The sequence below is a fragment of the Pedobacter sp. GW460-11-11-14-TSB4 genome, from assembly GCF_059423705.1.
Map to the genome: position 1 here is coordinate 1 of NZ_JBWKYI010000016.1, position 115,343 is coordinate 115,343.

At 39.6% G+C, this 115,343-nt stretch carries 79 protein-coding genes and 1 riboswitch (1 of these 80 running past the window's edge); of the genes, 24 read left to right on the forward strand and 55 right to left on the reverse strand.

Going from position 1 to position 115,343, the window contains the following annotated elements; all coding sequences use genetic code 11:
* Positions 1-73: 73 nt before the first annotated feature.
* From AC07YT_RS15800 to AC07YT_RS15820, 5 genes are all read right to left on the reverse strand, one after another.
* Positions 74-1,372: a PepSY-associated TM helix domain-containing protein gene (locus AC07YT_RS15800; RefSeq protein ID WP_086546545.1), complete on the reverse strand. Its 1,299-nt coding sequence runs from the start codon at positions 1,370-1,372 to the stop codon at positions 74-76.
* Positions 1,373-1,413: 41 nt separating this feature from the next.
* A complete protein-coding gene (locus AC07YT_RS15805; protein WP_086546546.1) occupies positions 1,414-2,661 on the reverse strand; it encodes a DUF4374 domain-containing protein in 1,248 nt (415 codons plus the stop codon).
* A 17-nt stretch (positions 2,662-2,678) separates the two neighbouring features.
* On the reverse strand, positions 2,679-5,054 hold the full coding sequence (locus AC07YT_RS15810; RefSeq protein ID WP_086546547.1) for a TonB-dependent receptor: 2,376 nt from the start codon (positions 5,052-5,054) through the stop codon (positions 2,679-2,681).
* Positions 5,055-5,376: 322 nt separating this feature from the next.
* Positions 5,377-5,763, reverse strand: coding sequence for a LytR/AlgR family response regulator transcription factor (locus AC07YT_RS15815; RefSeq protein ID WP_494945400.1), 387 nt, complete (start codon positions 5,761-5,763; stop codon positions 5,377-5,379).
* 200 nt (positions 5,764-5,963) lie between these two features.
* Positions 5,964-6,641: a competence protein CoiA family protein gene (locus tag AC07YT_RS15820; protein ID WP_494945401.1), complete on the reverse strand. Its 678-nt coding sequence runs from the start codon at positions 6,639-6,641 to the stop codon at positions 5,964-5,966.
* Between the two features lie 188 nt (positions 6,642-6,829).
* On the opposite strand from AC07YT_RS15820, the gene AC07YT_RS15825 reads away from it, so the two are divergent.
* The 5 genes from AC07YT_RS15825 to AC07YT_RS15845 all read left to right on the forward strand — a co-directional run bounded on the left by AC07YT_RS15825 (position 6,830) and on the right by AC07YT_RS15845 (position 11,957).
* Positions 6,830-7,048, forward strand: coding sequence for a DUF6965 family protein (locus AC07YT_RS15825; protein WP_086546549.1), 219 nt, complete (start codon positions 6,830-6,832; stop codon positions 7,046-7,048).
* 236 nt (positions 7,049-7,284) lie between these two features.
* Positions 7,285-9,372 carry a phosphate acetyltransferase gene (gene pta, locus AC07YT_RS15830; RefSeq protein WP_086546550.1) on the forward strand — a complete coding sequence of 696 codons (2,088 nt, stop codon included), beginning with the start codon at positions 7,285-7,287 and terminating at the stop codon, positions 9,370-9,372.
* A 1-nt stretch (position 9,373) separates the two neighbouring features.
* Positions 9,374-10,570, forward strand: a complete 1,197-nt coding sequence (locus tag AC07YT_RS15835) for an acetate/propionate family kinase (RefSeq protein ID WP_086546551.1) — start codon at positions 9,374-9,376, stop codon at positions 10,568-10,570.
* Between the two features lie 44 nt (positions 10,571-10,614).
* A complete protein-coding gene (locus AC07YT_RS15840; protein ID WP_086546552.1) occupies positions 10,615-11,688 on the forward strand; it encodes an aminotransferase class V-fold PLP-dependent enzyme in 1,074 nt (357 codons plus the stop codon).
* 134 nt (positions 11,689-11,822) lie between these two features.
* A complete protein-coding gene (locus AC07YT_RS15845) occupies positions 11,823-11,957 on the forward strand; it encodes a hypothetical protein (RefSeq protein ID WP_478356723.1) in 135 nt (44 codons plus the stop codon).
* Between the two features lie 342 nt (positions 11,958-12,299).
* Here AC07YT_RS15845 and AC07YT_RS15850 read toward each other — a convergent pair whose 3' ends face one another.
* The 9 genes from AC07YT_RS15850 to AC07YT_RS15890 form a co-directional block, all read right to left on the reverse strand.
* Positions 12,300-14,861: a M1 family aminopeptidase gene (locus AC07YT_RS15850; RefSeq protein ID WP_086546553.1), complete on the reverse strand. Its 2,562-nt coding sequence runs from the start codon at positions 14,859-14,861 to the stop codon at positions 12,300-12,302.
* 11 nt (positions 14,862-14,872) lie between these two features.
* Positions 14,873-16,057, reverse strand: coding sequence for an NRAMP family divalent metal transporter (locus AC07YT_RS15855; protein ID WP_086546554.1), 1,185 nt, complete (start codon positions 16,055-16,057; stop codon positions 14,873-14,875).
* Positions 16,054-16,815: a 5-oxoprolinase subunit PxpA gene (locus AC07YT_RS15860; protein WP_086546555.1), complete on the reverse strand. Its 762-nt coding sequence runs from the start codon at positions 16,813-16,815 to the stop codon at positions 16,054-16,056. Before AC07YT_RS15860 ends, AC07YT_RS15855 begins: the two co-directional genes overlap by 4 nt.
* Complete coding sequence (locus AC07YT_RS15865; RefSeq protein ID WP_494945402.1) at positions 16,812-17,816, reverse strand: 5-oxoprolinase subunit C family protein; 1,005 nt, start codon at positions 17,814-17,816, stop codon at positions 16,812-16,814. The genes AC07YT_RS15860 and AC07YT_RS15865 overlap by 4 nt, the downstream gene beginning before the upstream one ends.
* Positions 17,813-18,553 carry a 5-oxoprolinase subunit PxpB gene (gene pxpB, locus AC07YT_RS15870; RefSeq protein WP_494945403.1) on the reverse strand — a complete coding sequence of 247 codons (741 nt, stop codon included), beginning with the start codon at positions 18,551-18,553 and terminating at the stop codon, positions 17,813-17,815. The genes AC07YT_RS15865 and pxpB overlap by 4 nt, the downstream gene beginning before the upstream one ends.
* Positions 18,554-18,687: 134 nt before the next feature.
* Positions 18,688-19,461, reverse strand: a complete 774-nt coding sequence (locus tag AC07YT_RS15875) for a GDSL-type esterase/lipase family protein (protein WP_086546557.1) — start codon at positions 19,459-19,461, stop codon at positions 18,688-18,690.
* Positions 19,462-19,512: 51 nt separating this feature from the next.
* On the reverse strand, positions 19,513-20,796 hold the full coding sequence (locus tag AC07YT_RS15880) for an ATP-binding protein (RefSeq protein WP_494945404.1): 1,284 nt from the start codon (positions 20,794-20,796) through the stop codon (positions 19,513-19,515).
* A 93-nt stretch (positions 20,797-20,889) separates the two neighbouring features.
* Positions 20,890-21,783, reverse strand: coding sequence for a FimB/Mfa2 family fimbrial subunit (locus AC07YT_RS15885; protein WP_086546559.1), 894 nt, complete (start codon positions 21,781-21,783; stop codon positions 20,890-20,892).
* A gap of 155 nt (positions 21,784-21,938) precedes the next feature.
* Positions 21,939-23,555 (reverse strand): Na+/H+ antiporter, encoded by a 1,617-nt coding sequence (locus AC07YT_RS15890; RefSeq protein WP_086549338.1) that lies wholly within the window; start codon positions 23,553-23,555, stop codon positions 21,939-21,941.
* Between the two features lie 155 nt (positions 23,556-23,710).
* Between AC07YT_RS15890 and AC07YT_RS15895 the strand changes: the two genes are divergently transcribed.
* The 3 genes from AC07YT_RS15895 (at position 23,711) to AC07YT_RS15905 (ending at position 26,571) form a co-directional block, all read left to right on the forward strand.
* Entirely contained in the window at positions 23,711-25,297 is a 1,587-nt protein-coding gene (locus AC07YT_RS15895) for a 7TM-DISM domain-containing protein (protein ID WP_086546560.1), read from the forward strand.
* 551 nt (positions 25,298-25,848) lie between these two features.
* Positions 25,849-26,166, forward strand: coding sequence for a hypothetical protein (locus AC07YT_RS15900; protein WP_086546561.1), 318 nt, complete (start codon positions 25,849-25,851; stop codon positions 26,164-26,166).
* A 15-nt stretch (positions 26,167-26,181) separates the two neighbouring features.
* On the forward strand, positions 26,182-26,571 hold the full coding sequence (locus AC07YT_RS15905) for a response regulator transcription factor (RefSeq protein WP_086546562.1): 390 nt from the start codon (positions 26,182-26,184) through the stop codon (positions 26,569-26,571).
* 10 nt (positions 26,572-26,581) lie between these two features.
* Here AC07YT_RS15905 and cysM read toward each other — a convergent pair whose 3' ends face one another.
* The 4 genes from cysM to AC07YT_RS15925 form a co-directional block, all read right to left on the reverse strand.
* Positions 26,582-27,454: a cysteine synthase CysM gene (gene cysM, locus AC07YT_RS15910; protein WP_086546563.1), complete on the reverse strand. Its 873-nt coding sequence runs from the start codon at positions 27,452-27,454 to the stop codon at positions 26,582-26,584.
* Positions 27,455-27,466: 12 nt separating this feature from the next.
* Complete coding sequence (gene epsC / locus AC07YT_RS15915) at positions 27,467-28,279, reverse strand: serine O-acetyltransferase EpsC (RefSeq protein WP_086546564.1); 813 nt, start codon at positions 28,277-28,279, stop codon at positions 27,467-27,469.
* Between the two features lie 194 nt (positions 28,280-28,473).
* Positions 28,474-30,369 (reverse strand): heparinase II/III domain-containing protein, encoded by a 1,896-nt coding sequence (locus tag AC07YT_RS15920; protein ID WP_086546565.1) that lies wholly within the window; start codon positions 30,367-30,369, stop codon positions 28,474-28,476.
* Between the two features lie 39 nt (positions 30,370-30,408).
* Positions 30,409-33,015 carry a DUF7133 domain-containing protein gene (locus tag AC07YT_RS15925; RefSeq protein ID WP_086546566.1) on the reverse strand — a complete coding sequence of 869 codons (2,607 nt, stop codon included), beginning with the start codon at positions 33,013-33,015 and terminating at the stop codon, positions 30,409-30,411.
* Positions 33,016-33,372: 357 nt separating this feature from the next.
* Here AC07YT_RS15925 and AC07YT_RS15930 point away from each other — a divergent pair, with 357 nt between their 5' ends.
* The 5 genes from AC07YT_RS15930 to AC07YT_RS15950 all read left to right on the forward strand — a co-directional run bounded on the left by AC07YT_RS15930 (position 33,373) and on the right by AC07YT_RS15950 (position 37,757).
* Positions 33,373-33,543, forward strand: a complete 171-nt coding sequence (locus tag AC07YT_RS15930) for a hypothetical protein (RefSeq protein ID WP_478356738.1) — start codon at positions 33,373-33,375, stop codon at positions 33,541-33,543.
* Between the two features lie 416 nt (positions 33,544-33,959).
* Positions 33,960-34,511 carry a hypothetical protein gene (locus AC07YT_RS15935; protein WP_086546568.1) on the forward strand — a complete coding sequence of 184 codons (552 nt, stop codon included), beginning with the start codon at positions 33,960-33,962 and terminating at the stop codon, positions 34,509-34,511.
* Positions 34,512-34,679: 168 nt separating this feature from the next.
* Complete coding sequence (locus tag AC07YT_RS15940) at positions 34,680-35,765, forward strand: fatty acid desaturase family protein (protein ID WP_086546569.1); 1,086 nt, start codon at positions 34,680-34,682, stop codon at positions 35,763-35,765.
* Positions 35,766-36,374: 609 nt separating this feature from the next.
* Positions 36,375-36,962, forward strand: coding sequence for a GDSL-type esterase/lipase family protein (locus AC07YT_RS15945; RefSeq protein WP_086546570.1), 588 nt, complete (start codon positions 36,375-36,377; stop codon positions 36,960-36,962).
* Between the two features lie 114 nt (positions 36,963-37,076).
* Positions 37,077-37,757 (forward strand): esterase family protein, encoded by a 681-nt coding sequence (locus tag AC07YT_RS15950; RefSeq protein ID WP_086549339.1) that lies wholly within the window; start codon positions 37,077-37,079, stop codon positions 37,755-37,757.
* A 21-nt stretch (positions 37,758-37,778) separates the two neighbouring features.
* Here the strand turns inward: AC07YT_RS15950 and AC07YT_RS15955 are convergent, their stop codons facing one another.
* Positions 37,779-38,306, reverse strand: coding sequence for a hypothetical protein (locus AC07YT_RS15955; protein ID WP_145954246.1), 528 nt, complete (start codon positions 38,304-38,306; stop codon positions 37,779-37,781).
* A gap of 207 nt (positions 38,307-38,513) precedes the next feature.
* On the opposite strand from AC07YT_RS15955, the gene AC07YT_RS15960 reads away from it, so the two are divergent.
* Positions 38,514-39,296: an HAD-IIA family hydrolase gene (locus AC07YT_RS15960; protein WP_086546572.1), complete on the forward strand. Its 783-nt coding sequence runs from the start codon at positions 38,514-38,516 to the stop codon at positions 39,294-39,296.
* Between the two features lie 106 nt (positions 39,297-39,402).
* Here AC07YT_RS15960 and AC07YT_RS15965 read toward each other — a convergent pair whose 3' ends face one another.
* The 11 genes from AC07YT_RS15965 to AC07YT_RS16015 form a co-directional block, all read right to left on the reverse strand.
* Positions 39,403-39,678, reverse strand: a complete 276-nt coding sequence (locus AC07YT_RS15965) for a hypothetical protein (RefSeq protein ID WP_145954247.1) — start codon at positions 39,676-39,678, stop codon at positions 39,403-39,405.
* A 447-nt stretch (positions 39,679-40,125) separates the two neighbouring features.
* Positions 40,126-41,628 (reverse strand): alpha-L-fucosidase, encoded by a 1,503-nt coding sequence (locus AC07YT_RS15970; RefSeq protein WP_086546574.1) that lies wholly within the window; start codon positions 41,626-41,628, stop codon positions 40,126-40,128.
* A 109-nt stretch (positions 41,629-41,737) separates the two neighbouring features.
* Positions 41,738-43,327: a beta-N-acetylhexosaminidase gene (locus tag AC07YT_RS15975; RefSeq protein ID WP_086546575.1), complete on the reverse strand. Its 1,590-nt coding sequence runs from the start codon at positions 43,325-43,327 to the stop codon at positions 41,738-41,740.
* Entirely contained in the window at positions 43,327-44,715 is a 1,389-nt protein-coding gene (locus tag AC07YT_RS15980; protein WP_086546576.1) for an alpha-L-fucosidase, read from the reverse strand. The genes AC07YT_RS15975 and AC07YT_RS15980 overlap by 1 nt, the downstream gene beginning before the upstream one ends.
* A gap of 53 nt (positions 44,716-44,768) precedes the next feature.
* The gene (locus tag AC07YT_RS15985) at positions 44,769-46,139 is read right to left on the reverse strand and encodes a M60 family metallopeptidase (protein WP_086546577.1); all 1,371 of its coding nucleotides are present in this window, start codon (positions 46,137-46,139) and stop codon (positions 44,769-44,771) included.
* A gap of 6 nt (positions 46,140-46,145) precedes the next feature.
* Positions 46,146-47,579, reverse strand: coding sequence for a beta/gamma crystallin family protein (locus tag AC07YT_RS15990; RefSeq protein WP_086546578.1), 1,434 nt, complete (start codon positions 47,577-47,579; stop codon positions 46,146-46,148).
* Positions 47,580-47,637: 58 nt separating this feature from the next.
* Positions 47,638-47,940, reverse strand: a complete 303-nt coding sequence (locus tag AC07YT_RS15995; RefSeq protein ID WP_086546579.1) for an alpha-L-fucosidase C-terminal domain-containing protein — start codon at positions 47,938-47,940, stop codon at positions 47,638-47,640.
* Between the two features lie 208 nt (positions 47,941-48,148).
* A complete protein-coding gene (locus AC07YT_RS16000) occupies positions 48,149-49,894 on the reverse strand; it encodes a RagB/SusD family nutrient uptake outer membrane protein (protein WP_086546580.1) in 1,746 nt (581 codons plus the stop codon).
* Positions 49,895-49,905: 11 nt separating this feature from the next.
* Positions 49,906-52,995: a SusC/RagA family TonB-linked outer membrane protein gene (locus AC07YT_RS16005; RefSeq protein ID WP_086546581.1), complete on the reverse strand. Its 3,090-nt coding sequence runs from the start codon at positions 52,993-52,995 to the stop codon at positions 49,906-49,908.
* A gap of 105 nt (positions 52,996-53,100) precedes the next feature.
* Complete coding sequence (locus tag AC07YT_RS16010; RefSeq protein WP_086546582.1) at positions 53,101-54,729, reverse strand: RagB/SusD family nutrient uptake outer membrane protein; 1,629 nt, start codon at positions 54,727-54,729, stop codon at positions 53,101-53,103.
* A 9-nt stretch (positions 54,730-54,738) separates the two neighbouring features.
* The gene (locus tag AC07YT_RS16015; RefSeq protein WP_086546583.1) at positions 54,739-57,639 is read right to left on the reverse strand and encodes a SusC/RagA family TonB-linked outer membrane protein; all 2,901 of its coding nucleotides are present in this window, start codon (positions 57,637-57,639) and stop codon (positions 54,739-54,741) included.
* 621 nt (positions 57,640-58,260) lie between these two features.
* Between AC07YT_RS16015 and AC07YT_RS16020 the strand changes: the two genes are divergently transcribed.
* Complete coding sequence (locus AC07YT_RS16020) at positions 58,261-62,358, forward strand: hybrid sensor histidine kinase/response regulator transcription factor (RefSeq protein ID WP_086546585.1); 4,098 nt, start codon at positions 58,261-58,263, stop codon at positions 62,356-62,358.
* Positions 62,359-62,722: 364 nt separating this feature from the next.
* Here the strand turns inward: AC07YT_RS16020 and AC07YT_RS16025 are convergent, their stop codons facing one another.
* From AC07YT_RS16025 to AC07YT_RS16060, 8 genes are all read right to left on the reverse strand, one after another.
* Positions 62,723-64,933 (reverse strand): alpha-galactosidase, encoded by a 2,211-nt coding sequence (locus AC07YT_RS16025; protein WP_494945405.1) that lies wholly within the window; start codon positions 64,931-64,933, stop codon positions 62,723-62,725.
* Positions 64,934-64,986: 53 nt separating this feature from the next.
* Complete coding sequence (locus AC07YT_RS16030) at positions 64,987-66,966, reverse strand: alpha-galactosidase (RefSeq protein ID WP_494945406.1); 1,980 nt, start codon at positions 66,964-66,966, stop codon at positions 64,987-64,989.
* Positions 66,967-67,033: 67 nt separating this feature from the next.
* Positions 67,034-69,370, reverse strand: a complete 2,337-nt coding sequence (locus AC07YT_RS16035) for a glycoside hydrolase family 95 protein (protein ID WP_086546587.1) — start codon at positions 69,368-69,370, stop codon at positions 67,034-67,036.
* Positions 69,371-69,542: 172 nt separating this feature from the next.
* Entirely contained in the window at positions 69,543-70,763 is a 1,221-nt protein-coding gene (locus AC07YT_RS16040) for a DUF4998 domain-containing protein (RefSeq protein WP_086546588.1), read from the reverse strand.
* 27 nt (positions 70,764-70,790) lie between these two features.
* Entirely contained in the window at positions 70,791-72,029 is a 1,239-nt protein-coding gene (locus AC07YT_RS16045; protein WP_478356760.1) for a DUF5000 domain-containing lipoprotein, read from the reverse strand.
* Positions 72,030-72,129: 100 nt separating this feature from the next.
* Entirely contained in the window at positions 72,130-74,061 is a 1,932-nt protein-coding gene (locus AC07YT_RS16050; RefSeq protein WP_494945407.1) for a RagB/SusD family nutrient uptake outer membrane protein, read from the reverse strand.
* Positions 74,061-77,312 (reverse strand): SusC/RagA family TonB-linked outer membrane protein, encoded by a 3,252-nt coding sequence (locus AC07YT_RS16055; RefSeq protein WP_494945408.1) that lies wholly within the window; start codon positions 77,310-77,312, stop codon positions 74,061-74,063. Before AC07YT_RS16055 ends, AC07YT_RS16050 begins: the two co-directional genes overlap by 1 nt.
* Before the next feature lie 1,260 nt (positions 77,313-78,572).
* Positions 78,573-79,595, reverse strand: coding sequence for a winged helix-turn-helix domain-containing protein (locus AC07YT_RS16060; protein WP_086546590.1), 1,023 nt, complete (start codon positions 79,593-79,595; stop codon positions 78,573-78,575).
* A gap of 341 nt (positions 79,596-79,936) precedes the next feature.
* On the opposite strand from AC07YT_RS16060, the gene AC07YT_RS16065 reads away from it, so the two are divergent.
* Positions 79,937-80,137, forward strand: a complete 201-nt coding sequence (locus AC07YT_RS16065; protein WP_086546591.1) for a hypothetical protein — start codon at positions 79,937-79,939, stop codon at positions 80,135-80,137.
* 116 nt (positions 80,138-80,253) lie between these two features.
* Here AC07YT_RS16065 and AC07YT_RS16070 read toward each other — a convergent pair whose 3' ends face one another.
* Together AC07YT_RS16070 and AC07YT_RS16075 are read right to left on the reverse strand one after the other, a co-directional pair.
* Complete coding sequence (locus AC07YT_RS16070; RefSeq protein WP_086546592.1) at positions 80,254-81,690, reverse strand: SusD/RagB family nutrient-binding outer membrane lipoprotein; 1,437 nt, start codon at positions 81,688-81,690, stop codon at positions 80,254-80,256.
* Between the two features lie 11 nt (positions 81,691-81,701).
* Complete coding sequence (locus AC07YT_RS16075) at positions 81,702-84,869, reverse strand: SusC/RagA family TonB-linked outer membrane protein (protein WP_086546593.1); 3,168 nt, start codon at positions 84,867-84,869, stop codon at positions 81,702-81,704.
* 325 nt (positions 84,870-85,194) lie between these two features.
* Positions 85,195-85,301, reverse strand: a riboswitch (SAM riboswitch).
* A 136-nt stretch (positions 85,302-85,437) separates the two neighbouring features.
* On the opposite strand from AC07YT_RS16075, the gene AC07YT_RS16080 reads away from it, so the two are divergent.
* Positions 85,438-86,709 carry a peroxiredoxin family protein gene (locus tag AC07YT_RS16080; protein ID WP_086546594.1) on the forward strand — a complete coding sequence of 424 codons (1,272 nt, stop codon included), beginning with the start codon at positions 85,438-85,440 and terminating at the stop codon, positions 86,707-86,709.
* Between the two features lie 551 nt (positions 86,710-87,260).
* Here the strand turns inward: AC07YT_RS16080 and AC07YT_RS16085 are convergent.
* The 12 genes from AC07YT_RS16085 to AC07YT_RS16140 all read right to left on the reverse strand — a co-directional run bounded on the left by AC07YT_RS16085 (position 87,261) and on the right by AC07YT_RS16140 (position 104,448).
* Positions 87,261-88,937, reverse strand: coding sequence for a trypsin-like peptidase domain-containing protein (locus AC07YT_RS16085; RefSeq protein WP_086546595.1), 1,677 nt, complete (start codon positions 88,935-88,937; stop codon positions 87,261-87,263).
* Positions 88,934-89,524, reverse strand: coding sequence for a TlpA family protein disulfide reductase (locus tag AC07YT_RS16090; RefSeq protein WP_086546596.1), 591 nt, complete (start codon positions 89,522-89,524; stop codon positions 88,934-88,936). The genes AC07YT_RS16085 and AC07YT_RS16090 overlap by 4 nt, the downstream gene beginning before the upstream one ends.
* Before the next feature lie 67 nt (positions 89,525-89,591).
* Complete coding sequence (locus tag AC07YT_RS16095; protein ID WP_086546597.1) at positions 89,592-91,460, reverse strand: protein-disulfide reductase DsbD domain-containing protein; 1,869 nt, start codon at positions 91,458-91,460, stop codon at positions 89,592-89,594.
* A 20-nt stretch (positions 91,461-91,480) separates the two neighbouring features.
* The gene (locus AC07YT_RS16100) at positions 91,481-92,614 is read right to left on the reverse strand and encodes a TlpA disulfide reductase family protein (protein ID WP_086546598.1); all 1,134 of its coding nucleotides are present in this window, start codon (positions 92,612-92,614) and stop codon (positions 91,481-91,483) included.
* A gap of 70 nt (positions 92,615-92,684) precedes the next feature.
* Positions 92,685-94,106 (reverse strand): PKD-like family lipoprotein, encoded by a 1,422-nt coding sequence (locus AC07YT_RS16105; protein WP_494945409.1) that lies wholly within the window; start codon positions 94,104-94,106, stop codon positions 92,685-92,687.
* Positions 94,107-94,116: 10 nt separating this feature from the next.
* Entirely contained in the window at positions 94,117-94,926 is an 810-nt protein-coding gene (locus AC07YT_RS16110) for a DUF4843 domain-containing protein (protein WP_086546600.1), read from the reverse strand.
* 30 nt (positions 94,927-94,956) lie between these two features.
* A complete protein-coding gene (locus AC07YT_RS16115) occupies positions 94,957-96,447 on the reverse strand; it encodes a RagB/SusD family nutrient uptake outer membrane protein (RefSeq protein ID WP_086546601.1) in 1,491 nt (496 codons plus the stop codon).
* Between the two features lie 33 nt (positions 96,448-96,480).
* Positions 96,481-99,813: a SusC/RagA family TonB-linked outer membrane protein gene (locus tag AC07YT_RS16120; RefSeq protein ID WP_086549344.1), complete on the reverse strand. Its 3,333-nt coding sequence runs from the start codon at positions 99,811-99,813 to the stop codon at positions 96,481-96,483.
* Positions 99,814-100,088: 275 nt separating this feature from the next.
* Positions 100,089-101,210 (reverse strand): FecR family protein, encoded by a 1,122-nt coding sequence (locus AC07YT_RS16125; protein WP_086546602.1) that lies wholly within the window; start codon positions 101,208-101,210, stop codon positions 100,089-100,091.
* A gap of 146 nt (positions 101,211-101,356) precedes the next feature.
* Positions 101,357-101,941 carry an RNA polymerase sigma factor gene (locus AC07YT_RS16130; protein ID WP_086546603.1) on the reverse strand — a complete coding sequence of 195 codons (585 nt, stop codon included), beginning with the start codon at positions 101,939-101,941 and terminating at the stop codon, positions 101,357-101,359.
* Between the two features lie 1,488 nt (positions 101,942-103,429).
* On the reverse strand, positions 103,430-103,921 hold the full coding sequence (locus AC07YT_RS16135; protein ID WP_086546604.1) for an anthrone oxygenase family protein: 492 nt from the start codon (positions 103,919-103,921) through the stop codon (positions 103,430-103,432).
* Between the two features lie 305 nt (positions 103,922-104,226).
* A complete protein-coding gene (locus AC07YT_RS16140; protein ID WP_478356778.1) occupies positions 104,227-104,448 on the reverse strand; it encodes a cold-shock protein in 222 nt (73 codons plus the stop codon).
* Positions 104,449-104,569: 121 nt separating this feature from the next.
* Here AC07YT_RS16140 and AC07YT_RS16145 point away from each other — a divergent pair, with 121 nt between their 5' ends.
* The gene (locus AC07YT_RS16145; protein ID WP_086546606.1) at positions 104,570-105,295 is read left to right on the forward strand and encodes a LytR/AlgR family response regulator transcription factor; all 726 of its coding nucleotides are present in this window, start codon (positions 104,570-104,572) and stop codon (positions 105,293-105,295) included.
* A 97-nt stretch (positions 105,296-105,392) separates the two neighbouring features.
* Here AC07YT_RS16145 and AC07YT_RS16150 read toward each other — a convergent pair whose 3' ends face one another.
* Entirely contained in the window at positions 105,393-105,572 is a 180-nt protein-coding gene (locus tag AC07YT_RS16150) for a BF3379 family histone-like protein (protein ID WP_057933955.1), read from the reverse strand.
* Between the two features lie 342 nt (positions 105,573-105,914).
* Here AC07YT_RS16150 and AC07YT_RS16155 point away from each other — a divergent pair, with 342 nt between their 5' ends.
* The 3 genes from AC07YT_RS16155 to map all read left to right on the forward strand — a co-directional run bounded on the left by AC07YT_RS16155 (position 105,915) and on the right by map (position 108,773).
* Positions 105,915-107,069: a helix-turn-helix domain-containing protein gene (locus AC07YT_RS16155; protein WP_494945410.1), complete on the forward strand. Its 1,155-nt coding sequence runs from the start codon at positions 105,915-105,917 to the stop codon at positions 107,067-107,069.
* 174 nt (positions 107,070-107,243) lie between these two features.
* On the forward strand, positions 107,244-107,855 hold the full coding sequence (locus AC07YT_RS16160; protein WP_086546608.1) for a Crp/Fnr family transcriptional regulator: 612 nt from the start codon (positions 107,244-107,246) through the stop codon (positions 107,853-107,855).
* Between the two features lie 117 nt (positions 107,856-107,972).
* Positions 107,973-108,773 (forward strand): type I methionyl aminopeptidase, encoded by an 801-nt coding sequence (map, locus tag AC07YT_RS16165; protein ID WP_086546609.1) that lies wholly within the window; start codon positions 107,973-107,975, stop codon positions 108,771-108,773.
* A gap of 95 nt (positions 108,774-108,868) precedes the next feature.
* Here map and AC07YT_RS16170 read toward each other — a convergent pair whose 3' ends face one another.
* Both AC07YT_RS16170 and AC07YT_RS16175 read right to left on the reverse strand, forming a co-directional pair.
* Complete coding sequence (locus AC07YT_RS16170) at positions 108,869-109,873, reverse strand: 2-hydroxyacid dehydrogenase (protein ID WP_086546610.1); 1,005 nt, start codon at positions 109,871-109,873, stop codon at positions 108,869-108,871.
* Positions 109,874-109,929: 56 nt separating this feature from the next.
* A complete protein-coding gene (locus AC07YT_RS16175) occupies positions 109,930-112,689 on the reverse strand; it encodes a glycoside hydrolase family 2 protein (RefSeq protein WP_086546611.1) in 2,760 nt (919 codons plus the stop codon).
* Positions 112,690-112,894: 205 nt separating this feature from the next.
* On the opposite strand from AC07YT_RS16175, the gene AC07YT_RS16180 reads away from it, so the two are divergent.
* From AC07YT_RS16180 to AC07YT_RS16190, 3 genes are all read left to right on the forward strand, one after another.
* The gene (locus AC07YT_RS16180; protein ID WP_086546612.1) at positions 112,895-113,149 is read left to right on the forward strand and encodes a hypothetical protein; all 255 of its coding nucleotides are present in this window, start codon (positions 112,895-112,897) and stop codon (positions 113,147-113,149) included.
* A gap of 17 nt (positions 113,150-113,166) precedes the next feature.
* Positions 113,167-113,358 (forward strand): KOW motif-containing protein, encoded by a 192-nt coding sequence (locus AC07YT_RS16185; protein WP_086546613.1) that lies wholly within the window; start codon positions 113,167-113,169, stop codon positions 113,356-113,358.
* A gap of 114 nt (positions 113,359-113,472) precedes the next feature.
* On the forward strand, positions 113,473-115,343 hold the 5' portion of the coding sequence (locus tag AC07YT_RS16190) for a TonB-dependent receptor (protein WP_086546614.1). It continues 898 nt past the right edge of the window; the window shows 1,871 of its 2,769 coding nt (coding positions 1-1,871); it begins with the start codon at positions 113,473-113,475; the stop codon falls past the right edge of the window.

A 115,343-nucleotide genomic window follows, 5' to 3' on the forward strand; every position in this document is an offset into this window, starting at 1 on the left:
AACCCGGACAAATGTCCGGGTTTTCTTTTTTAACAAATCGTCGTCATCCCGACTTTGCTCGAAATGACGAACCTTAGAAAACTTCTTCTACCTTTTTAACCGGAATTTTAGCCCTCGGCTTAAAACCTTCTGAATTATTTCCGGCTCCTGTTAAAACGGGTTCTTTTTTAGCTGGTTTTTTCTTGAATTTCCGTCCATACCAGATTAGAAAACCGGTTATTGGCAAACTTGCGCCAATTAACGAGGCTAAAAAAGCCAATACTTTACCCGGAAAGCCCAAAATACTTCCTACGTGAATGTCGTAATTCATTTTTCTGAGTTTACCGCCAAAACCAGCTTCTTCATATGCAATAGAATAAACACCTTCGCGCTTAAATTCTTTTAAAGTATGCTGATCGAAAGTATAACCCTGATTATTATAAAACTGCCCCGTATTCGGATAAACCGTAATATTGATCGTGGCTTTGGCTTTTGAAGTATCGGGAAAATTATAATAAAAACCTTCGGATTTTGGGTGACGGCGAATTACTTTCTCCCAGGCCAGATCCATTGCTTTCTGTGGGGTATAAAACTTACCAAGGGCTAAGGAATCTGATTCCAACCGTTGAAAATCGCCTAATTTATCACCACCAGAGGTTACCCAATATAAACCTTCACTGTACCACTTAATGCCGTAAACCATTCCGGTTAAGGCGATAAAAAGCAAAAAGATTAAAGAATAAAAGCCAAGCACATTATGCAGATCGAGGTTTACCCTTTTAAATGAGGCGCCCCACTTAATTTTGAAACTCTTATCGCGGGTAGATTTGTTCCATTTTTTAGGATACCACCAGATTAGCCCCGTGATTAACAACACCACAAATATCATGGTTCCGTAGTTAACGATAGGTCTTCCGATGGCATAAGGCAGCCACAAAAAACGGTGACCGTTGAGGATAAACCTAAAAAAATCTACCTCTCCTTTTTTATGAACTACGGTACTAATCACTTCACCGGTGTAGGGATTAATTTTCAAGATCGTTCCTCCTCCCCGTCTGCCTTCATCCTTTTTCCCCTTTAAGTTTAAACTAATTGCTCTTCCCTGCTGGTACTGGGCGTAAGCGGGTACTTTTGCAGGATAAAGTTTAAAAGCAATGGCGCTCAGCTGTGAGGGGCTAATTACCGGTTTATCTTGCTTTTCAATTTTGGTTTCAGGCTCCAATAAGCCTGTAATTTCTTCATTAAAAACCCAGATACAGCCTGTTATACAAACAATAAGAACAATGACGCCCGATATTAGGCCAAGCCAGAGATGAAGCCATTTGTTGATCCTCGTAAATAGTGAATCTTTATTTTTTTTCTTTGCCGGAATAGTTTTGTTTACCGTTGCCATTGTTCTGTTCGTTTAGTTTTTAGGGATGATTGGTATGAAGATTATTTTAAGTACTGAACGGCAGTAATCAATCCGCCTTCTACTTTTAAGCCTCTTGTAGCAGTTAGTGTAGCAGCATCTATTTTATATACATAGCTGGTACCGTCTTTTAAGTTAAAACCTACATAGGCCACCTTTCCATCTTTTGGTGTATAATTGTTGGTGGTGATGCTCGATATCGCACTTTCTGCAGGCAATCCGCTTACTTTTTTAAATGTTTTATCTACGACATTTAATACACCGATTGTTTTGCCCACTACATAAGCACCTTTTTCGGCTTTAAGTGATGCATTTACAATAAAATTATTATTCCCAATGTAAAGCCAGTTGGTAATGACATAACCTCCAGAAGCTGCTTCAAAATCAAGGAAATAAGTTAAATCGAATTCAGTTGTACCCGCTTTAATTTTGGTAATGGCTGAGGGTTTGGTAGAAGTAATTTTAGAATCTGTAAGTATATCGGTGGTTTCGGTATTGTCATCAACAGCCACTGAAGTAGAAAAAGCATAAACATCACCGTTTTCGACCAAACCTAGCCCATCTGTAAAATACCGGCCAATAAAACTTGTTCTGTCATCTTTAATTACCTTCTCTAACTTCATTTCGGGATAAGAATAAACAGCTATCCAGGCGGTGTTAGGGTATTTAGTCCAGAATCTGCTACCGTTGATACAAAAAAACGGTGCATAAACTTTATTTCCAACCTGTTTAATCCAGCTAAAATGTGCTATTTCCCCATTATTGGCAGGAGCTGTTGCATCGATGGTTCCTTCTCCGGCAATTAAAAGACTGTTTGTATTTACCCGATAAAAGTTTGCCAACGGAGTCGTTAAATTTCTCGGAATCTTTAACAATAGTAAATCATCGTTGACCGGCGCAAATGCCTGAACGGTTTCCGTTTGAAAATTTGAAAGTTTGTTTAATTTACCTGATAATATGTTATAAGTGGTTACTGCACCTGGGTTTCCCTGGCCGTAAAGCAAACTAAAGAATTTGTTGTTATGGGTAACATAATAGCGATAAGTTCCATCCTGCTCGATCCCATTACCGGCAGTAGAAATACTACCTTTTTCCAAATCACTGGCGGTAAGTAAATAATCTGCAACGCCAGTTGAAGCCACCGGCGTTACGGTAAGGATAAAATTACCAGGGTTATTAGGTATGCTTTCTCCTTCTTCTTTTTTTGAACAAGAACTAAGTACAGCTGCGAAAGCTAAAGCGATAAACGCTTTGGTAAAATTTGTTTTCATATTCTTTTTTTAATGGATTAATTATGGATTGTATTGATAAAATATCTGAGGTTCAGGTAGAATGCCCTGCCTGGCTTTTGTAAGCTGAAATTGTCGTATAAGGCAGCGTTGGTTAAATTTTTGGCCTCTAAACCAATGTTGTAACGTCCTTTTTTCAAACTGTAAACCAGATTTAAATCGTGATTAAACTGCTGGGCAATTTCCATTTTCGCTGCATCTTCGCCTCTGCCCCCACGGCTTGGCCAGTACAACCAGAAAGCATGTACGTACAATAAGTTATATCCAATGGTTAAATTATTGCCTTTGCCAACGTTCTTTAGTGAAACAGAGATATCTCCATTGCCATACAAATAAGGAATATTCGGCATCTGGTCGAGATAAACAGGACTTATGGTTGGAAGTAATTCTCCTGTATTCAGGTCTCGCTCGTATTTCTGCAGGTTTTTTAAATTTTGGTAGGTTAAAGTTGTACCCACACTTAACCAGTTTTTATAGGAATAACGGATTTCTGCATCCCCGCCTATAGTCCTAACTCCATCTCTATTATCTGCTACCAGTTTGGCCTGGTTCTGATTTAACCGGTTGTAAATAAAATTAGTTGCATTTCTATAGATGGCATTTGCGGAAATAGAGAAGTTATGATCTTTATTGATAACGAAACCGTAGCTGGTACCCAGATTGAAATTATCGCTTTGTTCAGGTTTCAGATTAGGATTAGCATCCTGATTTTCAACATCACCGAATATTTCCTGCGCTTCCGGCATCCGGTTCGTAAGCTCGTAAGAAGCCTTTAACTGCAGGTTTCGATTAACAAAGTAGCTTAGTGCAGATCCATAACCCATTTTACCTGAATTATTTGTGCCTCTGTTATTGCCGGTTCCGTTTACATTGTTTTGATTGATGTACTTACCAAAAACTGTTGCACTCCACCTATCCTTTACATCGAAATTGTAACCTAAGCCTAAAACATTTTTATTGGTTTTCTTTGGCCTTTCATATTCTGCATTTGTTGGGTTTAATTCATCACTACCCTTTCTGTTGAACGTACTAAATACATTACTTAGCGCTACTGATTGATGATCGTCTATTTTATAGTTTAACATGGTTGTTGCCAAACCATTGTTATTTTTGTATTTATATAAACTTCTGGCACGTTCGCCATTTGAGCCATTTGGTTTTGATGTTCCGTACCAATCGTACCTAACATTTAAAGTGTCTATATTCTGCTCATTACCTAAATTATAGTTGGCGTTAATGGTTACATCTAAACCTTTAATCAGGTTTTCCTTTTTATATTTTAGGGTAGGCATTAAGATATTACCTCTTCTATGCCAACCCCCAAAAACAGAAACCATTCTGGCACCGGTTTGTATTTCTTTATAATTCTGACCAACCGTAACACCCAATAAGAGTTTATCTGCATAACTTTTGCCCACCACACCTACATTGGCAATTAATGTTTCGTTATGATAGGTATCATGAAACCTTTTGAGCAAGGCATTTGGCGCATATGCCCCGGTCCAGATATCTGATGCTTCTACATTTACCTTATAATCATTATCCGAATAATTCTGGAAAGCATTTAATTGAACGGTTAGTCCGTTTTTTGAAGTAACGGCAGCATTAATGACGCTTCTGTGTGTGTTAAATGAACCAAAAGAGTAAGAAGCATCTATATAATTGCGGTAACGATCGCCCGTTACAATGTTAATGGCACCACCTAAAGCATCTGATCCGAGCCACATTGGTACCACGCCTTTGTACACCTCAATCCTATCTGCTACGTTAATCGGAATGTTGTTGATCTGGAAGGACGAACCAAAATTATCCATCGGAATACCATCGATAAAATACCGCACGTGGTTGCCAGAAAAACCATTTAGCGAAAGGTTAAAGTTTGAACCCACCCCTCCCGATTCTCTTACGCGTATACCCGCTACCCGATCTAAAGCACCAGAAATATCGAGTGTCGTATTGTAAAGTTTTTTGGCATCAACAGACGTTACGTTAAAGGCCTGCCTGTTTACTTCCTGATTTGCTGTTCTGCCGATTACGTTAACCGTCTCCATTTGCTCTGACGATTCGGATAAGCTAAAACTTAAAGTGCTTATCTCCCCATCAGTTACCTTAATTTCCTTTTTCTGCGTTTTAAAACCAATTGCAGTTACCTGTACGGTATAATTACCCACCGGAATATTAGAGAGTTTAAAATTCCCATTTGGACCAGTTAATGTAACGTAATTGGTTTTGTGGATTTTAACGGTAACGCCAGGAAGCGGATTTCCGTCGTTGGTTTTGATTTGCCCTGATATGCTCGATAGTCGATTTTGGGCTGAAGTAAAAATTACACAGGCACATAGTATGCCCAATAGCAAAATTTTCTTAATTTGCATGGCTTTTAATGGAGATTAAAGGTGAGCCGGATTTCCGGTTTAGCCACACGGGTCCGAACCGTGTGGCATTTTTATTTTCGGCAAATATAGCCTCTATTTAGATCAAGTCCAAATAAGAATTAGTAATTATTATGTTTTGTTAACCGCCTTTTTTGAAGATATCGGCTTACTTAGCTGAGCAACTGAGCATTACCAACCGTTTTTAATTGCTCAAAAAGCCCAGTTTATCTAGCGTAAACCCGGTATTGTAATAACCGTATCAGCCCCCAGGTTTCAAATTAGCAGCAGAGCTATAGATGAATTGGATTTAATGCTTTTTTAATTATCGCGGTGCTTCTTTTCTGAGAATGTCTTTAATCGCCGACTCTATTTTATGGTAAGTTATGGGTTTAACGATGAACTTATCACAATAAACGTTAAATGCATCAAGTGCATATTTTTCGTACGAAGTGACGAAAATGAGGTATCGAACATGATCGCGGAGCACTTTAGCCACATCTATTCCTGATACTTCCATCCCAATATCCAGGAATAAAAAATCTATTTCCCCTATCGCCCTAACGGCCAGAATAGCTTCGATCGGATCAGTATATGTTGCCACAACCGTTAGTGCTCCGGTTCGGGCGATAAAATTGCTTAAAATATCAATACTAAGCTGATCATCGTCGATAATGATACATTTTTGTTGAGGAGCGTTAAATTGTTGCATTATTAATATTTTTGAAAAAATAACCCAAAAAACATGCCCATTATTATTTAAATGATTCTCGTTTAGCCATATCATACAATTATTTTCAACCTGAGCAGTTTTAGCAGAAAATAAATAGTTCACCTCGCAAACCTGCATCCTGTAATTAATCACTTACGTGGTTGTATGGCAATTTCTGATAAATGCTAACTGATTTTAATTTAAATCTCTGGCGGGGTATGCCAATCGATAAAGGTTTTTCTACTCAACATTTTTAGATATGGGTAATTGCCATTTAACTGCTGACGTTGTTTTAGCTCATACAAAAAATGTCCACCTAAGTCTACAATAATTTTTGCAGTAGCCAGATACCACACACTATGGGGTTGTTTCCAGCAAAAAGAATATAGGTTTGAGGTGAGTTTAATTCCCTGAAGTTCGGGATGGTAAAAATTAAGTATTTTGGGGTTAGGCAGCCCCTGTATAATTTCTGCTTTTCTAACCATCGAAAGGTGATCGGAATGGCAGAACTCATAATCCTTCAGTTTCGGATCATCCACATCAGGCAAATGTTTCAATATTTTAAAGCCTTTAAATTTTTTACCGTTTAATACCCATATCAAATTTGGATAAAATGCCTCTCTGCTGTGCAGTTCGGCAGCTGTTATTGGAGAGTTTTGAAACTCAATGGTATAACCTGATGGGGTAAATATGTCTGCCCGGTGGATATCGGTATTGGCCGCATCGTAAAAGGCAACTTCCCTAAACGACGGTGGGAAGGCCAGCTTCCAATCGCGGTGCCATGCCGTTTCTTTACGGTAATATTCTTTTTTGAGTGCTGAAACATCCGGGATTATTTCAACACGATGAATATCTTTTCTTATTTCACTATTATCCATGCGCTTGCCACACCATTAAAAACAATTATTAGGGAAGCACAAATTTAAACTAAAATTCTTAGTACAGAAACAACCCAGGGCTATAACCTAACCATATTTTAAAATCATTATGATTGAGCATTAGGCAGATACCAGCTATCAAATAAATTTAATTCCGTCTGCTCAAAATAGAATGATAACTTTGCATTATGACCATCCAAGAAGTACAGCAGCTAGAAGAGTTTTTTACCCAGGCAGGAAAACAACAGGTGCCTATTTACCTCAACCAGGCTAATGTGATTACCGATTACGAGCACTTTTTGGAAAGTCATTTCATGCCCTTAAAACTCAATCCCGATGCAAAAGTGAATCTTCCGCTTATCCATCGTTTAAAGATGTTAAAACTCTTGATTGAATCAAACGCATAACGCCGCTATCCTAAAATCATATCCTATTGGCAACTAAAAGACCATTTAAGTCAGGCCAATTTTAGATCTTAATGATCACATCCGTAATTGACGATTCGCCTATAGATGGTATTTAAAGTGTAGAATAAGTAATTATTTTATGCCGTCTTTAAAACTTAACCTGCTTTAGTTTTTAAAATAAATATTTCCAACTATATTGGGCATAATTGGTTATTACTATACATTGATCCTTATTTATGACAAAAAATATATTCATTGCTTCAGCCGAACCCTATACCGGAAAATCAGTAATTGCATTCGGGATGATCAATATGTTATTGGCCAAAACGCAAAAAGTAGGCTATTTTAAACCGATTATTGCACAAGACGATCCCAATAAAAAGGATGAACATGTGGAGGCCATGCTGGATTATTTTTCGCTCCCTGTTAAATATGAAGATGCCTTTGCCTTTACCCGGCAAGAAATGTTGCATCAATCTGAAGATAGCGGTACCATTATCAATACCATTATCAGTAAATATAAAAAATTAGAAGACAACTATGATTTCACGGTAATTGAAGGAAGCGATTTCTTAGGCGAAGGCATGGCATTTGAGTTCGAATCGAACGCCTTAATGGCCAAAAACCTGGGTGCTCCCGTTTTAATTGTCGTATCCGGGAAAAATAAAACCGCCAGTCAGCTTTTTAAATCTGCCATCAACATTTACCGAAACTTCCTGTTGCGCGATGTACAGGTATTAGGCGTAGTGGCCAATATGGTCAATCCTGAAGAAGCAGATCGTATTAAACAGGCCTTAAGTAATCAATTACCCGCAGAACTGCTGATTGCCGTTATTCCAACTGAAACTGGTCTGCAAAGTCCAACGATGAAGGAAATTACACTGGCTTTAGGTGGCGAAGTGCTTTTTGGATCTGAACTATTGGATAACCAGGTCGACAATTTTGTAACCGGCGCCATGATGTTGCCTAATTTTTTAAGGCACATTAAAGATAACTTGCTTATTGTTACGCCTGGCGATCGTGGCGATATCATTATTGGTGCGCTTCAGGCCAATTTATCGGCCAATTATCCAAAAATTGCGGGTATTGTTTTAACTGCTGGCAGTTTACCCGATGAGCCGATTATTAAATTGATTGAAGGTTTACAGACCATTATCCCCATAATAGCGGTACAAAAAGGCACTTTCGAAACCACTACTACGATTGGCGGTATTCACTCGAATATCACCATCGAAAACAAGAAAAAAATCGCAGTGGCGATAGAGCTTTTCGAAAAATATGTCGACATTAAAGCACTTGATGATAAAATCATCACTTTTAGCTATCAGGGCATTACGCCGCATATGTTTCAATATCAATTGGTTAAATGGGCCAAACGCGATAAAAAACACATCGTTTTACCGGAAGGAAATGACGAACGCATTTTAAAAGCCGTGGAGAAACTCATTACCCAGGATATTGTAGACATTACGCTTTTAGGCGATCCAACCGAAATTACCAATACCATTAAAAGGCTTGGATTAAATCTGGATACCAATACGATAAAAATACATAACCCGGGACAATCGGCTCATTACAATGATTATGTAAATACCTTACATGAATTGCGAAAAGCCAAGAATGTAAACCTCGAAATGGCCAGAGATATGATGACCGATGTTTCTTATTTCGGCACAATGATGGTTTATAAAGGTGATGCCGATGGCATGGTTTCGGGTGCCGTTCATACTACCCAACACACCATCCGGCCTGCTTTACAGTTTGTTAAAACAAAACCAGGTGTATCGGTAGTTTCATCCATTTTCTTTATGTGCCTGCCCGAACGGGTGGCCATATTTGGCGATTGTGCGGTAAACCCCAATCCTACTGCTCAGCAGCTGGCAGAAATCGCAATTTCTTCAGCCGAAAGCAGCGCAAAATTTGGCATTGAGCCACGCATTGCCATGTTATCTTATTCTTCCGGCACATCAGGCGAAGGTGAAGATGTAGAACGCGTAAGAGAAGCTACGGCCATCGTAAAAGCAAGGCATCCGGAATTAAAAATTGAAGGTCCGATACAATATGATGCTGCTGTAGATCCATTAGTGGGTAGACAAAAATTACCAGGTTCTGAGGTTGCAGGCAGGGCGAGTGTATTGATCTTCCCCGATCTAAATACAGGTAACAACACCTATAAAGCGGTACAGCGTGAAACCGGCGCATTAGCCATTGGTCCAATGCTGCAAGGCCTAAATAAACCAATAAACGATTTGAGCCGTGGCTGTACGGTAGATGATATTTTTAATACCGTTGTAATTACAGCAATTCAATGTCAGGATATTTAATATGAACATTTTAGTAATCAATTCGGGAAGTAGCTCTTTAAAGTACCAGCTTTTTAACATGCCTGAAAAAGCGCCGCTTTGCAGCGGCCTGGTAGAGCGTATTGGCATTGAAGGCTCCTTTATTAAACATAGCGTTTATCGCAATAACGAAAAGTATAACATTGAACAGTCTGGTTTTATTGCTAACCACGGTGAAGGTTTAAAACAGGTGTTAGCTTTACTCACTGAAGGGGAATATGCAGTAATAGCCAGTCCTGATGATATTGCGGCTGTTGGCCATCGTGTAGTGCATGGAGGCGAACATTTTACAGGTGCAACCCTTATTACAGACGAGGTAAAACATCAGATCAAAAAACTGTTTTCACTTGCTCCGCTGCATAATCCGGTTAATTATAAATGTATTGAAGTAGCCGAGCAAACTTTTGTAAATGCTAAACAAATTGCAGTATTCGATACGGCATTTCACCAAACCATACCGGAACAGGCTTATCGTTATGCGATTCCGGAATGGTATTACAAAGAACATGGCATCAGGGTATATGGATTTCATGGCACCAGCCATAAATATGTAAGCGAACAAGCCATTAAATGGTTAAATAAGGCTGAAAGTAAAATCATCAGCATACACCTAGGTAACGGCTGCAGCATCACAGCCATTAAAAATGGTAAATCGATAGATACCAGTATGGGATTTGGCCCGCTAAGCGGATTAATGATGGGCACACGCTCTGGAGATATCGATCCGTCGGTTATTTTTCATTTAATGGAACATTCAGGATATACTTTAGAGCAGTTAAGTACCCTGGTTAACAAACAATCAGGACTTTTAGGTGTAGGTGGCTCAAGTGACATGCGCGATATCAGAAAAATGGTCAGCGAAGGAAATGCAGCTGCAATTTTAGCATTAAAACTGTATGCTTACAGGATCAAAAAATTTATTGGCGCTTATGCGGCTATTTTAAATGGTATAGACGCCATTGTATTTACAGCAGGTGTGGGTGAAAACGACAGCAATATGCGTGAGGCCGTTTGTTCAGCACTCGATTATCTGGGTATTGAATTAGATCCAAATCAAAATGCAGCCTACCATGGAGCGTTGAAAGAAATTAATAAAACAGGCGCTAAAGTAAAAATCCTGGTTATTCCAACCAACGAAGAATATGAAATTGCCCATCAATGTTTTGAGCGGCTAACTTGACGCCTGAATTATTTTTTTAATACAGAATTCTTTTAAATTTGAGCATGAACCTATTTTTCCCGATCCTCAAAGAATATACTTACCTAAACACCGCCAATTCGGGCATTTTATCGACCAATCTGGCAGCATGGAGAACTCAACATGACGAAGCATTTATTGCTGGCGGAAGCATTTTCAGAATGGAAAATCTGCCGGTTATTACCGACCTCAGAAATAATATAGCGAAGCTTTTTGGCTCAAAACCAGACAATACTTATCTCGTTCAAAATTTTTCAGTCGGTTTCAATATCTTATTGAGCGGATTGGATAAAAGTCATCGTTTTTTACTTTTAGAAGAGGAATATCCATCGGTAAGTTATCCGGTAATCAGCATGGGTTTCGATTATCATAGTATAACCATCGATGAAAAGCTTGAAGAAAACATCATTAACGCCATTGAGAAGTTCAAACCTACTATACTGGCGTTTAGCATGGTACAATACATTAGTGGACTTAGGATGGATGATGATTTTATCCGGAAACTAAAAAACACTTATCCTGATCTTTTATTGGTTGGCGATGGCACGCAGTTTTTGGGTACTACTGCTTATGATTTTGAAAAAACGGGTTTAGACGCGTTGATTGGCAGCGGATACAAATGGCTTTTAGCAGGCTATGGTAATGGCTACGCATTTCTTTCTGATCAGATGAAAGATGCGGTCTTCACCAAAAACAAATTGGCCCAACTGCCAACAGCACCATTTTTAAAAGGAAAAGATCATTTATCGATGTGTTTCGAACCTGGCCATTTAGATACCCTAAACTTCGGCACCTTAAACGAAAGTTTAAATTATCTTAGTTCATTTGGCTTTGATTGGATTGAAAAAACCACGCAAACGCTTTGTAATCGGGCCAGGCTGGAATTAAATTCCAGAGGATTAATCCCTGACTGGACGCTTGACAGGAAGTATCAATCGACCATTATGAGTATGCCTTTAGATCAAAAAACAGTGGATAAACTTGCTGCTGCCAAAATACTTTGTTCGCCAAGAGGAGCCGGTACAAGGATTTCTTTCCATTATTACAATACAGAAGAAGACTTAAATCATTTACTACAGGTCCTGGATGACCAGAGTTAAGTTATTTTCGGAGTGATTTTTCCAATCGTAGGTGTAAACGCTGCTACTCAATTAAAAAAGTTACAAACTATATTCTAAAATCGACGTTAGATAATGGTAGACATTTAATTGACAAACATTAACCGCAGCCTTATATGCAAACTCAAACAACAGAAAATACGAACCTTACCGTTTTGATCCAGGATGATGCTTCAATTGAAGATAAAAGAGACATTTTATTAAACAGTTTATTAGACGACCTAAATAGTCAAACAGAATCTTTCAATTAGTGCCACAACCCATTATTATTTGGTAGAGAAGGTTAACGTTTCTAAGCACGATTCCAAAAACTCAGATGATCTCAGGTGGCTTAGGTGGTAAAATACACTGCCTCATTTAAAAGTATCCTAAACATTAAGAAGTGAAGAACATTAGCGAGCTCACCGCAGGTAATTCATTTCAGGATTTATTTTGCAGGAAAGATGCTGAAATAAATTCAGCATGACGATTACTCGTAAAAGAAAAGGGCAAACAAATTCATGTTTACCCCTTTCAATCTAAATTAACGCTCTCGCGACAAAAGTATAAATTCTTCTTAAACCTGTATGTAACAAATTTATTTACATTGGCGCTTAATGTAGAATGACCTGTGCCCGGCGAAGATTATCTGTTGTCTGCAAAATTTTATCCCTTAATTTTGAGTTGTAAGCAGGATGTGATTTTAAGAAATCCTGTACCACTGCATTTGCTTCTTTGTTGTTATAACTGGAAAAAATAGCAGCCAGCCACGATTGCGGAAAAAATATATCCCCTGTTTTCTGTATTTCTTCCAATAAATCTAAACTTTCTTTCAGATAATGAATAGCTGTTTTTTGCCTGATGGGATGATGCAGATAAGATAAAGCCGTAGTTACCCAGGCTTCTTTCTGACGGTTTTTCCGGTCTTTTAAAGCGTTAAAGAATTGACCTCTTTCCTTCACATCTAAAGATAATGCGGGCATTAAATAAATCAACCGATTTCTACGGTCTTCATTTTTGGTCCTTTCTAACTGCGCTTTCAGGATGGTGTTTGCGGTATCAGTTTTAAGTGCCAGTGTTAAAGCCATTGCATTATAATCATCCTCTAACAATTTAATTCCATTTGGTGCAGTTTGCCTGAACCAGATATCATACATGCGTTTCCCGGCATCGGCACTTAAATACACATTTTGATAAGCATTGAACAAAATCTTCCTGTTATTTTGCATTGGCTGCTGCTCCATTGCATTCCATATTGTTTTCTCCACGCTTTCATACATACCATTCCGTACTTCAGCAGTAAGAAAAGTCCAGTAAATATTAGTGAGGTATCCCGTAATCAACCTAAGGTTCATTTCATTTTTTTCAACTGCCAATCCCTGTAAAAACACTGTTAAAAGCGCTTTAGGCTTATTACCTTTGCCCGAAAGCATATTTTCATAGGCATTGATATAAGCCGATGCACGTTCTAAGGGATCCTCAAGATGATAAAGATTTGCCATCATCTCCTGATCGATTGGGAAAAGGCCATATCCGGCACCGTTTGCATTAAATAAAATATACTTTGGTTTTGGAAGACCTTTTGCCTCCATTAAATCTGTTTTAGCAGTCTTCGCGCTGACCACCAAAACCTTGCTATAGGTTGGGTAAACCAGCTTAACCGTGAATGATTGTGGCCATACCCTGGCTTGCCCCATCTCACTGTTTTGATTTAAGCTTAAATTACTTATTTTATCTCCATTGTATTTAATATCATAACTAAAAACTGGTCTGCCAGGTTCATTTACCCATACTTTATTCCAGCTCAGGAGATCACTTTTACTGTATTTACTTAAAATGGCGATCAAATCATTCCAGGTAGCGTTGCCATAACTGTATTTTTTCAGGTATTCCCTTATTCCCTGCTGAAAATTCTCCTTGCCCATCAGTAACTCCAATTGACGCATCATAATGGGTGCTTTATGGTAAATTATGTTTCCATACATCGATCCCGCTTCCTGTAAATTATCCAGTTGCTGTCGAATGGGGTTAGCGCCCAATGTTCTATCTACCCCATAAGCTGCCGGATAATGGTCTTGTAAAAACTTAAGGTCGAAAGTAGACTTGCCCATTAATTTTTCGGTTACCTTATCGGCCATAAAATTGGCAAAAACCTCTTTCATCCAAACGTCGTTAAACCATTTCATAGTGACCAGATCGCCAAACCACATATGTGCCGTTTCATGCGAAATCAGATTTGAACGCGAAATAAACTGATCTTTAGTTGCCCCCTGATCTAAAAACAATGCGGATGCCTTATATTGTACTTCTCCAGGGTGTTCCATACCACCAAACTGAAAATCAGGAATGCTGACAAAACCTACTTTCTGGAAAGGATATTTTATCGCTGTCCAGTCTTCTAAAAAATCGATGGCATCGCGATGTGCGACAAAAACAGAATCTACACTGAATTTAATTTTCGCTGAATCCGTTTCCCGGTGTAGAAATTCCATTTTATTATTTTTCATTTCCCGGTTTATCAGGCTGTATTTTCCTGCCGTAAAAGAGAATAAATAGGTGGGTAATTTATCCGAATTATTGAAATGGTAAGTGGTCGAATTGCCTTGTACCAGTGAATCTTTTTTAATCGCATTAGCCATTACCTTCCAGTCAGTTGGAACGGTTAACGAAAGTAAAAAGTTAGCCTTTAAATCAGGCTGATCAAAGCAAGGAAATACAGTTCTGGCATGATCAGGAACAAAGAGCGCATACAAAAAATCTTTATTTCTGTTTAATGATTCGTTACCAGCAATGAATTCGATTTCAACATGGTTATTCCCGACTTTTAAATACTCCTGTTTTACCAGGATATGTTCTGCTTTAAAATCGACTGGTATGGTTTTTCCATTAACCGATATTTGTTTTATGTGATCTAAATCCTGCTTAAAGTCGACCTGTAGATCAATTAACTTATTTAACTTAAAATCAATAGTTTCAGTTGATTCTATTAATGCATTCTGTGCTGTCGGTACAGTAAAATGAAGCTTGTATTGAATATTACTTATTGTTGCGCTTCTGGCGTTAGCCAATGTTAGAGAAACTCCCGGTTCTACGGCCACTGGTTTTGTACGCTGCTGCGCAAAACAGGTAACACTCAACAGTTGAAATAAGCAAAAATATTTAGTAATCGTATTCATTTTATAAAGATTTATTCTCCGTTTATCATTTGTATAATGGTGCCATAACTCATCCAAACCATGGTTAATACCACCGCTAAGCCGGTTAAGGTTAACCAAAACGGTTGTTTGTAATTTGCGATAATTTTGATTTTATAAGCAGCAATAAGCATAATACCCAGTGCAATAGGTAAAATAAATCCATTAATGGCGCCTACAGTAAGCAGTATTTTAACGGGTTTACCAATCAGGATAAAAATAATGCAGGAGATGGATATGAAGGCAATGATAATCTCTCTGTTAAACTTTAAGATCATGGGGTGAAAACTCTTAATAAAAGAGATGGAGGTATATGCAGAGCCCACAACCGATGAAATCCCCGCAGCCCATATCACTACACCAAAAATTTTATACCCGATTTCGCCGCTGGCCAGTTTAAAAACCGAAGCTGCCGGATTGGATGGATCTAAAGTAAAACCTTTACTAACTACCCCTAAAGCCGCAATAAATAACAATAAGCGCATAACAGATGCGAGTCCGATGGCGCTTAGTGCACCCTTATTTACGGCGCTTAAATTCTGGATTCCGGTTTGTCTGGCATCCAATAAACGATGTGCACCTGAAAAAGTAATATAACCGCCAACTGTTCCACCAACTATGGTTAATACTGCTGTAAAACTGAATTGTGTAGGATTTACAGCCCTTAATGCGGCTTCTGCCAATGGCGGCGAACTGGTGTAGGCTATAATTAAGGCGAGTACAATTTTAATCAGCCCCATGGTTTTGGCAAAAACATCCATCGCCTTACCTGCTTCTTTGTAAATAAAAATGCCAATTGCCATAATAGCACTGATAACAGCACCCTGACCTACACTAATGCCGAATAACACATTTAGTCCTAAACCAGCACCTGCAATATTACCAATGTTAAAAGCCAGACCACCTAAAAAAACCAGAAAAGAAATAAAGTAACCCAGGCCTGGAAATACCTTATTGGCGATATCCTGAGCAGGTTTATCAGCAACGGCAATAATCCGCCAGATGTTCAACTGTGCAATGGCATCTAATACGATGGATAACAATATCACAAACGCAAAACTCGCCCCCAACTGTTGGGTGAAAACGGCTGTTTGTGTTAAAAAACCAGGACCAATAGCCGATGAAGCCATTAAAAAAGCAGCCCCTAAAAGTACACTCCAGTTGTATTTTGGCTTCATATTACCTGGGCTTTAATAACAATACCTTCTTTTTTTAATCGCTCCGCTATTAATTTAGCAAAAGCAACAGCATGTTCACCATCGCCATGCAAACAAACCGTTTCGGCCCTGACTGTGATACGATTTCCACTTGTACTCCGTACTTCCTGCTTTAAAGCAAATCCCAAAACCTGATTTACAGCCTCTTCTTCGCTCGTAATTAAAGCATTGTCTGCAGAGCGTGGAGTCAGTAATCCATCATCCTGATAACTACGGTCGGCAAAAACTTCGGATGCGGTTATTATGTCCACTTTTTCAGCTTCCTCAATCATCTTGCTACCTGCCAGAGCATACAAAATCAGACTTGGATCGAAATCGTAAACAGCCTGTACAATGGCTTTTGCTAAACTACTGTCCTTTGCAGCCATATTATATAATGCACCATGTGCTTTAACATGATGTAATTTGCTGCCTGCAGCTTTTACAAAAGCACTTAATGCACCAATTTGATATAAAGTAAGCTGATAGGCTTCGTTTGCAGTAATCTTCATTTCTCTGCGACCAAAACCTTGCAAATCGGGCAAACCCGGGTGCGCACCAATGGCCACCCCGTTTTTTAAGGCTAAAGCGACCGTTTGCTGCATTACAGCCGGATCGCCGGCATGGAAACCACAGGCAATATTTACCGATGAAATATATTCCATCAGTTTTTCATCATTGGGCATAACATAATTCCCAAATGCTTCTCCCATGTCGCAATTAAGGTCGATCATTTTCATGTTTTAATATATTTTAGGCTTATGGCCGTGGTAATCAATGATAAATCGCGTTCCCGTTCAAGGTAAAGTTCTTCTGCCTCATCTCTCGAAATTTCGGAAAAGTGAATGGCATCACCAGGTTTTAACTGTGCACATAAAGGCAAATCGACTGCTGCAACATGGGCAATACGCGGATAACCACCTGTTGTTTGACAATCGGCCATGAGTATAACCAAATCGCCACTTCCGGTTACCTGAATAATCCCGGGTGTTACTGCTGTACTGAGCAATTCCTGTTTAACCCTCCTCACCAATGGTTTTCCCAATAAATGATAACCCATGCGGTTACTCCTTCTGTCGATGGTATAAAAATTGGTTAAAAATGAAATAATGGATGTGGCATCAAACCAGCTGATTTCATTGGCGAGTACAACCCTAATGGTTTGCCTTTTCTCTGGCAGTAAACTTTCGCGTGAAATACGCCAATTTGGGTAGATTAACGACCGGTTGATTAATTGTTTTATTATCCCATTCGATACTTCATTAAGAATAGTACCACTGCTCAAAACATCGGCTTTTCGCAATGCTCTCCCTTTAAAGCCGCCAAAAGCAGCAGTAAGATAGGTGCTTCTGCTTTCCATTACATCCGGCACCTCCCATCCACCAGCAACAGCCAAATAGGTACGCGCACCAATGGTGTTACTGATGAGCTTTATAACCGAACCTGCCGGAAAAAACAATGGCTTTTCTGCAGGCATTAACTCATCATTGTAAATCAAAAATGCACCATCGCCAGAATAAGAAAGCAGAACAGGTGTTTCAGCTTTAAATGAAGCATCAGCATAAGTAAACTCGATGGTAGCATGATGATCATCGTTACCAACTGCCTTATTGGCCAGACGGTGCGACAGCTCATCCATCGCCCCCGAAACAGGTACAGCCTGCGAAAGGTATCGGTACCGGCCTAAATCCTGAATGGTGCTTAACAAGCCTGGCTTAATGATGCTAATTTTCATACTCATATTTCAGCGTAAGCATTAAACTCATCTATACCAATGGCTTTAAAAGTAACCTGATCACCTCCCTTTAAAAGGGATGGTTGAGAACGGTTTACCTCAAACATCTTTAATGGGGTTTTGCCGATAATCTGCCATCCACCCGGGGTTTCCAAAGGATAAATACCCGTTTGATGGCCTGCAATACCTACAGATCCAGCGAGTATTTTAGCACTGGGAATTTCTTTTCTGGGGGTGGATAATCTCGCATCCATACCACCCATGTAGGCAAAACCTGGCACAAAACCGATCATAAAAACCATGTACTGTCCGGCGGTATGTATATCGATTACCTCAGTTTCGGTCAGGTTATTGGTGCGGGCAACCGTTAAAAGATCCTGGCCAAAATCGCCGCCATAACAGACCGGAATAACCAGTTTATCAGCTATTACACTCGATTTTTCTCTTTTTGTTTGTGCAATTTTATTTAAATGTGCCGATACCTTATCGAAACAAGCCTCGCCCGGAAGACCTGATAACATCACACTTAGCGGATCAAAAAACACAGTTAATGTGGTATAAGCCGGAACTGTGGTAATTAAACCAGCAAAAGGATTTTGTAGCAGCAACTGATTAAAATCGGTAATCAGGCTCAATAAATCGTTGTCAATGGCCGTTCCGAACGTTAAGGTAACCGATTTTTCGCTCAACCCGTAAATTTTCATGGGCAGGTTTGTTCCAAAATATCCTACCTGGTCACTCATATAAAAACAGAAAGGATTTAATCATAAATGATCTTCATAAAACGGGGTTTGACAACTAACTGCTGCTATAAAAATGACTATATAATATCAAAATCGCAAAGATTTATGAATATTGGCTAACCCAGCCCATGGGATTAAAAATTTTTCTTTACCACCCGTTCAATGGCTTTGCCCCAAAATTCGCCTAAAGATACTGCACCTGATTTATTTGGATGCAGGTAAAAAGTACCCGCCTGCCCCTTTTCTGGAATCAGCTCGGTTAGATGGTGTTTTTTAAAATAAGCAAAAGCCTTTTTATCCCCCACGAAAACATGTTTGGGTTTTGTTAAACGGTAACTTGTAACAAGGCTATCAATTTTTGGAATGTAAGCCTGCACTCTCGATAAGCCCTCTTGCAAATATTTTGAGCTATTATAAGTATTTGGACTATACCAGATAGGGTGCTGTAATACCACAATAGCCTTTGGAAAATCGGCCAATAATTTCTCTATGATGGTTTTTACATTTTCGATATACCGATCAGGTGAAACGGGAGCCCCATGTGGTCCCTGGATAGCGCTATCGTTGGTGCCGAGCTTTAATGAAAAAACCAGTAGTGCTTCTTTATTGGTAAATGCATTGGCTGCTTCTTCAACTTGATTAAAAGTGCGGCCTGCGCCAGGTAAAAAATCAAGAGTGGTGTAACCGCTATGGCCCTGATTGCTGAATTTAACCTCGTTTATTCCTTTTTGTCTAAGCAGATAAGCAACGGCTACCGCAGGTGGGGCATCAGCAGGATTAGCGAGCTGAACACCTTGAGTGATACTATTGCCAATAAAAACAATATTAAGGTTACGCTCTTTTTGCTGTGCGAACAGCAATGGGGTATTCATGAGTAAAATGCTGATCAATAACAGGAATCTTTTCATCTAAAGTTGTTTTTATCGGCAACAAATTACTAAATACTTATTAATTTCAATCTAATTTTGTGTTGATTCAAGGCCTTTTATCAACTGCAATAACTCATGTTTTTCTTCAGCCTCTAATTCTATCCGGCCATTAAACATTTCAAAAATCTCATCACGTAGGTTTGAGCGCATTAAAAGATCGATCAGGCGTACCAAAGTTTTCTTCTGATCGGTATTTAAACTGCTAAACAATTTGGGTTCAATTTCATATAATGCCTTAATCAAATTAACCAGGGCTGGTTTCCTTAATTCTTTTTCCCTTTCGGTGGCATAAACCGGAAAGATCTCTTCCTGTTCGTAAGTTTCAACCAAGCGATTGGCATACTCTTTTAAAAATGGTTTACGTTTACCTTTAAGATATTCTGTTAGTGCTTTAATTACAAATCTATATTCGGCCGAAGATTTAGCGGCACCAAATATGGCTACCTGTCCTTCATTTTCGAAACTCTTAAAATCGAAATCACGAAAAAAATCACTTTCGATGTAAACACTATGGAAATAATCGTCGCTCTTTTTATTTAAGGTAGTGTAATCCTTATAAATTTCTTCTCCTTCGGCTAAAAAATAATATTTAGACAGTTCTTTGTGCAAATTTTCTTTCCAGTGCACATATTTAATTTTAAAAGTAACGGCCGTATCGAGATAAAAAAGATTAAACTCTTCTAAGGTTTTAACATTGCTGCTAAAATCTAATGTTTCGCCATTTACAATAATTGAATAATTTTTATGCTTATTCAATTCAATAAACCAACAGAATTCGTTTATCAAAAAAGGAAGTACCGTTTCTTCCATATCTTGCAGGCTGATCCTCAAATTGGCAAAAGAAACTGTTGTCCCGGTCTCACCAACACCAGTCGGGGCAGCAGTAAAATCGTGGCTATAACTATTTAAACCACCAGTGCTAATTTTTATTTCACCATAACGAAAGCCCTGCGCTGATTGGTAAGTGGTATGCCAAACGGCATCATGCGCAAAGGTAAAAAACGTAAGTCTCCCTACCCCGTTACGGCCATGCATTTTAGAAGTATGCTTGGGCGCCACAATCTGGATAGATTTTTCAGATTCAAAAAAGGGATCGAATTTTTGCTGTAAACGATCAAAATTGATTCCATATCCATTATCAGCAATGGTGAGCTCCTCCAAAAGACCAAGCGGATTGGCTACATAATCTACGCGTATGGTATTTGCATTGGCATCAAAACCATTCCAGATGTATTCGGCAATGGCTTGCTTTTCATTATAGTTTTTAAGTACCTTTTGTATTCCCTTTGAAGTGATATTAACCTTTACCGACATACTTACTAAATTAATTAGCAAATATATCATTATATTTTAATCATTTAGAGGCTTGCTTATAACGAGTTATAAACACAGCATGAAATGGCCGGTTTAAAGTGTTACAAGTGTAGTATCAGCCAGCCATTTATCATTAATCACAAAGCTAAACCCAACTTTCCCAATAGGTTCCAGTAATTTGCCCTTTACCACCGTTCTTTTATTTTTATAAACCGGAACAGAAAGCGAGCGCCTTCTTCCACCACCGCTCACTTCAATTTCCAAAGGTTTATCGGTACGGAGAATATAAATACTAATTGGGCCTTTTGTGTTATTTACGATATAACCAAAATCATTTTCAATACTGCCAAATGATGTTTTTGCGGCAAACAGATAACCTGTTGCTTCATTATTTACATCAACTTCGTAATTGGCTACATCTTCTACAAGCACTTCCAGCTTACCCACAATCCTTTCCATATTTAAATTAATAGTCTGATTGGCATTTATGGTGTTCATAATGGTTGCTACAAACGTATCATCTGTTTTGTATAATTTTTCGGATGGAGACTGATTAGGTTGCCAATATTGCATATTTCCCTCATTAAAAGGCAAAATAACGGTATTGGTAGCACCCTGATAAAATTGATTAATGCCAAATAACGACCGAGAACCGATAGCCACAAAATTATAGGTATTAAGCGGAAGGTCTAAACTAAGTTCCCCAAAATTAGGATCGGTAGCGAGCTGGGTAACACGGGTATACTCTTGTCCGGTAAACGATTGATAAACCACAATGGTTAACTGTTTAATCAGGTCTTTAAGCGGGGCATTTACCGCATCCCCTGCCGTTCCCAGATCATTATTAGCCCCCGTAACCATAAATTTTACAGTTTGTTTTTTGCCTCCTTCTTCCGGATGTTCATTAATATTTTTCTTACACGAAAGCATTGCCAGGCTGGCAAGCATCAAAAAAATGAGTCTTTTTAAAAAGTAATTTGTTTTCATAGCTTTATTTCATCAGATAAACGACATCCGAAATTACAGCTATGTAGTGTAAACATGTATGTGTAACACCGCACAATGTGGGCACATTACGCGACTATGATTACACATTTAATTGGATAAAATTGAGCAATGGTACCGTAAAGAGAAGCTGATGTTTAGGCATCCCGCTGACTAAAATGCCGGCGAAGTTTTTCTTCTTCCAGATCGAGCAGCTCTAACTGTTCTTTGATCAGTTCATCATTAATCTGCTCTTTTTTGTTTAACCCTTTCAATAAAATACGCTGTTCAGCCATGATATCTTCAAGTGCAACGCGATAATCGTGGTAAAAGCCCTCAGCCCGTGAAATGTTTTCTTCTTTTTCCCAATCCCGCAACAATTCCATTTCTGCCTCAATACGAATTTTTATCGATCTGATCATATCATTATGCAATAAGGCATCGTGGTATTTTTCATCCAGGATCTTAAGTGATAACATGGACAATTTCTTTCTCACCATTTGTTTTTGTTGTTCGAAAGAAACTGTATAATCCGGATCGGGCATATCTACCCATTTTATTAATGCTGGTAATGTTAAGCCTTGCAAAACCAAAGTAACCAATATCACACTGAAGGTAATAAACAAGATTAAGTTACGCTGGGGAAAAGCTTCACCCGACTTTAAAGCCACCGGAATAGAAAGTGCTGCAGCCAAAGAAACCACCCCTCTCATTCCTGCCCAACCAAAAAGCAAAGGTGCTTTCCAGCTTGGATTTGGATCAGCTGTGGTGATATAACGGCTAATGAAACGTGTGAAGTATAAAGCACCATAGGTACTGGCTAACCTGGTGACAATTAAAACCGTGCAAATAATAGCGCTATAGCGGATGGCGGGTAAAAGGCCATCATTACCCAGGCCATGAATAATAACCGGAAATTCTAAGCCAATTAATAAAAAAACAAAGCCATTCAATACAAAAGCCACGGCTTCCCAAACATTTATGCCCTGCAGCCGGCTCCTATGGGTCAAAATACGGTCTCTGCGGGCCGAAAGAAACAAACCTCCACTCACTACCGCCAATACACCAGAAAACTCAAATTCCTCTGCAGTGATGTACATGACATAGGGCGTTAAAAAAGTAAGGATAATATCAATATTGGTAGTGGTAGGTAACCACCGGTGTAGCGCGTAAAAAACTAAGGCCACCGCAATTCCGATCAAAATGCCCATTACAATAACCAGCACAAAATTACCTGCAGCCTTACTAAATACGAAACTTCCGGTCATTACGGCTGCTAATGCAAAGCGGAATACCACCAAACTGGATGCATCGTTTAGTAAACTTTCGCCTTCTAATATGGTGGTGAGCCTTTTAGGTACTTTAACATTTTTAAGTATGGCCGATGCGGATACGGCATCTGGTGGAGAAATAATGCCACCTAACAAAAAGCCCAGGGCCCATGTAAAACCTGGTATCAGGCTTTGAGAAATTAGCGCTACAATACTGGAGGTAAAAATAACAATTGGAAAAGCAAAACTGCTGATTACCCTACGCCATTTCCAGAAATCTTTCCACGAAGTATTCCATGCTGCCTCATACAGCAACGGTGGTAAAAAGATTACAAATATGAGTTCTGGTTCAATTTCAATGTTGCGAAGGATCGGTAAAAAACTTAATGCTAAACCGGCTATGACCAACACAATAGGATATGCCACACGGATTTTTTGTGCCAGCATGACAACAAACAGAATAATTGCAAGTAAGAAAGCGTATTGTATAATGAGTTGATGCATAAAATTTCTGGCTTGGTCTAAAATACAAATTTGATCTGAATGCCAAACCATTCGGATTATGTTCTTTTTTGAGATAAAATTTGGATTTACTGTTATAAAGCTATAATTTCTCCCCTGTAATAAGTCATCCCTGCTTTTTTACATTGGTTTAATTAATGAAGACCATTTTTATTCTTATCGCTTTCTTAATAGAAGGCAGCCTTTGCATGGCTCAACCGGTGATTCAGGTGGAGAAACAAACTTTTGATAATATTGGCAAAGCAGGATACTTTTGGCAGGATACGCTCAAAACAACATCTTTTGAAAAGGTAGCGCAACTTAAGTCAGCTTATTTTTCAAAAGGCAAGTCAGCAATTTTTAATGGCGGAACCAGCGGAAAAGTATGGTGGATGAAATTCCGTTTTACCAAAAACACCCAAACGATTCCTTATCTGTTTATCAATTATGCAAATATCGATTCCATCAGCGTATTTTATCGCGATAAACTCGGTAAGCTAATCCAGATCAATTCTGGTATGTTCAACCTGAAACAAAATGATAACATTCTGGGTACAGGCTATGTTTTCCCTTTACAACAGGCACAAGAACCTGTTGGCGAAGTATATGTGAGAATGCGGGCCATGAATACTTTACTGGTACCTGTTAAACTGGTTACCGAATCGGTATTGAACCATGCTTTATTTAAAGCACATAGTTTACAGCCTATTTACATGGGTATTGAATTAATGATTCTCATTTTTCATGTTTTTATGTTCGTTGTTACACGAAGTAAACTCTTTGCACTTTATACAGCGCGGATTATTTTGCTCTATTTTATTGTCATGGTTTGCTATCTTCAAGGTTATGGCTTACTGCTGAACCAGGCAATCGCCAGGTTTATTGTAGTGCATGCTCATTTTTTTATTGCCCTCGGCTATATTTGTACGGTGCTGTTTAACAGTTATTTTTTAAAACTCAGGCGGCAACTCCCTCAGTTGCATCAATTCTTTAAGGTTTTAATGTTTGGATGGGCTTTAATTCTAATCTGCTCTTTATGGGATGCCAGAAACATCACCAATGTATTTACACAGGTATTGTTTTTATTAACTTCTTTACTTTTTCTTTTCAGTAGTGTTAAAGTTATCATCATCCGCGGATATGCCAAAAACAATCCACTCATCTGGTGTTACGTACTCGGATGGATTCCTGTAGCGCTGATTTCGATTTACCTTGTTTTTTGTTTAACGGAATTCATCCCCTTTCAATCCTACAGTTTTAATTTACTCACTTTGGCCGGAATAATTGAAGGAATACTCATCAGCCTTGGCCTTTACGGACAACGTTTAAGGTTATTAACGCGGCATAATGCGCATTTCCGGCGACAACGGATCCTGCTTCAGGAACAGGTGGAAGGTTATCGTAAACAACTCGACGCAAAAACAGAAAAACCTGTTGAGCAGCTTTCGCTAAAAGCACTTATAGAACTTGCTCATGCCAAAGACCCATCGTTTATGAAACGCTTTAGTGAGGCTGAACCTGTATTTATCGAAAGGCTGCTTGAGATTTCACCTCAGCTATTACCCGTAGAATTAACACTTTGTGCTTACATCAGGTTAAATTTCGATACTAAAGAAATTGCCAGGACCTGTAAACTCAGTGTGCGTTCGGTTGAAAGCCGTAAATACAGAATTCGGAAAAAACTTGGCATAGATGGTGAAACAAATATGCTCACCTGGATGTTAGACCTCACCAAATCGTCCTAAATAATATACAAAAATAAATTGATTTTTCTCTGTCCTTATTTCAATAACAAATAACCTAAAATTACTTAACCATCTTTAAAACAACAACTTGCATCTACGTGCGTAGAAATGCGTATCCCCATAAGCAAGCTGCCGCACCCTCTTTGCATATAGCTATTTAGAGTGCACGCGGTGCGATACCGTTTTTTAACCAAACAGGCTTAATGCATTTTGTCTGGGTTGTACTCGCTTTTTTAGCCATGTCGACAGAAACGGTCTTTTCCGGGATGATTTGTTACACGCCTGACGGCATGGCTTATTTAAAACGCTAATTCATCAAAAACTATATATAATGAACTCAAATGCCAATTACATTTCACCCTTCTCACTGAAATCCAAATATTTAAAGTTGGTGCGTATTAGTGCGTAGCCAAAAATTTTGATAACTCTAAAACGCTCTATTTCTTTGTCCCTATCCCTAATTGAAAACATTTTAAAATATTGCTGTGCCGCAGGAGGTCTAGACAGGGGACGGTTTAGCCTTCTGTGCAAACAGCATCCGAAAACCAACCATGAAACCGACTAACAGCCCTGCTAAAATTATTGGCAGCATCCAGGAATTTTACAACGGCAGAGATCCCGAAGAAATTTATACTGCCTTAGCAATTGATAAAAACTGTTTTGACAGCTGGATAAGAGATTTTGGGAGCATAGCCCATGAACTTATGGAGCTGAGAGATGAAAACGAAACACTTAGAACCATGTTTACCAATTTAAGTCTGGTGAACCAGAGTTTACGCAACTCGCTTGACAGCCTCACCAGAACAGACTCGAAAATATTTGAGTTATTGCTAAAAAAAAGAGGTACTGGTAATCTTAGCTTTCCTTAACAAATCATACAAAAAATGTTCTCCCTATCCCAACCAAAAATATTAATTATTGAAGATCATCCTGCCACGCTTGACGCCATAAAGATGATCTTCGAATTTGAAGGCTACATTACCATGAACCTTTCCAGTGCGATGGATTTACATAGCAAGGTTGCTGCTTTCCAACCCGATATTATTTTAATCGATAATATGTTGGGTATGACCGACGGAAGGGCGATATGTACAGAACTAAAGCTATCGGTACATGGTTCCATTCCTATCCTGCTCATGTCATCACGAAATGGCATTCATAAGGGTGCTTATTACAAAACGCATTGGGATGATTACATAGAAAAACCCTTTGAAATGGAAGCCATTACGCAAAGGGTTCGCATGCTTTTATCTAAAAAAGCCCAGCAAGATTAATGATTTATCCTCAACCAAAAAGATCGCTGCTTAGGTAGCGGTCTCCCCGGTCACAAGCAATAAAAACAATAGTTCCTTTATCCAGTTCGCTGGCCAGCTTCAATGCAGCTGCACAGGCACCGCCTGAGCTCATTCCTGCAAATAAACCTTCTTCTTTAGCCATTCGTCTCGACATTAGGGTTGCTTCTTCCTGTGCAATATCCATTACCCGGTCTACCCTTAGCGGATCGAATATTTTTGGCAAATATTCTTCAGGCCAACGCCTGATGCCTGGAATTGAAGAACCTTCAGTGGGTTGACAGCCAATAATCTGAATATCGTTATTTTTTTCCTTAAAAAACCTCGAACAACCCATAATGGTGCCTGTTGTCCCCATGGAGCTTACAAAATGTGTAATCTCTCCTTCGGTATCCCTCCATATTTCAGGTCCGGTTGTTTTATAATGAGCCAGGTAATTATCTGGATTGGCAAATTGATTTAATAAAAAATATCCTTTTGAAACGCCTTTTTCTTCTGCATAATCCCTGCAATCTTCAATACTTTCCAACAGGGTTACTTTTGCGCCGAAGGCTTCCATCGTTACCTTACGTTCGCGTGTTGAATTGGCTGGCATCACCAGTTCAATTTCTAAGTTATATAAACTTGCAATCATGGCCAATGCAATGCCGGTGTTACCACTTGTAGCCTCTACCAGTTTAGTTCCTGGCACTACATCACCCCGTTCTATTGCACTTCTGATCATATTGAGCGATGCCCTATCTTTAACACTACCGCCCGGATTGTTTCCTTCTAATTTGGCAAATACCCGTACAGCTGGGTTAATATTCAGCTTTTGAAGTTCAGCCATTGGCGTATTTCCGATCAGATCGATTATTCCTGCCATATTTTAATATATTTAATTGGTTTCTTTATGGTTTCTAATGGTAATTATTGGAGAATGATAAGCCGTAGAAAAGGCCGGAATACTTTCAGTAAGCCATACATTTCCCCCGATAATACTATCATGTCCGATGATGGTTTCGCCGCCTAGTATGGTCGCTCCGGAATAGATAACTACCCTATCCTCTACGGTTGGGTGGCGTTTGCTGCCTGCCAGTGTTTTCTTAACACTTAACGCGCCAAGTGTTACGCCCTGATAAAGTTTCACATAACGGCCTATTGTACTGGTTTCGCCGATAACAATCCCAGTTCCATGATCGATATGAAAGTACTCGCCAATACTCGCTGCCGGGTGGATATCGATACCTGTTTTAGAATGGGCATATTCGGTAAGTATCCTCGGAACCAATGGTATACCGAAATTATAAAGCATATGGGCAATCCTGTAGAAACAGATGGCATAAAAACCCGGATAGGTTCTGATTACCTCAAACCTGCTCTGTGCCGCCGGATCGCCTTCATAAATGGCTACGATATCGGTATTCAATACACGGTAAAGCGCTGGTAGTTCTTCAAAAAACTGACCGGCTGCATTTTTACATTCACTATTTTTAAGCCTGCAACTGGCCGATATGATATCATAAAGCTCAAGTTCCAAAACAGCAATATATTCTTTTACTTCTGTAATCGTTGAAAATACTTTAGGGGAATTTTCTGGAAAAAGTACCTGAATTAACTTTTCTGCCCAACGGGATATCACTTCATTGGGTGGAATATTTGGTTGTTCAAGAGGGTTCTTAATAATTTGTTCAAAAAAATGGTCTTCCATAACTGGTGGTTATACCGCTCCGATCTGCTCATCGACTAGGTATATAGATTTAATCGCTAAATGTAAGTTTTGTTTTTTTAAACCAAAACAACTGGCGCAATTTTATGCTAAAAATTGCTCGACAATAACAATAAAATTCATCTTCATCCGTTTTTAGAAAGAACGACCTTTAAAATGGAGGCTTAGAAAACACGTTAACTACCGGCCTTATTATTTTTAGCCCAGCTGGATATGGGTTGAGCAGAAAAGCTTTTTGGTGAGGGGGATTGCGCATCTATAAAAACGGATATGGCCTGTTCGCTACCGGCTTTGAGCCTTACTTCGAATCCTACAATTGAAGTACCTGGATTTTTGGCATCATAATCGGTAAGTGGATCCGTCGACCAGGTTTTCATTTTAACTTCGCTTTTGGCATCAACGAAGAGATAACATTTTTTGCCCTGGTAACTTAATTCGATGGTATGCCCATCAATAATCTGCACCCTTGCAGGTGTAACCATCGACCACCGAAGAGTTACATCTGTGTTTCCTACAGTTATTTCATCACGGATCAGCACCGTTTTTTTATTAATCAAAGCGACCCCTCTAATTGATTTATTTAGTTTATCAGTATATAAGGTGCTCAAATCGGCAACAGCGTTCATAAACTGACCATCATCACTGCTACTGATGAAAGCAGCATTTCCCTTTACGTTCTGCAAGGTACTATCGATTGAAAGGGTATTGTGTGCGAGATTATTATAACGGAATATTTTCCAGCGCTGTGCATTTTGTTTGCTGTCCCAAAGATTAATTCCTTTTGATTCGAGCGATTCGTATTCCTGCATTCCAAAATCCATTGCCCATCGTACGCCTTGCGATTCCATGATGAAAGAACCTACATCCATATGGCCATGGCTAACAGCAGGCGAACCACCTTTAAATCCAACAAAAGTAGCCAGGGGATCAGTCCATGAACTGCGCATTAAAGCCACCGGATTAGGGCCGTTTCCGGTCCAAAATTGTGCAGTTTTAGGTTGAATATGGTTAAGCGATAATTTTGCGCCCCAGATCATTGCCGATGGCAGCAACCTATTCTGTAAAGGCATTTGTTCATCGAGCTGTTGCTTGGTTACCCATAATAAGCCGGGATCTTTTAGTTTGGATGCAAACCAAAAAAGTGCCGGATTAAATTCGGCAACCGCCCGGCTATCAGAATAATTAAAAGGAGTGCCCGAAGGCCCCGTCATATTAGTCAGGTAATCAGCCGTTTTAAGGAAACCCGGCTGAGCGCTCAGGCCAAAGTCCTGATGAAAAATGCCCTCCAAAGCACTGATAAACATCACATTAAAAGAAGTACCATATTCCCAGTAGCCATAACCTTCCGGATAAGCCCCATCTGGCGCATATTGTTTCATGGGTAGGGTTACACTTTTTATTGCACGGTTAATCAGTTTGGCGGATAAAGCGGGATGCGTTTCAAAAGTAGCAATTGCACCAAATGTGATTCCCGCATTACATACCTGATTCCAGTTATTGGTAATATTTAACCAGTTGTTATATTTAGTATCTGTTGAAGGTTGTATTCCCTTCTCGAGAATGGCAAGCGCCACTATATTTCTGGTTGATTGGGGCAAATCCTGATATAACCAATCGTAACCTATTGACAAAGCCATAGTCATTTCACCGACATCAAGAAAATGACTGGGGTTCCAATCTTTAAAGCCGGATACAGCAAGCAGTTCTTTTTCAGCCCTGGTTACATACTTTTTATCGTGGCTAAACCTGTAAGCATAAGAAAGGTAATAAATTCTTTTGAGTGCTTCTCTTGATACATCAAGTAAACGTTTACCAATCATTATGCGTTCTAATGCAGGTTTATTTAAAACCTGATCTGCTGCTGATAGTATGGCTTGATGGATTTGTTTAAACCTCCGATCGCGCCTGACATTTTCTAAGATCTGTGTTTCAAGCTCGTGGCTTATCAGTAACCTTGGATGCGGAGGCATCTTAAAAGTAGAATCAATTTCCTTGTTTTGCCCGACTGCAAGCGTTGAGCAAAACAAGGTTATGATGGTAAATATGATTGTGATAAGCTGATTTTTCTTCATGGGTTAACGATCATCCTTATCAAATTTTTATAGGGGAAACTATTTTTTCTGTTCAGATAAAAAAGTAACCAGCGAAGCTAATTCTTCATATGATAATGAATTAGCCAAACCTTCCGGCATCATCGAAGTTTCCATTTCTTTTCTCGATAAAATATCGCCTGCTTTAATGGTAAAAACCTCACCTGCAATATTACGAACCACTACTTTGGCAGCTGTTTCTTCTGTAATGAACCCCATATAGGTACGGTCGCCTTTAGCACTAATCATGACCGAAGCAAATCCCTGAGAAATAGAAGCATTAGGTTTCAATATCGATTCTGCAATCTGCTCACGGTTCATAATAGAGCCAATTTGTCCCATAAACGGACCTTTCATTTTCTCGCTCTTGCTTAAACTATGGCAGGCTACACAACCCTGACTATTGAAAATATTTCTTCCTTTTAAAGGATTGCCCTGTAATTTATTAATAGCCAGCAACACATCTTCGATAGATGATTTACCTACCTGACCTTTTTTGTTTTTGATTTTATCCAGATCAATTTTTGGTTCTTCAGTAGCCGCTACTTTTTCTTCTTCGGCAAATTCAGGGATATCCATCCTTTGGCGTGCATTTAAATCAACATAAAACTGTTTTCCCTGCGCTCCGGCTTTGGTTGCTTCTTCTTTCAGAAATTTCTCGATGATAGGAGAACCTTCCCACGAAACCGCCTTAAAATATGGGCCATGAGAGTCAGGGCGTGTACCCCACCACCAGCTCGCATCGTAGGCAATTTCTTTTTTATATAAACGGCCTAAGGTAACCAGGATCTGTTGTTTTAATTTTTCATCATTCGATTGTTTGTAGTTTTCAATCAGCCCGTTAACTGCTTTTTCAGTATGTATATAACGTAATGCCCAAAGCGCAAGGGTAGAATTTTCAGTTTTTACCGCAGCAAGCAAAGCATCTACTGCCTGAAGATCAACTAAGGCCCGAACAGCTAAGTGAGGCAAAATAATGGCTGAATTAGGTGTTGCATGAGGTCCTTCGGTGCCTTTTGCAGGTGCTGTAAACGAAGCAGGGACCTTGGTTTGTAAAAGCACATTGGCAACTTCTGCCCTGCCCAAACGGTTTAAACCAATTATCGAAGCAGCCTGAACGCGAACAGAAGGATCTTTTAAACCTTCTAAAAATGGTTCAACCGGCACTTTACCTATACTGCCTTTACGATCAGCAAGTGCTTTTAATGCAAATTCCTTAACTGCTTTATCTTTGGTAAATTCAACTAAAGTAGCGATACCGTTTTCTTTGGTCAGCTGTGCATAAGTATAAATACCAGCAATACGTACATCAAGTGCTAAACCCTGATCGGAAGCTACTTTTAAAGCCGTTGCAATAGCTTGTTTATTGTTGCGTGCAACCAATTCCTGCGAAGCCGTTAAACGGCCTACCGCACTATTGGATTTAAGTAACTCGGTTAGTTTTTTAATTGAAGCTTTTTTAACATCAGGAAAAGCTTTATATGTCCAGTTATTTGGCACAGCACGAACAATGTAACCTTTATTCGGACTGCCAGAATAACCTGCGCCATCCCATGCCGACAGATACAATCTTCCTGAACCGTCTACATCAAGATCGGTAATTTGAGGTAATTTAATAAAATCTTCGTCTTTTTGGGTAAAGGTAGGCCCATCAGTAGTTACTCGATGAATATAAAGCATGCTTCTGCCCCAATCGGCCATCATTGGTACATGGTTATATTGTTCAGGCCAGTTCGGCTCATCCATAAATAACGCGCCGGTACCCGATCCTCCACCTAAATCGGCAAGTGCCGGAATAATCTCGTCAGTAAAATTCTGAAATAAAACAGGGTAACCATATTCACCTGATTGTATGTGGTGCGAGAAACGAACATTCCATCCTCCACCATCATTGGTATTTTCTCTGGTAAAAACGTTCATGTAAGGATCGATCGCTACATCATAAACATTACGTGTACCATGTGTATATACTTCCATTTCAGTTCCGTCAGGACGAACGCGCATAATCCCGCCGCCTAACATGGTTAATTTTTTACCTGAACGGTCTACAGCATCATGGAATCCAAAATCTCCTACAGAAATGTAAATCCATCCATCAATCCCCATTCTTATACCATTGGTGGCATGGTCGGTACCACGTTCGCGGATATATTTGGCATTACTGATGTGCTCAATAAGTGGTTTTTCAGGTCCATCAGCTTTACCATCGCCATCCTTATCTTCGAAAACAACCAAATTCATGCCGGTAGCCTGTTTTGTTTCTTTCGAAAAAGTGGTGTGTAATACATATACCTGGCTGCCTTGAACAATAATACCGCGGGGATTATCCACTTCGGCAAAATCTACATGTTCGTCCATTTTACCATCGTTATCCTTATCTATTAATTTAAGGATGTGGCCTTTTCCAGGATCTTTACCTAATGAGCCGATCATATCCACACCAACATATACTTCTCCTGTTGGTGCGACTGCTAAACAGGCTGGACTGGGTGTAACATCTGGACCTGCAAAATTGGTTATCGTTAATTCGGGGGGTGATACGCGTTGTATCCTGGGTTCGCTAAAAAAGTTTTTTAATCCAAAAAAAACTAGGGTGAAAGAAATTAAGCTTAAAGAGAATTTAATCATTTGTGTGTTATTGTTTCTGGTTAGTTTGTGTCGCGTAAACTTACAAAAAAATATAAATTTCCTTATGCCACAATTTTGTGTTGTTTTAATTCTTAATTTATGCGTAGCGACAAGGTCTTATACCTTTTATTAATAGCAAAAATTAAATTCCTGACTTTACCCGGTATAATCCCCGAGAAACAGCCATAATTGCATTAGAAATCAGAAAAACAGCTATTAAATAAGCAAAAAACACCTTAAAAACTGAAGAAAAACCTTCCATCATCACAATCAGGTAAATTATTTTCATAATAACTTGAATTATAGCATACATTTTATTATATTTACTAAATCCAACATTCATTAAATCAGTACGTTATGAAAAATATTCTTTATTTCTTCCTGACTGCCCTGATATCCTCCATTGCGCTGTTAATTACAAGGGATTCATTTGAACCCGAATTGGTTTACAGCACCGTGGTATTAATATGGATTCTGTACATTTGGTACCATGTTTATGCTGCTAATAAGAGGAACTACAGCGAGTAGCCTGTGTTTTTGTTCATTTTAATTCCCAAACCATTATGGCTGGGCTAAATTTGTATGCCTTATATTAGCATTATACAAACGTAACGGACTGCCCACCAGGATAAAAAATATATGATCGCTGTATGTATTACCAATACTTATCTGTTGTTTCTTCATTGCAGCAGGATTGAACTAAGCCAGCGTATTATTTGGGTTCAGTAAAATCAAGTTCTCTATCATGTTTTTCCGGAATGATAAGGATGCAATAAAATCCTATGCCCAAACAGATCAATCCCAATTCTCTACACAAATCCCTGGTTTTACGAAGCTATGCGTCAGTTGCTTAACATAAAGTTAACAGACATGGGTATTTTCAATTTCAGTTAAATTGAATAATTTCGTAAGGTTAGGTCATTGACAAGAAAATTAAATCCATTATGAAAAAAATTATCTTCACTTTTTACTGCTTAGGATTTTTGTTGGTGGCCCAGGCACAAAAAGTAATGCCCGAAATTAAGGCAGGTACCACCTTAAGCGCAACAGTTTATGTTCAGAGCAGGGATGTGCCTGTGCTTTTTACCATTAAGCGCATTGAAGCGCCCATTACTTTTGCCTGGTTTGTAGAAGGCTATGGCGAAGGTGAGTTCGAAATCAACCAAAAAGCTTTTGAAAATGGTAAGGCCATCTATACACAACAACCTCTGCAGGGAATCACAAAGCTAGGCGATGATGAAACATATGGACTGATTTCGAAAGAAGCATATAAATCATTGGTAGACCATAAAACGTTTACCTATAACACCATTAAGTTCAAAACAAAGGAAACAGGTATAAAACCACTTAAATTTGGCGACAAAGAGGTTGATGCAACCAATGTAGCTAGTGAAGATGGCAAATTGGAACTCTGGATTTTAAACAATCCCAACTTTCCGCTCATCTTGCAAACCACTGGCTTTGGTTTAGATATCCTGATCAACGAAATCAAGTAGGTGTCTTTTAACTGCAAAACTCACCAGTTAATTTATTACCTTCGTCGAAAACTAAAACAAATTAGTTTACGTTTATAACTAAGCTTGGCGCATTAGCCAGGTTATACATAAAGCTTAATGAACTTGGAGTATCGACCTCGTACATGGGGTAGATAAGGGTACAAGATCATGAAATCAAAAGCTAAATTCCCATGTTTACCGGGAAATACATTTTACGCTGAAGTTCGCAGCAGAGTAAACAACCACTTTAAAACGCACAACAGAAGTACCAATGCCAATGTACTGATGTGGTTCAAAGCCTGTCTTTTCCTGACCATATTTCTGGCACTTTACTTTGCTATACTCCTTTTAAACGTTCACATCAGTATACTTTTGGGACTTACCATTTTACTTGGCGCAACCTGTGCATTTATTGGTTTTAATATCTGTCACGATGCCATCCATGGTTCGTTTTCGAGCTCTAAACGCACCAATTCATTTTTCAGTTTTCTTTTTAATATGGTTGGGGCTAATCCATATGTATGGAACATTACGCACAATGTGGTGCACCATACTTATACCAATATCCCAGGTCATGATGAAGATATTGAAGTGGCACCAGGCTTAATACGGATCTGTACCGAAGATGAGTTAAAACCTCATCAGCGTTTCCAGCAATGGTACGCCTTTCCTTTATATAGTTTGGCTTCGCTTTCCTGGGTATTTCGTAAAGATTATAAAAAGTTCTTTCAAAAAAGTGTTGGTGCCTGTCAGAACAAGCATCCGAAAGTTGAATACTTTAACCTCTTTTTCTATAAGTTTCTGTATTATTTTATTTTTATTGGTTTACCGATATTGTTTATGGCAGTCTCGTGGTGGCAGGTTGCCATCGGTTTCGTTGTGTTACACATGGCGCAAGGGTTAACCATGGGACTTGTTTTTCAACTTGCTCATGTAGTAGAAGGAACCACTTTTCCTTCCACCAATGCCGAAGGTAATATGGAAGAAGCCTGGGCAGAACATCAAATGCGTACTACCGCTAACTTTGCTACCCAGTGCCCTATTTCAGCTTTCTTTCTTGGTGGATTGAACCGGCAGATAGAACACCATCTTTTCCCAAAAATTTGCCATGTACATTATGGACAAATCTCCACAATCGTAAAACAAACAGCCTTGGAATTTGGATTGCCTTATCACGAAAACGCCACTTTTATATCAGCACTCCGCTCCCACTACCGTATTCTTAAAAAAATGGGACAGCCCGAAACAATTTAGCCATCTTTCAATTTCATTACCTAACGAATAAGTTATGGGCAATAATTGAAACTTAATGTTCTTAAATCCTTAATGGTAAAGAGCTTCAAACTTTATTTCTCAACCATTAAGAAATTCAGGGCATTAAGTTATATTTCCTTGGATTCAAACTTAATGTTCTTAAATCCTTAATGGTAAAGAGCTTCAAACTTTATTTCCTGACCATTAAGAAATTCAGGGCATTAAGTTATATTTCTTTGGAATTATATAACAAATAGACTTCTATACAACCATACTTCTCAACCATTAGTTAAGGACAATAGCTCAACTTAATGTTCTTAAATCCTTAATGGTAAAAAAGCGTCAAACTTTATTTCTCAACCATTAAGAAATTCAGGTCATTAAGTGCTGATTTCGTGTGAATGAACTAAAAACTCAATCAACAAATGACCAATGAACTAATGACTAATGAACTAATGAGCAATGACCAATGAACCAATGACCAATGAACCAATGAACCAATGAACCAATGAACTAATGAACTACTAAACCACCATCCCCATAGCTCATAACATAAACTTAACACACAATACATTTCTTCAGGAGGCAGATATTTTTATCTTTAACGGTATGTACTGGTACGAAGAAGAAGTTAAACAATTGGAAAGGGCGCATCGCTTAGATCGGGAGCATCCGGGTGTTATTTTCTATGGCAGTTCATCTATTCGTTTATGGAATAGTCTGGAGGATGATTTTGATTACATGAAAGTAACTAATTTAGGCTTTGGTGGTTCTACATTAGCCGCATGTGTATGGTTTTTTGAGCGGATCATGATCGACTACAAGCCTAAAGCACTTGTGGTATATGCGGGCGATAACGACCTTGGCGATGGCAGAAACCCGGAAGAGATATTTATATTTTTCCAGCAGCTGATGGTTAAGGTTAACCAACGCTTTGGCATACTGCCCTGTTATTTTATTTCCTTAAAACCCAGCCTTACCCGCTGGCAAATGGCCGATCAGTTTAGGTATACCAATAACCTTATCGAAAGCGAAATTATTAAACTCAACAGCCATTGGAAATTTATTGATGTTTTTAAGAAAATGCTCAACAAAGAAGGCAACCCAAATCCGGCACTTTACGATCACGACGGACTTCACCTGAGTGAAGAAGGTTATCGTTTATGGGCCACTACTGTTAGAGAGAAATTAGGTTAATCATTACGCTCAATTAATATCCCGATAACATACATGCCTTAATTTTCCGCAAAAGAATTGAAGTTAATGAACAGGGAATATCATAAATGGTTCAGTCATCATCTCCAACGGGATATGGAACTACTGGTTTTCGGCCATGCCGGAAGAGCAGTTATCTTTTTTCCTACCCGAATGGCCAGGTTTTACGATTACGAAAATTGGGGAATTATCGCTTCATTAAGTACGCAGATTGAAAATGGTGAACTTCAAATTTTCTGTGTAGACAGCATAGATGGAGAGAGCTTTTATAATGATGAGGTATTTCCATCGGTACGGATCAACAGGCATTTACAATATGAAAAATATCTCCTTGAAGAAGTATTATCGCTTATTTATCAAAAAAATGGTGGCGATTATGTAGAAACTGCCGGTTGCAGCATGGGGGCTTATCACGCGATAAACCTGGCCATGAAATACCCCTGGTTATTCAAAAAAGCAGTCGGCATTAGCGGAAGGTACGACCTTACGGATAACATAGGCGATTTTAGAGACCTGCTGAACGGATTTCACAGCGATGAGGTTTATTTTAATATGCCTGCCCAGTATATAGCCAACCTAAATGATGACCGGTTGTTATCGGCAGTTAGAAACATGGAAATTATTCTGGCCGTAGGCGAAACGGATCCTTTTTTAAGTGGCAACCAACACCTGAGTAGCCTGCTATGGGAAAAAGGTGTTCCCAACCAGTTTCATACCTGGGAGAGTAATGCGCACCGCCCCCATTACTGGCGAAAAATGGCGCCTATGTACATCTAATTATTATATAGGCAAGCTTTCTTACTTTACGGCTAAATTAAAATATTGTTTAATGTGAAGCGTATCTACAGGTTTGCTGGATTTTTCGGCAGCTAAAACAATATTTGCATCAAGCAGCCATTTTTCTGCTGAGCTATTCATGCTCGCCACTTTAATTCCTTTAACCGTTCCTGCAATTGGAGTTAAGTTGAAATAATCACATGTAGGGCAAGAAAACAGATGTTTTACTTTTCCAGCCAGAATATCAGCATCCGTTAGTAAAAATTTATCACCCAGCATAGGCGCCAGGATATATACCCGGGTGGTACTAAAGTTATTACTTTTTGTAGCCAAGAAAATCCGGTGTTGTCCTGTTGTAAGTGCCATCTGCTGATCGCTCATAGCTGCATAATTAACATACTCATATGAGCAGTTTCCTTCACTACATAGCGTTAGGTTTTTTGCATCAATGGTAAAATCCATGGGGTTATCAGTTTTCTTTTTGCAGGCACTCAAGATGCTTAATGCAATAAAAAAGATGGCGGTTATTTTAAAAGCGTTTCTCATCATTTAATTTTCTATGAATACGGTATAAACTTAGGATATGCTACAATTCGAATATTAATTTTTCATTAAATCGATGAACAGCATGAAATATCATGCGAACACAGCGAATAAGTTTGGGCTAAAAACTGACCGCTGAAAGACTTTATCTTAACACTGATTGAACAAGAAAATATTAAGTTTGCACCTAAACAGATTAAATCTACAAAAAACATGAAACAAGGATTATTAATAGATATGGATGGGGTGATTTACAGCGGGGAAGAATTGATATTTGGTGCTGATAAATTCATTAAAAACTTAATTGACGAAGATATTCCTTTTGCATTTATGACCAACAACAGTCAAAGAACGGCTTTAGAAGTGGTACGTAAATTAAAGGGACTGGGAATAAAAGTAGAAGAAAGCCATGTATATACCAGTGCAATGGCTACCGGAAAATTTCTATCCGACCAAAGCCCGGCTGGTACCGCTTATGTATTGGGAGAAGGTGGTTTACTAAGCAGTTTACACGATCATGGCATTACTTTGGTAAACACCGATCCGGAATTTGTGGTATTGGGTGAAGGCCGAAACTTTACACTCGAAATGGTACAGCGTGCTGTGGATATGATTCTTGCGGGAGCCAAGTTTATCACCACAAACAGAGATCCATCACCTAAAAAACCAGGATGGAACAACCTCGGTATTGCGGCAACCACAGCAATGATTGAGGAAGCTACCGGTAGAAAAGCCTTTGTTACAGGTAAACCAAGTCCGGTGATGATGCGTTCTGCACGTAAATTCCTGGGATTGGAAACCAGTGAAACCACTGTTATTGGCGATACCATGGAAACTGATATACAAGGCGGTGTTCAGATGGGATATAAAACCATTCTGGTACTTTCGGGCATTTCAAGTAAGGATACTTTAGGCCATTATGCTTTTAAACCAGATATGATTGCCAGCTCTGTTGATGAAATTAAGTTTCCTTTAGCCTGGTGGGAAGATAAGTAGATTACCATTTCGAACCTGGAGTTTAAACGTGGTGTCAGAAAGAAATATCTGGCACCATATGAGCAAACGAATGAACAATTGAACTAATGACCAGTGAACTAAGGTACTACTTTAGCTGATTAATGGTTAATAAAGGCGCTGAATGGAAATATACAGGCTTAAAAAAATTCAACCGATAATCAGATGTAAATATTCCTGGTTTATGATCAAACTTAGAAGCTGTACCACTAGCTTTAAACAAACTAAACGAAGCTGAATCTCTCACCGTGTGCTTATGCGTTGGGGCATCAGGCACTTTGTGATCAGTAAATTTATCCGCCCGGGTTAAAAGTCCAACTGCTGGTATAACCATTAATAATGCCATGCAAGAAATCAGTCTCATATCATTGTGTTTAAAATCCGCTTATTATTTGGTTAAGTTTAAACAAAGATGAGACGATGTTATTAGTAAGATGATTAACTGGCGTTATGAAATTGTTAAAATTACGATGCCGTTTTAATTCAATATTAAATGATATGGATGTATCCCCATTAGGTTAGTATTAAGACTGCGCAGCAACATCCATCGCTACGCAATCATTAACTAACCAAAATAAATGTATTTACCAGGCGTAACATCAGATAACCAGTCTTGATGCGCGCTTGATATAGACGGTAAAATAGGGCACTAATCAACCTGTATATTACCTATCGTTTACATTTAAATCTTCAATCAAAACCTGGCTAATGTCTCCTTTTGTCAGGAAGCCTGATTCGATATGATCATCATTCGGTTTTGCTTTAAACCGTACTGAAGTAAAAAAATTCAATAAAATAACGGGCGATTAACCTACATTTTAGCATCCATTAACTTTGCTGCTTTTGCTTTCGGTGCTTCCAGTTTCATCTTAATTACAAATGCCTTATTGGGCTGAAAATCATTTGGCAGTGTTACATCGTAATAGGTGTTCTTATCCAGATCCAATCCGATATCCGACTGTTTTAATTCCAGTTTTTTGCTATTGATTAAAAGCGCAGCTGTACCCGGAACCTGTTTGGCATTTTTAGGCACCGCAATACGCACAAGACTATTTACAGGTCGGTTAAAAACGGTTAAATAAAGGTTATCGTCCTTTTGTGTAAAGTAGCCTAATTTGGAAGGTGTTAATGCGGCATGGCGAACCCCGTACACAGCCTCGGCATTTAGTTTTATCCATTCGCCCATTTCCCTGGCAATTTTATCCTCCTCCGGATGCATATTACCGTTTCCATCGGGACCAAAGTTTAACACAAAATTGCCATTCATAGATACCGAACGCATCAGCATATCCAATAAATCGTCGGTGGTTTTGGTATAAATTCCCGACCAGTCTTTCATATAACCCCAGCCGTTAGGCGGAATAGTCATAACCGCATCCCAATCATGACCGTTTAACCATTCAAATTCTGCAGGTAATTTACGCTCCCAGCCTTGTTCGTAGTCGCCTAAAATATTGCCATTCGAATCGAAGTGCCGCGATCCGTGTTCATCGTTACGGAAACGTGAGCCAATAATTAATCCGGGGTGTTTTTCGCGGAGTTCTTTTTCTAAATTGTAGGTAAATTCGTAGGCACTTTTCCAGGAGGCATCCCAGGTACCATCGAACCAGAAACCTTTAATTTTCGGATAGTTATCCAGCTGCTCTAAAAGCTGGTTTCGGGTATAAGCCAAAAATTTACCGAATTTTTCTTTTTCTTCGTCTGTTTTTGGGGCTTTACCCATATAATTTGGGTTATTCCATTCTAAAATCGAGAAATAGAGATATACATCAATACCTTCGGCAGTATAAGCATCTACAATCTGTTTCACAATATCCTTTTTATATGGCGATGCAGAAATATTATAATCAGAATATTTTGTCGGCCAAAGAGCAAAACCATCGTGGTGTTTGGTTGTAAAAATCACATATTTTGCCCCCATTTCCTTAGCTTGTTTAGCCCAACGTTTGGCATCGAAGTTTTTAGGGTTAAATTGTTTGTACAAGTTATCGTAAGTTTTGGCCCAGTCTTTTGGTGCGGTAGGCCCTCCCCATGAACGGATCCATTCTGATGCTGCTGCACCACCCCTTGCGCTTACCCCGTTCCATTCGTTACCCGCAATTGAATAAATTCCCCAATGGATAAACTGCCCCAAACCATAGCTCCGAAAAGCTTCCATATCTGCATCGGTACGGTGCGGTGGCGTTAATGTTCCGTATTTAACTTCCACTTCTTTTGTCGGTTTGCTCTTTGGTCCTGTCCATTGTGCATCTGCAGGGTTTACTGCAGCTATAGCAGCAAGGCTAACTAGGGCAAACTTTAATATATTTTTCATCTGTTTAATTTTGTTTTCTTTTGTAATGAAGCTGCCATGATTTAATCATTATACGGTGTGGTTTTGAAAATCATGACAATTTCATATTCAAATTTTATGCGTGTTCTTGTTAATCTTTATAATTTAATGGTTTCTTTCTCCTAACCGGTATTTCGGGGTTTTGCAAGGGTTTTGAAGGATGATAATAATAAAGCCCTGCTTTGCCATAAAGCGTCAGATGCTGGCTTAAATTATTGCTGAAGATTTTAAAATCTTTATGTTTTTGTGGCGTCCATGCAGCCTCTGCCAGGGCAGCAATGCGTGGAAAAAGCAAATAATCTAAACGGTTATCATTATCTACTGTTTCTGTCCAAAGGTTGGCCTGAATACCTAAAATAAGCTGTTTTTCTTTTTCATTTTCAGTAAAAGACTGTGCATCGAACTGGTAAACCTGCTCAATCGGACTATACAGTTTGTTCCATTTCCTGCCATATTGATGCGTACTATCCTGAACAAAATCGAAATACAGGGGCAAACGCGGACATAAAACCGTTTGGTAACCTTTACTCAACGCAGTACGGAGCTGGGCAGGTTTTTCCTGGCGCCACCAAAACATAATTGTTTTTTCTTTCGGCAAATCGGCTTCGGCCATTTCATCCCAAAAAATAGCCCTGGCGTTTAATTGATAGAGCGAATCGGCCATACGTTTCATAAAATAATGTTCTACTGCAGCATCATCTTTAAGCTTTTCGCGTTCGCGGAGTTTCAAAATATCGGCATTGCTTTTCCACTTTTCATTTCCATAACTCACTTCATCTCCACCTAAATGAATTAATCCGGCAGGAAAAAGCACATTGGTTTCTTTTAGAATATCGGTTAAATAACCGTAGGTTTTTTCCAGGCCAGGATTAAAGGTAAACTCCGGGTGCCCTGCTGAACCGCCTCCTGAATATTCGGGATAAGCCCGATTGGCTGCAGTAGCATGCCCGGGCATATCAATTTCGGGTATCACTTTAATGTAACGTTCTGCAGCGTAAGCTACAATTTCCCTAATATCGGCTTGTGTGTAAAACTGAGCGGGTAAATTAGGTGTTAAATAATCTCCAATGCCTCCAATAAGGGCTAAATTAGGATATTTTTTAATTTCCAGGCGCCAGGATGGTTCATCGGTTAAATGCCAATGGAAGGTATTTAGCTTATAAAAGGCCATCCAGTTTAAAATGGATTTTACTTTTTGTTTGCCAAAAAAATGGCGCGATTCGTCGAGCATAAAGCCACGCCAGCCATAAGCTGGTGCATCGCTTATCTCTGCTACCGGAAGCTGGTTATTTTTACTGGTTAGCGCCAATTGCAGCAACGAGATTATTCCATAAAAAATCCCGTTAGGGTGCGTAGCAGAAATGGTCACCTGTTCAGGTTTAATACTGATCTGGTAAGCACATGAATCTGCCTGCCTGCGACCTGCCTTTAGCACCAGGACAATATTTGCCGATTTAGCTTTCTGCTGAAGGGTAATTCCTTTTTGACTTAATAATTCATTCTGAAAATAGTAAGCAATCGTTTTTAACTGTTCGTTATGATAACCAATGCTACTGTGATTATTAAGCGTAAAGTAACCACTGCCTTTTGCAAATTGCAGCGGCATAGGAATAATTCCAGCTTGCTGTGCAAAGGCCGTTGAGTAAACAAGTATTATAGATAATGTATATAGTAACCTCATTATTTGGTTGTTATTTTCAATACATAAACAGGAATTTGATTTCCTTTTTTAAAATCAACGGGTAAATTCAGGTTGAGGCCTTCATTATTGATGGTCCATTCGATTTTCTTATTGTTTCCTAAAAGCTCAATATTTTTAACAGATAATAAACTTTTGTTTATTTGCTTTAACTGTACACCTGGTTTTTGCCAGCTCCTTAAAAAAACATACACGTTCTTATCCTTTGCCGTATAATAAACATCTGGTGTTACAGATTTCGGTGTACCGTCAAAAACAGCATCTTTAATGGCGTTTTTACTTTCTTCAATGGAGCTATTATCGCTCTTTTCATTGCTGTTTTCTTTTACGGCTAACCATGGGTGGCTGGCGTAAATGGCCTCCTGGTTAATATCCATCCATTTACCTACAGCTTTTAATCTTTCGGTTGCCCAATCCGGAAAGGTACCATCACCTTTCGGTCCAACGTTTAGCAATAAATTACCCCCGTTAGCCACTACTTCTACCAAATGCCTCACCAGCATTTCGGGCGATTTCCAAACGCTATCGTGTTTATTGTAACCCCAGTTTTGACCAATGGTTAAACAAGATTCCCAGGCTTTTTTTGATGATGGAGATAAAGATTGTTCAGAAATTGAAAAATCGCCATAACCATTTCCAATTCTATTGTTTACCAGGCAGTTTGGCTGTATTTTTTCAACCAATGCTTTAAGTTCTGCACTCTCTTTTTTACTGATGAGTTCGGGTGTATCGAACCAAATTGCACCAATCGGGCCATAGTTACTTAAAAGCTCTGTAATTTGTGGTTTAACCTTTCTTTCGAAATAGCGGTTAAAAACTTTAGCATCTTCATTCGGATAATCCCAGGTATTGCTTCTGCCCGCTTTTACAGGCCAATTGGTTGGCACATCCGGATCTTGCCAATCTCTCCCCAAGGAATAATAAAGGCAAAGCGTGATGTTGTATTTTTTACAGGCTTTCGCCAGCGCTGCAACTGGATCGCGTTTAAACGGACTTCTTTTTACAATATTATAATCGCTACTGGCCGAGTTATACATGGCAAAACCATCATGATGTTTTGCTGTAAAAACGATATACTTCATGCCTGTTTCTTTGGCTTTTTTAACCCAGGCATCAGCATCGAACTTGATGGGATTAAACTGATTAGCAATGGCCCCATACTCCTGTACCGGAATGCGTTCGTACAGCATAAAATGCTCTCCTCCTTTAACCCGGTGACCTTTCCAATCGCCGGCAGTTTGCGCATACAAACCCCAGTGCAGGAACAGACCGAATTTTTCAGCTTTAAATTGATCTATCGGACCTGTTTGTGCAAACAAGTTTGCTACCAGACCTATCGTAAATAAGGTAAACAAGTATTTTTTTTTCATTAACTTATATTTTACACTCCGGAATCCATTTTCCGGAGTGTATTTTTTTTAATTTAATCTCTCAAGGTTGTCAAATCAACTGCAGGCGCTGGCAAAGCCAAAGCTGTAATTTCATTATAAACGGATTGTGTTACTGGCAAGCCCCATTTTTTAAAAAAATCGCTTAAATCGTTTCCGCTAATCGTACAGGCCTTTAGCATAAAATAACGCATTTTAGCCGCATCGTTAGCTAATGAAGGATTTTCGGTACGGGTTTGCTTATGCAGCGTAATGTAAAAGGCATCGCCATATTTGAGCCACAACTGATAAAACATCCCCAACCTGGTATCATTCGCATTGGCAACTGTACCATTAAAATTACGGTTAGCCTGAGCAATACTAAAATAATTATCAACCGAGGTCCATTTGCCATCCCGGTTCATGCGGGAAGGTGTAACACCAAAATATCGTTCGGCAGCCATCGAATACAGGTTTACCGTAACCTCGGTCAAACCTGTCCAGGTCCACGGACCTTGTTGATGGATATGCCCAGCCTCATGCCATAATCCCCAGCCCGAAACTCCGCTAACATTTGCATTTTGCAGAATACGATAAGTTAAAGAACGGATATAAAAAATCCCAATCCCCGCAGCCATGTAATCACCTGAATTTGCAGGGTCTTTAACGGTGATCAAATATTTATATGACCCTGCGGTATGCAAGGCTGTAGATCCATCAATGCCACTAAAAGCATCTTCTGCATCAATAATCTGATCAATTTTAGTACTCACCGCTTGCTGATCGTCGGTTTTATAAGTAATTGCATCATCCCTGCGGGCAACCACAATGGCACGACTGGTTTCGATGATAACATCAGGTACATTAGTTAAACTATCGAGCATGGTTAACCAATCGGCATTTGAAGTAACATTTTTCTTAAAATAAGGTACAGGCTTAAAACCTTTACCAAAGCTAAGACTTGCAGATGCTGCCGGAGTAGCGCTACTTACATATTTTACCCAGGCCATTCCACCATATTGATCGGCTTTAATCTTATTTAAACCTACTTGTAAGGTGTAATAAGTACGCACGGGTCTAATGTTATCTCTAAATGGTGTACCTAATACCAGCTGAGGCAAACGGGTCCCGCTGGTTTGAGCAACCGTAACATAAATAGAATCGTTTGCAGCCACATAATATCCGGTAGGTAACATTTCGTTATGATTGGACTGAATTAGTCTGTTAGCTACCGCCTGACTGCCCACATTTTCGGTATACGTTTGCGTAACCGGAGCCACCATACCTGATACAGGACCAACTGCAGTAAGCTTATTTTTTAAACTAAAAGTATCTGTGCTGTCTGCCTGCTCATTGGTCTTTTTACATGCGAAAACAGAGATTGAAAAAGCCAGGCTTAGTAAGCCAATTTGATATAGATTTTTCATAGCTGTTTAGTTTACGGCAATTACTTTTATCGAAGATGCCTTATCGTTAAAGGTAGAAACAAAGGTGCTTGATGAGGTGAGTTCTATACTGCTTCCGGTAAAGTTATCTCCATCATACATAATTACTTTAACACCAAGACCTAAATTAACAGATGATATATCGTTATTACTAATGCCACGACTAATTAAATCGGCAGTAGTATACTGGCCAACAGGTAATGATACACCATAACCTCCATAACTGGAATTCTGATGGAATTTAGCAGAACCATTAGCCCCAATTTGCGGCACACCATTCAAAAATGAAAATGAATAGGTTTTGCTCACATTGCCTCCATTCTTCAAGAGCAATTTCACCCTGATGTTGTACGCTTCGTTATTTTTATAATAAAGCTCGCTAAACGGGATGGTTGCCGAAATGGTATTTCCGGTACCCGGGTTCGATCTCCATGCCACTGCATTATAATCAGCATCACTACTACCCAAATCCGGATCCATGTAAATCAAAATATCATTTACCACTTTATTGCTGGTAAACGAACCGGTAACAGTAAAAGCCTGCGTTGTTGCATTGTAGGCAAACTGCGCATTAATCGTGGTAGTAGCTGCCTCGTAAGGTATTTCTGTAGGCAAAGGATTCTGGAACACTTCATTACGGTTCAAAATGGCCGCATCAACCTCGGTTAAGAATGTTGGCTGGCCTTTACTGAAAGTTACATTTCCTGATCCCATTAAAGAAGTACCTAAGGTTGGTTGTTCTGAAGCATATTTGGCATGATCGTGTGGTAAATTTAAGCCATGTCCAAGCTCATGCAGCATGCCACCAAGTAAATTTGATGTTGCATTAGGAATTTTATCAACCGCCATGTTTAAATTATCAGTAGCAAAACAATTTTTACCATAACCATAAAAGGGCTGATCAAAACTACCATCTGTACGCTGCGGCAATAAAATCAGCGTGTGACTCGAATTAGAGAACTCTGATGCATGGGTAGCTTTGTAAGCAGCAATTTCATTCAGGATTTTAGTTGCCGAAATACTGGCATCGTAAGGATAAGCCGATTGTCCGAACTGAGCTGGTATTTCGATAAAACGCACCAATCCGGTTGAATCGATTTTGGGCAGCCCCATGTATTTATCATAGCCATATCGTAACATTTCGGTATGGAACCAGCCCTGAAAATGAACCAATAAAGAGGTTAGGCGGGTTTTGTAATCAGAAAGCGCCGGATTATCGGTTGGCACAAACATTACAATGTTTAAGTTTTTGGTATTGGTTACGAAACTCGGCGGAGTGGTTCCCGGGTTTAGTGCCAACGTGGTTGGTTTTGCGCTAAACGTTTCTGGTTCTGAAACGGGTGCTTTTTTACAGGCAGTCATTAAAAGGCCACTTGAAATCATCAAAAGCAGTGCAAAGCAAAGTTGTTTTTTGTTTTTCATGTTTAATGGTTTGAGGTTATTTGATTAATTGATTTTTATTTCATCATTGTCATTTTTGTTAAAAAGTGACCTTTACCACCCTCCCCGCAGCTTCCTTGCTGATCAGCAATGTTTCTGGCACCGATATCCTAAGCCCCTTGTGATCCTGTTTCCAGTTTAGTTTTTCATCTGTTTCGTCGAGCACTACCGCTTTAACCTGAATCTGGTCGTGAGATAGCGACTTGATAATCAGTTCGCCATATTCGGTTTCATTTAAAAAAATATGCAGTTCATCTTGCTTTCCTGAATAAAATATAATGGGTTCAAGTGTTCTGATATCGATGGTAGATCGAGATTGTGCCGGAGTAAATTGCTTCGTCATTTGATCAATAGTTCATTAGTCAATAGATTCATTTTTTAATGCTTTATAACTGGGTCCTTCATTACCAGGCGGAGCAAACGAATATCGTAGTCATCTTAAACCTGTCGTCACTGTAGCCCGGATGAGAATCTTAGTGCTTACCGCATTAAGATTCCCAATCGGGTTTGTCATCACGAAACGTCCAGCTCGCCCAGCTTTCAACTCACCATTACCATCCTGGATTTTGAATCAGTACTGTACTCTTGTTAATTTCTGATTGTGGAATAGGAAAATAATACATTTGAGGATTGGTAAATCTCCTTGTTTCGAAAGAAAAACGAGCTCCGGTAACGGTTGATCCGCTACGTGTCCAACGCATCCCGTTTGCCGGGCCATTTATTAAAGTTTCTGCCAGTTTCCATCTTTTGATATCAAAGAATCTGATCGCTTCTTCATAGGTTAACTCTACCCTTCTCTCATTGCGGATTACTTCTCTCATTTGCTCTTTGCTTAGCTGCGATGGCAATTGAAATGGTACTAAACCAGCCCTTTCCCTGATTTGCTCCACAGCCTGGTACACTTCTGTGCTGGGTCCGCTAAATTCGTTAAGTGCTTCTGCGTAATTCAATAATATCTCGGCATATCTGATGGCCACCAGGCCAATATTATTGGATATACCAAAATTGCCGCCAGCACCTTCGTGACAAAATTTACGGTATAAATAGCCCGTTTTAGTAGAACCTGAGGTACCTAAACCGTCGCCTGGAGCATTGGCATATAAATTCACTACCGTTTTGGTGTTAGTGGTATTGTTTAACCACAAACTGCCATCATATAAAATAGAATAATAAAAACGGGGATCCCTGTCTTTGTACATATCTGCTTCTACGTAACCAGAGCCTGCCTCTTTAATGTTTTTACCATTTTTCATCGGATAGGTATCTACCAATTCCTGGGTTGGATAAGAGTAAGCCTGCCCGCCGCGGGAAACCGGAAGCAGAAAACCTTCGTACCACCTGTTTGTCGATTTCATGACCTGAAAAATATGTTCAGGGGTATTTCTGGTAATCATCATCTGATAATACCCGTAACCAGGGGCAGTTGTATTGTCTTTTACCAAATTGTATATGCCCATATCCATTACCGCCTTTGCGGCATCTGCAGCCAGTTTCCATCTATTGTTATCCAGATTCTCATAACCTGCCAAATTTTTATTGGCACCTGTACCAGGATTTTGCCCGTTGAAAAGAGGACTGGCAGCCAGGAGTAAAACTTTTGATTTTAAACCCAATGCAGCACCTTTTGTCGGGCGTCCGAAATCTTCAATTTGTGTGGTTACAGGCAAAGCTGCGCAGGCATCTAATTCGCTCACCACATAATTTACAGTTTCGGCAAATGTAGACCTGGCTAAACCAAAATCGTCGGTTATGGCGTATACTTTATCGCCAATAACTGGCACACCACTATAATTACGTAGTAAATGCCAGTAATAATAAGCCCTTAAAAACCGGGCTTCCAGTTTTAAAGTTGCTCTTCTGGCGGCCGAAATCGGAGACCGGTCTACGTTTGCCAAAAAAACATTTACCCGCCTGATATTATTGTAACAATTGTTCCAGTGGTTCTTAAACCGGCTAAAATCGGCCTGACTCTGAAATGTTGCCGAATTAAAGGCGGGTGCTATTTGTGCGGTAGCACCACTCCATACGATATCCGAATCGTCTGATGCATCGCTGTACGACCACAAACCACCACCTGTTAAGCCATTATCGAGATAGTATGTTCCGGCTAAACCGGTGTAAATACCGGTTAAAAACCTAAAGGTTAACAAACTATCGGCAAATACGGTCGCTTCATTGAGCTGCCCTACATCTGTTTTATCCAAAAAACTACTGCTATCAGTTTTTTTGCAGGCAACAGCACCTATCGCTAATAAACCAACTAATGTTAAAGTTTTTAAATAATTTATATTTTTCATCTGTTTATATATTAGAATGTTACCTGTAAGCCAAGGTTTACAATTTTTTGTTGAGGATAGGATGAATAGGCCTCTACTGTTCCTGTAGAATTTATAGACTCAGGGTCTACATCATAAATCTTCAGGTTAAACCAGGTAATCAGATTTGCAGCATTGGCATAAATGCGGGCATTTGATAATCCGATTTTACTGATCAGTTTGGTACTGAAATTATAGCCGAGTTCTACATTTTTGAGTCGGATATAATCTGTTGGGCGTAACCAAAAAGTAGACTGATCAAAGTTGGCGCCACCTAAGCGTGGTAATTCTGCCGTTTCCTTGGTTTCCGGCGTCCATCTTTTTAAGTGTATTTCGGCAGGTGTACCGTTCACATTCCCAATCTGGAACATGGTAGAAGCGCTTAAGCTTCCTTTTGCAGCCCCCTGGAAAAGCACCGAAACATCAAAACCTTTGTAGCTTGTGCCTAATGAAAAACCGTAGTTGATCTGAGGGATATTCGGGTTGCCAATCGGGCCTATATCACCCTGATCGATCTTTCCGTCGTTGTTGATATCGGCATACTTCAAATCGCCAGGTTTAACTGCGCGACCAACTGATGTCGGACTATTGGCAATATCGGCCGCATCATTATAGAAACCTATGCTGGTATACCCATAAATCTGACCAATAGGCCTACCTGTGCGCATCAGCAAGGGATTGCCTTGATTATAAGGCTCATCGCGGTAAATTATTTTATTTTTATAGATGGAAATGTTTCCCTTAACGAAATAGGATAAGTTTTCTGACAGTTTATTCTGGTATGACAGGTCGAGCTCAAAACCTTTATTATTTACGATACCCAAATTTACCGGAGGTAAGGTAATACCTGAGAAATTAGGTACAGTTTCCCTAACGGTTAAAATATCATACCTTTTGTGGTTAAAATAATCGAACGTAATCCCGAGTTTACTGTTCAGCAATTTAATGTCTGTACCTATATCCAGTTTTCGCTCCTGCTCCCATCTTACATCTTCATTTGCGAGGGCGCCGGGCGTAATGCCATACTGTAAACTGTTATTATCGCCAAACCAGTAAGAGTTTGCCGCCGTTGCCGGCGCATTATAAATTTCTTCGTAGATATAACGGTAAGTATTCGGGAAATCATCAGAACCAACGGTACCCAACGAGCCCCTTAATTTCATGTAATTGATAAAAGGAAGGGCTTTTTTAAAGAAAGGTTCCTCACTAATGTTCCAGCCTGCACTTACTGCCGGAAATAAACCATTCCTTTTACTTGCTTTGAACCTGTCGGTACCATTATACGCTCCATTCAGTTCGAATATGTATCTCGATTTATAATTATACCCTACCCTTGCAGAATATCCTCTGAAATTTGCAGGAATATTGGCACCAGAAATATCTGCTAACTGGTTGTATACAATCAGACCGTATAAATTGTGGTTTCCAAACTGGCGGTTATAATCTAAAATACCTTGTACATTGATCTTACGAAGGGGGTAGCTGGATGTGTTGGCATCAAATGTAGTTGTTGCCGTAAGTGGTTCTAACCTGCTTAGCTCCGGAAAAACAGGATCTAAAACATCCGATCCCGGCAGGTAGGCATATGTAGGGAAACGCCCTCTGGTTAACGATCGGTTAAACTCTACATTATTGGTGTAGGCCAAAATTACCCTTGCGGCAAGCCCTTTGGTTAAAAAATCTAAATTTTGGTTAGCCTTTAGGTTTAAGTTAAGGTTATTGCTATAGTTTCTGTTGTAACCGGCATATTGCAAAATACCAACCGGATTTAATGTGGCTGATTTTCTGCCTCCGTAACTCCCGTCTTCGTTTTTAACCGGGTAATTCCATGGATTTAAAAGTCCGCTGCTTAATCTTCGCCAAATAGAAACGGCACCACCGGCCAGTACATCAGGAAGATTTGGCTGGTTAATTTCATTAAACCTGGCCGAAAGATCTAACTTTAAGGTTAAGGTTTTAGTTACATTCAAATCAACATTCGACCTGATATTGTATCTTTTTAAATAATAGTTACTGTTAAAATTTTCATCTTTTTCTATCTCTTTTAAAATACCGTTTTGATTAACATTACCAAGCGCAACGAAATACTTTAAATTTTGAGTACCACCAATAATGTCGATATTGTTGCTTTGCTGCAATGCATTTTTGCGCATAACCTCATCGTACCATTTAACGCTCGGGTAACGGTAAGGATCGTCTCCCAGTTTAAAATGATTTAGCGCTTCCTCAGTAACCAGTCCGGGATAGGTCAGGTTGGGGTCTCTGCCTTCATTTACCTCTTGTTCCTTTAATAAAAGTAAGGCGTTATAAGAATCCAATGGTTTTCTTCTGATGGTAGGTGTTTGCAAACCAAAATCGCTTCTGAATGTAATTTTCGGGGCAGAATTTGTGCCTCTTCGGGTGGTAATCGCAATTACACCGTTAGCACCCTTTATACCGTAGATAGCCGTTGAAGAAGCATCCTTTAAAATGGAAACGGTTTCGATTTCATTGGAATTTAACTGGCTTAACTGTTCGTAAGGATACTCTACATCATCTACAATAACTAATGGTCTGTTAGATGCACCTGTGTAAGTACTAACCCCACGAATGTAAATATTAGCAGCATCGGCACCTGGCTGACCGCTGGTTTGCTGCTGGAACAAACCGGGAAGCCTTCCGGCCAGTGCATTTTGAAAACTTGCAGCAGGACTTTGTCTTAATTCCTTACCCGACACCGTACTGGTTGCACCGGCATTGGTTATCTTCTTTTGCGGGGTAAAACCTACTACAACCACTTCATTTAAATTTGAATTATCTTCTTTTAAAACAATATTTAAAGGTTGGCTGGTAATGGTAACCACTTTTGTGATGTAACCAACAGAGCTTATGATTAGTTTGGTACTGTTGGCGCCAACCTTAATGCTAAAAGCGCCACTGGTATTGGTGATCACAATATTCTTTGGGTTTTCCTGTTCTGTAACTGTTGTAGCAATCAATGTTGTGCCCTTATCATCTGCCACCACACCCCTTACCATTTTGGTTTGGGCGTAAGCCAAATTAGTGATCAGCACAAGCAATATTATATTCAGTATTTTTTTCATCTGTATATAGTTTCTTTTTTATCGGCATGAAACCATTCTGATTTCCGTTTCACTTCTGTGATTTGAAAACCTGTATGCTTCATTAATTTAAATTTATGCCCCTTACTAATTAGGCCATCCTGGGTTTTGAACCATTTTGTTATTAGCTAATATTTCGGCCTGTGGTATAGGGTACCAGTACATTTTGGTATCGAATACAGCATTTGCGGCATTGAAATAAGTATACGAGTAGGCTGTTCCGTTTTTGATAATCTGCACACCTCTAACCGGTTTGTTTAATTCGATTTCGGCCAGTTTCCATCTTCTCAAATCCCAGGTTCTGTGCTCTTCAAAAGCCAGTTCTATCCGGCGTTCATTCTGAATTATTTTACGCAGTTCATCTTTGCTAAGCGTAAGCGATAAACCGTAAAGATTATTGGAACCAGGAAGAATTCCTGCTCTTTTCCTGATTAAAACCAGATTGTTAACGATATCGGCAACTGCTCCACCCGATTCGTTTAGCGCTTCGGCATGGTTTAATAAAATTTCAGCATACCTCAATAAGATTACATGATGGGCCTGATTGGTGTAAGTAGTAGAAGTTTCAAATTTGCCCATAAATTTCCTCAGGTAATATCCCGTTCTGGTCTGTGTTCTGTTTCCTCCCGGCTTATCCTGACCACCTTCAAAGGTTTCAACAGGCCTTCCCAGCCAATTTTTGCCATTGTGCATAATGGTAGCGGTTAACCTCGGGTCTCTGTTTAAGTATGGGTTATTCGAATCATAAGTGGATCCCGCATCGGAAATGGCTTTTCCATCAAGCATTAAAAATGCATCGACCAGGTTTTGCGACGGACTGGTTAAACCAAGGCCTTGTAAATATCCAATCGGACCGTTGTTGATTTCGATATTGGTATTTAAAACATTCTGTTTAATAAAAATAAATTCGGTGTTTTTGGTTGCATTAAAATTGGCTACCCAATCCGTTACCAACGTATAACCCAATGCTTTTACATCGGCGGCTGCCTGTGCGGCTAATGCCCATTTCTGGATATTATTTGTCGGGTTACTTAAGGGACTGGCGGCATATAAAAGCACTCTCGATTTTAGGGCCATTGCGGCTCCGATATTCGCCCTACCCCAATCTCCATCTGTAATGGCATAAGGTAATAATGAGCTTTTTATGGCATCCAACTCTGCTACGATATAAGCATAACATTCGTCGAGGGTATTTCTTGGCACATTTATATCATCATTGATGGTATATACCTTATCGCCAATTAAAGGCACACCGCCCCAGCGCTTAACCAGTTCGAAGTAAAAATAGGCCCTCAAAAATCTTGCTTCCGCTTTAAACTGCGTTTTTAAAACTGCAGTTGTGGGTACCACATCTACTTTGCTTAAAAAAAGATTGGCTCTTCTGATGCCCAGATAATTCTTGCTCCAAACATCATCAGGAAGGGTTGTAGATGAGATTCTACCTGTACGGTAAAATTCTGCCTGGGTTCCTATTCTTGATGGTACGGCATCGTCTGTTCCGGCATCTAAAAAGCTACCATCTATCCTATTATACCAATCTGGCAACAACAAATAGGTTCCGTTTAAAAATTGTTTTGCATAATCAGCATTCTTATCAAGAGGGTCAAAAATTAAGTCGCCGGTGATGCGGTCTAAAGGTTCTGCCTCAAATTTTTTCGAACAGCCAAATGCAAATAACAGGCAGATTATAGCGATGTATATTTTATAATTATTCATAATCAAGATTTAAAACTGAAGGTTAACACCAAAATTGAATATCCGCTGATTGGGCACATTTCCGATCAACACTTCCGGATCTACCCCATCCAAGGTTGTAGCGGTTAACAGGTTAAGACCATTGGCAAATACCCTCACATTGGTCAAGCCGATTAACTTGATCAGGTGGCCAGGTAAACTGTAACCTATTTCTACATTTCTTAATCTTAAATAGTTGCCGTTTTTCACCCAGAAAGAAGAAACCTGGCTATTATTTGGGTTATTGCCAACACTTAAACGTGGGTATTCTGCCTGCGAAGCGGTAGCAGGTGTCCATCTTAACAAGCTACTTTCTAAGGCTTGTCCATATCCGCCGGCTGCACCGGTTGATGCAAAATTGATAAAGTTGAAATACACATTTCTGTTTGCTTTACCATTTAAGGTGAATGAAAAATCCAATCCTTTATAATTGATCCCACCTGTTAAACCATAAAAGAAAACAGGCTTGGTACTGCCGATCGCGGTCATATCGTAAGTATTGATGATGCCATCGTTATTTAAATCCTTATATTTTAAATCGCCCGGAACCGGGAGGTAACCATCAACCTTTGGTCCGTTGTTAATTTCTGCAGTGTTGTTGTAAAAACCATCAGCCACATAACCAAAAGTTTGCCCCACAGGCTGGCCGGTTCTGTATTCGTAAGCATTTTTTCTAAAAGGTTCATCATTAAAAATCACTTTGCTTGCGCTCCACGAACCATTTGCAGTAATAAAATACCTGAAGTTGTTGATCTGATTTTGATAGCCAAGCCCCAGCTCAATACCCGAATATTGGTTTTTACCTATATTCTCAGGCGGCAAAACAGCTCCAATTACTGCACTTGCATTTGTTCTCCTGGTTTGCAACAGATCGTAATAACTATTCCTATAATAATCGGCGGTTAACCATACTTTATCCTTTAACATCGAAACATCTAAGCCGATATTAAATTTCTTGGCTTTCTCCCAGGTAATATTTGGGTTAGCCAGCGGTCCTTCATCTTTTGTACTTGAAGTGGTCAGCGGATTTCTGCTGTAAAAGGTATCGCCATTATCAAAGTTTTGCAGGTATTGGAAATACCCGGCTGCTGCATTTGTAGCGGTTAAACCGTAAGATGTTCTCAGTTTTAATGAATTAACTGTGTTTTTTAAATTGGCAAAAAAACTTTCGCTGGCGATGTTCCATCCTAAACCAACTGATGGAAAGAAGCCCCACTGGTCTCCCGCTTTATAACGGTCGTAACCCATGTACGAAGTGGCAAGTTCCAATAAATACTTATTATCGTAATCGTAATTAAACCTTCCACCCAGCGATTGATTAACCTGCGATAGAGCGCCACCCAAAACGTAACTGTCCCGTATAAATAACAATTGCGCTTTAAAGGTATTTTTATCGATTGTTTTATCATAGCCCAGATCGAAACGAGAAAATATCTGCTGGTTTAAATCTGTTGGAGAAGAACTATTCGATTGCGTACCATCGCCCCCTATTGTTTTATAACTCGTTTGGTTTGTAACTGGATTTATAACCGGCGAATACACTGCAAAAGATTTACTTCTGTTAATGTTTTCGTTATAGTAGGAATTGAAAGATATTGCGCCACTGGCATACAAACCAGGCAAAAAAGTATCGAGCTTTTGCATTAACGATACATCTGCCCCTAAATTTCTATTAACCGACGGCCTGTATCCCGATTTTATCGACATCCCATACAGGTTATTTTGAAACTCGGTGTTTCCCCCCAGCGAGCCATTTTCGTTAAATTTCGGATAGGCATTATTGGGCGTAGTTAACAATGTGCTATAAATACTGGCTATTGTAGATCCGGGTTGATTACTGTTTCTTATTCTCCCAAACAAGCTTAAACTGAGCGTAGTACTATTGGTTAAATCAACATCGATATTACTTCTGAAAGAATACCGCTTAAAACTATTGTTCGTTTCATAAGTATTGATAGAAGGATCGGTAACTAAAAAACCACTTTGACTCAGGTAATCGAGGTCTACAAAATACCTTACCTTGTTGCTTCCACCTCTTAAGTTGAGGTTCTGTCTGCTTACAGGGGCGGTAGCTTTTAAAATTTCATCAGTCCAGTTTACATTGGGGTGCGTAAAAGGATTTGTACCATTTTTATACTTATCTAAATCGGCTGCTGTATAAATGGCTTGACGCCCGTCGTTTGCCAGCGCCTCATTAAATAAGGTGGCATAATTAAATGCATCCAGAAATTTAGGCCGTTCAATTTGCTGCTGAATACCGTACTGACTGGTGAAGGTAATCTGCTTAGGCATATTTGCACCGCGTTTGGTCGTGATCAGTAACATTCCGTCAGCGGCTTTCATGCCATATAGCGCAGTTCCCAGTGCATCTTTTATGACTGAAATGCTTTCTATTTGCTCAGGATCGATACTGAGATACGAACGTGGTACACCATCAATTACAACCAATGGCGTTCTTCCCCTTAGCGATATAGCAGGTTCGTCAGAACCCAACTGAAAATTATTTTGAACCACGTACAAACCTGGCAGTTTCCCATACAACATTAAACCAACCTGTGGCGTAGGAAAACTCTTTAGCTCTTCTCCACTTACAGTAGCCGAAGATTGAATTCTTTTTACATTTTTCTGCGTTCCAAATAAAACCGGAACATCGTGGTCTGGCAAAGTTAAGGCTACAGAATTCCTGAGTTTGTTTCTCAGAGAATCTCTCAAATTCGATAATGAATCGTTGGGAATTTGTTTACTATTTTTTTTGGCCGGCGAGGGCACCTGAAATTTCTTGCTTGAATTGGTAAGGTTTGGGAATGCCAAAACATCAACACTGTTTGCCAAGAATAACAGCACCCCAAACAGCGTCATCCGCTTTATAATCGAAGTATAAGTTCCGCTCATTTAAAATAATTTATTTTGTTTATAATTTTATTATGCAGAAGGCAACGACTCTCCATGCTGCGCGAAAATTTTAATCATTCCGCATACTGATAGCCAGCATGATTACTGCATACTGCATTAATGGTGAGCATGTACTCACATTTATTCTATTGATAATGGATTGTATTTATGCCTTAAGCATAGGTATTAGAAATTTTGATTCGTTTTCTGCGACTAGCAAATGGAAAAGCGGGTATATGCAAAACGGCATATTGCCCCATTGGTTAGGGATAAGTTTCATGGTTTGGTTATCTTTTGATTAGCTGATTTGAATTATTCAATTTAAAGTCGTGAATAGACTGTACTTGAGTTGGTGTGGTTAGCTTTTCTTCATATCCTCTGGTTTGGTCAGTTTATTTAATCGATAGTTTCTGTGCCACTGGTTATTGTGGAATAGTTAGCTCAATTTCGTTAAACCAAAACTGGCGCATTATTCCCTAAAAAAGGTCGAAAATTGTAAATGAAAGGGTAGAAAAACCGTAATCCTTTAATATTTTAATAAGTTCGCACTATATTTAAAGGAAATACATCAAAGGCTTTTCTTCCATAGCGATAAGATGGCCAAAAAACTAGCTTAATTTTATGAAACTGCGTTTAATCGCTTTATGGTTTTTCCCAATGCTTTTTATTTGCACCACTTTGTGTGCCCAGAAGCATCTTGTTTTTAACCACCTCAGGATGGAAAATGGTTTGTCGCAAAATTCGGTGATGGCCATAACGCAAGACAAAAACCAGTTTATCTGGATGGGTACCAGACATGGGTTAAACCGCTATGATGGCTACCGTTTTAAAATTTACAACAATAGCTCCGATAACCTCAACAGCCTTTCAGATAATGTAATTAACACGCTATTGAGTGATAGCAAAGGAAGATTGTGGGTAGGTACAGAAAACGGACTGAATATTTACAATGATAAAAACGATCATTTTTATCGCATCAATAAACGGAGCTCTGCAAATTCTTTTAGCTGCGATTCGGTAGAATGTATATATGAAGATCCTCAAAAAAACATCTGGGTAGGCACATATAACGGCCTCAACCTGGTTATCGATACCGAAAAGCAGATTTTCAAGAAATTTCTTTTCGATAAACCCAATTATAAATCTGCACTCAACTGTATTTTCTCAATTTTTAAAGACGAAAAACAAAACCTTTGGGTAGGTACTTATAATGGTTTGGTACGTATTTATCAGGTTAAGGGTAAATACCACTTTGAGATTTTCAGGCATAATCCCAACAATAAGAACAGCATCAGTTCTAATGCCGTAAAAAGTATCGTAATCGATAAACAAAAGCGGCTTTGGTTAGGCACCTACAACGGCTTAAACCTATTCGATTACGAACACAAAACCTTTAAACGCTATCAGACCAGTGCTACGGATCCAAATTCGATCATTAATAACGATATCAGGAAACTCACCCGCGATAAAGTAGGCAACATTTGGATTGGCACACAGGAAGGGTTGAGTATCCTCGATCCAAATACCCGGAAATTTAGCAATTACCGTTACGATCCGGAGCAACCAGACGGATTGAGCCAAAATTCTATCCATAGTATTTTCCAGGATCTTAACGGCTCAGTTTATTTGGGGACTTATTACAAAGGTGCAAATGTGGTTTACCCCTCTGCAACACCCTTTACCGTTTTTAGAAATTCGAAGACACGGCAAGGTTTGAGCAGCGATATTGTGAGTGCTATGGTCGAGGATCAAAACCATAACCTGTGGATTGGTACCGAAGGTGGTGGTTTAAATTACGTAAACAGAAGCAACCATACCTTTACCTATTATAAATTAGAGCCAAACAGCAACAACGGCCTCAACTCCAACTTAATTAAAACCTTGTGCCTCGATAAAACCGGGCAGCTACTGGTGGGTACACACCGCGGTGGTTTATACCTGTTTAATGCCGCAGGTCATAATTTCAAGAAAATAATCAATGTTAAAAATAAAAAAAACAACCCCGGGGGTTCAGAAGTCATTGCAATAACTGAAGATAGCGATGGTACGGTTTGGGTAGGCTCAAGGGATGGATTATCGACACTAAAAAAAACAAATGGCCTTTACGCCGCTACAACGGTTAAAAGTCCTTTAGAGCAGAACCTGAGAAACAAATATATTCAGGTTATATTTGAAGATAAGGCCAAAAATCTATGGATCGGAACGATGGCCGGATTATATGCTTATCACCCAGCCACTAAAAGGATTACAGCCTATTATAAGAATAAAACCAAACCAGGAAGTTTAAATTCCGATCACATTAATTGTATTGTTCAAATACAGAATGGAAATATTTGCGTTGGAACTTCATTTGGAGGTTTAAGTATTTTCGATAATAAAAGTAGAAAATTCAAGAATTACAACGAAAAAGATGGCCTGCCAAACAGTAATGTTTTGGGCATCATTGAAGATGAAGAAAACAACCTGTGGATTAGTACTGATAAGGGACTTTCTAAATTGATTACCAAAACAGGGAGATTTATTAATTATACCAAAAGCGACGGGCTTGCCGGTAATGATTTTAATATCCGTTCGTTTTTAAAAGATAGTCGTGGTGAATTGTTTTTCGGTGGTTACGATGGTTTAACCGCCTTTTATCCCAGCCAGATTGATATAAATAGCAATCGGAATGTTGCGCCAATCACGTTTACCGAACTCAAACTGTTCGATAAACCAGTGGCGGTAAATGCTCCCGACGGGCTGTTGAATGAAGATATCAAAAGCATCAAACAGATAACGTTTAAACACGACAACAATAATTTTAGCCTCGATTTCGCCTTATTAAACTACATTAAACCAGAAAAAAACAGTTACCGTTATATCCTGAAAGGCCATAGTAAAGATTGGGTAAAAACCGATGTACCAAGTGTCACGTATAGCGATCTTCCGGCCGGCAATTATACCTTTATCGTAACCGGAAATAATAACGATGGAAATCCGGGCAACAAACCTGCGAGCCTTAAAATCACTGTGCTTCCACCCTTCTGGGCTACCTGGTGGGCCTATCTAATTTATCTGGCCTGCTTTTCGGGTTTACTGTTTTTAATTGTACGTTATCTTTTTGTTCGTGCTTTGCTTAAACGGACAGAAGACATTCAGAAAATGAAACTGAATTTCTTTACCTATGTGGCCCACGAAATCAGAACGCCGCTTACCCTAATTCTAGGTCCCTTAGAAAATCTTTCCAAACAATATCAAACCGATACGGAACTCAACCGGCAAATTATTCCGATAAAAAATAATGCCAACAGGTTAATGCGGCTTATTACCGAATTAATGGATTTTAGAAAGGCTGAAACCGGGCACCTTACCCTACACGTTACGGAAGATAATATCGTCGATTTCATCAACGAAATTTTCATTTCCTTCTCTCATCTTGCCCAGACAAATGATATACAATATGAATTTGTACGCGGCCAGGAAAACATCAGTCTGTTTTTTGATAAAAGGCAGCTCGAAAAAGTATTGTTCAACCTATTATCAAATGCATTTAAATTCTGCGATAAAGGTGGTAAAATTTCTGTCACGCTCGTGGATATGGATAATGAAGTAGCGATTAGCATTGCAGATAACGGACTGGGTATACCTGCAGAAAGTTTAAAGAATCTTTTTAGCGATTATTTCCAGGTAGATGAGCAACACTCCAACCAAATTGGTTCAGGAATAGGTCTGGCGCTTTCTAAAGCGATAGTTGAGGAACATAAAGGACATATTGCTGTAGAAAGTACACCTGCTGAAAATGGTGAGCGTGGTTTCACCAATTTTACGGTGAGGTTAAAGAAAGGAAAATCGCATTTTAAAACAGCGATTTTTGATGGGGCAAAAGATTATCCTACCCATCCTAATATCTACACGCAACAGCCCGAAAAAGAGCTAAACATTTTAAAACCTGAAAAAGAAACTGATCTTTCCACCGAAACCATATTAGTGGTGGAGGACAATAGTGAAATCAGGCAATTAATCGCATCACTCATTGGCGGTCATTACCTCGTAGCAGAAAGTGAAAATGGATTAATGGGTTGGGAAACGGCTGTAGAAACACTGCCCGACCTGATTATCTGCGATATCATGATGCCCATAATGGATGGTATTGAACTTTGCCGCAGGTTGAAGGAAGATGAGCGGACCAGCCACATCCCGGTTATTATCCTTACTGCCCGCTCCTCACATATCCACCAGGTGAGTGGCCTGGAAACCGGCGCTGATGCCTATATCACCAAACCTTTCAGCCCTGAATTGCTTTTACTGAATGTTCGTAATTTACTGATGTCCAGACAGGTAATGCGTCAAAAATTCCTGAAACACATCCATTTACAGCCAAAAGAGCTCACCATTAATGCTATTGACGAAGCTTTTATGTTAAAACTGTTAAAATACATTGACGAACACATTACGGATGAAGATTTTGGGGTATCTGAACTGGCTTCGATGGTTGGAATGAGCAGACCTGTTTTGTATAAAAAAATCAGAAACCTCACCAACCTCTCTGTAAATGACTTTGTTAAATCGATACGTTTAAAGAAAGCGATGGAACTGTTTAAACAAAATAGATTTACCATTTATGAAGTAGCTTATCAGGTTGGCTTTAACGATCCAAAATATTTTAGCAGGGAGTTTAAAAAACAGTTTGGAAAAAGCCCGCGTGCTTTTATGAACGGAAGTGAAGAAGAGGATGTTTAAAATGGAAAATGTAAGCTGGATGATGGAATTTAATCCGGAATAGATTAATACTCTTATTTTTCATTTACTGGATTCGTCATCCTGAGCGGAGTCGAAGGATCTACCGGGTAAATTTTACATATTTGACTGAACGTGATTTGACGAAGGTGCGGTGTGAGACACATACCCGAAAATCATAATCCGTCATTGCGAGAAGGCTTTTTCAGCGGACAGCTTGTCCCGACCTTTCGGGGAAGCAATCTTTCTAGCAAGGATGGCTAGCTGGAAAGATTGCTCTACTAAACGCTGTGGTAAAAAAAATGGAGAAACCATTAATTAGATTTCTCCATTTCGCTACGCTTCAGTCGAAATGACGAATACCATATTACTTCACTTCTTCTAATTTTAGCACCACACTGGTCCTTGTGGTATTAAGATTGGGGTTAAAACCCACTTTCATTAAGAAATCACCCGTATAGGTTTTGGTAGCATCTATCGATGATTTTGTACCTGGATAAAGGTTGATTTCTTTAATCTGGTATTTTTTCGCTGCATCTAACCCATTGAGTTTAATCGGATATTTACTGTTTTCGCCATACCGGTAGTTTACCAGGTAATTAAAAATAACAGCTTCAGTTTTTTCTGCATTTACATATAACATCGATGCAATGCTGCCGCTACGCGGATTGGCTAACCGGTATTGTTCGCCTTGCCAGATGGTTTGTTTTACATCATTATAGTTTTTAATGGCCTCCTGGCAGAATTGAAGTTCCTTTTCAGGCAGTTTGCTTACCACGATATCAAAACCCAATTTGCCCATCATGGCAACATCAGTACGGAATTTGATGGGTTGTTTCCCCCAATCGGTTACATGGTTAGCACTGCTGATGGCGGGATAAAAATAAGAGTACTCCCATTGCATAAATATGCGCTCTAATGGGTCGGTGTTATCGCTCGGCCAAAACTCTGTAAAATACTGTAAGGCAGCATAATCTACCCTACCACCTCCACCAGAACATAACATCATGGGTACCGTTGGGTATTTTGCGCGAATTCTTTGCAAAACACGATACAGTCCCCTTACATAATCGATGTAAAAATGAGATTGATTTTTTAAGTGCGCGGAGTATGCATTGTAGATGACCGCATTACAATCCCATTTAATATAAGCCAGTTTCGGATTTTTAGTAAACAGACCATCCACCACACCGAAAACAAAATCCTGTACTTTTGGATTGCTCAAGTCGAGTTCTAATTGGTTCCTGAAATAATATTCAGGTCTGTTAGGCTGTTTCACCACCCAGTCAGGATGTTTTTCATAAAGTTCACTTTTAGGGTTAACCATTTCAGGTTCAATCCATATTCCGAATCTGGTTCCAACGTTATCGGCCTCTTTTACCAAAGAAGCTATTCCGTTTGGCAATTTCTTCTTATTCTCCTGCCAATCGCCAAGCCCGGCATGATCATCGTTACGCGGATATTTATTCCCGAACCAGCCATCATCAAGCAAAAAGAAATCGACACCCAGTTTTTTGGTATCTTTTAATAAATCGGCCAGCTTTTGCTCATTAAAATCGAAATAAGTGGCCTCCCAATTGTTTAAAAGGGTTAACCTGCTGCCTTTTCCATCTAATATTTTATAGTTACGTGCCCAATCTTGCAATTTTCTGCTGGCATCGCCTTTTCCCTGATCAGAAAAAGTATACAAAAAAGCAGGGGTTGTAAAAACTTCACCAGCTTTTAAGCTATAGGGAGAGGCATAATTGTTCATTCCGGCAATAATGCGGAGGTTATCCTGGTAATCCAGTTCAAGATCGATCTTGAAATTACCGCTCCATTCCATCGCTCCATACAAAACACTGCCTTCATTTTCTTCCGCTGGTTTATCTAACGAAATCATAAAAACCGAAGGTTGAAATAAATTTGCCCTCGTACCCAATTTGCTATCTAAAGTTTTAATGCCATGGGTAATTTCACTTTGTTCGGGTTGCATTTCCTTGGCCCAATCGCCATGATACTGGTTTAGCCAAAAACGCGGTGACTTTAGGTGCAGATTGGCTGAGGCATATTTATGCAGCACCACAGTTCCCTTTTCGCTATGTTTAATCTCTGTCCATTGTTCTATCACATCCTGTTTGTAAAAAGATTTATAGAACAGGCTTACCTCAAAATTATAAACGGGATCTTTTAATCTGATCTTTATTAAACTTACATTATCATCAATAGCAGTAATCGTATGATCAACGTATTTCAGATCAAGCGAGTTATTACCATCGGCATGGGTAACGCTAATGGCGGGTTCGACCAGGTTTCTTGATCCTGAAGGCGTATACACCGAATTAAGCTGTCCGGTATAATCTTCAGTCTGTTTATATTGCGCGGTAACCTGGGCATATTCTTCTTTGTTAGCCAGTTTTTTTCCAAAAAATATGGTGTTTACATCTTTTTTGGCATTAGCCTGTAGCACCAAAGCATGATGCGCGGTTTCGACGGGTATGATACTTTGGGCTTTAATATTGCCGATGGTAAAAAGTGAAACGGCAAGGGCTAATGCCCCATGTTTCATGTAACCTGCAATTTGATCTGATTTGTTCATTTGTGTTTTCAATGTTAATCGGGTAATGTTTATAGGTAGTAGTTGATTTAAGTTTATTTTTTTAGTGTTATTTTAATCATAGTGGCATCTTTTCCAGCTAAATTCAGAGCCTGGTTGTTTTTTAAATCTTCTGTTTTATGTGTGAGTAAATTTTGGGCGTTGTACACCTCATCTTTGTTTAAACCAATCCTCGAAAAATCTAACTTAAAAGGTTTTGTTTTATCGTTATAATTAAATATGGCCAGGTATTTTACATTTCCAACCTGTTTTACAAAAAGTGGTGAGGCCAGTTTAGCCCTGTTCCCTTCTACCGGAACAAAAGCTTTTCCATCCTGTAACACCTGAAGAATTTCGGTATTGTTCAATAAACGCTGAGCGGTACTGCTCCATTTTCCTTGTTTGGAAAAATCATCGCCATTGATGCAAGTCCCTGTAACGATTGCGGATAGAAATCTAGCCGTATTTTCCCCATCAGATTGATCAGAGAATACCACATGGTCGGCATCGATATAATCGTAAAGATAGGTTTGCCACCAGCCATTGCTCAGGCCGTTTAAAGTATACTCTGTATCTTTTATCGATTTAAAAGCATCGCAGGCTATTCTGCGCATGTGTATGTACCGTGCAGAAGCTAAACTTGGCGATATGGCTGCGTAAACCAGCATTTTATGATCCAGCTGTTTTAATAAAAATTCCATGCCTACTTTATAAGCCTGCATTCCGGTGGTAATGTTGGGATCGTAAAAATGATCGGATTCTATTGCTGCGTGACCTAAGAAGTCGATTTTAATCATTTCAAAACCACATTCCATAAACTTTTTGATAACGGCAGCCATGCGTTGCTGTGTACCCGGATGTGTTGGATCTAAGGCCCTTGCTCCATCTATATCGTGGTAACCTGAGCCAACCTTGGTCCACATCTCGCCAAATGTATAATTGCTGCCTTCTGCCTTACGATTCCCCCCTCCGGCAAATCCCCAGTCAACAAAAGGTGCCCAATAAATCCCGGGTTTTAATCCTTTCGATTTTGCATAATCAACAAAGGCTTTTAGTTTGGAGTAGTCGCCTGTTAAGCCTCCTTTCAGCAGGTTATCCCAATAAGAATCGAGGTCGATATAAGCCACACCACCACTTCTGAAGGTTTTTAGGCTATCAGCAAAAAAATCGACTACCTGATTGGCCTTTTCGAGTGTTATTTTCTCTTGCATTACCCCCCAACTGTTCCAGCCTACAGGAGTTCCGGCTTTCCATTTAAAAACAATAGGCGGTTCTGCTATGCGGTTAGCCTTTGCATAGTTTTCCATGCCCGAACGCCAATCGGCAAAAGCACCAAAAAATACTCTGGCAGAACTGATCGAATTGCCTTTTAAATAACCATGTTCAATTTTATCGCGGGTGATGTTTTCTTCAGTATAACCACAAATGGCCTGTATAGCTATTTTTTTGTCGCTATCTGCGGCGGTAATGATGCCTGTTTTCCAGTTGCTGTGTTCTATAGATCCGATGATAAAACCATTTCTGGATTGATCGTGGTATAAAGCGGTAACCTCTGCACTCGGATTGCTCGTATTGGCCTTCAGTGGAACAGCATGGTAAGAAATAAAGGTATCGTTATCAAACGGCACGAATAAACTGGTGGGTACGTCTGAAACCTCCCGGTCGGTTAAATTTCCGCTTAAAGGCACCATGTGGTTGATGGATAAATCAACCCCTTGTAAAGTAAGGCTTATCATAAAATAATCCAGACCTGAGTAGGTATAAAAAACCTGCTGCATATTAGGCAAACCAGCTTGTTTCAACAGGAAAACATGTTTAAATCCATTTCCAAAACCATCTTTAATAGCCGTTTTGGTATAGCTAATTTGCCGGTAATCTGTTGAACTGAGCATCTTTTTCTGATATCCTGCCTGAGAAAAACCATTTGATAAGAGTTGCGTAGTGCCATTTAAAACCTGGAAAGTGCCGGTTTTAAGGTTGTAGTCTATTTTTCCAGCTTTACCATAATTGATTACAATGGCAGATGCAGACCGCATTGAAAACAACAGGATGAATAAAATCAAGAATAACTTATGCCTGAATAAAAATTTAAAAACCATGTGTTTATTTAATTTTGGTCGACATTATCTCGGTTAATTTTCCATTCATTTTTAGCTTTACCTTTTGTGGGGTGGCCGAAGCGATGCTGTAATGGGTAATTTTACCATCTTTCCAATTTATATCAACCGTAAAATTACCTCTGGCTTTTAATCCTTTAATTTCACCAAAACCTTTCCAGGCATCGGGAATAGCAGGTAACAGTTCGATAAAACCATCATGGCTTTGGATCAGCATTTCTGCAATAGCTGCCGATGCACCAAAATTACCATCAATCTGAAATGGCGGCCCGGCCGATAACATATTTGGATAAACACCTCCGCCAGCGCCGTAATTAATATCTGTTCGTAATGTAGGTTTTAAAATCTCTCTAAACAGTTTAAAAGCCCGGTTTCCATCCTGTAGTCTTGCCCAAAATAACTGTTTATAAGCAATTGACCAACTTGGCCCGTCATCTCCCCTTACTTCAAGCGTTTTCTTTGCCGCCTCCGCAAGTGCGGGCGTAGCCGTTGGGGTAATTAATCCGGCAGGATAAACCCCGTATAAATGTGAGATATGACGGTGCTGAGGATCGGTTTCTTTATAATCTTCCAGCCATTCCTGTATGCGTCCGTCTTTACTGATTACACCTATTGGTGGAATAGATTTTAATTTTTCCTGTAATGATGCACTAAAGGCTGCATCAGTTTTAAGCAGTTTAGCGGCTGTAATTACGTGGTTAAAAAGTTCTCTCACAATCTGGTTATCGATCGTTGGTCCCATCGAAATACTCGCAGTTTTTCCGTTCGGAAGGTAGAAGGTATTCTCTGGCGATACCGAGGGTGAAGTAACCAACCAACCCGTTTTTGGATCTTTCACTAAGGCGCTTTGATAAAATGCTGCTGATCCTTTCAAAATCGGGTAAATGCTTTTCAGGTATTTTAAATCGCGGCTATAGGCAAAATGATCCCATAAATTGCTGCATAACCAGCCCGAACCTGCATTTGAAGCGCCCCAAGAAGCACTTTCGCCAGGCTCTGTAAATCCCCATACATTCGTAATTACGTGGGCAATCCATCCATCGGCATTGTAATAGGCTTTTGCGGTTTTTGCACCAGGACCGGTTAAATTTCTTACCAATTCAGCCAGTGGAAGGTTTAACTCCGAAAGGTTGGCGGGCTCAATAGCCCAATGATTCATCTGTACGTTTACATCTAAGTGGTAATCGCCATTCCATGGGGTATTAATCTGGTTTGCCCATAAGCCCTGAAGGTTTGGTGGCAAAAGCCCTACCCTTGTACTGCTGATGCTTAAATAGCGACCAAACTGGAAGAACAAAGCGCTTAATGAAACATCATTTTTGTAATCTTTATAGAAGCGCTCTAACCTTACATCTGTTGGCAGTTTGGCGGCTGCGCCCTCTCCTAAATTGATTTTTAACCTGTTGAAAAGTTTACCAAATTTTGAGGTATGGTCGGCCAGTTCCAAGCTGTAGGCCTTCTTTTTAGCGTTTTGTAAAACTTGTTTTACCCTCGTTTCAAAATCGGCATGTTTAAAATCGGTTTCTGCCGCAACGTAAATAATCAGCTCAGTTGCATTTTTTACTTTGATGATATTGCCTTCATTTGTTACTGTACCATCTTTCAATTGAGTGCTTACGCGGCTCAGGTATTTCATCCCCTTACCATCAGTGCCGTTATCGAGTTGACCAAACATCAGCAGTTCATTACCTTCGCTGGCTAATGTTGCTTTTTCAGACCTGCTAATGGAAATATTGCAGTTCAGTTTTTTAGGCTGATCTGCCGTGATCCTGATTACGTTAACATCATCATCAAAACTGCAGAAATATTCTCTTTTGTATTTTACGCCATCGAGCGTAAATTCGGACACTGCAACGGCTTTATCTAAGGATAAAGATCTTTTATAGGTCTGTGGACTTACATTTTTTACGCCTGGGTAATCAAAATCGAGCTGAAGGTTTCCAAGGGTTTGGTATTTACCCCAGTTTGCGCCACCCGATCCCTGCCCTTTGCAAACAAAATCGCGGTTAACCAATTCCTGGGCCTCATCATTTTTTCCTTCCAATATCAGCTGCCTGATTTTGGGCAAACTTTTGTAGGCTTCGTAATTGTTGGCATCTTGTTTTCCGCCGCTCCACAAGGTAATATCGTTCAATACAATATGCTCCCTGGTAATTCCGCCATCTGGTGTCATGCCGAGTTTACCATTACCTAAAGGAAGGGTTTCTTCCCAGATTTTGGCCGGTTTATCGTACCATAATGTTAAAGGTTGCTGTTGGGCAGCGGCATTTTTACCGATAAAAAACGAGCATAGTGTAATAAAAATAAGTTGCTTTTTATACATTTTTCATTTGTGTGTTGTTGTACGATATGAATTTGATCCGGCCGTCGGGATCGTCATTTCGAACGGAGTGCAACGAAGTCGAGAAATCTTTCTAGATAGATCTCTCCATTCCACTGCGCTCCAGTCGAGATGACGGAATTAAATTATTAATCAAATCAATTATATCAAAAAATTACTCTTTATTCCAGAACCTGATTTCGCTCATATTGCTATAATTTCCATCACCAGTGGTTACATGTTTAATCCTGATGCGAATATAACGAATTGGTTTTCCTGCGTTGTCCAGTTCGGCGGTTATTGCATTTTTGCCATCATCACTTCTGGTCACATCTTTTAAAAGTGTCCAGCCCTTACTGGTGGCTTCAGCTGGCCAGCCATTATTGCTTGCTGATAAGGTAGTTGTGGCATTGGTTAAATCAGCTGTTCCCCAAACCTCAAAACGATCCGGATTATTACAGCAATCCCTTCCGGTTTCTTCTATACGCGATAAATTGCTATATACTTTACCTAAATCGAAAGTTATTACATGTGGCATACCACTATTGCCGGCACTGTGAAAAATGTTCGGATAACCCTGTGGTCCAACGCTTCCATCCCAAAGTTTACTGATGCTGGTACCCGATTCGTAGGTTGGTGCATCCCCTGGCAAACGTACCTCGGCAAAAAGTGAACGATCGCAAAGTACATAAGTAAAAATCTTGGGGAAAGTAGAAAAATCGCTTACCGAAAATACATCCAGCGATCCTTTACCCGGAATATAAGATGATTTATAGGTAATATCGGTTCCGGCTTTATAATCAGTAAGTGTAATAGCGGTATCGGCGGGTAAAAGCGTTTTATCTACACTTGTACCTGCTGTATTGGTATATCTGATTATCGTATTGACGTTGATGGTATCAGGTGTTTTAAAATTTAGCTGAACAGAACCATTGCTGTTTATCACATATGGTGTGGTGGCATTGTATGGCCTGTTCAATAATCCAGATTGATATAGAGGGCCAAAAACCCGTACATTTCTAGCCTCTATCGGGATAGATTTATGCCCCTGGGCATCGTACGAATAGATGGTAAACGTGTAGGTATATTCGCTCAAATTCGGAATAATCACCTTTATTGTATCCGTTGGATTATGACTGCTCGCCGTAACGACAACTGAATCGGCGTTGTTATTCCAATAAACCACATATTTACTTACACTTGGATCGGGGCTCGGATTCCACCATAAAGCAGTTCTTAAATTACCAGGTTTGGTTACAATGTTGGCCACACGGCCGGGGTAAATAATTTCACCGTCTTTTAAAAAATCTTTAAAAGCAAGATCATCTTTGGTACAGCTAAGTATCACTGTAACCAACAGCAATAGCAAACCGCTAATTTTATATATACTTTTCATGTTCGAAAATTTATCTTCTTATATTAATTATCTTGGGTCGCCGTAAAAGGCCATTTCCATGGCATGTGCAAAAGTACCGTTAGACCATGTGGTGCTTACCGATAAACGGATATAGCGAACTTTAGGGTTTGTTAGCGGAAAGTTGAAACTTACACCAGCCTTTACAAAATCGTTATCTGCAGTAGTGTGTGCTACGGGTGCCTGGCCAGAAGGTGGATTTGGATAATTATAATTCCCCATGTTTATCCAATCGCCTATAACCGTACCAACCGGTGCAGACAAAGGCAGCTGTGCATCGCGTGGAACAGCTACATCAGAGCCCCAAATGGAGAATACTTTTGGATTTCCATGTCCATAAGCAAATTTGTCGCCGCCATCTGGTCTTTCCCATAAAATAAAGCGGCTTAATTTTGCGCTGATACCTAAACCAAATGTTGCTATTGCAGGCATTGCCCCACCCGGCGCCGTGTGCCATCCGTTCGAGTTACCGTCTGTTTTGCCATCCCACAAATAAGGAAGATCCCAGCCATAGGCAATTACGCCATCAGATGGCAGCCTGTATTGAAAAAATTTCCCTCTATCCAACAAGGTTTCAAAAAATGGGGTAACTGTTTTATAGGTGGTATCAGAAATATTTCCAAAATTATCCGTTACGTAATACCCAATCTTCTTCGCAACCGGTGCATAACCCCTAACCGAATAATCGAAAATTTCGGTTTTGCCATAATGCTGATCAATTACATCCGAAGTATTGTTATCGGCAACATTTAAAAGAATTATACCCAAATTGTTTTTTAAGGGATTAGTTCCCGTAATTTTTATGCCTCCAAAATCAGCCTCGGCATTAATCGTTGGCTTTAAAAGCAGGTATGGTGGCGTATCGGGATTTACCTTTACGATAACGGGATCTGACTTAACCTCTGCCCTGCTTACCGCATACAACGTAACATCATAACCCTGTTTTTTCGCAAAGCCATCTACCATAATAGAATCAGAATAATAACTCGATTTCGTTTCTCTTGTCGTTACACCGTTTATTTTGTACTGCGCCAGCACATACAAAAGGTTTTTCGAGTTCGGCAAAGAATAGGTAATGTATGCGCCGCCATTAAAATTATCAACTTTAATATTGGTTACCACCCCAGGCTTGGTCATATCTGAAGAAGCCGGATCGTTATAGGTTTCCATTTTTTTGCAGGCAGCTATGCTCACCAAAACAGAAACGATAAAGATTAGGTAAATACTATTTTTAATATTTTTCATCATTTTGAATTTATTTTCAATGGTGATGAAGCGATGATGCAGGTGAATAAAAAATTATTCTTTACGCCAGACATCATGGTTTCATTTCTTTAAATATTTTAAACTACCAATAAGGATTTTGAACTAAGTTTGGATTTACCACCAGATCGTAGCTTTTTATTGGCCATAAATAATCTTTTAAACCAAATACCGGGATAAACTGTGTAGTTGGACGATAGTAATTCACCGCTTCTGCATTGTTTATACTCCAGCCTTGGATCGGATTATTTAAAACCGCCTGAAGTTCTTTCCATCTTCTTAAATCCCAGCCGCTCTGACCTTCAAAACAAAGCTCAATTCTTCTTTCCTGGTGGATAATCTGTCGCAACCCTTCTTTGGTATTAAATTTATTCGGATTTTTGGAAAAGTTTGTCCACGAGGCTTGTACACCTTGTAAACCAGCTCTTTGCCTCACTTTATCCACATAAGTAAACACTTCTGCGGTAGGCCCATTCACCTCGTTTAATGCTTCTGCATATAGTAAATATAATCCAGCCAATCTGATCAAAGGCAAACGGAAGGCTGAAGGTTGAAAACCATCATCATAAACAGATGCATAACTAACCAGTTTTTTAGGCCAATAACCCGTAATATTTAACCTGATGTTATCACTTGGTGCCGCAAATCCGCTACCTCTTGCTGATACATAATACAAAGGATTAGCCGGGTCGTCCTGATTATTTCTTCCATTTCCAAACCAGATACCTCCGTCAAAAGCAATATCTGCGTAAAAACGGGTTTCGCGGGCGAAATGGCCTTTTATCGTTTCGTAACCCTGCTGAATGTAATATCTGCTGGCATTGTCGCCAGCTTTAATGGTATTCCTGCCGGCATAATCCCAGGTTTTATCTTCCGTAATCGGCACCCCGTTAACTGTATAAAAAAGTTCTTGGGTACTTATTGGAGCCGAAAAAGTAGAAGGATTGGAAAAATTATTGACCGCAGATTTTGCCGTGAGCCTAGGCGTTGCAAATCCTTGATAATTAAATTCCGGGTTTGATGCCCAAATGATTTCCGGATTCAACTCCCACCTTTCTGCTACAGCATTCTGTACATCTAATTCTCTTTTTAACGAATCGGATAATTTGCCCACTGTTGATGGCGAATTGAAGGTATACAATTTAATTCCTTGTGCTTCGGCAGCGGTAATGGCAACTTTCGCCGCATCAGCCGCTTTCTTCCATTTCTGCGCATCATAAGCTGCAGGGAAAAGGCTAACACCATCTTTATCTTTAAAACTCACATAATCAGGATTGCCGTTAAAAAGCGGACTTGCCGCTGTAGTTAATACATCAGCCTTTACCGAAAGTGCAATTACACTGGTTACCCTGCCCAACTCAGTTGCCTGACTTGTAATCACTGCAGGTAGATCAGGAATAGCCTCATCTAATAGTGAAATGATATAATCTACCGTTTCATTTACCGGAGCTCTTTTAATCCTTACCTCGTCAGTGGTACTGTTTATGGCTAAATTGTTTTTAATTAGTGGTATTGGACCATACATTTTAAATAACACATAATGATAGTAGGCCTTTAAAAATTTAGTTTCTGCTGTCCAGCGTTTCTTTTCGGTAGCACCTAAATCAATAGGCTTATCGATATTCTCGAGCATAATGTTACAGATCCTGATGGAGCGCCAGAGGCTGTAACTTCCTTCTTCTCCATCCCAGGTGTTTAGTCCTGGTTTTGCAGCCGTTTGTGTTCCTCTCAATAAATTAAAGCCTGTTCGGTTAAAACCTTGAAAATTATCAAGTGTATTCGAGTAAATCAGTTCTGATGAAGTGGTAAAACTTGGATTTGAAGCCACATCGTTCATCCGTTGCAGATAGGCATAACACGAATACAGGTAGTTTTCGGCTTCATTTCTGTTTCTGAAGGCATAATCAAGCGTACCAATATCATCAGGTGTTACATCCAGGTACTTTTTACAGGATACCATGCTGCAAAGCACTAAAACAATGCAACTGTATGTGAAATATTTTTTTATCGTTTTCATTATAAGGTTACGTTAAGACCAACATTGAATACCTTTTGTATTGGATAGGCAAAACCGTTTCCACCTTGCTCCGGATCCCACATTTTAAAAGGACTCCAGGTAAGCAGGTTTAGCCCGTTGAAATAAATCCGGCAGGAATTCAGCTTTATTTTAGTAGAAATGCGCTGAGGCAGGGTATATCCAAATTCTACAGATTTCAAGCGCATTAAGCGGCCATTTCTCATCCACCAGGTGCTCGTTTGTGCATTATTTTCTAAATCGGCAGCATTAACAGCAAGCCTTGGATAAAGCGCATATAAATTCTGGTTTTCCGGCGACCAGTGATTCTCTGCAAAATCTTTCAATAATTGAGTATTACCTAGAATATATTGCTGATTGCTCGGCACAAAAGGACTTACCCGGGTTGGATCGATAAAGAAAGTCATCCTATCCTGTCCGGTAAAAAAGGCAGAAAGATCGAAACCTTTGTATGATGAACTGAAACCAAAGCCATATACCACTTCAGGAGATTGAGGGAAACCGATATAAGCTTTATCAGCATCATCAATTCTACCATCGTTATTTAAATCGCGGTACTTAATATCACCCGCTCGTGGTGCTTTACCATTTGCAGAGAAAATCTGTGTTGGCGAGTTTTGTACTTCTTTATCATCAACAAACAGGCGTTCGGCTATATAACCAAAATTTCTGCTAATGGGCTGTCCGGTGGTATAACGGTAAGACTCTGCCCATTGCGGTTCTTCATAATTAATGTATTTGTTTTTGGCGAAAGTTAAATTAGAGCGTACGGCGAAAGAAAATGCATTCACATTAAACTTATAATCTAACGATAAATCGATCCCTCTCGATCTGGCCTCACCCACATTGGCACCTACACTGGCTTCTAAACCCAAAGTGCTAGGCAGGTTGGCACGAGCCATATAGATATCATAGCGATAATTATTATATACTTCAGCAATTAAATTCAAGTTTTTGAAAAGCGTAGCTTCTAAGGCCAAATTGGTTTGTTGTGATGTTTCCCAGGTAACATCTTTATTTTCGTAATTATTGATGAATACCCCACTGCGGTTAGAAGCGCCATTAAACCCAAATTGGGCATAATTTCCGCCGCCATTTAAATTTACTTCTGAGATATAGAAGAAACGTTGTGCACCAATGGCATCGTTACCCACAATACCATAACTACCTCTTAATTTTAAGCGGTTAACCACGTTGGCAATTCCACCGGTCCAAAATTTCTCGTTAGAGAGCACCCATCCGGCACCAATAGTTGGAAAGAAACCAAAACGATGGTCTTCTGAAAACCGTTCAGACCCATTATAACCAAAATTAGATTCTAAAAAATACCGGCTTTTATAAGAATAGGTTAAGCGTCCGGCTAAACCCAAATTCCGGTAAGGAAGCGAATTCTGCAGGGAACTGGCGTTACTGTAAACGGTTTGTTGTGCCGTACCAATTAAGGTTCCACTAACATTATGATTACCGAAAGATTTATCATAATTTAATGATGCCTGTGCATATAAAAAAGTATTGATATTGGTATTACCTGGATTATAAGACAGGTATTCTTGTGCAATGTTTGGCGCACCGCCCGTTACCGATGAATTAAGCCAGTTTAAAACATAGGTATTACTTTGCTTATCGTAAGAACCAATATTATAATAAAATGGAGAGTATGCCCTTTGCGAATCGAAATACGAATACCTGTTGGTACTAAAAATAGATTTAAAGGAAAGGCCTTCGGTAAAGAAATCTAACTTCTGATTGACTTCAAACTGTGCCGACATGCGCGATTCAGAAGAGTTTTTATGTCCGCGTAACATCGCAGCGTAAGGGTTGTTATCCAAAATACTGTTTACACCTGCTCCACCTCTATTTCCAAAAAGAATATGTTGCGCATTTTGGTTGGCGGCATCGGCCGGATAAAATGCCGGAAAAGAAACCGGACTGGTATGTACAGCGATATTATATAAATCGGTCGAAAAACCCCCATCTGTTGCCAGAGGTCCATTATATTCGCTAAAATTACCCGACAGGCGGACTACCATTTCGGTGGTTTTACTTAAATCGATATTAATATTAGAGCGTAATTGGTAATTGCGGAATTTTACATTATTATCGTTGTTATTCCGCTCATCCTCTTTAAGTATACCATTATCTAAATTGTAAGAACCTGCAATATAATAACGGGCCACGCCACCACCGCCACTAATGCCAATATTGGCCCGTTGTGTACTGGTCCGTTTTTTAAATAACATGTCTAACCAATCTACGGCTGGATAAACGTATTCGTTATAACCAGGACTTTTATTTATTGTAGCCTGTGTATTAATAATCTGGTTAGGTGTAAACATGGGGTCCATGCCTCTGCCAATTGATGCTTCGTTAAAAAGTTTCATGTAAGTAATCGGATCAGCAAGCTGCAGGCTCTTTACCGATTGAGAAGCAGAATTTTCTAACCGGAAGCTTATTTTGGCTTTGCCTTCTTTACCCGATTTGGTGCTCACTAAAATAACACCATTTGCACCCCTTGCACCATACAATGCCGTAGCACTTGCATCTTTCAAGATAGAAAAGCTTTCAATATCGTCAACTTGTAAGCGTGCTAAATCTGAAGCACTCAGCTCTACGTTATCAATTAAAATAAGCGGATCTTGTTTATAACCAAAAGTAGTTACCCCACGAATAAAAAACTGCGAGTTATCCTGCCCGGGCTGTCCGCTACGCTGGTACCCGATTACACCTGCTATCTGGCCTGAAAGCGCATTGGTCAGGTTACTTGATGGTATTTTAAGGTTGCCAACTTTTACCGTTGTTACCGAACCAACCAAAGCTTCTTTACGTTGTTTCTGTCCTAAGGCGGTAATTACGACCTCTTCAGATAACATATTTTCTTCAGTTAATTTAATGTTCAGCACATTCGCTGCACCAACTGTGGCCCTTTGCTCCCTGTATCCCACATAAGAAAACCGAAGTATTTCTCCAGGTGTTACATCAAGTACAAACTTTCCGTTATTATCGGTCTGTGTACCCACATTAACCTTATTAACAACAGCTACCGTTACCCCGGGCAGCCCTACCCCAAGTGTATCTGTAACCTTACCCGTAATGGTTTTCTTTCCCGTTTGAGAAAAACCTTCAGCAGGCATAAAAATCAGGAAAAATACAAGAACCGAACCCGTCAATATCATTGCATTTCTTAACCTGTTGGACACCGATAAGTGCCCACAAAACAAAAATAATTGCTTCATTTGCTAATTAGCTTTTAATGAGTGAATTAAAACTATTTAAGATAGATGTAGATAGACGGCAGGTTAATGCCCTTTAAGATGTTGTAAATCTGCTGGTCGCCATGTAGCGATCATAAAAGACGGAAATTGCTTTCCATTAAAGTAATTTGTAAAATTTCTCATATCGTTTTGGTTATTTGGTTAATGAAAATGTAATCGGGATTAGGGTAAATCAGCTCATTTACTTGTTTCACATTTTATAAAGGGAAACTAAGCGCTGGAACGCAAGTAAATAATCATTTTATCCTATCCTATCCTATCCTACTATTTTCGAATACAATTATAAACAAAAAATTTAATATTCCAACTTTCTAGAGATAAATCGTTTAAGAATAATGAGCAGGATTAAAGGAATGAATCGAAGGCCTTAAAAAAAGGCGTAAAAGCATGACATCTCTGTTAATTTACATTTGTTTTTAGCGTCATTGCCTAAATCGATCGTCATGCTGTCCTGAAGCTTCGGGATCAGCATCATTCCTGCTATTGAGAGTCCCTGATTCTAAAAAACTATCAAGTGTCGGCACAAATATTTATTTATTTTTCCGCTCTATGCCGCGATGGCATGGTACTTTGGAGCGCCAAAGTACCCAAAACGCTTTGTCAATCCGGCAATGAGCTTTTTGCTCAATCCCATGCACATCAAAAAAACAGCGGCACTTCGTTTAATCAGGAATTGTTTTTATTTTCTTTGGTCTGATTGAGCCCTTCGGGGTTTGTGTTCAATATTTTTTTTAAATTAAATCATCGTTATGAACACAAAACCACTGCGTTTCAGGTTTGTTAGTGCCAGTTGCCCTAGACAGCACCTGTTTTTTTGATTTTTTCCGCTCTTGGGATTGACGGCGTCCTTAGTTAAAATCCGTGCTTTTATTAAAGTTGGTTTGCATTATGCCTAAACTATTCTTAAAAAAAGATGTGTCCACACGATAAAACTAATGTCGGGACACTGTCATCTGGTTTATCAACAAAGCTTGTGTGCTTTTAGCAACATACCGGGAACAAGCCATCCGGTTATAAACCTGGCAGAAACGGTAGCCTCCGATTTCTTCTATCGGAGCTAATTGGATGGCAGGACTGTATTGGCCAGGAATTACAGCGCGGTCGTTTTCAAATAAAAGAATAGCTTTTGATGTAAATTTATGCCGCTTCTTAAGTTTTGAATAAGAAATTACACCAGCAAGAAGCATGAACGAGCTGAATTTGAAAATAATGAAGTTTGCACTAAAGAGAATTCCTTCTGATCAGTTTATTTTCCATGATGTGTTTGATGGGTTTTAAGCTGAGTACAAATTCTGCAGCCAAACGGCCCATATGCGCAAAATCGATTGAAAATGTGGTGATTCCGTCAAATATGATCTCTTTAACGTTATCATCATTATGCGAAAGAATACCTAAATCTTTGCCCACCTTTAAACCTTTTACCTTGGCATCTTTTAACATTTCCCAAAGCTCGAGGTTGTGGATGGTAAAATATACTTTGCCAGGCGCAATACTGCCAGATTCATAACTGTTTTTAATTACGCCATTAATCTTAAACGCTTTTACGAAACGTTTAAAGGAAACCAGCACTTCGTTAGGCTCAGCAGATGATGGTTTAAAAAAGAAAACAAACTCTGAAAATTCTTTTATCCGGGGTGCCAATTCCAGAAAAGCATTGTATGAAGCTTTCTCAAACTCCTGAACAATGTACGAATATTCGCCTTTTAAGGCTACATACCGGTCTACAATGAGTAGTTTTTCTTTTGGTAACTGTTCTAATATTTCTTTGGCTTCGTTACTTTCTATCGGTGCAATAACATATAAACCATACTGGCCTTTATTGCTGTTGATGATCGATTCGAAAACACTTAAATTATTGTGATGGAAGTACACATCAACCTGAATATTTTCGCCTAAATGGTCGCGGAAGTTCTGGTAAAAAGTTTCCTGAAAAGTATCGAATGCATAAATTAATAAACAAACTTTAAGGTGTTGTTCAGTATCATCGGTCGCCACAAAATACCCTCTTCTGTTTTTCGATTCTAAAATCCCCCTGCTGATCAGTTCTTTATATGCCTTGCCAATTGTTTCTTTGGCAAAACCTGTTTCCCTCATCATTTCGTTAACCGAAGGCAGAATATCTCCCTTGGCAATCAGTTTATGGTTTAGGCCATTGATGATTCCCTGTACAAGTTGTTCGTGTTTCGATAAAGAATTTATGATGCTCAAATCCTTGATTTCATTGAACAGCTTTTCCTTATTCATGCAACTCCATTTAGTTTATAATCGATTTAGTTTAAGGTAATTTTGCTCGAAATATATAAATTTAATAGTGATAATCTGTAAAATTTTTATCGTAGCCCTAGCTATTTACCGATAAGAATCAAAAAAAAACATCGTTACAAGGCACTGTAAGCCCTGCAATAATTAGCTTAAAAAACATCTTATCAGGCTTAAAAAAATTACCCTAATTCCTTTTTTTAACCTGCAGAAATAAAAGTATCCCGATGAACAACAAGCATGTAAAATCCTGTAACAACCTCGATTAGAAATCGTCTAAAACTTTTAACGATCTCAAAATGTTTAACTAATAAAAAGAAAAGAACATGGGAATTTTAAAAACAGCAATTATTGGCGCCGCAGTTTATGCTGGCGTAAAATATATTACCAAGAAAGATCCGATCACCGGACAATCGATAGTAGATGAACTATTAGATAAAGCTCTGGAATGGGTAGATAAAGCAAAAGGATACACGGAAGACCTGAAAACCAGGGCAAGCCATGCTGCCGAAGATTTAACCAGATGAATACCTGGAAGAAATAAGGAAGCTCCACAACAGCGGTACCTCTTTCTTTAAGTATTTAAAAGCAAAAACGTCCCGATGTAAAATCGGGACGTTTTTGTTGGTATCAAATGCTAAGGTTAAAAAGCATCAAACCAAAGTTTGGTGGTTAATAAATCGGCACCCTGACTGCTTACCGCATTTTTATAATTCTGGCCGTTTAATGATTGCTCCGTACCAGGATATATGAAACGTACCGGAATTTGTCCGTTCAGCACGGTATTTACTGAAGCGGTTAACTGCGGATAATCTAACCTTCTTCTTTCTGCCCAGGCTTCTAAACCCTGACCAAACAAAGCGATCCACTTTTGCTCACCGATTGATTTTTTATAATTACCAGTATCATATTGTACCGAAACCTGATTTAGGTAATCATCAACCGCACTTCCACCTATACTGTATTGATCAAAGGATGCCCTGATGGCTTGTTTATACAGGTCAGCTGCATTTTCTGTAGTAAAACCTCTTGCAGCAGCTTCGGCCCTATCAAAAAGCAATTCGGCATAACTAAAAATCACAGCAGGTGCTTTTGGTGCTAAAAAATAAGTTCCTGGTCTTGAAGAATTTGCTAAACCTATTGCACTGGCTTCTGAATTTGTTGAGCCATTCGGGATACCTACATAGGTTTGAGGTGTGGCATTATCAGTTTTGCTTGCATAAACGGGTAACCTGGGATCATTTAATGCAAAAAGCTTATCTACGATGGTTTTACTGATCCGGTAATCATTCCGGGTTTCGAATGATGCAGCCACTGGATTTTGCTGTGGCGAATCACTGTAGAGCAGTGTTGCATTCTCCGATTTGCTGTTAATATAAGTGCCACCTTCAGCCTGTACTTCATCAATTACCTGTTTGGCTTTGGCCGGCTCTTTATCCGCAATGCGTAAAGCGATGCGAAGGCGTAAAGAATTGGCAAACTTTTTCCATAAAGCAATATTGCCACTATAAATCACATCTCCACCTACAGCCTTTCCTGAAGCTGGATCTAAAGCGGCCTGGGCTGTCTTTAAATCGTTAAGAATACCATAATAAACATCCTTTTGTTTATCGTAAACCGGCGTCACAAACTGTTTGATTTTTCCAGCCTGTGTATATGGAATATCGCCATAAGCATCAGTAAGTAACAAAAATACCCACGATCTTAAGACCAATGCAACTCCTTTATAATTTGGATTGCCCTGTGCATCGCCCAATTCGATAATTTTATTAAAACCGGCGATACTTTGTGCATAGCCTGTAGACCATAAGGCCGTAAAACTACTGTTCGAAAAGATAAAACGATCTTCTTCCGTATATTGAACTTTAGCCCAATGTTGTGTAAAAAGCAGGCTCGAGTTCATGTTATTGGCTACTCCCCAATAGGTATCCGCTGTAGTTTTAGTGGTTCCGGTAAGTAAATAATCAGGCTGTGGAATTTCTGGTGCATTCGGATTAATATTCACCTCATCCAGCTCTTTATTACAAGATGAAAATGCAATTGCCAAAATAGCCAGTATATATAATTTTTTATTTTTCATGATGGTAAGATTTAAAATTTAACATTCAGGTTGATACCGTAACTGCGTGTGCTTGGGTTAGAAAGACTTTCTAAACCCTGACCATTACCAGTATTAAAAGCTACCTCCGGATCGATATCTACTGTATTGCGGTGGATAATCCAAAGGTTACGACCCACGAGCGATACCGAAACGCCTTGTAAACTTAACGGGCGAAGCCATTTTGCCGGCAGGTTATAACTTAATTTAACCTCGCGGAGTTTTACATAGGAAGCATCGAAAATATTGGCTTCATCAATATTTCTGAACGATTTATAATATTGTTGAGCAGGTAATACTTTTTCATTGCGTTTGCCATCGGCCGTTACGCCATCAAAAACAATCCCATCGTCGTAAACTGTTACGCCTGCCGGAGCTGTTCCGTTTACCCTCACCGTTCCATTCTCTTTTTTGTTACCCGGATAATAATACGAGATTCCGCCATATTCTGCCGCTCTTCCTGGTAATGTAGAAGCCAATACACCTGTATAAGTACCGGTTGCATAAGTTCCATTGTAAATAGAACCACCAAAACTTGCATCAACCAATACCCCTAAACTTATTCCTTTATAGCTGAATGTATTGTACACGCCACCAATCCAATCTGGTGTATATTTTCCTAATACTTGTTTGGTTGGGTTTATTGTTGGCGCACCTGTAGCGTTTACAATGATGTTTCCATTTCCATCTCTCAAAAATGCGGTACCAAATAACGATCCGTAAGGTTGCCCTACCGTAGCAATAACCTGCGCTGAATTGGTAGCAACAACATAATTGGTCAATAATTTTTCTGCATCCAATTCAATTACCTTACTTCTGTTTGCAGCAAAGTTTACATCAATATCCCATGTAAAAGCCTTCTTAACCGGTGTAATTCCCAACTGTGCCTCTATGCCTTTGTTGTTAATTTTTCCGGCGTTAAGCAGTTTTGAACTGAATCCCGTACTTTGACTTACATCTACCGCCAAAATCTGGTTGTAACTATTGGTATTGTATGCACTTAAATCGAATCTCAATCGCTTATTAAAGAAAACAGCTTCAACACCAAGTTCTGTTGAGGTAGTGGTTTCTGGCTTAAGATTAGGATTGAGGTCGATACTACCGGTAGTCAGCTGAGGATTTGCCGTAAATGGCGCACTAAACACATAAGTATTAATCAAACGGTAAGGATCTGCATCTTTACCTACTTTAGACCAGCCTCCACGTATTTTTAAGTAGTTAAGGGCTTCGCTTTTAATATCAAAAGCCTCGGTTGCAACAAAACTTCCGTTAAACGATGGATAAAAATAAGACCTGTTCTGTGCCGGCAAGGTTGATGACCAATCGTTACGGGCCGTGATGTTGGCAAAAAGGTAATTTCTGAAGCCAATCTGCCCTGATGCATAAACACTATAAGATTTTAGCTTTGAAAGATTATTTGATGAAACCAATGGATCGCGGGAGTTTTTAAGGGTATAAAGTCCGGCAATGGCCAGTTTTGGTGCACTTTGATCATTCTGTTCAATATATTGCCTGCGGATGTTACCTCCACCCAGTAATTCGAGACTAAAATCGTCGTTTAACTGTTTGTTAAAATTTAAGGTCGCATCGGTATTGTTCTCATTAACGGTGAAAGCACTTTCCGTGTACGAGCCAAAAGGTGTGCCGTTGGTACCATAAGCAATCCTCACTTTACGCCTATCATTGTAATAATCTGTTCCGGTTCTGAAATTGAAATCTAGTCCGTCAATAATTTTATAATTCAGTGCAACACTTCCAATAATACGGTTACGGTTTTGCGATACAGTATTTTCGTAAGCTACCCAATATGGGTTGCTGTAATAGCTGTTGTTCCAGTTAAACGTTTTTCCATTTTCATCCAAATAATTTTTCAATTGGTTAATATCAACCTGACGACCAAACCAGGTAAACTGCAACATGGTACTGGTTGATCTTGAACCACCTGTTCCAGGTAAGTTATCAGAATTAAGTCTGCTGTAGTTTGCGTTCGCTGTTAAGCTTAGTTTAGGCGTTATTTTTAAGGTAGTATTCAGCACAAATGAATTTTTGCCCTGTCCGGAGTTAGGCACAATACCCACCTGTTTTAAGTTGTTGTATGATATCCGATAGTCGTACTTTTCACCTGCATCTGCAACCGATACGCCATTGTTTAATGAATATCCGGTTTGAAAAAAGTCGCGCACATTATCAGGATGTGCTACAAATGGAACCGCCACTCCTTTCGAATAAAATTGTGGAATTAACCTGCCGTCCAATTTTGGCCCCCAGCTTTCGTCTACTCCATCATTAAGGCCTTTACCTGCGCCATCTACATAACTGAACTGACCTTCTGAACCCTGACCAAAAGCATTTTGATAAACGGGAAGGGTGAGTAACGTTTCCAAAACGGCATTTGAATTGACCTCAATTCCCAATCCTTTTTTCGATTTACCGGTTTTGGTTTTAATGAGGATAACCCCTGCTGCAGCCCTCGAACCATATAGTGCCGCGGCATTTGGTCCTTTTAATACACTTATTGATTCTATATCTTCGGGATTGATATCCGAAATGGTATTGGCATAATCTCTTGCCCCAGCCGAATTTAACTGAGAATTGTCTACCGGAATTCCGTCAACCACAAATAAAGGCTGGTTATTTCCGGCGATAGAGGTTTCACCTCTGATGACTACTCGTGATGAACCCATACTCCCCTGGCTATTGGTTACCCGTACACCGGCTATTTTTCCGGCGAGTGCATTTACCAGGTTGGATTCTTTAGCTTCAGCCAAATCCTGTCCTTTCAATTCCTGAACCGCATAACCGAGCGATTTCTTCTGTCTTGAAATACCCAGGGCGGTAACCACTACTTCATCCAGCGCATTATCGCTCGACTGGAGAATGACTGAAATCGGGCCGGCATTTTTATTGATCTGTATTTCCTGGCTCTTAAAACCGATGTAAGAAAACACCAGGGTGCCTTTATCTGGTGCATTGATAGAAAAAGCGCCCTTCGCATCAGAAATGGTAGCTTGTTTGGTTTCTTTTATTAAAACGGAAACACCAGGGAGTGTTTCACCATCTGCCGACTTTACCGTTCCGGTAACCTTCGCATCCTGAGCGGAAAGCTTTTGTGCGATGAGGAGCAGCAAGATAAACGCTATTGATTTTAAATTTTTAAACATATTGTGTAGTTAATAATTAGTTAAAAGGGATAATAATTTTGGGCAAAACCATTCCACCACGACTAAAACGTGTTTGTTTTTAAAGCAGAAAAGGATTGGTTAGTCTAAAAAAGCCTGTTAAAACGGAGCAATTTTAACAGACTCCACGCATTCGGAAGCCTGCGTTAGGGTTTACATCAATGGATTTCAGCTCGTCTGTCTTTTTCATTTGAATGATTTTATTTAATGCATAATTTAATTTCAAGAACGCATTCAGGGCAAAAAAAAAGCACCCCTTAAATCAGAAGTGCTCCATATAATTCTTATAAGGATAACGCAAACAACTGACTTAACTACCCCAGATTCATCCGGGATGGAATTAGCACCATTTCTAAAAATTAGATGGTTGCTAAGGCTTCACAGGGCCATTCCCTCCGCCTTTCTTGATAAGTATTTTAAAATAACTGGGGCAAAGGTATAATTAATTCCATTTATCCTATAGTTTTTATAGATTTTTATTCAAATATTTTTTCTTTGGCAATTACATCCCTATATTTGTCGACTAATTTAGTCGATTAAGCACATCCCAATGAAACTCAAATCCCTATTAACAACCCTATTGGCCATATCAACCACCTTTACCTATGCACAGGAACATACAGCATTAGCAAATAACCAGGCGAAAAAACTTCAGGAGAAAAAACAAAAAACTTTTGTTGCCCTTGGTAGCTGGCGCGGAATAGCTAAAGTAAAGGAAGGATTAGAAATCCCCTTCAACTTCGAGATCAGTGAAAAAAGCGGACAGCAGAAATTATATTTTCGTAATGCCGAAGAGCGTTTTGAGGGCGGTCTGGTCAAACAAACATCCGATTCACTTTTCGTTAAACTGGACCAGTTTGATAACGAACTCGCCTTTGCCATAGACGGCGACCAGTTAACCGGTACATTAAGGAAACAGGATAACACGGGTAAAGCTTTGGTGATTGTTGCCGAGCGAAAAAATTACCGTTTCAAAACAACAGCTAAACCTGCAACGGCAGATTATTCCGGCAGTTATGATGTGGTTTTTAAATCGCCTAATGGCAAAGCGGAAAAAACAGTAGGTTTATTTAAACAAACGGGAAACAAACTTACAGGTACTTTTTTACGGGTAACCGGCGATTCGCGTTACCTGGAAGGTGTTGTAGAAGGAAATGAATTTCAACTTTCGAGTTTTATTGGCTCCTCTCCTGCCTATTACAAAGGAACTTTCCAGGCAGATGGTTCGTTAACAGGCGAAATTTTAGGTGCAAGGGGAAGTCAGCCTTTTACCGGAACCAAAAACAAAGATGCAGCCCTACCCGATCCTTACCAACTTACCTACCTGAAAAAAGGATACAAAACACTTGATTTTAGCTTTCCTGATGTAAACGGTAAAAAGATTTCGTTAAAGGATGAGAAATACAAAAACAAGGTCGTGATTTTAACCATCACCGGAAGCTGGTGCCCGAATTGTGTTGATGAAGCTACTTTTATTGCGCCATGGTATAAAGAAAACAAGAAACGCGGTGTCGAAATTATAGCTTTGCATTACGAACGCTCAACCGAACCTGAATATGCAAAAAAAGTGATGACGCGTTTCCGCGAACGTTTCGGCATTGATTACGACCAGGTTATTGCAGGCACTGCCGATAAACAGGTGGTATCTGAATCGTTGCCTGCACTCGATTCTTTTTTATCGTTTCCAACGACGATAATCATTGATAAACAAGGCAATGTAGCACAAATCCATACTGGTTTTAATGGTCCTGCAACCGGTAAATTTTATGATGAATTTGTGAAAGAATTTAATACAGAGATTGATACCTTGCTGAAGAAATAAGCATTTCTTATCGGTTGGTGTCTCACCAACCGATATAAAGTGTTGGTCGGTGAGACACCGACCAATAGCATAAAAAACATTAATAGTAGCGCAGGCAAACCGCTCCAAATAATAATAATGCATCATGCATCTTTTTTGTAAAGCAGGTGCAGTGCCTTTCGGTTTGGGCAGCCCTTCTTTCCGCTTCTATCTTTTTGTGAATGAATTACATAAACAATTAGTCTTGCACAAAAAGGATAGCCGCTTCAATAAGGTTTATTAAACAAAGGCCTGTTCATTTAACACAAATATGCCCTGAAGAAAGATTCTTGCCCTCATTTTTTACATTGCCCGTCGTAACTAGCCCCGGGCGTAGTGGCATCCCCGAAGCGCAGCGGAGGGATACAGCGAAGCACGGGAAAAAACTTTAATAGTAGCACAGGCAAGCCGCTCCAAATAATAATGCATCATGTATCGTTTTTGTAAAGCAGGCTTAGGCAATCCTTATTGGTCGGTGAGACACCGACCAATAGAATTTCCGTGACTTCCGTGTTTCCGTGGCGATAACCAAGCTACTGAACAGTCTTTAAAAGAAAACTGATCATGCTTTTCTTTGGAACCACCACCGTAGTCGTCCGGCTAAACCTGGCGATATTGATCCCATAAAAATTACCTTGCCAATCGAAAACAGGAGAACCGCAGGCATTGGGTTTAATGGCTGCATCGTGCGTAAAAACAGCATTAAAACCATCCCTCCTCGCTGATTTACCACCTTCAAATTTCTCAGCTGGGTGGTTAGAAACCGATTGCCCCCGTCCTTCCAGTTTAAAAGTTTTCTTCATTTTCCCGACAGGATTTGTCCATTCAAACGTCACTTCATCATCTGCCCAATATTTTAGCAGTTCAGGGGCAAATTCACTGGCCTTTTTCATAGGCATCCCATTCATGCTGATCAGTTCATCGCCTACTTTTAGCCCTGCTTTTTCTGCCGGACTACCTGCTTTAATTAAAGAAAACTGAACAGGGCTGGAATTGTATACCACCATTGCGCCCAAATAAGGCTGGTTGTTAATTTTGGGTAAATTAAATAGTGAACTACCCAAAACACTGTGCATCACTTTGCCACCCGGTTCAACAGTATATAAAAACCTTCCCATTTCTATTTTAAGGGTGTCAGATGAATTAAGATCTAAATCGATTCCGCCGGTAAGTTTCTGATCAACCTGAAATAAAACAAGATCGTTTTCCTGATCTTTGGCCATTAATTGGAGTGGAACAGCTGATCCATTGTTATCCAGTCGGGCATTTTCGCCTACCATGGTATGTTTACTTAGCAGAAACTGTTTTTTAGTACCACCCGGCATTTTAACATTGAATAAAGTGGCAATTATCTCCTGATTCTTACCTTTTAGACTACTTTTAATGAAAAAGCAACTGTTTTTAAAGCCTGGTATATCAAAATCAGGATGAAATGCTTTTTGTTTGCTTTCTTTTTGAAGAACCCTTAAAAGCGGATCTGTTTTAACTTCATCCACCTTTTCGGGAAAAGCCGTATAAAGTGTTTCGCTGTTCAAAGCTGTCCAATACCGGCGGTAAAGGTCAACAGGAATTTCGAAGTTCATTTCTTCAGAAACATCAATGGCACTGTGCAAGCCAATAACACGGCCATAATAATCAAACAGCGGACCTCCAGAATCGCCCGGTTCCATTTTGCAGGTGGAGCGGATAAAACCGTATTCATTTTTCACTTCGGCAACAGTTCCCAATCGTAAAGTTGGCAGGGTTTGGTTTAGGCTTTCGGGATAAGAAATACTGATACAAGGTTCATTTTTAAGCAAACTTGCTGAATAACCCATCTCGGCAAATGGCCAGGTGCCTTTATCGGTGATTTTCATCAGTCCCACATCTGGAATGCCAGGGGTATCTTTATTCTCTATTTTACCTAAAGCCAGGGCAATGCATTCGCGCCCGTCAGGAAAAAAAACCTTATAATTTTTACCTGGTAAAATGGTGTGTGCTGCAGTTAAGATGTAGCCATCGGCACTCACCACTACCCCGCTAAACTGAGCACTGGTTCTTTGGTTCTGCTGCACATCGAAACCCCACATCCGTACACTCGCCGGGTATGCTTTTTTAACCGCTTCGGCAATGGTTTTCTGGAATTTGACAAGCTGTTTTTTCTGGGCCACAGCATTTAGGCTGAGTAGCACGCCTATCGTTATCGCAATTCCCTTGATATAGTTATTCATGATGATTTAGGATTTTTTGCCAGCGTAATCCGCTCAGAAATTTCCTGGAGTGCATCGGCATCGGTTCCGGTGAACCCGGTGAGTTTAAATACAATATTCCCTGCTTTATCGATAATAAATTTGGCAGGAATGGCACTAACGCCATAATCTTCAACCGCAGCATTATGCCCGGCGCCATCTTTCAGGTCCATCAGCACCTGAAAATTAAAACCCGATTGAGTGATGTACTTTTTTACGTCTTCAAGTGGTGTTTTGGTGGTTTCCCAGGTGTGGATAAATAAAAATTTTACAGCAGGATCATTTTTATAGGTATTAACGGCCAGCTGCATAGCCGGAAAAGATTTTTTGCAGGGCACGCACCAGGTGGACCAGAAATCGAGTACAATTACTTTCCCTTTTAGATTCTTTAGGGATACCACATTTCCGTCGAGGTCTTTTAAGGTAAAATTGGGTGCAGGCACGGTTATCATTTCTGCCAAAAGCTTGTTATGAAGCGAATCGGCTCTCTTAACAGCAGATTGTGCCCATAGTGAAGTACAGGTTACACAGAGCAAAGCCAAAAGACAAAGCCTGAAAAAAGGTTTCATATTTTAAATTAAGGGGTTAAAAAAACAGCAAGGCCATTTTACCGGCCATGCTGAGCGCATAGGTAGACTAGATGAGTATCTCCAATATCTTTTCTTTTGGTGGATAACATTTGGTTTCATCACAGACCTGGTAGTACAGACCGCATTTAATTTTAGTGCCGGCTTTTGCCTTACTATAATCGACCATTATCCTAAAGTTTGCCTTTCCTTCAAAAATAAACATGCCATCGTTACCTGGATATGGTACTGCTGCTGTTGTTTTCCATTCCTGATCAGCAACTGCACCTTCAGGAAGTTCGAGTCGGGTTTCGGTAACCACAAATGGATTATCTTTAGCAACATAAGCATAAATATGCCAGCCTTTTAAAATTTTAGCCTCGATAAGCAAACTGTCTTTTTTATCACCATTACCGGGAATAAATCGTGCTGAAACAGCTACCGGATCGGCCGTGGTAGGTTCTCCGCTTACAATGGCTTTTGGCAATTGATAACTTTGCTGCTGACCAACAGGAACATTTTTTCCATAGGTATTCACCATGAATTTAAAACCACCGGATTCGGTGTAAAATAAATGATTTCGGTTTTGGTTAAGCCAGTTTCTCCAATCAGCCGCTTTATTAAACTTTTCGGTGGTGTAACGTTCGAGCAATCGTTGCGCCATGGCGACCTCTTTATTGGCTTCCAATAAACTGATGCATTTATCTAAAAGGGCTACTTTACGGTTCGAAATACCTAATTTTTGTGCATCGCGGTCTAATTGAAGCGTATACACACCAGAAGGATAGAAATACTCATAATTTTGACGGTAATACTTGTGATATAAACTGATGTTGGTACCATAAATGGCAAACAAACTATCACCGGCAAAACCTTTCACATAATCTTCAAAAGATTGGGTATCGTTGGTTACCGGCATCTTCAAAAACATTTCGTTGCCATGGCCAATATCTTCACCCTTTGCTTTTTTATCTTTTAATTCCTGCTGCATTTTTAGCATCCGAAGATTACCTTCGCGCCTCGAAGCAATAGCCTGATTATAAAGCTCTTTGCTTAAGCGGTAAATCAGTTCATCTATACAACTACGGGTTTCGATCTGTACTTTTTTAACAATCGCCGGAAGGTGATCGAACTTTTTGATGTAACAAACGGCATTTACAAAAACATCTTTGGCTTCATCCGTCATATAATCCGGAGATCCTGCAAAACCCCACATCAGGTAATTTCCCTGACGACCTAAGGCCACTGCTTCGGCATTTTTAAGACAAACGCCACCTGAAATCGATTCAGCATCAGGCGAATCGTTAAATCCCTCACCATGCGAAACCATGCCAATTAAATAAGGCTCTTTAGAAGAAAAACCCTGCTTTACCACTTGCCACATATCCATCTGCTTTGGCGTTGTTGCTGCTTGATGACCGTTAAAAAAAGAACCTGGTGTCGGTTTTTTCACCAGGGTTAGTTTTACGGCATTTGGGGTATTAAAAATTGGGTGACTGGTTTTGATATTCAAAGCCTCATTATCCAGACACTGACAATACCAATCGAATTTCAGGCCTAAAGGCAAGCCAACATTGGGTGCCATGGCATGCATTAAAACCATCGGCCGGTTAAAGTTTGCGGGTATGTTAACCGGGCCGGCGTCCATCAGGGTTACATCCACCTCATCAGACATTTTAGCCTGATAATCAGCCACATCAACAACCTTAACTTCAGTAAAACGTTGTTCCAGAAAGGCTTTAAAATCCGCCATCCTGGTTTTGTATATTTTTTCGAGGATGTTTGGTGTAGTTGAATAATACACTACATTTTTCGGCATGGGTTTATCGGGATTATACCCAACATATAAAACTTTTAAGGCAATCTTCTCCTTGTATTTCCCACGCCCAAAGGTGAGCAGCGAAACCAGCATCAGGCAAGCCGTTAGCATCTTTTTCATGATCTATTTTTTATCAGTGGTTAATTGAATATCTCCGCCAGTTTTTTATTCAAAGGTTCGCCACGTAAACCATTGCCGATAATTTTGCCCTGTGCATCAACCAGAAAACTTGCGGGTACCGCACGTACGCCATACAAACGCCCCACTTCATTGTTCCAGCCTTTTAAATCAGATACATGAATCCAGTCTAAACCGTCTTTTTCAATCGCCTCTAACCAGCGTTCTTTTACATTATCCAATGAAACCGATATAATTTCGAAGCCCTTATCTTTGTAGGTCTGGTATTGTTTTACCAGGTTGGGGTTTTCTGCTCTGCATGGGCCACACCAGCTTGCCCAAAACTCAACTAACACCACTTTACCCTTTAAACTGGCCAGCGAGACCGGTTTACCGACAACATTATTCTGCGTGAAAAGCGGGGCAACATTTCCGACAGCAGTAATGCCGCTTGCCGCAATACGTTGAGCCAGTTCTTTGCCCATATCTGTTTCGCGGTATGCTTTGTTTAAAGCGTTAAAAAGCGGTTGAACTTTGGCTACATCTACCTTACTTCCGGCAGCTTCTGAGAGCGCCACTAAAGCGAAATAAGATGCAGGGTGTTCTTTGGCAAATTGGAATTGTTTGTCTGTTCTGTTCTGGATATTTTTTCTGTACCGCAGATCGACAGCTTTCATGTAAGCCGTATCTTTTTTCTGCTCGGCTGTACCACTGTTAAAATCAATATTAACCGCTTTGGTAAGGGCCATAATGGTACCACCAATGGCTTTGTTATAGGCATCATATTCCTGATAAACTTTAGATCCACTAAAAACAGCATTTTCTAAAGAATCTTTTGAAGTGATGCTAACCTGCTCTTTACCAAAATAAAAGTAAATCACATCGCCGGTATACACCGCCTTACCTTTACCTCCACCGGTATGATCGAGTGCCATACGGGCATAGGCATTGCCAGAAATATGTCCGGAAAATTTAAAAGTTCCGTTAACAAGGACTACAGAATCCTCGTGACTTACGCCATTGTCCATATAATCGATATAAGCCATTGCCGGTGCACCCAGCGTACCTATTTTACCTGTTAAACTAAAATTTGAGGTTTGTGCCCAGGTTAAAACCGGGAACAGAAAAGCCAATACTGCTAATTTTATGATTTTCATTTGTATGTTTCTTTATGGGTTAAATGAGTTCCATGTTTAAGATTTTTGACATCCTAAACATGGAACAGGGTTATTTTCTGATGGCGATATCAACCGGAGATCCCGGTATTCCTTCGATCTTTTTAATGAATACGCCATTCATTCCGGTACTGATATTGAGAAATGAAACGGTTTCTTCTGTTCCGACCATCAGCGTTTCTTCATCATCGGAAAGTTTTAGCATCGAAATTGTTTTTCCACTAAAACTCGTGGCCAATTCTCTTAATTCTTCATTTACAGGGTTGTACCGGTAAACCTTACTGCCGTTGGCAATATAAATTACGCCGTTTTTAGCACCACTCCATTTTGTATTTTCATTAATTAATTCCTGGCGTGCAAAAAGACGTTTGTGTTGAGGTGTAAAGGTAAATGGCCCGTTAAACTGCACATTGAACTTTAATTCATAAATCTTTCCATCGGTTCCTTTACAATAGGCAAAACAATCTGCGTTATTGAGTTGCTCCAAATGAACAAGGTCCATACCTACATTTACAGGGTCGAAAGCACTTGTTGTGGTCACGGCGTATTGGGTGCCAAAATAAACAGGCGCTCCATAAAGATTAATCCGGACAAATTGCTTTCTGTTTCTGTCGAAACCAATAAAATAAGTTGCCGATTGCGTAAAACTCATTACAAAAGACGGTGCCAGTTCATAATCACCATCAGCAGGTAAACCAAACATTCCGTAAGTAGCTGCCTGATCCCAGGTGCTCGTTGTTCCACCGTAAAATTTACCATTCACAATCCCCATCATCACGCCCTGAGGATGTGAGATCAGTGAACCTACTTCAAGATTGTCTGGCGTGGTAAAGAAGTTATTTTTGAGCGTATTTGGATATTTTGGATCTTCCTGCATGGTATTTGGTTCCAGCCTGATTCCGCCATTTTTGGTGATAATCCAATAACCCAATAAGGTGCCACCCGTAAATGTATTCCTCAGCAGAAATAAATTCGTAGGGTTCGCAGGTAAATCTTTCCCCTGCATGGCCCTGTACAAACGGGCCTGTACGCTACCATCTGGTTTTACAAATGAAAACTGTGTAATTCCATCTTCAACACTTAATACCGTTGTACCACTGGCAAATTCGGTTCCGCCGTCTACATAAAAATTATGGAAATATTTCATTCCGTTCGCTTTGTTGAAAACGGTAAGACGGGCAGCATATCTTTTAGCCTGCAAACCAAATATGATCCTTAAGGCCGGGCCGGTATAAAGAACATCGTTCCCCTCCATTACACTGATTTTCCATTGAAGTTCTACATTCGCAGCATCGGGACCTTCTATTTTTGGTTTGATGATCAAACTATCACCTACACTCGCGGTATAAACAGAATCCAGATTAACCAGTTTAGGCTCAACAGGCATATCAATATCATAATTGCCTAAGTCTTTGTGGCATGCGGCTAAAGAAACCACACCTGTTATTAGCAAGATTAATTTTTTAATGTTCATGTTTCTATGTTTAAATAACCTCATTGCCATTTTCGTCTATAAAATAATATTTACCATTCTGCATATTTTTTCGCAAAAGCGTTTTCTTGGCCGGATTGCTTTTATTGTAGAAATAGTAGCTATCGGTATTACCCGCGGTTACCTCTTCAATTACATAACCTTTTGTTTGATTTTTAGTAACCCAGTTAAAGGGATTGTTTAGCATAGTGGTTAATAAACCTATGTAATAGAGGTTTTTTGGTGCATCTAATCCATCGGTCGTAAGAGAAGTCTGTCCGGTTACCAGAATAAACAATTCGTGTTTGGTCCTCGAATAAGGAGGTAATGGCCAGGTGTCCCACCAGTTTGGTTTTTCCAGTTTGGAGGAGAAAACTACTTTTGCCCTGATCAGATAAGGGTTTTCGATGCCCAGATCTGATGTGCCCGTTAACTTGATCAGTATCGAAACCGATCTGTTTTCGAGTTCCTTATCCTTGTTATAAATCACCACGGGAATGTAGCCTATTCCGCTGTTCGGAAGAATTGAATATTGGGCTTTTAAAGGTTCGTAATGAATTCCCGGTGTGGCCGTAGAAGAATCGACGTCTACCTTTGCACTAAATTTGCGATCTGCATCTGTTCTGATTCCCGATAAACGAACCGGAAGCCATACCGTATCCTGGGCGCGTGTAGGATTATAGGCAAAGGTCCTCACGATACTGTCTTTATCGCCATTATAAATGTCGAAATAAACATTTGCGCTGTGATCAAAACGCATTTCTTCTGCTTTCTTGCAAGAAACAAGACAGATGATTGCGAATATTAATATATATATTTTCATAATTTGCTATTAATAGAATTTCAAATGGTTTTATCTGCCACCATAAACAATCTCATCGTTAGGAAGAGGGAGCACAAAAATGTTATCGGAAGCAGGAATGATGACACCGGTTTGGCCTACTATGCCTCTGTTCAGCCGCTTATACATATAGAACAGCTGGCCTTCTGCTAACCACTCTTTACGTGCATCCTTAAGTAACTCTTTTATTAAATCTTCTTCATTATTGATGGACAGGGGATCACCTATTTGTCTGGCTTCACGAACCTGTTTAAGATAATTGACCGCAGCTGTGGGATTGCCTGCATATGAACACTCCGAAGCAATGTAATACATTTCACTTAGCCTGATTGCAGGAGCCATCAGGTAATGTAGATTCGCATTTACTTCAGCACTTAAAGGGTTTCTACGGTATTTAACAATGTCGTAAGATCTTGACGATTGACTCGATGTAGCCGACAGCCAGTATTTATAACGTGAATCACTTGCTCCGGCCGTTGCTTTTTCATAAATATAATCTGCAGCGTCTTCAATCAGGTAAAAACCTCTGGTGCCACTTTGAAACCAATTGTCTTTTATATCTTTTGCTGCGCCAGGGATATACCATCCAAAAACAAGTTCCTTATACAGGATACGGTCTTTCTTGGAATCTTCGAATGCCTCGAAATCACTTTTAGCGGTCCATGGAAACTTTTTTGAGTCGATTACCTCTTTCGCGTTCAGTAAAGCTTTAACCTTATCGTTTTTATAAAGATAAACCCGGGCAAGCGTTCCACATACCGCATAATAATTCAAACGATGTCTTCTGTTCTGCAGGAAAAGACTTGGATTTTTCTCCTCGGTATTTTTCAGCGAATCGGTAACCAAGGGATAGTTTACAATATAACCGGCACTCCGAATCGGATCGGCAACCAACAGTTGTTTCGACTCTTCCAAATCCCTGATAATAAGATCCATGGTTTCTGATACGGTAGAAACCGGAGTAATCTCTTTCGTGTATTTGTTCGCATAGGGAATTCCTTTTGCCGAAGGGTTTCTCAAATAAGAGGGTGCAAAAAGACGCAACAGGTCGAAATGCAGATATGCTCTTAATGCCAGGGCTTCTCCTTTGATAATGGCATAGTTACTCCCGCTAAAAATGTTCTTTTTTGCATCTACATTTTCGAGAATCAGGTTACAGTTTACAATTGCATTGTATAAGCCTGCCCATATTTTATCCTTGCGTTTGATAAACTCACCATGTTTATAATTGTACAATGAGGTTTGTCTGTAATCCTGTCCGTCTTCACGCATCGAAAAATTTTGGGCCAGCACTTCTGTTGTACCAAATGTGAGTTCTTTACCGTAGAGATCTGATTCTGTGCTACGGTTATACACGCCGTTTATGGCTTCCATAAAACCACTTTCGGTACTGAATAAAATCGGAGCAGCTATTTCTGATTCTGGCTCAACTTCCAGCCATTTTTTGCAGGAACTCAATAAACCTGTTATTAAGATGAGGCAGATTAACAATCTAATCTTCATATTTTTATATTTTAAATCTGTTAATAATATAGCTTAAAAAGCTGCTCTAATTGAAAAGGTTAAACTCCTGGTAAACGGATAATTAATTCCCCTTTCTTCTTTTACTGATGACCAACGCACCAAATCATTGGCCGTCACCTGAAACATCAGACTCGTCATTGATAATTTAGATGCGAATTTTTTATTCATATCATAAGAAACGTTGAGTGACTGAAGGTTGATCAGATTATCAGGTTGTATAAATCTCGAGCTCACATCGGTCTCGCCATTATCTGCTATATTCTTATAAAAAGAGAGATCGCCAGATTGCTTCCATTTTTCTTCGAATACACGCTTATCAACGTTATATTTTGGATCAGCATTTTCAACCCGCTCTACCAGGGTGAGGTTATATTTGTCGCCCCCGAAAAAAGTTTGAAACTGCACATAAAGACTAAATCTTTTGTAGTTAACCGTTCCACCAAAGTAGCCGCTCACTTTCGGATTAGGATCGCCTATTACCACATAATCTCTCTTATCATAATCATAGGTAAGTGTACCATCTTTTTTGATATAGAGCTCACGTCCGTTTTCAGGATCTATGCCCAGCGACCGCACACCATAAATGGCATTAAATGGTTGTCCTTCGCTAAACCGAAGTAAGGGAATCCCTCTGTAACCGCCATCTCCTGGTTTCAACGACTGCAGTTCGTCTGCCCGATCATTGTATTTTTTTAAGGCATTTGAAATTCTCACTACTTTGTTTCTGTTGGAAACCATGCTTGCATTCAGGTTTACCGACCAGTCTTTGCTTCTTACAGCATCTACGGTTAAGCCCAATTCAGCACCTTTGTTCTCCATGTCGCCAAGGTTTTCTTTATAGGATAGAAATCCTGTTGATGGCGGTAAGGTAATATCAGCCAAAATATCTTTGGTAAACTTCTTATAGATCCTCGGCGTAATCATGATACGATCTTTAAACAACCCGATATCGATACCAATATCCGTCATCCTCGTTTTTTGCCAGCCCAGGTTTTCATTCCCATAATTGTTTACGTTGGCACCAATACCCGATGAATACCAATTTCCGGTATTATACTTATAAATGGTTTTTGATAAGTAAGGATCAAATTCTACCGAACCCGTTAGTCCGGTGGAGGCCTTTATTCTCAACTGGCTAATGACATTATTGCCCTTAAGAAATTCTTCCTGGTGTACATTCCATCCTAATCCGAATGACCAAAAAGGAGCCAGTTTGTTGTTCACTCCAAATTTTGAAGAACCATCAATACGAACAGTTCCATCCATCAGGTATCTATTTTTATAGGAGTAGTTCATGGTAAAGAAAGAGCCAAAAAGTCGTGCTTTTTCGAGCCTGCTTTGAGGTTTTCCATCTTCAGCATAACCCTTGGCAAAGCCTATACTGGTAAAACGATCATTGGCAAATCCGATAGCCGTAAATTCTTTTTGATCGCGCAGCTCTGTGCGGGCATTAACCCCTACCAATGCGTTAAAATAATTGTCACCGATCTGCTTGAGCCAGGTTAACCTAATATTACTATCCCAATAGGTTTCCTTCATTTCCCTGTTCATGTATTCCCCCTTCTCCTCTATTTTATCTGTTGTGTACAGGTAATATTTATTTGCCAGCGGCGAGGTAAATACATCATCAGAATTCGATCGTGTGGTTATGCTCATTTGAGCCCTTAACCGAAGGTTCTTAGCCACCTCTACATCCGCAGAAAGGTTATCAATAATTTCGGTGTACTTGGATTTATTGAAACTACTTAAAGAGGCATCATACAATGGATTAAAAACATATTCTTTCGATCGGTCTTGTTTTTCATATACATCCGAAATCCGCATAATCATGCCATTGGCATCCTGCAATGGATAATAGGGATTCATCCGTACATAATTAGAAAAATCGCCATAGGGAGATTCGGTAGCGCCCACTTGTGTTATGGATAACTCATTTCTGAATTGAATTTTGTTCAGATTATACTGAAAACTCATTCCACCTGAATATTGATTCCTTTCAGACCCTTTCATGGCTCCGGGTCTTGTTTGGTAGCGAAGGTTTACATTATACCTAAAGGCCTGTGAACCACCATCCAGATTCACCGCATGTTTATGTCCAATCGTGTTACGCAGGGGTTGCGATAGCCAATAACTGTTAACGCCACCAATCACATTGGCTTTTTTGTGGTAATATATTTCATCGAGCTGATCCTGAGACACCTGTTGTTTCGCAGAATTGTATAATCCTGCCAGGACTTCATAATCTAGTTTTTCAGCTGCATTTAAAACCTGGTAATCACTTAGGTCTGCAGCAGTAAGATTCAATTCGTAGTTGTATTCTACCCTTAATTTCCCTTCAAGAGGTGTTTTAGTGGTAATCACAATTACACCATTGGCTGCGCGTGAACCATAGATTGCTGTTGCCGCTGCATCTTTCAATGAGGTAACTGATGCAATTCTATTCACATCCAAATCGAATACTTTCTGCACGCTTACTTCATATCCATCGAGCATGAAAACAGGCATGTTTGCGGTTCCAAGAATGTCGTCCCTCCTTAACACCTGCCCATCACCGCTTGGCAGTGCAGAAGCGCCTCTAACATTGATGGAAGGAATTCTGTTGGGATTGGAGCCTGCCAGATTATTATCGATCAGTTTAAATGAAGGATCGAATGTTCCAATACTTTGAAGCAGATTTTGTGGATTTACCCTTTTCAGCTGATCACCAGATATGGTTATCGCATTACCGGTATAGTTATCTTTTTTAATCGTTTGATAACCCGTTACCACCACATCGTTCATTTGGGTTAATTTAGCGTTAAGCTTAATCTCAAGTGTTTTTCCTCCTGTAGCTTTCGCTTCTAACAAGTCGTAGCCGACATAACTAAACACCAGAATACTTCCTTCATCAACATTGACTTTAAATTCTCCTTTATCGTTGGTAACGCCTACACTTGCACCATTTTTAACGGAAATGGTAACACCTGGAATGGTTTCACCTGTCGTTTTATCAAACACTACACCCTTAACTTCAACTTTTACAGCTGCACGTTCTGGTGTAAGAGCTACATTTTCCTGTCTACTGATTACGATCGTTTTGTTCACAATGCTATAGCTCAAGTTTTGATCTTTTAAAGAAGCATTCAACGCATCTGTCAACGATGCCTTAACAAACTCGACGGTAACATCTGGTTTATCCTGCAGCAACTGACCTTTGTAAAAGAAAAAATAGCCCGTTTGCTTTTTTATCTCCTTAAAAACTTGTTTAAGCGAGGTTTTTCTTCGAGAGAGCGTTACTGTTTGGGAGAAGGTGGCTGCCGACAAATGTAAAGCACCGACCAATAGTAAGATTGTAGTCAATTTCATGACCAATAAAAATTTAATCTTTACCCTCCGCATGTCGCACACGGGGTTGTAAAGGGTAGTTAATTTCATACCTTTGTAATGAATGAGGTTAAAAAATAGCAGCTGGGTTTCGAAGCAAGCTGCTTGTCCAAATTTCTACCGGAAGCGTTGTCGCGCTTTCGGTTTTTTTTAAAGGTAGAATGCTAAATTTCTGGTAGTTTTTTCATCATAAAGTTTAGTTAGTTCGTGAATTGGTTGGTTGATTTCTCGGCTGTTTATAGAAAAGCCATTCTTGTTTAATTTCCTGATACAGTAAGTATTTTACCCTTTACCTCAATATGTACATGGTTAAGTTCTAATATTTTAAAAACCTCTGCCAGATTACTGTTCTTCGGTATTTCGCCTACATATTTTTCTGGTCTGATTTTGCCCTGATAAACCACATCCACATCATACCAGCGCGAAATTTGCCGCATAACGGTTTGCAAATCATCATTATCGAAAGAAAAAATATTGTTCTTCCAGGCCATTTCTTTATCGATATCGACCTGTTGATTGACAGATAACCTGGCATTGTATGCATTAAACTGCGATTGTTCACCCGGGTGCAGATTTACCGTGGCCGATGCAGCACTCACTTTTACGGCACCTTCTAACAAGGTGGTTTTAACCATAGGCTCATCGCCGTAGGCGTTAACATTAAAGTGTGTGCCTAAAACTTCTACGGTTTGGGCATCTGTTTTTACCCTGAAAGGACGGGTATGGTCTTTCGAAACTTCGAAATAGGCTTCTCCATTTAGCTCAACTACCCTTTCGTTTTTGGCAAATGCATAAGGGTACTTTAAGGTTGTGGCTGCATTAAGCCAAACTTTTGTACCATCAGGCAGGCTTACCTGATATTGTCCACCTCTTGGCGTTGCAATGGTATTTGAGCCGCTAATAGCCGCAGCATTCGGAATTTCTTTGATAATATATTCGAGCTGGCCGTTTTTAGCCTTACGGATGATGATACCATTTTGATTGGCAATCTGACCATTTTTAGCATCATCCAGATCGACAACAGTTCCATCAGCCAGTGTAAGCACCGCCTGATGTCCGCCAGGAAGAATATCTTTCAGTTCTGTTTTGGCTGTTAATGAGGTGGCATTGCGCTGTACAATAAAATAAAGTCCTAAGCTAAAGCATAAAATAATACTTGCCGCAATGGCAAAACGCTTAACCATAACCATTTTTAAAGACCTGCTGCGAGGACTTAATTGGTTCCAAACTTCCTGTTTACTGGATTCTATAAGTGCATGACTGGGTGCTTCTTTTTGAAAAGTGAGCTGAAGGTACCAATCTTCAATAATAGTCACCTCCTCAGGCGTACAGTTGCCCGCAAGATATTTATCTAAAAGCTTTTTCGCATTTTTCTCCATCAAAAAAGAAGTTTGTTTGGTTAATTAAAGTATATACGGCGAAGGTATAGCCCTGGGGGTATCGGAAAATTATTTTTTTTTAAAATATTTACAATACACCTTATTTTAAAGAGAAAAGACTGCATTTTTAAGCAGTTTTCAACAGATTACCGATAGGTTTTCAAAAGAAAAGCAACATAAACCACCAGCCCTAACCGCGATTTAAGGATTCTTAGTGCTTTTTTAACCTGTGTTTTAACCGTTAATTCAGAAAGCCCCAGTTCGAGTGCAATTTCTTTATGCGATTTATTTTCTTTTCGACTTAAAATAAATATTTCGCGCATTTTGGGTGGCAAAGCATCAATTTCCTGCTCAATTAATAGTGCCATTTGCTTTTCTCGCACCCGATAATCAGTCGATACGTGATCCTGATCGATGTAATCCTGTAAAGAATCAACGTATTTACTTTCTACTTTTTGATGCGCAAACACATCCAGTACACGGTTACGCACTGCTGTGTATAAATAAGCCGATAAATTACCGTCAGGAGCAACCTGCAAACGTTTCACCCAAAGCGATTCGAATAACTGGTGTAATACATCTTTTGCTTCTTCCTCATCATTTAAGCGCCTGCTGGCATGGATAAAAAGTAGTCCATAAAAGCGGTTATAAATTTCAGTAAAAGCCAATTCGTCACCTTGAGTTAACAAGAATGCCAATTCGCTATCAGAATATGAACCGTAAACACGCATAGAGATCACACAAAGATAATACAAATACAATCGGTTTCATTGTACCATATTAGCACTTATCTTACTGAAATATTCATATTTACAGCTTTTTTACAATGAATTAGCGCATTTTACAGCTCATAGAGAAAAATTAAACAATTTTCAAAGGTTTTGTGATCAAAAAACGACCATAAATAAACTAACTTATTATTTAATCATGAATTTAGTCGATGAGACACTGAAATAAATTTAAGTTATCCCGTCTTTACACCAGCATCCCTGCAGAAAAAGCGTAACTAGCCCCGGGCGAAGCGGCATCCCCGAAGCGCAGCGGAGGGATACAGCGAAGCACGGGAAAAAACTTTAATAAGTAGCACATGCAAGCCGCTTCTAAAAATGAATAAAGTCCTGTTTTCGAAAACCAAAGTGCAGCGCGTTGTAGGTCCGGCAGTCCTTCTTTCCGCTTCTATCTTTTTGTGATGGTTAGCATGATAATGTGGCTTAGTGCAACAAAAAGGATAGCCACTACAATAAGGTTTATTGAACAAAGGCCTGTTCATTAAAACCACAAATATTTCTCGAAAGGAAATTTTTGCCCCTATTTTTTGCAGTACCAGCGTAACTAGCCCCGGGCGTAGCGGCATCCCCAAAGCGCAGCGGAGGGATACAGCGAAGCACGGGAAAAAACTTTAATCGTTACACAGGCAAGCCGCTTCGAAAAAACGCATAAAGTCCTGTTTTTGTAAAGCAAGTGCAGCGTACTGTAGGTCGGGCAGTCCTTCTTTCCGCTTTTATCTTTTTGTGATGGTTAGCATGATAATGTGGCTTGGTGGAGCAAAAAGGATAACCGCTACAATAAGGTTTATTGAACAAAGGCCTGTTCATTAAAACCACAAATATTTCTCGAAAGGAAATTTTTGCCCTTATTTTTTTTGCAGTACCAGCGTAACTAGCCCCCGGGCGTAGCGGCATCCCCGAAGCGCAGCGCAGGGATACAGCAAAGCACGGGAAAAAACTTTATCGTTGCACAGGCAAGCCGCTTCGAAAAAAAGCATAAATTCCTGTTTTGTAAAGCAAGTGCAGTGCGCTGTAGGTCCGGCAGTCCTTCTTCCGCTTTTATCTTTTTGTGATGGCTGAGGGGATAATGTGGCTTAGTGCAACAAAAAGGATAACCGCTACAATAAGGTTTATTGAACAAAGGCCTGTTCATTAAAACCACAAATATTTCTCAAGGAAATTTTTAGCCCTCATTTTTTGCAGTGCCCGGCGTAACTAGCCACGGGCGTAGCGGCATCCCCGAAGCGCAGCGGAGGGATACAGCGAAGCACGGGAAAAAACTTTAATAGCTGCACAGGCAATGCGCTCCAAAAAAATATTCTATGTAAAGCAGTGTTTTTTGCCCTGTAAGTCTGAAAGTCCTTCTTTCCGCTTTTTGTGATGGTTAACAGAATGTTGTGGGTTAGTGTAACGTAAAGGATAGCCGCTTCAATAAGATTGATATATTGGCTTTTAAGGATTTCGGCTTAATATTACAGCATAGGCGACCAGTACAATACAGATAAATGAAGCGATGGTTCTGATCCGATGGAATAAATTCCAGTCTGGTTCGAATTTTTGGCGTAATGCAGTAAGTTCAGTTGCATGCAGCTGATCAAGATTTGCCCCATCCAAAAGGTTATTGAGGGGCACATTGCCTATGATGGTAACCAGAAAAACGCCACCAAAATACAATAAGCTTGCTGCTAAAAGCAGGTAAAATACCATGGGTTGTTCTCTGAAAAACCAAACACTTATGGGTAATATAACCAGCGTACCCATAAAGGAAATAAAAAATAACGGATTTAAAATCGCCCGGTTAATGGATTGCATGGCTTGTAAAAAGGAAGCATCGGAAAGACGGGCAAGGCCTGGAATAACGGAACAGGAATACGCATAAAAAAGGCCACCAATAAGCGCAGTAGAAACTGTGCTCAATAAAAGAACTAAGTTTTTGACATTCATAAACAATTGCTTTAAAGTATCCGTATCCTAAAGAGTATGACGAATTTAAGCAAAAACGTTATCCAAAAAAAAATCCTATCTAAAAAAAGAGCGCTAATTTAGATAGGAGAGAGAGATAATCCAGATATGAAATTTAATAGGTAGATGTTAAATAAAAAATTTTAATGCTTATTGCTCCCAAACCAAACGCCGTCTGCTTTAAAATTTCAAATTTTCATTGGTGTTGGCGAAGATCGTACTCTGTCCCTATTTCCAGCAATAGGTTACACAGATCGGTCTGTTTTCGTTATGGATCGGTGTAAATGCTAATCGAAACCCATATTCAGAACGACGATATTAGTCGCCTGGCATCCCACCTGCCCTTGTTCTAAATCAAAGCGAACCTTGGTTCCTACGATTAAAGAAGGGCGATAAATCCCAATCAGTTTCTGGTTATCCGCATAAATCATTTCTTTTCCACCATCGGGTGCGATAAACCCGAAACCTCTTATCGGATTATACCATTTAATCACTCCTGTATACATCATAAAGCACTTTTTTACCTTAAATTAGCCAATAGAAAGAAAATTTTAGGCGAAACGGGATAAAGCGTTCTATTTTCGGTATGAAAAGGTGTAATTTCGTTATGTGTACCAAGAAGATTAACAAATGATTAAGTGTATAGCCATTGATGACCAACAAAACTCGATTTCCGGTCTTGAAAAATATATAGCAGATACCCCGAATATGAAGCTTCTGGCCAGTTACACCGATCCGGTAGTAGCCCTGAACGCGCTTAAAAATATAGACCAGGTAGATGTGATATTTATGGACATCCAAATGCCACAGATTTCGGGCATCGAACTTTCTAAAGCCATCCGCTCTAAAACCAGAAAACTGATATTTACCACTTCCCATGAGGAATATGCGTTTGAAGCATTCGAAGCAGAAGCTGATGCTTATTTACTTAAACCTTACGGCTACGCAAAATTTGCCTTAACAGTAAACCGTGTTTTTGAGAAGGAAATAGAAAAGACAAGTCAGGAAACTTATTTTTTGGTCAAAAATAAATCAGAAGACCACAAAGCCGTTTTAGTGCACTATGCAGATATCATTGCTTTCGAAAGCTTCCACAACTATGTTAAAATCCATACCAAAGAGAAAATAATTATTGCTTATTTAAGCTTGAAAGATGTTAAAGAACAACTGAACATTAAAAAAGGCTTTATCCAGCTGCATAGGGGTTATATTATCTCCATTAATCATATTTTACATGTAGAGGGCACGAGGGTAACCCTTTCTAACCATACCAGCTTTACTGTTGGCGACCTTTATTACAATGATTTCCGTGATTTCTTCACCGATAAACTCATCACCAGTAAGCGCAATAAGTAATTTTCACATGGGAATAAGGCATTGAAGATGAGATAAGTACCTAAAAAGAAAGCCCGCGTAATAAAACACGGGCTTTCTTTTTAAAAGCGATAACAAATTATTTAGCGCTATTTTTTTTATCAGTTACTTCAGCTCTAATTTCCTGGGCTAAAACTTTTAGGTCTTGCATTGCTTTACGCACACGTGTACCAGCTGCAGCATTACCACCATCATAAAACTTAGTTACATCTGCTTCAACAGAAGAGATTAGATCTTGTACTTTTTTAAATTTGTCCATAATTTTCTTTTATAGGGATGGAAGTTTCCATCAATTAAATAATATTGCTTTCCGCTCTACAATAAACGGGCCGCAAAACTATTGCTTTTTATAAATTAAACAAACGTTTATACCAAATCATTATTGCGAATAGTTTAAAATTAATGGCGATAGCAGCCTTATTAGCCCCGTTTTTAACCAAAAACAACTTCATTTTTAGCATTTTATGCACCAAATTTTCAAGAATAAAAAATTTACAATTAGGGTAATTTAATTTAACAATTATGTTTTATCTTGGTTGGAAATATGCAGTCTTTGAACCTTATTGTTAGTACCAGTTGTCTATTCTTACTTTTATTCTCTATGCACCTTTTTTTCGCAAAAAAAGGGAATAAACTGCTTAACATTCTGCTGTCGGTAATCTTTTTTGCCCGCTTTGGTCAAATTTTAACTTCATTGCTTTTTAAATCTGGTCAGCCCAATACCTTAGCCTTCTTTTATCAGACTTTTACGCCTTTGTATTATGCTGCACCTGCCTGCTTTTACCTCTACATCACAGGCTTTCTGCAGGATCGTAAAAGTTTAGAAAAAATAGAATGGCTTCATTTTTTACCCGCTTTACTGGCTGTTATCCATGTTATTCCATGGCATTTCACTACCGCACTCGATTGGGATTTGATAGGAAAGCAGTTAGCAGAAAATGGTTACTTCTCACTGAAAGCAAAAAGTGGATTGTTTCCGCCATATTTCCATTACTTATTCAGGCCCATACTGGTATTTGGTTATTTATGCCTGACCTGGATTGCCGTTCTCCGCCTAAAAAACAACACACAACAAATACTCGAAGGTGAAGGCAGAAAATGGATCATCTTTTTTCTCCGGATTGCCACCTTCTTCCAGCTGTTTAGTTTGGTACCCATTATTTTAAGAGGTTTACACATTCCATATGTTAATGCTTCGTTTATTGTGCTCAATTGCCTGGCGCTGCTGGTCATTTTATTATATGCGCTTCACAAGCCTTATATTTTTTATGGCTATTTGCTGGTGGCTGTAGACTGGACTAAAAAACCTGCAGCTAAGAAAACAGAAACTGATGCCTCACTAATTTCCTCATCAGAAGAAGAGGCAAAACCTACGCATGCAGCTGTCAAAAAAATTAATCTTCTGGATGCCCAGCTGTCTGACTATGCCCTAGCGATGAAAGAAATAATGCAGGGAGAACAACTTTACCTGGTTCACGATTTTCAGATTATCGATCTGGCGGCCAAACTTAATATCCCGATCCACCATTGCTCTTTTGTAATTAACAAACATATCGGGAAAAATTTCCGCGACTGGATAAACAGCTACCGGGTAGATCATTTTTTAAAGCAGTATCCGCTTAAATCGGATAAAATAACCATCGAAGCCATTGCTTCTGAAGCCGGTTTTAAAAGTCTGGCTACGTTTTACAATGCATTTAAAAAAGAAACGGGTTTAATGCCAACCTCCTATTTTGCACAGGAATTAAGTCATTAAACTATTATTAACCCATTTTTAGTCTAACGATCGTATCGTTAGAGGCCACAACCGCTGTGTATTTCACCAAAAATTGAAATACCAGTTATCTTTGATTAGAGATCATCATATGCTTATGTTATTTCAAATGAGTATGCTTTAAATCGTTTCTCAAAAATCTAAACCGCCTGAACTATGCCCTATTCAACATCATTTTTACGTCCGCTTTTCGATTATATTGAGCAGTTCTATCCCCTATCTGAAGCCTTTAAAGCCGAACATGAAAAATCTTGTAAGCTCATCCATGTCAAAAAAAATAAACATATCCTTTCTCCAATAGACAGTAATGCTTCGTTATATTTTTTGGTTAAAGGGCTCGTTCGTGGCTTTGTACGTGATGGCAAAAAGGATATCAGCACCTGGTTTAGCTTTGGAAATGAATTAATAGGCGCTATACGTCACCCTGACCAGCAGCCTAGTCATTCGATAGAATACCTGCAGGCCCTGGAAGACTGCCAGCTGATCTGTATTCCTTACACCCTAATCGATTTGATGTATGCCAACTATCCGGAGGCCAACCTGATCGGCAGAAAACTATTGGCGCTTCATTATTATGCGGCATCAGAAAGGTCGATCCTGGCCAGGATACCAAAAGCGATGAGCAGGTACCGAAAACTCCAGCAAAGTGATCTGGACATCAACAGAATACCGCAGCGTTATCTGGCCAGCTACCTCGGCATGCGCTTTGAAACCCTGAGCAGAATCAGAAATAAAGTTTTAACACTCGATTACAGGCTGTGCTCTTAATGATCGGCGGATATTTAATCCTCTACAACCCATCATGCTAACATTTAGGCATTCAATCTTTTACCGCTCCGGCCTTCTCCTTTTTTCCTTTCGGCTTCTTTTGCTAAATTTGCGGCAATGATTTTATATAAAACCAACGAAGAAGTAGAACTGATGCAAATCAGTGCCTTACTGGTGAGCGATACCCTTGCAGAAGTAGCTAAAATATTAAAGCCAGGCATTACAACCCTGGAAATTGACAGGATAGCCAACGAATTTATACTTGATAACGGTGCTGTACCTTCCTTTTACAACTATAATGGCTTTCCTTTCCATATTATTACCTCGGTAAATGATGTGGTGGTACATGGCTTTCCGACTAAAGATGAATTGAAAGATGGCGATATTATCTCAGTAGATGTGGGGACCATAAAAAATGGTTTTCACGGCGATCATGCTTATACTTTTATCATCGGAGAAGTATCGGAGGCAGTATTAAAGCTGGTTAAAACAACTAAGGAATCGCTTTTTCTTGGAATTAAAGAAGCTGTTGTAGGTAAACGCATAGGCGATATTGGCGCAGCTATCCAAAGCCATAACGAAAAGCAGGGTTACGGCGTTGTAAGAGACCTGGTTGGCCATGGTTTAGGTAAAGACATGCATGAAGATCCGCAGGTACCTAATTATGGAAGAAAAGGCAATGGTTTACTATTACGAGAAAATCTGGTGGTGGCCATAGAGCCCATGATCAATATGGGTAAAAAAGACGTCTTTCTGGATGAAGATGGCTGGACAATCAGAACAGCAGACGGAAGTCCTTCTGTGCATTTTGAACATGATGTATGCATTAAAAAGGGTGAAGCGCTTATTCTCTCTAATTATGCGCCTATCGAAGCCGCAGAAAAGCAGAACAGCAACCTCAATACTTCTTATTACTAGAACAACAATACAACGCGCATGGAGATTTTTGTGGCAACCTTCACTAAAAGCTCCATGCGTTCAATTTTATTTCCTGGTATCAAACTGCTGCCTTATTAAACCAATATTGCATCTGAAACTTCCTCTTCAGCCTTATTTTCCGATAATATCTTAACCGTTTTCAAAGTAGATTCTGCAATTTCTGTTAAGGCCTCTTGTGTAAAAAAAGCCTGATGTCCGGTGAGCAAAACATTCGGAAAACTGATTAATCGCTGAATATCATCATCTCCAATAATACTTCCGGAAAGATCTTTAAAAAAGAGCTGTTCTTCCTGCTCGTACACATCGATTCCCAGTGCAGCAAGCTGCCCGGTTTTTAGGGCTTCAATTACCTCTCGCGTATTAATCAATCCACCCCTGCTTGTATTGATTAATGTCACCCCTTTTTTCATCGTCGATAAGCTATTCGATCCAATCAGGTAATGGTTCTCTGGTGTAAGCGGGCAATGCAGCGAAATCATATCCGCTTCTTTTATGACTTCATGAAACGGCAAATACTCTACGCCTGCACTTGCTAATGATGCATTCACAAAAGGATCAAAAGCCATTACGCGGCAACCAAAACCAAGCATAATTTTACAGAAAGCAGTGCCAATTTCCCCGGTACCAATCACCCCTACTGTTTTTCCAAAAAGATTAAAACCCATTAAACCCGAGAGTGAAAAATTCTGTTCACGTACACGATTATAAGCCTTATGGGTTTTACGATTTAGGGTAAGCAACATGGCTACTGCATGTTCTGCAACGGCTTGTGGCGAATAAGCCGGAACACGGCAAACACGAATGCCGTGTTGTTTGGCCGCATTCAAATCCACATTATTAAAGCCTGCACAACGCAAGGCAATAATTTTTACCCCCTTTTGTGCCAATGTAGCGATAACCTCAGCCGTAAGTTTATCGTTTACAAATACACAAACCACATCAGTACCAGCTTTTATCGCGTCGGCAATATGAGGTCCGAGATGGGTTTCCCAAAATTCCAGTTCAAAATCATAATGTTTGTTAGCACTTTCAAAAAATTCATGGTCGTAAGGCTTCGCAGAAAAAAATACAATCTTCATATGGTTAAAAATACGGATTAAATATGGCTTTGATGTGCTGCTTTGACTTCTGATTGCTAATGTTCATGTCCAAAATCGAATAATAGTGTCCCTTTAAAAGTTTTACCATCAGCTTTGTTTTTCTGACTCTGAGGCCCTAATAATAAAGCTGACTGAAACTTAGTACCAATGGCACTTATCCCTTTTAAGAAGCCAATGCTCCCTTCGGGAAAGGCAGGTTCTACATTGTTATTGCTTAATGCCGCAGCTTCGCGGGCAGGCCTGAACATTTGCAGATAAGTATCTTGATCGGGTATATAAACGGTAAACGGGGCTTCCTTATTTTCTATAGTTACCCAGTTCACTTCTGCATGATAACCTTTAAACTCAGGATATCCCCAGGTTTCGCCGGTGATTGAATTATTATAATCCTTATGCCAAACCCCAAACTGCTGTCCTTTTAATCTGTTTTTCCAGGCCCGGTATGGGCCACGGCCAAGGTATTTCATCCCAGTAGTTTTATCCTCCGGATAATTAAAGGTAATGCCCATAAAATCAGCCTCGCCCTGTTGGTTAAACTGGTATTCGAGTTTTGCCAGCTTTCCAGGCTCGAATGTCCACCTGGCATGCAAACCACCTGCACCCTGGTAGTCAGACTCGACGATATACTTTGCTCCTTCTGCCCTATGATTAAAATTTTTCAATTCGGTATTTACACCGGCTAACACCGGACCTTTTGACAAAGAAATAACCGTATTGCCTTTAAGCACTTTCTGCAGATACCCTGTTGACTTTTCAAAATAATAGGCAATATCATCCTGTTTAATCACAATCGATTGATCAGTTTCTTCAGCTTTTACGCCCGAATTGGATACAATCGTTTTTTGCTTATCTACAATTAAAGCCGCAGTATTTATCGGCCAGCTCCAGGTAAATATTTCCTTCTTATCGGCCCCATAAGCGGTTAGATATAAAGCATCGCTTTGTGCCCACGATTTTGGCAAAGCCAGATCGAGCAAACCTTTTTCTCCAGGTTTAAGCTTAGAAGTTGCCACCCCACTGGCCTTTACCATAGCCTTTGTTCCAGCATCATCAGCTAACGGAAAAGTAACTAATTTCCATTTAAAAGTGCATTGATCAAGATTGGTAAAACTGAAACGGTTCTCCATGGCAATTTTACCTTTAAAATCTTTGTCAATTTTTGGCAGATCCACAAAAACAGGAGACCAGATCTCTTTTATGGTGTAAAAACTGGCTTCCTTTTCGCGATGCGGCCCAACAATTCCATCAGGCGCATGGTTTCCATCACCATCATAAATACCGTTTTTATCTGTCCGGATTACATTTTCATCCACCAAAGCCCAAATGAAACCACCAGCGCCATGTGGGTGAATGAGCATCTGATTCCAGAAATCGTCTAAAGCGGCACCGGCACCCCCATCGTAAAGGCCATGCATAAACTCTGTGGGAAAGAAAACTTCCTGGCCTGAATTAGCCGCCTTAACCATATAATTATAATCCGGATAATGTTTGGTATCGGTTCCGTTAAACTTCTCCCAGGGATGGATTACGGTACGTTTCTGCGGATCGTATAAGGCATAATCATTATCGAGGTCAGTATTAAATCCCCCCTCGTTGCCATTGGCCCAAAATATAATAGAAGGATGGTTTACATCCCTGATGACAAGTTCTTTTACCAGCCTGTGCCCAACGGTATTATCGTATTTTGCCTGCCAGCCTGTTAACTCATTAATCACATATAAACCTAATGAATCGCAGACATCCAGAAATTCTGCATCTGGTGGATAATGCGACATGCGAACGGCATTCATGTTCATTTCTTTCATTAACTTCACATCCATTAAATGTACCTCAGGACTTAATGTACGTCCGCTTTCAGGCCAAAAGCTGTGGCGGTTAACACCTTTTAAAATCATTTTCGCTCCATTAACATAAAAACCGTCGCCATTTCGCAGTTCAAGTGTCCGAAAACCGAACTTTTGTTTCACCTGATGAATAATCTGCTGTTTATTCCTGATCCGCACCACTACCTGATACAGATTAGGGAATTCACTGCTCCATAATAAAGGTTTGGAGAAAGTAGAATTCAAGGTTTGTATACCCTTTTCTAAATTCACCTTCACAGCAAACGCTTTACCTAGGTTTTCACCATTTATTTTTTTTACCTGGGCTTCAAGAATATCGTCAGCAGCTAAGTTTTGGCCATAAACATCCAGCTGAAAAGTCCCGTCGGCTTTAGCATTTACCGCCACCCTTTCTATAAATTTATCCGGAACCGTTTCCAGGTAAACCGGGCGGAAGATGCCGCCAAAAACCCAAAAATCACTTGTTCTTTCTGCTTTATTAATGGAAGTATTTGCCGACATCTTATCAACCGTTACTTCCAGTAAATTCTGCTCACCGGGTTTTACCAGCGAGGTAATGTCATATTTAAAACGATAAAATCCGCCCTGGTGCAAATCTCCGGCCAGTTTTCCGTTAATGCTTACCTTGGTATCGGTCATAGCGCCTTCAAAAACCAGGAACACCTTTTTCCCAGTAATTTTACCCATCGGAAATTCATAACGATAGATGCCCTGTTCGTTGGCTTTAACTTTATCATGCCCGTAGTTGTAACTTCCAAAGCCCTGTAATTCCCAGTTAGAGGGCACGGGTATTTTAGTCCATATGCCGCTTTTACGACCGGCTGTACAATAAAAATCCCATTGTTTGGTATGATCTTTATCCGTTCCGGAAAGATAGGTTTTAGTAGTTTCCTGCGAAAAAATCGAGTAAGAAACCAATAGTAACAATAGTGGTAGTAATCTTTTGATCATGATATACTTGGTATTAGCCTTAAAACAACGCCAGTTTTGCACCTTTAAATAAAAATTTTTGGTTTTATTAAACCGAACTTTTACAAGATAATGGATTTTGTGCTTAGATAAGATTGCCTAACCAGCATTTTACATCTTTCATCCTTCAGGACTTAAAAAACATTAAAAATTTTATAATTTTACGAAGAACCCTAACCGATCTACTATGAAAGACAACAAGTTATCCGAACTTACCCTAACCGAATTAAACAAACAGAAAAAACAATTGAGTGGTATTTTAATTGGAAGTGCTATTGTCATGCTGTTTCTTATTGGTGCACTTTTATATCTGATTGTTAAAAAACAAAACTTTGTATTGCTTGCCATTATTCCGGGCCTTATGCTGGTTTGGTTACCCGTGGTAATTAAATTAAGTCAGCTAAATACCGAAATAAAATTACGGAGTTCAGAGACAAATTAAAGCCCGCAAAAAGCTAAATGGAGACTACAAATTTAAAAGATGGCGACTACTGCACGGTAGTTAAAGGAACGCATATCGGTAAATCTGGCAAGGTGAGCGATATAAATACCAGTAAAACAGGTCACATTACAATTACAGTAGAACAAGACAACGCCATTAGGTTCAAAACCCTTGGCAGAAACGTGGTATTACAAGAGCACACAAAATAGAATGCCCTGAAATTAAGCTGGAATCTTAATTTAAAATACCATTCGTTCGTTTATTTTGGATAAAAACTCCATCTTTTATACGAATTACACCTTCATGATCATAAATCGATCATTTTGCCTGATAACCAGGCGAAAATCACCACATTAACCGATAAAACAGCCAAAATTAGTAACATGTTGATTACGCTGAACAGTGTTAGCACGCTGCTCCGTACTTTTATGCCACACACAAATAAACTCATGAGGGCTTTTACTAAATCGATTTGGCTACTCCTGCTCTTTGCAGGTATTTTCACAAACAGTAACGCACAAAATTATACCGTAAAGGGTATTGTGCTTGATACCGCAGGCTTACCACTTCCTGGTGCGGTAGTGAGGATTAAATTCGGTGCTGACAGCATAGGCACCTCTGCCAATCCTGATGGTACATTTGCATTAGATAAAATTAAATCCAAACAGTTTACCTTATCAGCAGCTTTTATTGGCTTCGACACCTTTATTAAAAAGTATGTGATCGAAAAAGGCAATAGTTTAAATATTACTGATATCAGGCTGAAGCCATCATCAAATACACTCGAGGGCGTAGTGATTTCAGGCGTCCCTCCTGTTAAAGTAACTGAAGATACCGTGAGTTTTAGTGCCAAGGCCTTTCCAGTTAGGGATGGCGATGCTGTTGATGAAGTACTGAAAAAATTACCCGGTATTAAGGTAGATAAGGATGGTAACGTAACCAGTCAGGGCTCGCCAGTAACCAAAATCCGTGTTAACGGTAAAGATTTCTTCGGAACAGATGTAGCCACAGCCATTAAAAATCTCCCGGCAGATATCATCAAAAACCTACAGTTTATCGACGATTATGGCGATCAGGCCAAACTTACCGGCATTAAAACGGGTGAGCCGGAAAAGGTGCTGAACCTAACCATTGAAGAAGATAAAAAGAAGGGTTATTTCGCCAGGGCTTCTGCAGGCGTGGGTAACTCCGATCGCTACAATACCAATATCAGGGGGAATAGCATGAAAGGTGAACAGCAGATTTCATTCGATGGAACTTCGGCCAATGCCAATATGCGTGGCGGAGGCGGCGATGGTATTACCACCAGAAATATTATCGGCCTAAACTATAAAAATGAGTTTAACACCAAACTCTCTGCAGATGCGGGATATAATTTCAATAACAATAAAAACAACACCATTAGTTCTACCTATACACAAAGTGTGTTACAAGATGCAGGTCAAAATCCGTTGAGCAGGCTTGAAGATGCCCGAAACAACAGTAAGAGCGACAACTATAGCCATTGGTTTGGTGGTAATTTGGAGTATAAAATAGATACGATGAATTACCTAAAAATTTCTCCAAACTTTTCTTACAACACCAATAGTGGCAATAATACAGGGAGCTCGCTCATCACTCAGGATACCTTGTTTACGCGAAGAGAAAGTAACAACTTCAGTAATTCGAATAATTTAAATGCCCGTACCAATATCTTTTACAATCATAAATTCTCAAAAAAAGGCCGGAACCTTAGCTCCTGGGGGAACATCAATTACACCAATGGCGAAAATTATGGTAATGTATATAACAAGTATATTAACATTCATGCTAACGTAGCCGATTCGGTACTGCAAAACCAGCTGAACAACCAGAATAGCCGGAATTTAGGACTTAATGTGGGTGCATCGTATATGGAGCCCCTTTGGAAGAAAACCTTTTTAGAAGTAAACTATAGCTGGAACCGATCATCAACAAATAATTCGAGGGATGCTTATGATGTGGCTAATGGTAACCAGGTATTTAACCCGAACCTCAGCAATATTTATGATTATCAGTTCATCACCAATAAAGTGGGACTGAATTACCGTTATATTGGTGAAAAACTAAACTATACAGTAGGCCTTAATGCACAGCCTGCATTGCTTCAGGGGCAGAATTTAAGTAATGACATTCAAACCGTTAACCGAACTTTTAACCTCATCCCTTCTGGTCG

Coding starts and splice junctions, on each gene's coding strand:
- AC07YT_RS15800 (WP_086546545.1), bottom strand. CDS start 1,372: ATGGCAACGGTAAACAAAACTATTCCGGCAAAGAAAAAAAATAAAGAT.
- AC07YT_RS15805 (WP_086546546.1), bottom strand. CDS start 2,661: ATGAAAACAAATTTTACCAAAGCGTTTATCGCTTTAGCTTTCGCAGCT.
- AC07YT_RS15810 (WP_086546547.1), bottom strand. CDS start 5,054: ATGCAAATTAAGAAAATTTTGCTATTGGGCATACTATGTGCCTGTGTA.
- AC07YT_RS15815 (WP_494945400.1), bottom strand. CDS start 5,763: ATGCAACAATTTAACGCTCCTCAACAAAAATGTATCATTATCGACGAT.
- AC07YT_RS15820 (WP_494945401.1), bottom strand. CDS start 6,641: ATGGATAATAGTGAAATAAGAAAAGATATTCATCGTGTTGAAATAATC.
- AC07YT_RS15825 (WP_086546549.1), top strand. CDS start 6,830: ATGACCATCCAAGAAGTACAGCAGCTAGAAGAGTTTTTTACCCAGGCA.
- pta (WP_086546550.1), top strand. CDS start 7,285: ATGACAAAAAATATATTCATTGCTTCAGCCGAACCCTATACCGGAAAA.
- AC07YT_RS15835 (WP_086546551.1), top strand. CDS start 9,374: ATGAACATTTTAGTAATCAATTCGGGAAGTAGCTCTTTAAAGTACCAG.
- AC07YT_RS15840 (WP_086546552.1), top strand. CDS start 10,615: ATGAACCTATTTTTCCCGATCCTCAAAGAATATACTTACCTAAACACC.
- AC07YT_RS15845 (WP_478356723.1), top strand. CDS start 11,823: ATGCAAACTCAAACAACAGAAAATACGAACCTTACCGTTTTGATCCAG.
- AC07YT_RS15850 (WP_086546553.1), bottom strand. CDS start 14,861: ATGAATACGATTACTAAATATTTTTGCTTATTTCAACTGTTGAGTGTT.
- AC07YT_RS15855 (WP_086546554.1), bottom strand. CDS start 16,057: ATGAAGCCAAAATACAACTGGAGTGTACTTTTAGGGGCTGCTTTTTTA.
- AC07YT_RS15860 (WP_086546555.1), bottom strand. CDS start 16,815: ATGAAAATGATCGACCTTAATTGCGACATGGGAGAAGCATTTGGGAAT.
- AC07YT_RS15865 (WP_494945402.1), bottom strand. CDS start 17,816: ATGAGTATGAAAATTAGCATCATTAAGCCAGGCTTGTTAAGCACCATT.
- pxpB (WP_494945403.1), bottom strand. CDS start 18,553: ATGAGTGACCAGGTAGGATATTTTGGAACAAACCTGCCCATGAAAATT.
- AC07YT_RS15875 (WP_086546557.1), bottom strand. CDS start 19,461: ATGAAAAGATTCCTGTTATTGATCAGCATTTTACTCATGAATACCCCA.
- AC07YT_RS15880 (WP_494945404.1), bottom strand. CDS start 20,796: ATGTCGGTAAAGGTTAATATCACTTCAAAGGGAATACAAAAGGTACTT.
- AC07YT_RS15885 (WP_086546559.1), bottom strand. CDS start 21,783: ATGAAAACAAATTACTTTTTAAAAAGACTCATTTTTTTGATGCTTGCC.
- AC07YT_RS15890 (WP_086549338.1), bottom strand. CDS start 23,555: ATGCATCAACTCATTATACAATACGCTTTCTTACTTGCAATTATTCTG.
- AC07YT_RS15895 (WP_086546560.1), top strand. CDS start 23,711: ATGAAGACCATTTTTATTCTTATCGCTTTCTTAATAGAAGGCAGCCTT.
- AC07YT_RS15900 (WP_086546561.1), top strand. CDS start 25,849: ATGAAACCGACTAACAGCCCTGCTAAAATTATTGGCAGCATCCAGGAA.
- AC07YT_RS15905 (WP_086546562.1), top strand. CDS start 26,182: ATGTTCTCCCTATCCCAACCAAAAATATTAATTATTGAAGATCATCCT.
- cysM (WP_086546563.1), bottom strand. CDS start 27,454: ATGGCAGGAATAATCGATCTGATCGGAAATACGCCAATGGCTGAACTT.
- epsC (WP_086546564.1), bottom strand. CDS start 28,279: ATGGAAGACCATTTTTTTGAACAAATTATTAAGAACCCTCTTGAACAA.
- AC07YT_RS15920 (WP_086546565.1), bottom strand. CDS start 30,369: ATGAAGAAAAATCAGCTTATCACAATCATATTTACCATCATAACCTTG.
- AC07YT_RS15925 (WP_086546566.1), bottom strand. CDS start 33,015: ATGATTAAATTCTCTTTAAGCTTAATTTCTTTCACCCTAGTTTTTTTT.
- AC07YT_RS15930 (WP_478356738.1), top strand. CDS start 33,373: ATGAAAAATATTCTTTATTTCTTCCTGACTGCCCTGATATCCTCCATT.
- AC07YT_RS15935 (WP_086546568.1), top strand. CDS start 33,960: ATGAAAAAAATTATCTTCACTTTTTACTGCTTAGGATTTTTGTTGGTG.
- AC07YT_RS15940 (WP_086546569.1), top strand. CDS start 34,680: ATGAAATCAAAAGCTAAATTCCCATGTTTACCGGGAAATACATTTTAC.
- AC07YT_RS15945 (WP_086546570.1), top strand. CDS start 36,375: ATGTACTGGTACGAAGAAGAAGTTAAACAATTGGAAAGGGCGCATCGC.
- AC07YT_RS15950 (WP_086549339.1), top strand. CDS start 37,077: ATGGAACTACTGGTTTTCGGCCATGCCGGAAGAGCAGTTATCTTTTTT.
- AC07YT_RS15955 (WP_145954246.1), bottom strand. CDS start 38,306: ATGATGAGAAACGCTTTTAAAATAACCGCCATCTTTTTTATTGCATTA.
- AC07YT_RS15960 (WP_086546572.1), top strand. CDS start 38,514: ATGAAACAAGGATTATTAATAGATATGGATGGGGTGATTTACAGCGGG.
- AC07YT_RS15965 (WP_145954247.1), bottom strand. CDS start 39,678: ATGAGACTGATTTCTTGCATGGCATTATTAATGGTTATACCAGCAGTT.
- AC07YT_RS15970 (WP_086546574.1), bottom strand. CDS start 41,628: ATGAAAAATATATTAAAGTTTGCCCTAGTTAGCCTTGCTGCTATAGCT.
- AC07YT_RS15975 (WP_086546575.1), bottom strand. CDS start 43,327: ATGAGGTTACTATATACATTATCTATAATACTTGTTTACTCAACGGCC.
- AC07YT_RS15980 (WP_086546576.1), bottom strand. CDS start 44,715: ATGAAAAAAAAATACTTGTTTACCTTATTTACGATAGGTCTGGTAGCA.
- AC07YT_RS15985 (WP_086546577.1), bottom strand. CDS start 46,139: ATGAAAAATCTATATCAAATTGGCTTACTAAGCCTGGCTTTTTCAATC.
- AC07YT_RS15990 (WP_086546578.1), bottom strand. CDS start 47,579: ATGAAAAACAAAAAACAACTTTGCTTTGCACTGCTTTTGATGATTTCA.
- AC07YT_RS15995 (WP_086546579.1), bottom strand. CDS start 47,940: ATGACGAAGCAATTTACTCCGGCACAATCTCGATCTACCATCGATATC.
- AC07YT_RS16000 (WP_086546580.1), bottom strand. CDS start 49,894: ATGAAAAATATAAATTATTTAAAAACTTTAACATTAGTTGGTTTATTA.
- AC07YT_RS16005 (WP_086546581.1), bottom strand. CDS start 52,995: ATGAAAAAAATACTGAATATAATATTGCTTGTGCTGATCACTAATTTG.
- AC07YT_RS16010 (WP_086546582.1), bottom strand. CDS start 54,729: ATGAATAATTATAAAATATACATCGCTATAATCTGCCTGTTATTTGCA.
- AC07YT_RS16015 (WP_086546583.1), bottom strand. CDS start 57,639: ATGAGCGGAACTTATACTTCGATTATAAAGCGGATGACGCTGTTTGGG.
- AC07YT_RS16020 (WP_086546585.1), top strand. CDS start 58,261: ATGAAACTGCGTTTAATCGCTTTATGGTTTTTCCCAATGCTTTTTATT.
- AC07YT_RS16025 (WP_494945405.1), bottom strand. CDS start 64,933: ATGAACAAATCAGATCAAATTGCAGGTTACATGAAACATGGGGCATTA.
- AC07YT_RS16030 (WP_494945406.1), bottom strand. CDS start 66,966: ATGCGGTCTGCATCTGCCATTGTAATCAATTATGGTAAAGCTGGAAAA.
- AC07YT_RS16035 (WP_086546587.1), bottom strand. CDS start 69,370: ATGTATAAAAAGCAACTTATTTTTATTACACTATGCTCGTTTTTTATC.
- AC07YT_RS16040 (WP_086546588.1), bottom strand. CDS start 70,763: ATGAAAAGTATATATAAAATTAGCGGTTTGCTATTGCTGTTGGTTACA.
- AC07YT_RS16045 (WP_478356760.1), bottom strand. CDS start 72,029: ATGATGAAAAATATTAAAAATAGTATTTACCTAATCTTTATCGTTTCT.
- AC07YT_RS16050 (WP_494945407.1), bottom strand. CDS start 74,061: ATGAAAACGATAAAAAAATATTTCACATACAGTTGCATTGTTTTAGTG.
- AC07YT_RS16055 (WP_494945408.1), bottom strand. CDS start 77,312: ATGAAGCAATTATTTTTGTTTTGTGGGCACTTATCGGTGTCCAACAGG.
- AC07YT_RS16060 (WP_086546590.1), bottom strand. CDS start 79,595: ATGAATAAGGAAAAGCTGTTCAATGAAATCAAGGATTTGAGCATCATA.
- AC07YT_RS16065 (WP_086546591.1), top strand. CDS start 79,937: ATGGGAATTTTAAAAACAGCAATTATTGGCGCCGCAGTTTATGCTGGC.
- AC07YT_RS16070 (WP_086546592.1), bottom strand. CDS start 81,690: ATGAAAAATAAAAAATTATATATACTGGCTATTTTGGCAATTGCATTT.
- AC07YT_RS16075 (WP_086546593.1), bottom strand. CDS start 84,869: ATGTTTAAAAATTTAAAATCAATAGCGTTTATCTTGCTGCTCCTCATC.
- AC07YT_RS16080 (WP_086546594.1), top strand. CDS start 85,438: ATGAAACTCAAATCCCTATTAACAACCCTATTGGCCATATCAACCACC.
- AC07YT_RS16085 (WP_086546595.1), bottom strand. CDS start 88,937: ATGAATAACTATATCAAGGGAATTGCGATAACGATAGGCGTGCTACTC.
- AC07YT_RS16090 (WP_086546596.1), bottom strand. CDS start 89,524: ATGAAACCTTTTTTCAGGCTTTGTCTTTTGGCTTTGCTCTGTGTAACC.
- AC07YT_RS16095 (WP_086546597.1), bottom strand. CDS start 91,460: ATGAAAAAGATGCTAACGGCTTGCCTGATGCTGGTTTCGCTGCTCACC.
- AC07YT_RS16100 (WP_086546598.1), bottom strand. CDS start 92,614: ATGAAAATCATAAAATTAGCAGTATTGGCTTTTCTGTTCCCGGTTTTA.
- AC07YT_RS16105 (WP_494945409.1), bottom strand. CDS start 94,106: ATGAACATTAAAAAATTAATCTTGCTAATAACAGGTGTGGTTTCTTTA.
- AC07YT_RS16110 (WP_086546600.1), bottom strand. CDS start 94,926: ATGAAAATATATATATTAATATTCGCAATCATCTGTCTTGTTTCTTGC.
- AC07YT_RS16115 (WP_086546601.1), bottom strand. CDS start 96,447: ATGAAGATTAGATTGTTAATCTGCCTCATCTTAATAACAGGTTTATTG.
- AC07YT_RS16120 (WP_086549344.1), bottom strand. CDS start 99,813: ATGAAATTGACTACAATCTTACTATTGGTCGGTGCTTTACATTTGTCG.
- AC07YT_RS16125 (WP_086546602.1), bottom strand. CDS start 101,210: ATGGAGAAAAATGCGAAAAAGCTTTTAGATAAATATCTTGCGGGCAAC.
- AC07YT_RS16130 (WP_086546603.1), bottom strand. CDS start 101,941: ATGCGTGTTTACGGTTCATATTCTGATAGCGAATTGGCATTCTTGTTA.
- AC07YT_RS16135 (WP_086546604.1), bottom strand. CDS start 103,921: ATGAATGTCAAAAACTTAGTTCTTTTATTGAGCACAGTTTCTACTGCG.
- AC07YT_RS16140 (WP_478356778.1), bottom strand. CDS start 104,448: ATGATGTATACAGGAGTGATTAAATGGTATAATCCGATAAGAGGTTTC.
- AC07YT_RS16145 (WP_086546606.1), top strand. CDS start 104,570: ATGATTAAGTGTATAGCCATTGATGACCAACAAAACTCGATTTCCGGT.
- AC07YT_RS16150 (WP_057933955.1), bottom strand. CDS start 105,572: ATGGACAAATTTAAAAAAGTACAAGATCTAATCTCTTCTGTTGAAGCA.
- AC07YT_RS16155 (WP_494945410.1), top strand. CDS start 105,915: ATGCACCTTTTTTTCGCAAAAAAAGGGAATAAACTGCTTAACATTCTG.
- AC07YT_RS16160 (WP_086546608.1), top strand. CDS start 107,244: ATGCCCTATTCAACATCATTTTTACGTCCGCTTTTCGATTATATTGAG.
- map (WP_086546609.1), top strand. CDS start 107,973: ATGATTTTATATAAAACCAACGAAGAAGTAGAACTGATGCAAATCAGT.
- AC07YT_RS16170 (WP_086546610.1), bottom strand. CDS start 109,873: ATGAAGATTGTATTTTTTTCTGCGAAGCCTTACGACCATGAATTTTTT.
- AC07YT_RS16175 (WP_086546611.1), bottom strand. CDS start 112,689: ATGATCAAAAGATTACTACCACTATTGTTACTATTGGTTTCTTACTCG.
- AC07YT_RS16180 (WP_086546612.1), top strand. CDS start 112,895: ATGAAAGACAACAAGTTATCCGAACTTACCCTAACCGAATTAAACAAA.
- AC07YT_RS16185 (WP_086546613.1), top strand. CDS start 113,167: ATGGAGACTACAAATTTAAAAGATGGCGACTACTGCACGGTAGTTAAA.